The following is a 115,343-nucleotide window of genomic DNA, read 5'->3' as shown; positions in this document are numbered from 1 at the left end:
CAACTAGAGGAGCTTCGTGAATAGAATAATTTAGCAGGATGACTATGGAAATGAATAAAGGAGGAAATGGATATGATCGTAACAAGAAAAGGGAAACAGCTGGAATTAGCAGGAGAACAACCTAAAACAGGGGATGCAGCACCGGGCTTCACATTGAAAAATCTGGCGGACAAGGACATCAGTCTCAAGGATTTCAAAGGACAGCCGGTTCTGATCAGTGTGGTTCCTGATATTGATACTAGAATCTGCTCACTGCAGACAAAACGTTTCAATCAGGAAGCAGGAGCTGTAGAAGGTGTCGCGTTTTTGACAATTTCCAACAACAACAAAGAAGAGCAAAGCAATTGGTGTGCAGCGGAGGGTGTTGACATGGAGATGCTTCGTGATGAAGCCAACACATTCGGAGAAGCCTACGGATTGTTTATTCCTGAAATGGGGCATTTAGCTCGCGGGATTTTTGTTATTGATAAGGATGGCATCTTAGCTTATGAAAGAATCAGTCCGGAAATTGCGGAAGAGCCTGATTATACAGAAGCATTAGAAAAAGCCAAAGCCTTACGCTGATCGAGTTGAAATTGACTTTCTGTCTGCTTCATTGTAAAATGCGTTATAGGAATTCAATGGGAATCACATTGTTCATGGAGACATGTTCGTTGAGATCACCCCTCTTCAATAAAATAGACAATGAACAAGAGGAGTACTGTCAGCAGGATTTTAGAGAGAAAATCGGTTGGTGAAAGATTTTACGAATCTGGCAGGAAGGTAGCTTGTGAGTCAATCATTCGAATAACAAGTAGTAGAATGATTCGAGTTGTGATCGTTATCTCACTGTGAATAAGAGGTGTCTGAAGAACGTTCAGATGCAAATTAGGTGGTACCGCGTAGTAAATACGTCCTAAAGCAGTTTTATGAACTGTTTTAGGGCTTTTTTTATTTTCAAAATACTTATTTATATGAATCGCAGGAAGTGGCTGTTGCCTGATAGATAACTTTTAGCAGCCATTGTTTATGTCACTTATTTTGTCATATTCATACAGAAGAATAAAAGAAAGAAGGAGATAAAGATGTCAGAAGAAAATAACTTACCTACAAAATATCAACCAACTGAAATCGAACAAGGCAGATATCAAAAATGGCTGGATCAGGACCTATTCAAGCCTAATGGAAATAAGGATGCTAAGCCGTATTCTATAGTGATCCCGCCGCCAAATGTTACTGGAAAGCTTCATTTAGGCCATGCGTGGGATACCGCTTTGCAGGATATCATTATTCGTCAGAAAAGAATGCAGGGCTACGATACCTTATGGTTACCGGGAATGGACCATGCTGGTATCGCTACACAGGCAAAGGTAGAAGAAAAACTAGCTGAGCAAGGAATTTCACGTTATGATCTAGGACGTGAAAAATTTATTGAGCAGGTTTGGGACTGGAAAGAGGAGTATGCCTCTCATATTCGTGAGCAATGGGCAAAGCTTGGTTTGTCTTTAGACTATAGTCGTGAACGCTTCACTTTGGATGATGGGCTGTCTGATGCTGTACGTAAGGTTTTTGTAAAGCTCTACGAAAAGGATCTGATCTATCGTGGCGAGTACATCATCAACTGGGACCCGAAAGCAAGAACAGCTTTGTCTGATATTGAAGTAATCCACAAGGATATCGAGGGTGCCTTTTACCATATGAGCTATCCATTGACAGATGGTTCAGGTGTTGTGGAAATCGCTACAACACGTCCTGAAACTATGCTTGGAGATACGGCGATCGCTGTTCACCCGGAAGACGAACGCTATCAAGCACTGATTGGACAGACTGTTACGTTACCGTTGATGGATAAGGAAATACCAATCATTGCGGATGAGTACGTAGATATGGAATTTGGAACAGGTGTGGTAAAAATCACACCGGCTCATGATCCAAATGACTTTGAGGTGGGGAATCGTCATGATCTGCCACGGGTAAACGTGATGAATGACGATGGTTCCATGAACGAACTGGCTGGAAAGTATGCGGGAATGGATCGCTTTGCCGCACGTAAAATGATCGTTTCTGATTTGAAGGAAATGGGTCGTTTGATCAAAATTGAAAAGATGAATCACAGTGTTGGACATTCAGAACGGACAGGTGTTGTTGTCGAGCCTCGTCTATCTACGCAATGGTTTGTTAAAATGCAGCCATTGGCAGAGGAAGCAATCAAGAATCAGCAATCTGACAATGCGGTAGAATTTTTCCCTGATCGTTTCAATAATACATTCGTTCGCTGGATGGAAAATGTTCATGACTGGGTAATCTCACGTCAATTATGGTGGGGGCATCAAATCCCTGCTTGGTATCATAACGAGACTGGCGAAATGTATGTTGGTATGGAGGCGCCTGAGGATAGTGAGAACTGGACACAGGATAGTGATGTATTAGATACTTGGTTCAGCTCTGCCTTATGGCCGTTTTCAACAATGGGCTGGCCGGATGAAGCAAGCAGCGATTACCAACGCTACTTCCCAACAAGTACATTAGTAACTGCTTACGATATCATCTTCTTCTGGGTAAGCCGGATGATCTTCCAAAGCTTGGAATTTACCGGAGAACGTCCATTCCAATATGCCTTGATCCATGGCTTGATCCGTGATGAGCAGGGGCGTAAGATGAGTAAATCTCTTGGCAACGGGATCGATCCGATGGATGTCATTGAGAAATATGGTGCGGATGCTTTGCGCTGGTTCTTATCAAATGGTTCGGCACCGGGACAGGATGTTCGTTTCAGCTATGAAAAAATGGATGCAGCTTGGAACTTCATCAATAAAATCTGGAATGCCAGCCGTTTTGTTATTATGAATATCGAAGGCATGACAGTTAATGATGTTGACTTCAGCGGAGAGAAAACCGTTGCGGATCGGTGGATATTGACACGATTGAATGAAACCATTGAACGTGTAACAGAATTGTTTGACCGTTTTGAGTTCGGTGAAGCAGGGCGTCAGCTGTATAACTTTATCTGGGATGATTTCTGTGACTGGTATATTGAGATGAGTAAGGAAATCCTTTATGGGGAAGACGAAGCAGCGAAACAGACAACGAAGAGCATTCTTGTTCATGTGTTGGATAATATCCTACGCTTGCTGCACCCAATCATGCCATTTGTGACAGAAGAAATCTGGGAAAAGATCCCTCATGAGGGCGTGTCACTGGTGGTTGCTGATTATCCAGTAGTTCATCCGGAATATTCTGATGAGGAAGCGGCACAAGGGATGGAAGTACTAAAGGAAGTGATTCGTTCTGTTCGGAATATCCGTGCGGAAGTGAACACGCCGCTATCTAAACCAATCACATTGCTGATCAAAACGACAGATGCAGCAATCGATCGTTTCTTGATCACAAATAAAAATTACATTGATCGCTTCTGTAATCCGGAAGAGCTGACAATCAGCGGGGATATCACACCTCCTGAATTGGCAATGTCTGCGATCTTAACTGGTGTAGAGATATACTTGCCGCTGGCAGGACTGATCAATATTGAAGAGGAAGTCGCTCGTCTTGAAAAAGAGCTGGGTAAATGGGATCAAGAAGTGAAACGTGTACAAGGAAAGCTTTCCAATGAGCGTTTTGTTTCTAATGCGCCGGATGATGTTGTTCAGGCTGAGAAGGAAAAAGAAAAGGATTATCTTGAAAAGCAGAAAACTGTACGTGAAAGAATTGAACAGCTAAGAACAATTGGGTAATTCAAAATAGAAGAAATCAAAAAATAGAGGCGGTTGGATTTGATTAAATCCTACAGCGCCTCTATTTTTTTTAGTTGTAGAGTTTCTTTCGTATATTACGAGGTCAGCACTTCTGCATGTCTCTTCTCTTCTTGACCCGCAGCCAATACTTGAAAATCAAAAAGCCGACTAGGGTAGAAAGTGTGATCAAGCCTCCAGTGTAAAAGCTGATGGATTGATAGACAAGCGCGATCGAGTAGGTGCCTTCTTTCAAAGGTATCGCCATCATGTTTCCGGCAACCTTTATTTGTTCTACCTTCTCACCGTTTGCTTTGATCAGCCAGTTTTCATCGTAGGGGACAGAGAGATAGAGTAATTGTTTTTCTTGTTTGACAGAGATGTTTCCAAATAGCTCGCCTTTTTTCGTCCAGCGTAAATCGATGGATTTTCGATTTTGGCTGCTGACAATTGAATCAAAGGCCTCCTGATCTAGAGTAGCCAGCTCTATTCCACTGGGATTCAGTTCTTTTTTGCTGGTTATTGCCAATTGAACGGCGTCACCCTTTTCAAAATACCCTAAGTTAAATAGTTGATTCGTGTGGATATAGACCTCTTGTTTGATCGTCTGCCCATTGACTGTGAAGCTTTCGATAGAAGACCAGGTCACCTTCGGAAGGTGGAAATACAATTCACCGTCGGCTGTGGCTGTGACATTCAACTGATACTCCTTTTTTTCGTCCGCAAGCTGCTCAGTATTTTTTACAGTTGTCTTAAAGTAGTTTTCATTAGTTGGTTTGATAGCCTGCAGTAATTCTTCTTGATTAGCGATAGGCTGATTTGCAGCTAATCGAACAGAAGAAAAATCTTCTGGAACAAGGAAGCCCAATCCAATCGCTTCATTATTCTTATAAATATTGGTTGAGCCTTCAGTTGAGATTTTTTCTCTAAATGAATTTTCAGCCGGCGTTACTTGATAAGGAATATTCAAAAGGAAATTGACCACCTGTGAATCATCGACATAGCCGATCCGTCGATCATTTTTCTGATATAGCCCTAACGCGTTCAAGGTATCCTGTGTTTCCGAATGCAGTGTGGAGGTATAGCTGGAAATACCAGCATAACCATAGAGTATGGAATTATTATAGCCATTATTTTTTTCTGCATAACCGGCATCCTTTGAATTGACCGTCTGCTTGATTCTAAATAGGTTGTTGTCTTCTATGGAAGCCAGCACCTTTTCTTGCTCTTTGTAGTTGTCCTGAAAATCGCTCTGGTTACCAAAAGGAATGGCCTTAAGCGAGATCCAATAATTCCCGCCAAGCTCTGCAAAGACCAACAGGCACAGCAAAACGCCTAAATAATTCTTTCGAGAATTTCCTTTTTCACTGTTCTGTCTGTGATTGAATAAATAATAATACAGCCAGATAAGCAGTAGGCTGATCACTGCATAGCTATATGAAAGAACATAGTCCTTATAGAATACGCCAAGAAAAAGATAACCCGCCAATAGAACAGCAGTATAGATGCTTGGTGCTTTTAGCGGTAGTCGTTCGCCGTCGTTTAAGCGTAAAAAGGCTTCATAGGCAAATTTAATGAGAATAAAGCTAAAAACGAAGGTGTTCCGATAAGGGAACCCCGCTGGTGCTTGAAACATGTGCCAGATGGTGTTGATCAGCTCGATCCAAAAGCTGGCAAAAACAAACAATACCAGAAAAAGTGTCAGCTGCTTCTCTTTTTTAGGAATCGAGGTCAGCAGGAAATAACTGAGAAACAATAGAACGATCAGAATGCCTGAAAACACAGTTGGCAAGTGGGAAAGTCGAAGATCGAAATCAACGGTTCCAATACCGAACTGAGAGAAAAAGGACGGCCCGAATTTCGGATAAGGCAAAAACGTCAAAATATTAAAATCGGTTTTCTTCGTCTGAAGCATCCCTTCTAGTGCCGGCAGTAAAATGAAGCTGGTGGAGATGCCGGAAAGTATAGAAGAGATAAAGAATACTTTTCCTTCTTGGATAAAGCCTTTGATCGACGGTGCGGCACTTTGCTTGATATAGAGATAAATGCTATAGCCTACAGCAAAGATACAGACCATGTAGCCCATATAATAATTTGTAAAAATAGAAAGAAACAGAATCGCTGCATACAATGTGACTTTCTTTTCATACCAAAGCTTCTGAAGGCCTAGTGCCAACAATGGAAGCAAGATCAATATGTCCAGCCACATGAAGTTGATGCTGTAAGCAGTGACGAATCCGCAAAGGCTGAATGCCGTCGAAAAAATCCAAGTAAAGGCAGAAACCTCTGTATAGGTTTTTTTCAAATAATAGAACATAGAGCCGCCGATACAAGAAATTTTAAGAGTAATGATCCAGACAATAGCGATAGGCAGAGTTTCATAAGAGAAGAACAATGCCAGTATATTGAATGGGCTTAGTAGATAATAGGAGCTTAGCGGGAAAATCGTGTCACCGATCCCATTTGTAAAGGAATAGAAGGTCAATGTCCCTTCCTCAACAAATCGCTTGAAGTTACTTAGAAAAGGCAGGTATTGGCTGCCTAAATCACTTGCCAGCAGATTGTTGTCCCCAAAAGGAGCAACACCCAAAATTGCCCAAAGAATGATCACAATAAAAAATGGAACCAGAAAGCTTCCAATCAGTAGACCTGTTTTATTTTTTTTCATTTCATCACCTCGAAATAACCATTTTTTCAATATTTATTTTCCTGATGCCTATGTGTTCCTACCGAAGTTCGTTTTTTCAGCACTGTTTTTAATATGCAGCTCCGTTTTTTTCCTGTTATACCCTTTTTAAATCGTTCATTTCTATCAGTGTAGCATGGTACAGAAAGTTTCTGCAAAATATAGCAAATGTATCAACAAATATTCATTTTCTCAATAAGTAGAATCTGTATTACTTTCTTTGACACTCGTTATTTTATCATACCGTTGTTCAAAAAAAGAGGAGACGAAGGGACATTCGTTGTTTTCTTATAGAACTTAACAGATTCTTTAAAAATTATTTTTGAATGATGAAGGGAGGAAAGTGAGCTGCCGAATGTGGTTTTTGGCAATTTCTATTCAAGAATCTTCTTTATTAGTGAAATCGTGGACGGCTTTCGCTATAATAAGAGATGCGAGGTGGCGAAGATGTCAATAAAAGTTGAAGAAGCAATTGAATGGATACACAGCCGTTTACCCTTCGGTTCAAGACCAGGGCTGGAGCGAGTAGAGGCATTATTGGAGCGAGTGGGAAACCCTCAGAGAAAGGTGCCTACGATTCATGTTGCTGGTACGAATGGAAAAGGATCGACAGTGACCTATTTGCGGTGTTTATTGGAGGAAGCAGGTCTGACTGTTGGCACATTCACTTCTCCTTATATAGAAGCCTTCAATGAACGGATAGCAATTGATGGCAAGGGGATCAATAATGAAGAGCTTATTCATTATGTAGAAAAGTATCGTCCGTTAGTTGAGGAAATGGATACGGAGGATGTTGTCAGCGGTATTACAGAATTTGAAACACTGACGGCGATGGCCTTTGACTATTTTCTGGATAAGCAAGTAGATGTGGCAATCATCGAAGTGGGGCTGGGTGGTCTGATGGATAGCACCAATGTTGTTGAACCGATGCTTACGGCAATCACAACGATCGGTATGGATCATACAGACATTCTAGGAGAAACGATTGAAGAAATCGCTTTTCAAAAGGCAGGGATCATTAAGGAGAAGATTCCTGTGGTGACTGGAAATATACAAGAGGAAGCGCTGGCGGTGATCAATAAGCAGGCAAAGAAGATGCAGGCACCAATCTATCATTTTAATGAAGATTATGGCATTGATTATCTGCATTTTGATAAGGAGTGGGGCGAGGTCTTTTCGTTCACAGGAGAAGCTGGGAAAATCGAGAAACTGAAAACACCTCTGCTGGGACAGCATCAAACGGAAAATGCCGGAGTAGCCGTGGAGCTGTTTTATATCTATTGTCAGCTGACCGGGCAGCCGTTTCAAGCACGAACAGTACGTCAAGGCTTGCTGAAAGCTGAGTGGCCGGCGAGAATGGAAAAAATCAGTGATGAGCCAATGATCGTTCTCGATGGGGCGCATAATGACCATGCAGTTCAACGATTAGCGGATAACTTAAGAAAGGAATTCAAGGGGCGTTCGATCCATATTCTTTTCTCATCTCTTTCAACAAAGAATGTTGATCAGATGATTCGTTTATTGAAGAAAGTGCCGAATGTTCAACTGTACTTAACGACCTTTGAGTATCCAAAGGCTGTTGATTTGACTAAGCTGGAGCAGTACGCTGACAAGAAAACAACGATTGTTTCATTGTGGCAGTTTGGCTTAGGAGAGATATTGGAGAAGATGGGCAGTGAGGATATGCTGCTGGTGACAGGCTCTTTATATTTTGTTTCTCAGGTAAGAGAATTATTATTAACAGTAGGAGGAAGTAATGAAGAAATTTGACGGAGTTATTTTTGACATGGATGGGTTGTTGTTTGATACGGAGCTGATCTATTATGAGTCCTCACAAAAGATTGCGGATATTATGGGTTTCCCTTATTCAAAGGAGTTGTACTTGAAGTTTCTAGGTGTTTCTGATGAAGAGGTTCAGGAGAACTATCACATCATCTTTAAGGAATACGGCAAAGAAAAGGTAGAAGAATTTATTCAGCGTTCTTATGCGGATACGATCGAAGCCTTTGAGTCCGGTAAGGTCCCAATGAAACAGGGAGTAAGAGAATTGTTGGGCTATCTTGAGGAACAGCAGATTCCTAAAATGGTGGCATCAAGTAATGTGCGTCCGGCGATTGAGCTGCTTTTGAAAAATGCCGATATCTTTGACCGTTTTGAAGGAATCGTATCAGCAGAAGATGTGAGCCGAGCAAAACCGGACCCTGAAATCTTCCGTAAGGCTGTTGGCTTCTTGAAAACAGAACCGGAAAAAACCTTGATTCTGGAGGATTCTTCTCATGGTGTAACAGCAGCTCATGCAGCTGGGATACCAGTAATCATGGTCCCAGACTTGCTGCAACCAGATGAAGAGCTGCGAAGCAAAACACTTCATGTACTGGAAAGCCTGATTGATGTTCCTGCATATCTGAATAGTTAATGGAAATAGCTCTCCTTTGCGTATGTTGTCAATGAATACGTAAAGGAGATTTTTTATGAAAAAAAGAAAGTTATTTATCAACGAGGTGCCGGAAGACTGTTTACCACGAGAGCGCCTTGAGATGTTTGGTGAAAAGGCGCTTTCGAATCAGGAGCTGTTGGCTATCCTGCTTCGAACAGGTTCAAAGGAAGAGAATGTTATGCGGCTGGCTTCTACTGTACTGAAGCATTTTCAGCATCTCTATGAACTGAAAAATGCATCGCTGCATGAGCTGATGTCTCTTAATGGGATAGGGAAGGTCAAGGCGATTGAGCTGCGGGCTGCTATTGAGTTCGGGTACCGTATGCAGCAAAGCAGTCAAGTAAAGCTGGGAAGGATTTCTTCAAGCCATCAGATTGCTCAGAATCTGATATACGAGCTAAGAGATTTTCAGCAGGAGCATCTGGTCTGTCTCTATCTGAATACGAAGAATGAAGTGATCCGCCAAGAGACGGTTTTCAAGGGCTCATTGAATCAAAGTATTGCTCATCCGCGAGAAGTCTTTAAAGGAGCGGTCAAGTATTCAGCCGCTCGGATCGTGCTCGCTCACAACCACCCGTCTGGATAATAATAGTTACACCTCAAGAAAATCACAAGAAAACAATGTCGATATTTCCTTCAACATCAACAATGATTTTTTTTATGATTGATCGCCAGACAATTTTTTTGTCTGATTCAGTAAGTGAGCGATATTGACCTAAAAAGTCACTTGATAAAATTTTCTTGTATGCAGATAGATCTCTCGGTTGTTCAGTTTTTTCCAATTCTATTTTTTCCAATTCGGAGACAAGAGCGGAACGATCCTTTTTATACTCTTCGAGGTCAATCACTTCATTCAAATATGCTTTCTTTAACCGTTCGAGTTTATTCTCTATTTTTTTCGTGCGATCATTCTTTTTAGCTATTTTTTTATTAGAGCCTTCGAATGTAGCGATATGATTCTTTATACTTTTTTGAATGATTTTCAAAAGCTCCGCTTCCATTTTTTCTTCGTAATAGATTTTTTTATTTGAACACCTGCGAATATTGTTGCGATTCTGGGTGCAACGGTAGCATTTACTAGAATAATCTATATACTTGTTATCGCTTTTCCTGAAATATTTGTTATAGGTAGATTGACCAGTGAACGCTTTCCCGCATTCGGCACATTCAACAAGCCCTGAAAAAAGATAAGTTCGTTTAGTGTTGTGTTTAACGTTTTTCTTTAGCAGCTCTTGAACTCTATAAAAGTCAGAACTATCAATAATAGGAGGACAGTATTCTTTATTGTTCCTGTGCTCCCCGATATATTTCTTATTTGTCAGCATATTCCTAACGCTCTGATAATTTCGTTGTATGCCTAAATCATTCTCCATATAACCAACAGTTTTTCGCATACTGTTGTATGTTAAATAGTGATTAAATACAGCTTTTACGATTTCGGACTGATCGTTTATAACAAGTCGCTTTTTCTCTATGGAATAGCCTAACGGAACTTTTCCGGAAACGACTTCTCCTTGCTGTATTTTGTTTGCTGCAACTGCTTTAATCCGCTCAGAATCAATCTGAGCCTCTAATTCTGCGAAGCTCATGACTTGAGCTATGAAAGTGCGTCCGTACGCAGTGGAAGTATCATAATATTGTTGAGAAACTGCATTCCATGACACGTTATTTTTTTCTAGTGTTTCCTGAGTATTTAAATAGTGCCTAAGGTTTCGAAACCAGCGATCCAATTTAGTAAAAAGAATTATATCGATATTTCCAGCAGTTACATCATTCATTAACCGGGTAAATTCGTCTCTTTCCAATTTTTGACCAGAAATACCATCGTCTATATATTCAGCAAAGATTTTAATATCCTTTTGTGATTTTACATAATCGTTCAAAGTGTCTCTTTGTTCTCGTAGGCTATCGCCGTGCTTCGCTTGTTGATCAGTAGAGACACGCATATATAAAGCTGCTCTTTTCATAGTGTTCACACTCCTATTTTTATGCTAAAATAGGTATAGTTAAATAGACCTATTTTAGGTTTTATTTTCGGTAGCACATCCTTTTTCTTGGTCGGAGGGGGATGTGTTTTTTTAATTTAATAACTCTTTTTTCTTTGCTTCGAACTCTTCGATAGTGATGACTCCTTCGTCAGCTAGTTCCTTATATCTTCTTAATTCGTCCGTAACAGAAGAACCAAGAGGGAAGCTGCTGTCTATAGTTCCAACAAGCTCAGTGTGCCTATTTTCTTCTAAGCTGTTGATAATATAATCAAAGCCAGCAAGTGTTTCTTGAGCGTTTCCGAGAATTTTTTCATATTTCTTATCTTTTTCCTGTGTTTTCTTAATAAAATCAATAGTAGTAGAAACTGGCTTGCGATTCTTGAAAGTCACAAGAATTTTTAAACTCTCAACGAAGTTAGTTTGTTTTCTTTTTTTAGTTACACCGCCGAGTATTGCCCCGACGCCACCAAACAGAACACCGCCCACGACAGCACGCCCGATCCCTAAACCTCCGGAAGTGATAGAACTGCCATTTTCTAATAATTCATAAGTGTTTAGCTCGTTAAAATGATAAGTCTTAAACGCAACTTGAAACAATTGTTTTGATTCATCAATTGAAACTTGCCCATATTTAGCGGACTGCTTAAAGTATTTAGATGGACTTTTCATTATATCCTCAGCAATAGTTCGGGTAGCTAACTCTTCAAATTCTTTTCTTTCCGATGAATCAAGTTGCTGATTGTTTTTAATTTTTTGTTGAAGAGTATTCAGCCTAGCCATGTTTTTCGTTCCTTGTTTGACAGAATCCCAAATTCCCATAATATTAGCTCCTTTATCAAGACTGATTAGCCTATTTTTGTTTCGATATTCAATAAGGTTTCAGTGACAAACCTTATTATGTAATTTTTGTAGTAAATAATCTCCCCTAGCTTGTTTTTGAGAGCTTTAACAGCTTCGTAAACAAACTCTTCAGAAAAATCGAGATATTCTGCACACTCCCAATAGTATTCTATGCCGTTCCGGTAGCAATTAATAATGTCATCTAATGATAAAGCTAGTTCTTGCCCGAAAGTCCTTGCGCTGCGTTCTTGTTGCCTGTTCATTGTTTTTGATTGATCCAAGATAATTCCTATAGTAGTACGATGATGCCCGTACTCTTCGTAAAGACGCTCTCTTTTGTCTGATTCAGAAAGAGTTCTTTCGATATAAATTGTATTATCTCTATAATAACCAGTGTCGCCTATCGTACTAATCAGGTCATCTTCATAAACTTCTACTTCTTTTGTAATTTCACGTAGTAAATCTTCGTAACTATCTGCCTTCATAAAAACACCTTCAATAATAATATTTTGGGGAAAAATTATTAATCTTTGATTTTACCGTGCTTCCGGTCTATTTCGTCCAGTCGCCGGTTAATGCGTTCGATGTCTTCTGCTGTATATTCTTTGTTTGGATCGTCTGAGTGTGCTGCGAGTGTCTCTACTCTGCGTGTTGAATAGAAATCTCGAATCTCTCCGGTTTCTTGTTCCCTGAGTCGTTCTTTCGCAAAGTCATATGTGGCTTGTTGATTCTTTTTATTGAGTTTGTTGTAGGTTGATAAGATATCTGAATTATTTTCAGGTTCTTCTAAAGCCATTAGATAGCTAGGCGATACATTGAAAATAGAAGACATCTTTTCTACTATAGATCGCTTCATATTTTCAACATTGCCTTTTTCGTATTTATTGATGGCAGCACGCTTCAAACCAACTCTATTACCCAATTCTTCTTGAGTTAAGCCCTGTTCAATTCTAAGGCGCTTAATTCTATCGCCCATAGTTTCTATTTCGGTGTCCCCCTTTGCTCTTAATTTGTATCTTAAAAGTAGCATATATTTGAATACAATACAAGTAAATTATAACTTGTTGAAAAAAAAGATACAAAAACTGTTGACATACAGGAAAATGATGATAGAATAAAAGTATCTTAAAAAGATACAAAAATTTGGGAGGTGTAAAAATGAATAAGATTAAACTAAAGTCGGTTATTGTGTTAAACAATGACACGCAGAACTCGCTTGCAGCTTCAATCGGAATTAGTCCACAGACTCTTTCTAGCAAGATCAACGAAAGACAAGGGTCAGAATTTACGCAAACAGAAATCAAAACGATTAAGGAAAAGTATAGTTTATCAGCAGAAGAGGTAGACGAAATTTTTTTTAATAATTTTGTATCTTTAAAAGATACAAAACAAACCGCATAGGAGGAAACGTAATGACGGCTCAAACGTTACATTTCACTGTTGATCCATATTGGCTTATCAGGTTTATGCTTCAACGTCATCACGAAAAGCATTACCACGGAAACGATGAACATACAAAAGCGGTTAGATTTGCTTTATCTGATCTTCTGTATGACGGGAAAGACAGCTTAACAAATGATGAATTGTACCAAATTGCAGAAAACTATTTTGGGAAAGAATCAAAAGAGTTCTTGCTCGAACCTACTGAAGAACAGTCTGCGGGAATGTTTCAAATTGTTCTTAAAATGCCGAGATTCGAAGAAAAAGTTTGGGAGTACACGCTAAAAGGGTACGGCAAATATGAGTATAGCGTAATAGACCTAAACACAAGAGTAGAGCGTAAGACTAGATTTGCCCATCACTACGAAACGCTAATTGAGGTGTTGGGCGAGCGTTACGCCGATAAATTTAATGAAATGTCGCAAAAAGAAAAAGACGATTTCATTATGAATAATTTCAAGTTAATCGGAAAAAGAAATTCAATGAGTTGGTACACACCAACATATCCAGTGTAGAAGAGTAATTTATATGGAGGTTCCGATAAATGGAAATGGAATGGAATGAGATCGAGGCGCTTTCGTTTATGGTTCATTCAGATCCTGAACTGAAACAAAAGTTAATTGACGCAATCGGAGAAAGGTTTTTTGAACTAAATATCGAGAAATCAGCCTCGTACGAGTGCCGGATTGATGATATGGCGGAGAATAAAAGAATCGCTGCAGATTCAGAGCTTTGCGCAATAGAAAAGCTGATGGACGGGCTGAACATCAAAGACAATGAAATAGATTATTAGGAGGAAAGATGATGAAAGAAAAATTATTAGCGTATGGATTCAAAGTTACTGAAGAAGATGGAGAGGAATGCCTAATTAAAGTCATTTCAAAAATTGGCGATAGATTTCAAACGAGATTGAGGTACTACGATAATCCGAGTGTTTTTGGCTCACAAAACCAGATCTATATAGATCGCGATTTTTTACGAGGGCTTGAAACAATCAAAGAATCAGATGTCATCAACAATCATAATGAGCTGCATTCTGGTGCAAAAAAGAATTGGTTGAAGTTCAAGGAAGAATTTCCGGAAATTAAATCTGCGATATAAGGAGGGCTTAATCATGGGAATGAGCGAAAAGAATATTCAAGATTTATTTGATGCTCTTGCTGGGATTTATTCCCGGAGATTCGGCATCGAAGTAAAGGCTATAGTCAAAAAGAAGGATGCAAACGAGATGCAGGAGACAAAAATAAATGAGTCAGCATCAAGAAAAGAAGTGAGCTGATGAAGTACATGTTTGTGGTGTCTAGCTGCATTCTTCTATTGATAGCCGCTGTAAATTTAGCGAGTTTGCAGTATATAGCTGCCGGAGTTTATCTGATTGTTTGGCTAGTTGCATCTATCCTTTACAGACGGGAGATAGAGAAATGAACAGAATAAAGAAAAGATTTATCAAGGCTTTGCCGGATGTAAGTTTAATGATCGTTTCCGGCTTATCGTTTAGAGCCTCGCTATTATTGGGATTGCTGACGGTTTTAGTGTGGACTGCAATCGGGATAATGAATCATCCAGACACAGCGATAATCATTGATGGAAAAAAGAGAAAACAAGTTAATTAGAAAGAAGGAAAAGGAAATGTCAAAAAGAAAATCAAGTTTCGATAGTCAAGTACACGTATACAGAGCAATGAAGAGAATGACGCAACAAGAATTAGCTGACAAAGTAGGCTGCACACGCCAAACGATTATTCAGCTAGAAAGAAATCGTTACAATCCATCTCTGCTGCTTGCTAATAACATTGCAAATGTTTTTGAGGTACCTATTGAGAAAATCTTTGCTTTTAAGGAGATAAAAGAATGATAGAAATTTCGTTTATAGAAAATAATAAGGTGAAGAGTAAAAAAGTTCCACTGAATCAAATTGTCGAAATAAAAAAGCTCTTTAATTTTCCCAATGCAGCTGCTGTTGTTGTATTAACAACTGGTGAGCGTATAACCACGGTACATGGTTATACTGATTTACTTAAAAAAACAAAAAAAGAAGCCGGATCGTCTGCCAACGAGTCCAGCCATTGAGAAAATTAACTAAGTAAATTATAACACAGAAGGGATAGCGATAAAACATGAAAAAATGCCGGATAATTGCACTTTATATCGAACCTAGTTTTGGAAGGGTTTTGTGTGGGGAACTACAAAAAGCGATTTGGGATCGATTTGCTGTATTTAATGAAATAGTCCCTGTCAATTACTTTGAAGAGGATCAAACAGAAATTGAAATTAGATTTATAGCTAACGATGAAATGCATGAAAAAATCGTAGAGTTCATTAGTAATAATTATCAATTGGATGACGAGGAGGAAGAGAATGGATAAAAGGAATATTTTGGTAGAAACGGATGAAGGCGACGTTTCGAAAATATCAGCAAATGAATTTTATATCGAAGTCTGTCAGGGACACATTGAACCGCTTTTGAAAATGATGAATGGGCATTTATATGAAAATGAAGGACGCAAATATTGCATTAGTACGTTGGCTTTTCAAGTGGATGACGCTGCAAAAACATGGCTTTCGAGAAATGACTATGAGTAACAGATATAGTGAAAATCAAAAGCAAGCAGCAGAGAAATATTTTGCTTTAAAAGGCGGGGTAATTCTTGAACAAGAAGAGAAGGCTTCCGGAAACTATGTCTATCAGGTGCAAATAGCCGGATCGAATAAAAGGTTCAAAATTGAGAACAATCATTTATATTGGTGGGAAAGTCGGTCAGGTAATTGGATATGGCGACCAATCGCCGGAGCAAAGCTGCCGAGAATGACTTAAAAAAGGTAAAAGAAAAAACCTTGTCTGGCAACAAGGTTCAGTTATCTTCATCAAGAACGATAAAGACAATTACTCATGAATCAATTATATCATTCTTGATGAAGTTTTTCAATCAGAAACGTTGAGAAATCGGCGTTTCATGCGGCTTGTAATAGGTATTATCTTTAGCCGGAAAGAAAAAAGTGCAAGAGTGAGGATAGTTAAAATGTCATTCATTAGAGAACGAACGATAGAAACTGGAAACTATGTGGAAATAGATCTCATACCGAGAACAGCAGCAGCAGAAATAGCAGTAAAGAAATCAAGGAAGAGGAAAAAAGAAGTCTGCAGACCAGCACAACAGAATTTAAATGATAAGAATAGCAGAAGGCATCTTCTGTGGTTGTTTCAGGGGAATTTTAAAAAAGGGGATATCTATTTAACCTTAACTTATAAACCTAAATATAAACCATTGACTATAGAGCAAGCAAAAAAAGATATGGAGAACTATTTAGAGAAATTGAGATATCAGGCGAAAAAAGAGAAGTCGCCACCAATAAAATATATCTATATTACTGAGTTTTCAGAAGATGAAGAAACAAAAGCTATCAAAAATATTCATCATCACATTATTATAAAAAATACATTGACTATGATCACACTAGATAGTTCTTGGTCGAAAGGTAGAGGGAAGAAGAAAGAGTCAATTGGAATCGTCCATATGTCTATTGTTAAAACGGGAGATGAAGGTATAGCAGCTTTAGCAACCTATTTTACAAAGCAAAGCAGATGGAAGAAAGGAAAACGGCGCTGGTCAGCTAGTAGAAATTTGAACAGACCTTTCTTGTCTAAAGATGATCACGACAAAGATTATTCGAAAAGAAAGATAGAGGCTTTAGCAATCAGTAATGATGGCGGAGAAGAGTTTTTCCGTCGCAAATATAAAAATTATCGAATCACACATATCGAATGTAAATATTATGAGCTGACAGGATGGCATATTTATCTGAGAGCGTGGCGTGATTCCGGAGACGATGAAGGGAGCAAGGGATGAACACAAAGAAGAAAGATCCACAAAGGAGTTACAGAAGCAGAATGAATAATCAGCAAGGGGATGCTTTCGAGAAAATGATATTGGCTGGATGCGCCACCTATAAAAAGAGAGGGAGAGCGCTGATTGAGAAAACGCCGGAACCTTGCAAAATAATTAAAAAAGAAGCTGGTGGGCGTGCTATCGTCCAGTTTCAAAAACATGAAAAGGCTCAATGCGATTTTAAAGGAGTTTTAAATGATGGTCGTGCAGTCATTTTCGAGTCTAAAGCAACGACTGAGAAAAGGATGAATCAGGATCGATTGTCATCTACACAGTTTAAGCAGTTGGCAGAATATGAAAAAATGGGAGCTGTTGCGGGAGTTTGCGTACTGATCAATAAGACGGCGGCTTTCATTCCCTTTTCTATATGGTCAAATATGAAAACGATATATGGGCGAAAGTACATCACAGAAGAAGAAGCCGAAGTTTTTCAGGTAGATACACCATCGACCATTCAATTTTTAAACTATGTGGATGTAAATAGAATAGTCGAGTTTATCGACAAGCAGGAGGCGTTCATATGCAATGACTGAGGAAATAGCGAGAATACTACTTAGTGATTATTTTGAAAAGAATAATTTAGATTTCCTATCCACGGTGCCTATCAATGATAATGGCGAACGAGTGACGTTGATTGAGTTCGGTTGTGATCGGGGAACATTCTACATGAAGCTATCAAAAGATTTACGCTTGCTTTGTCAGAATAGAACAAGAACAGGGTGGATTCGGATAAAAAATTATTGAAGGAGGAAAATTTATGGAAATGAAAGATATAACTATGTCGGAGTTGGGAGCTTTGAAATCCGCTTTGCACTTTACTAGCGCAGGAAAATTGAAGCAAAACGAGAAGCAAGTGCAAGGGACTAGCGCCGTTTGGGATGATCTTGCAAAAAAAGGATTGGCTAAGGAAGTGGATAGGTTCGAAACTCGTGTTTATGAAGTATCAGATGAAGCGATTAACCTGCTTACTAAAAATTACTTTAGTTGAAAAGGGAGGAAATGACATGAAAAAACCTAGTACCATTACAGAACCTAACTGGTCTAGCGGGGCATTACACATCATGCCAATAAAGAAACGAAAACAGAAACATGGAAATGTTGAAGTCGGGAAAATATATGAATGTGATTCATGCAAAAGAGGTTCGTGGAAATATCCATTTAGGGGCGAAGTCCTGTATATTAACGAAAAGTCTGCAGTAGTTAAGATCATCTCAACTCATGAGGCAGACGAATATTTAATAGGGAAACTAGATAATGTGACAGTAGTACCGTTTAAAAACTTGGAGGTATCAGAATGAACCCAATGAAAATATTCAGTTTTATGCGTGATGAACTTGCAGAGTTAGAACGATTGGATAAGCGAATCGATGATATTGGGAGATACCTTGATGAAAATGACATACGCGCTATCGAGATTTCAAGAATTGAAGTGGTGGATAAAAAACTCAGGCACGAAATCCGAGAAGTAATTGATGGGGAGTATGTTGGAGCAACTGACAAAAGATGTGACTTCGTAAAGTCAGCTGCTGATCGTATGAAAGAATTTTTAGAGAGTTTGGAGGCTGAGAAATGAAGTATTTAGAGAAGCAATACTTAATGGCATGTGCTGAAATCGATCGGTTGAAGCATGTGGAAGAAACTTTGAGGAAACAGCAAAAGCAAAATGCTGAGTTACTGGACGGATTAGCAGAAGAATCAAACGATCTACAGGCAGAGGTTGAGAAGCAAGACAAGCTTATTCGCAAATTAGAAGAGGTCAAACTGAAGTTAGAAAAAGACGTATCACGTCATAAAGATCGTTCAGACAGTTTGAGCAGACGTTGTTTAGAACTGAATGACGAGCTAGGGAGGGTTAGAAATGTCTAAGGTAGAGGAAAAGATAAGTCTACTAGAGGGATTGATTCCACGAGGGGTTATCAGCCCTAAATTGAAAAGTGATCTGATAGATTACTTGAGAGAGATAGAAGTAGAGCAGGAAGAGCTGCAGAATAAAGCCGAGAAGTACGATAACCTTCTTGCCTTGGCAGTAGTAACTAATACCACGATGGATGAAGTAGAATCAGCAGTCAGAACATTCACTTCGAAAAGATTAAAGCCGAGCCTTTGGGAAGCGTTGCAAGAAGCAAGCAAACCTGTTGAGGTTCCTGTATTCATAGCAAAATGGATAGAGGATCATAAAAAGAAAGGTTTAATTTTTGATGTATCTGTTTCAAGTATGACAACTGGCGATGTAGACGAATGGTATTTGGATAATGAAGATATATATGCGAAAGCTTGGTATTTTGGTTACACAGTGAAGCAGGAGCAGCTTTATTATGTTTTTGATAAGCTGACAGGATTCTATCTAGTCGAAAAATTGACTCTCGCACATGATCCATATACGACCTTCAAATGGACGGATGATGAACAGGCACGTGAAGCCTATACCGAGCAACAAATCAAAAAACACATGGGAGACAACTATATGAAGTTTGCTGTGAAAGTGGAGGAGGAACAATAATGAAAGTAAAACACTTATTAGAAGTATTAGAACCTAACACAACTGTCATAGTTAGTAACTTTGATAAATACAGCCTTGCAGAAGTAGATGCAAATATGCTGTCGGAGTTTCCGTTTGACGAACTGGAAATAAAGGAAATTGAGACTGACTCAAACGGTACGGTAGAAATTCGCTTAGAGAAATTTTAGGAGGAATAGACATGAAATACAGAAAGAAACCAGTAGTGATTGAGGCGTTTCAATTAAATGATAGAGGAATGGTTACAGAAGATTGGTTTTGGGATGCCGTAACTGCAAATAAAATTATTACTCGCAATTTCGGGAAAACCTATGCTAATCCAGCGCAGTGTGAGATTAGCACATTAGAAGGTGTTATGACCGCTAAAACAGGAGATTATATCATTCGAGGTGTTCAAGGCGAGATTTACCCATGCAAGCCAGATATCTTTGAACAAACTTACGAAAAAGTGGAGGAAAGCTCCGAGTTCGAAATCAAGGAAGCTAAAATAGCTAAAGCAATCGCTGCTACCGGGTTGTCAGAACAGAAAATCAGACAAATGATCTCTAGCGGTAAAGTGCCAATGGGATCGTGGATAGCGATGATGGAGGAGGACTGACAATGACAGAACAGGAAGAAGAAGCGAGAAAGACGCCGATTTTCAAAGAAGATAGGCTGATAGGCTATTGCTCTACAGTGATTCTATCAATGAGTAACGAAGGCTTAGACTCGAACTATAGATATATCATAAAGGATTTTGAAGCAGCTGCTGAGGAGGTCGAGGGATGAAGAAGCAAGAAAAAGGATGGATCGATGTATTTATTCTGGCAGCAGCAATAGTGATATCAGGTGTGTTGACTGCTTATGTAGGGCAGCACTTATGGAATAGCATAATCGTGCAACTGTTTGATGTTCGGACATTGAGCGCTGTTCAAACGCTGGCGATCTGCCTAGTAGCGGATTTCATTATTTACAAGGCTCCGACTAAAGAACAGCAGGAAAGAACTACGAAAGACATTCTCATTCATTCAATATCCGCAAATCTAACTTTCTTGATAGTTGGATGGGTATTGATTCAATTTATTTAAAATGACTTTACTATAATACTGCGTATATTACTTGAGGAGGTCGGTAGAATGAGCTGTAAGTATTGCGAGAAAAAAGAATACATTGTGACATTTGAAGAAAGCAAGGATTTTGAAGGTTACGTTTGGGTAGAGGGAAATGATCTGGTTGTTGACAATGACTATCAGAGAACATTAGTAGAAATTAATTACTGTCCTATGTGTGGTGTAAAGCTCGAAAAAGAAGCAAGCATCATGGATGTGATCAACGCAGAACTAAACGAACGAGTGAAACGCAATGAGCTATAGCATACTCGTTGCAGTGTTGCTTTTAGGTATTATTGCCATGTTTGTGTATGTAGCGCATAGAGAGGGGAAGAGATGAATGGATAGATTATCTAGAATAGCTACACTAGCATTAGAAGCCTTGGGCGATGAATTGGATCAGACGTTAGCATTAGAAAAAATATTGAGGATATGTATAGGAAAGACAAATCAAGAATCAGCAAAAACAGCAGCTTTAGAAGTACGAGAGAAAGTTAAAAATATAGCTACTATCAAAGACTTCGCTGTGGAACACTATAAAGCGAAATATGGGTACTTTGAAGGATATCCGCAGTTCCAATTAGCGCTAGACTTCTTTCGAATGTCTAACGATCTGTTTTTTGAGAAATACAAATTCAACTTCGTTCCTACAGGGAAGCTATATAGTGAAGTGAAGAAATTACTTGAGGAAAGAATGAGCCAGACTATCGCAACGCAGATGATGTCTCCTTTGGTTGCAGATAACATTAGCTCAAGCTTAAGTGATGGCATAGATTATTCTGTTAATAGCATTGTACGAGGGATACTGCAAAGCGGTATGTAAAGAAGAAAGGAGACTGGCGATTTGAAAAAATCAACGTTTAATTATATCAAGGATATCCTAGCGGATTATCCGGAGACAGACGAGCATATCAGAAAGCGTGAAGAAGAGCTGCGGTATCCTTATCGTGAGTCTGATTTAAATAAAGGCATAAAGGGAACGAAAGCCAGTTATGACAATCAAGACAATCTAATGATAACTATTGAACAAGATAAACGGCTTGCGGGACTTGAAAGGAATAAGAGAGCAATATCTAAAGTTTTAGATGATTCAGAAGAGGACGCAAAGATTATTATTGAAGAATTGTATATGAAAAAGGAAAAGTACAGAAAAAGATCTACTATGGATTTGATAGTCGACTTAAGAATGGTTAAATGCGGAAGGACGAAGGCTTATGAATTAAGAGATCTATTTTTTGAAAAGTTGGCTATCGAATTGGAACTAAATATATAAATTCGTATTTTAAGTGTACATTTTAACGAAAAAAGCGTAGTAAAATAGTAATGTGGAATATTAAGATATAGGAGAAAATCAAAGAACGAGACACTTACAATAAACTAAAATAATCGTCTAATGAAGTTTCTTCTATGCTGCTATCTGCGGAAACAGAAACAGCAGCAAACGACTCAGTATCGTTACACATTATGCTATCTGGCTGAGCAGGTAGCATTCAAAGGGGTATAGCTCAACTGGTAGAGCGACGGTCTCCAAAGCCGTATGAGTGGGTTCGAGTCCTACTATCCTTGTTAACCAATTACTCTACAATGAGTATCGTTTCAGGATATGGCAACAGACGTCATGCCAGAGTCTTGATCCGGAAAAGAAAAACCCTCGACGGAGGATCGGATGGTTTACTGGTTTTCATTCGGTTAATACATAGTTTGATTAGATCGCTAAAGTAGCGGTCTTTTTATTTTGTGTGAAGGAGGAATAGACATGATCAATATTTTGATAGCTTCATCTTGCTTGCTACTGTTATGGAGTTTTGTTGGACTCTCTATTTATAGGATGTGGAAGAAATGAATGTAGAAGAATTAGAAAAGAACAGACGGTTATTTTATCTAACTAAAAGAAAGTCTTTTATCAATCGGTTGAGATGCAAACACGAATATTTGTACCTTGGCATCGACAATAGCCGGAAGGCTTATTTCTGCAGAAAGTGTGGCAAGCAAAGATATAACTGACCTCCTAGCCGAGGTTTTTTATATACCCAAGGGTTACTAGAGATAGCAGGAGGGAGCGATTGGCTTGAGAGCTGATAGACAAGGAGCGCATAGAGTAGCATTCGAAAAGAATAAGAAGCGTCTACTTATGACAGAAAACACTTGTGGCATTTGTGGCAGACCGATAGATAAGAGATTAAAATCTCCTGATCAAATGTCTCCAGTAGTGGATCATATTGTTCCAGTAAGTAAAGGTGGACATCCCTCAGCTATAGAGAACCTGCAGTTAGCTCACTGGACTTGCAACAGGCAGAAGTCAGACAAACTATTTAACAACAAGCAACAAGAACAACAGACAAAAGTATTAGGTAATAGAAATTTACCACAAACGATTGATTGGTCTTCTTATTCTTCATAGATGATCGAAAACAAAAAACAACAACCACGAGAAAAAAGCGATAGGATAGGGGGATACCTCCCTCTCCGGGCTTGCAGCCGAGGTTCACGCCGTCACTGTACATTTTTTCTCGTGCGACATGGAAGGAGCTGTAAAAATGGAGCAAAAAGGTATTGAGTACCTGCGTAAAAAGCTAGATTCTTGCGAACCTAGAGTGGCTATGAGATATAAACAATATGCAATGAAAAAACGTGAAGTCACGAGAGGGATCACGATACCGGAGGACATTAAGCAACAATACAAAGCGGTGCTTGGCTGGTGTGCAAAAGGGGTTGACAGTCTGGCGGATCGTTTGGTATTTAGAGAGTTTGCGAATGATGATTTTGAAGTAACTGAGATTTTTAACGAAAATAACCCAGACGTATTTTTCGATAGTGTTGTTCTTTCTACATTGATAGCGTCATGCAGTTTTGTTTATATTTCAAAAGGAGAAGACGACTCAGTTAGATTACAAGTAATTGAAGCAAGTAACGCTACTGGCATTATTGATCCTATCACAGGATTATTGTCTGAGGGTTATGCAGTGCTAGATAGAGACGAAAACGGGAAGCCAACGTTAGAAGCTCATTTTATTCCGGGGAAAACTACGTATTATATCGACAAGCAAGAAAGAGGAAACATTGCTAACAAAGTACCTTATCCGACGCTGGTACCTGTTATTCATCGACCGGATGCAGTTAGACCTTTCGGGCGTTCACGAATCACGAGAGCAGGCATTTATTATCAAAGCTATGCAAAAAGGACGTTAGAGCGAGCGGATGTTACAGCTGAGTTTTATTCATTTCCACAGAAATATGTAACGGGTACAGATATCGATAAAGACCCGATGGACACATGGAAAGCGACGGTGTCGACCATGTTAGAGTTTACAAAAAGCGAAGATGGAACAATACCAAAATTAGGACAATTCACAACGCCAAGCATGACACCTTTTACCGAACAACTCAAGACAGCTGCTGCCGGATTCGCCGGAGAAGCAGGTTTGACATTGGATGACTTGGGATTCGTTTCCGATAATCCGTCATCTGTTGAAGCAATAAAAGCGAGCCATGAGAATTTAAGGCTTGCCGGAAGAAAAGCTCAACGCAGTTTGGGTTCAGGATTGTTGAATGTTGCGTATGTCGCTGCTTGTCTGAGAGATGAACAACCATATTTACGTTATCAATTTAGTAAAACTAAAACAAAATGGGAACCGCTTTTCGAGGCTGATGCAAGCTCATTAATGCTGATAGGAGATGGCGCAGCTAAATTGAACCAAGCGGTACCGGGATATGTAAACGATGAAACAATTAGAGAATTAACCGGAATAAAAGGGGCTGGTAGCAATGGATAAAGACATTGTTCCAGAGCTGTTAGAGAGTATTCAAGAACAATTTAATCAACGTACCTATGACAGTAAAAAATTGAAAATGGCAATCAACAAATTGAGAAATAAAAAGGCAAGCTATTTGGATGTCAATGACTTCGCTATTGAAATCGGTAATATACTAGCTGATGTTTTATCGAAAAACATTACGGTTGATGTGTTGCCGGATGGGAAAATGTATTTCAACATCGCTGATAGAGTTTTAAATTCGACTATGAAGAATAATCATAGTCTTATTTCTGATTTTGCAGTTGATGTTCAAACTCAGTTAAATCATGAAGCTGGGTTGAGACTTAAAGGACAAGCGCCTGAATTAAATCAAGATAGAATAGACGGAATTATTAACCGTGTTGCGAGTGAAAATGATTTCGACGCTGTTAAATGGATTTTGGATGACCCAATTATAAATTTTAGCCAAAGTGTTGTTGACGATGTTATTAGGACGAATGTTGACTTTCATTTCGAGGCGGGGTTAGCACCGAAAATTACAAGGCGTGTATCTGGTCATGCGTGCGATTGGTGTAAAAGACTAGCTGGCACTTATAACTATCATGAAGAGCCTGCAGATATTTACCGGAGGCATGAACGTTGCAGATGCACAGTGGAATACAACCCGAAAGATAGCCGAGGCATTCAAAATTCGCATACAAAAGAATGGCGTTCTAAAAGGCAGCAAGAAAAGATAAAGCAAAGAAAAACAATGAATCTGAGGAAAGAGAGGCAATGATATGTATATGGAGCTATGCTTTTGGAAAGGTGCTAACGATGAGGGAGGGAACTTTAGCACAGTAATCTGCCTAATTGATCAGCAGCAAACAGATCAATTATTGAGTAGTCAACCACCCTAAATTTTTAAAGGTAATAGTTGATGATGGCGAGACATTGATTATTCCGACAGGAAATATCAATCACTTAAAACAAACATTCGAAAAAACGGTATTTTAAAAAGAAATCGCCCAGCGACAGGGTTATCATGCTTAAGAAGATTGAAAGGGGATAAATATGACTACTAAAGTTAGATTTGGTAATCAGCATCCTACTCAATCGGTAATTCTTCCATATAAACATAGCTTATGTCAGAAAGCAATTGACTATTATGAAAAAACTGGACGTAAATGTTATGAATGGCAGATTAATTTACTGGAACCTATCATGGCAATTGATGATGACGGTTTGTGGATTCATCAAAAATACGGTTTCTCTATTCCGAGACGTAACGGTAAAACAGAAGTCGTGTATATTGTCGAACTTTGGGCATTAGAAGAAGGGCTAAATATATTGCATACAGCCCACAGGATCAGCACGTCCCATTCGTCGTTTGAGAAGATGAAAAAGTACCTTGAGGATATGGGGTATGTTGAAGGCGATGATTTCAACTCAATAAAAGCCAAAGGGCAGGAACGATTGGAGTTGTATAAAAGCGGCGGAGTGATTCAATTCAGAACTAGAACGTCGTCCGGAGGGCTTGGAGAAGGTTTTGATTTATTAATTATTGATGAAGCGCAAGAGTACACAACGGAGCAAGAGTCAGCCTTGAAGTATACGGTAACAGATAGCGATAATCCTATGACTATCATGTGTGGTACTCCACAAACGACAGTTTCGTCGGGAACAGTATCCGCAAAATATCGTGATAAAGTTTTGTTCGGCACTTCAAAATACTCAGGATGGGCTGAATGGTCAGTGGATGAAGAAAAGGATATTCACGATGTAGAGGCTTGGTATAATTCTAATCCATCAATGGGATATCACTTGAATGAGAGAAAAATTGAAGCTGAGCTGGGCGATGATAAGTTAGATCATAATATTCAACGTCTTGGATATTGGGCGAAATATAACCAGAAATCAGCTATTTCAGAAGGCGAATGGCGAAGGTTGAAAGTTCAATCTTTACCGATTTTAAAAGGGCAGCTCTTTGTCGGAATCAAATATGGAAACGATGGGACAAATGTTTCTATGAGCATTGCAGTTCGCACTCTATCGGGGAAGGTGTTTGTTGAAACTATTGATTGTCAATCAATAAGAAACGGGAATCAATGGATAATAACATTCTTGAAAAATGCTGATGTTGCTAGTGTTGTAGTTGATGGAGCAGCTGGGCAAAATATGCTCGCTGCGGAAATGAACGATTTTAAATTAAAAGTGCCAATATTTCCAACAGTAAAAGAAATTATTGTTGCTAACTCGTCATGGGAGCAAGGTATTTATCAAAAAAATATCTGTCATATGGATCAAGCATCATTAACAACAGTTGTAACTAATTGCGAAAAACGGAATATAGGAACTAATGGTGGATTCGGGTATAAGTCACAGTTTGACGATATGGACATTAGTTTAATGGATAGTGCTTTATTAGCATATTGGTCTTGTAGCAATACAAAGCCTAAGAAAAAACAACAAGTTAGGTATTAAGCGACTCTATTTTAGAGCCGCTTTTTTAATACAAAAAAATTACCGATACAGCCGGGAAAGCTGGGAAAGGACGTTTATTATGTCAGGATTTAAAGCAATTGAAACACAAGAGGAACTAGACCGGATTATTCAGGAGAGATTGAATCGTAAAAAGGAATCAACGGAAAAGCAGTATTCTGATTACGATGAAATTAAAACACGTAATGCGGATCTAGAAAAACAGATAGGCACTTTGCAATCGACTATCGAAGAGTTGAAAACAAGTACTGCAGACTACGAAAAGCAATTAAGCGAATTAAATACAACGGTTGCTGGCTATGAAACAGCAAATTTACGTACACGAATCGCATTGCAGAGTGGTTTACCTTATGATCTCGCAGGCAGACTAGTAGGTACTGATGAAGAGTCTATAAAAGCGGATGCAGAGCGTTTATCTGCTTTTGTTGTAAAACAACAGACACCGGCACCACTGAGGAACACTGAGCAAAATTTAGGCAGCGGAAAAGATAGAGCCTATAAATCATTATTGGAAAATCTGAATACAGAAGGAGAATAATTTATTATGACATTATCAAGAGGAAGTTTGTTTGATCCGGAATTGGTAACGGATCTAATCGACAAAGTGAAAGGGAAAAGCTCTTTAGCGATTCTTTCTAAGCAAGAGGCAATCCCGTTTGACGGGACAACGCAATTTGTTTTTTCTATGGATTCTGAAATTGACGTTGTAGCAGAAAACGGTAAAAAAAGTCATGGCGGGGTATCGATTGCACCGGTTAGGATGGTTCCTATTAAAGTGGAATACGGAGCACGTGTTTCTGATGAGTTTATTTATTCGTCAGATGAACGGAAAATCGATATTGTTAAAGGTTTCAATGAGGGCTATGCTAAAAAGCTGGCACGTGGTATTGATCTAATGGCTTTTCATGGGATTAACCCACGAAGCGGCACAGCTTCGACGGTTATCGGCGAAAACAACTTCGACAGTAAAGTAACTCAAACAGTAGATTTCTTGCAAACAGATCCAGACACAAATATCGAAGCTGCAGTAGCGATGATCCAAGGGGAAAAAGGGAAAATTACAGGATTAGCAGCTGATACTGCTTTTTCGGCTGCATTAGCAGCAATGCGCACCGGCGGAGATACTAATATACGTTTATTCCCCGAGCTGGCTTGGGGAGCTAATCCGGGATCTATCAACGGGCTGGCAGCTGATATAAACGACACTGTTGCCGGCGGAACGAATGACGTTGCGATTATTGGCGATTTTGCAAACTATTTCCAATGGGGGTTTGCAAAAGAAATCACATTAGAAGTAATTAAATACGGCGATCCGGACAACAGCGGGCAAGATTTGAAAGGATACAACCAAGTATATCTACGTTCAGAAACATTCTTAGGATGGGGCATTTTAGATGAAAATTCATTTGCTCGCATCATCAAACCTGCAGGAGGGGAATAAACATGGAATATAAAAATACGAAAACAGGGGCTACTTTTAGTAGCCCCTGTGTTATTTCTGGCGGCAATTGGATTCCGCTTAATCAAGAATTTGTGGAAGTAAAAAAAGAATCAGTTTCAATGGATACTCAAGAACCTGCTAACGAAAAGCCGGAGCAAATCGAAGAAAAAGTAGGCTCTATTCCTGACGGAATCACTAAAGAGCAAATCATGAAAGAACTTGATGCATTTGACGTTAAGTATGACAAGCGATGGGGCGAAAAAAGATTATATGATTTGATGATGCAGCAAGGAGAGTGATCTCATGAGTGATTTTGCTACGTTAGAAGATATAGGGAGGTTGTGGCGACCACTTAAAGCCGATGAAGTTGAAAGAGCGACGGCGCTGCTTTCTGTTGTTTCTGATTCGTTAAGAGAAGAAGCGTTCAAAGTCAAAAGAGATTTAGACGAGATGGTTACAGAGCGTCCTACGTTTGCGAACGTAGTGCGTTCTGTAACCGTTGATGTGGTCGCTCGTACTCTTATGACTTCGACTGATCAAGAGCCAATGACACAGACAGCCGAGAGCGCAAATGGCTACTCTTGGTCAGGATCTTATCTTGTACCGGGTGGAGGATTGTTTATAAAAACTTCTGAACTTAACCGCTTAGGGCTTCGCAGGCAAAGATACGGAGTGATTGATTTTTATGACAAAGATAAAAGGCATAACCATACAACTAATAGGTAAAGTAAAAGTGGGAGTTGATCCATTTGGTAAGCCGATATATGAAGATAAGCCGATTGATATTGATAATGTTCTTATTAGTCCGACGTCTTCTGACGATGTGGTAAACCAGCAAAACCTTACAGGTAAGAAAGCTGTATATACATTAGCCATTCCCAAGAGTGATCAGAACGAATGGGAAGATAAGGAAGTATTGTTTTTCGGTAACCGTTGGCGAACATTCGGGATTCCTCTTGAAGGTATTGAGGAATTGATCCCGCTTGATTGGAATAAGAAAGTGATGGTGGAACGTTATGAGTAATAAGAAAGGGTTTGAGTTGAATCGAGGCGGTATTGCTGAGTTGCTGAAATCCGATGCTATGCAGAAGGTACTCACAGATAAGGCTACAGATATACGCAATCGCTGTGGAGATGGATACGAACAAGATATATACGTCGGACAGAATCGGGCAAATGCGATGGTCAGCGCAGCAACATATCGAGCAAAAAGAGACAACGTGAAAAACAATACAATTTTAAAGGCGGTACGTTAAATGATCGAAATCGTGATTAAACAATTTCTTGATAGTCATTTATCTGTACCGCCTTTTTTAGAACGTCCGGAGGAACTGCCAGAGAGATATGTTCTCTTTGAAAAAACTGGTAGCGGAAAGAGTAATTTTTTACCGTCATCAACATTCGCTTTTCAAAGTTATGCGGAGTCTATGTATGAAGCTGCGAAGCTAAATGAAGAATTAAAGAGTGTTATCGAGGATATGATTACCCTTGATGGAATAAGCGGTATTCGCTTAAACAGTGACTACAATTACACGGATACAACAATGAAAGAGTACAGATATCAAGCAGTATTTGATATCAATCATTATTAGGAGGGAATTATAAATGTCAAAAGCAGAAAACGTTTCAACAGCAAAACCGAAGATCGGAGGCGCTATTTTTTCGGCACCTCTAGGAACAACATTACCTACAACTGCAGTGGCGGAATTAGATGCAGCTTTTAAAAGTCTTGGGTACGTGTCAGAGGATGGCATGACTAATGCGAACTCAATGTCGAGTGAAGACCTGAAAGCATGGGGCGGCGATATCGTCGGATCAGTAGAAACGGAGAAAGCCGATGCATTTACTTATACACTAATTGAATCTACAAATGTGGATGTATTAAAAGAAGTATACGGAAAAGATAATGTCACGGGAGATTTGGAAAACGGCATTGCTATCAAAGCAAATTCAACGCCGTTAGAAGAACACGTTATTATCGTTGATATGGTTTTAAAGGGGGGGATTTTGAAACGGATTGTTATCCCAAGTGGGAAAGTATCGGAACTAGGGGAAATCACGTACACGGATGCAGATCCTATCGGCTATGAAACGACATTGGCAGCTGTTCCAGATGAAGATGGAAATACTCACTATGAGTACATTCAAAAACCTACGCCAACCCCCTAAGCCTCCCCAAAGCCTAACCGTGACTAACATAGCTAAAGATAGCGCAACATTATCATGGTTAGGCGATAACGGGGATGTCTCACTAAATGACATAGTGATCGCTGAAAATGTATCGTCTCCATATATTGTAAATAATTTGAGTAGCAATACTGAATATGCTGTAAAAGTTAAGAACCGAGGCGGAGAGAGTGACGAAGTAACATTCAAAACAAAAGAGATCACATACGAAGAAGTGACAGTCACTTGCGATTTCAAAAATAAAACAACTGGAAGTGTAGTGGAAAACCCGCATAGCGCTTTTTATATTTGGCAAAGTGCGAGTGTGCAATTGCCAAGTGCAGCGTGGATTGAATTAGGATCGACTGGAAGTTCTAATTATAGCAGGATTTCTGATTTAGACGAGGTTGTTCAATCAATAGCGACTGCAGCGACTGCAAGCGCACATATCGCACAATTTAAATTTAAATACAATGTGATAGAAGCGATTGAACGCTATGACAGTGATTATTTTAGCAGTCGTGGAGCGACTACTATTGAGGAAAAAATTATAGTAGCACGAACAGAGATTATCACGATTATTAATAATGTGTGGGGGTATGGATCAGCACCAAGCAGCACGTATATGGCTGTTCGTTATTGGAGCATTTCTGCATCATGGACAGGTTCAGCAGTTGTTTCGGGAACTACTGTAAAGCAAGCAACCGAAACAATAGATGCTGCAAACATTGATGATCAAGGTTTTATTAGCGTGATTGCTTACACAGCAGCAAGCGATGCGACAAAAGCAAGTGCAGTAAGTATTGATTATCCGAGTTTGGATATAACATTTTTAGTAGAAGAAGATTAGCTCTTTAGCTAGTCTTCTTACTTTGGGAGGAAATATTATGATTATTACAGGAAAAACAAAATCAGGATTCAGCTACCAAATCCAAAGAGAACGTTTGGAAAATTATGAATTGTTAGAAGCTATTGGAGAATCAGAAGAAAATGCTTCTGCCATGCCGAAAGTTGTGAAGTTGTTACTAGGCAAAGAACAGACAAATAAATTAAAAGACCATCTACGTACAGAGGATGGGATTGTCCCAATCGAAAAATTATCAGAAGAGATCACAGAAATTTTCCAAAACCAAAAATTAACAAAAAACTCTTAATCCTTGCTGGGATGATTCGTATAGATGAGGATGCATTAATTTGTGACCTTGCCGAAACGTATCAAATTTACGATTACAAACAGTTGCCTCCGACAAAGGCAGCTGTTTTTTCTTGTGGTTTAAGGGAAAACTCAAGGATCAAAATGAAAATAAACAATCAAGTCGTCCCGTTAGAAGATGCATTGCTTGCGGGTATTGCTGATCGGTTAAGCGTGCTTATCTGGTCTGGAACGAAGGATGGACAAAGCGGGAAAAATAAACCTACATTCATTTTAGATTCGCTTAACGGAAAGCCACCAGTCGAAAAAAGTGAAATCGTATTTAATTCTAGCGAGGATTTCAAAGAGGCAAGGCGAAAAATTTTAGAAGGTTAGGAGGGAAGGGATGTGGCAACAGAGCTAGGTAAGGCGTATGTTCAAATCGTGCCGTCTGCGAGAGGGTTATCAGGAGCGATTCAAGGGCAGCTAGATCCAGAAGCGGAAGCAGCCGGGCAGTCTGCAGGTAGTCGAATCGGAACAGGTTTGAAAATAGCAGCAGTAGCAGCGGTGGCGGCAGTAGGGGCGACATTAGGAAAAGCGATCTCTTCATCGTTAACAGAAGGAGCAAACCTTCAACAATCGCTCGGGGGTATCGAAACACTTTTCAAGGGAAGCGCCGATAAAGTTATAAAATATGCAGATCAAGCGTACAAGACTGCTGGATTGTCAGCTAACGACTACATGGAGAGCGTGACGAGCTTTAGCGCAAGTCTGCTGCAGTCGTTAGGCGGAGACACCGAAGCGGCAGCAGACACGGCAAACATGGCGTTAATTGATATGTCTGATAATGCAAATAAAATGGGAACGAGTATGCAAGATATACAAAACGCATACCAAGGATTCGCAAAACAAAACTACACTATGCTTGATAACTTGAAATTAGGTTACGGCGGGACTAAAACAGAAATGGAAAGGTTGCTTGCCGACGCTGAAAAATTAACGGGAGTTAAGTATGATATCAACAACCTTGCAGATGTATACAATGCAATTCACGCTATTCAAGGGGAACTAGACATTACAGGGACGACAGCGAAAGAGTCGGCAGAGACTTTTTCAGGAGCGCTTGCCTCAATGAAGGCGGCTTTTTCTAATGTTCTCGGTAATTTATCATTAGGTAGAGATATAGCCCCTTCATTGCAGGCTTTAGCAGAAACAACCTCTACGTTTTTATTTCAAAACTTTTTCCCAATGGTAGGTAATATATTGAAGACATTACCGAGTGCAATAGCGACCTTTATTAGGGAATCAATACCATATGCTCAAGAAGCATTTAGCGAGTTATTTAGTTCGTTTGGAGGATCTACTCCTGTATTTGACGGACTGGCAGACTCTATGGAGAAAGTAAGGCTGATATGGGATTCGTTTAAAGCGTTCTCGGGACTGTTTGGTGGATATAAAGGGGATATCATAGGATTAAGAGATGCTTTTACCGAGATGATGCCCAGATCTCTTTGGAAAGAGATTGCTACACTCAGCGAACATTTCGGAGACATGGTAAGAGAGTTTTCTACTGGTATGCAACAGGTTGGTACTGATTTGGTTGGTTTAGGTTCTGCGGTTGTAGGTGGATGGACAAATATTTTTGCCAATTTAACCCCTGTCGTAGTTCAAACGTTAGGAACCGTTTTAAGCCAAATACCAGCGTTGTTAAGCACGATAATTAATGCTGTCACTCCTATTGTCGAAAAAGTAGGCGAAGCGATAACGCAGTTAGATTTCAGCGGGATACAAGCATTTGCAGCAGCAGTGATCCCAGCGATAACAGCAGCGTTTGAAACCATGATGGCGATTGTAGCACCTGCGATTGATCAACTGATAGAATCATTTGTTAATATGTGGAACGCTGCACAGCCGTTTATTTCGGCGCTTGCTGAATTATTAATGCCTGTTTTACAGGTTGTAGCTTCGTTTTTAGGCGGCGTGTTCAAAGGGGTATTGATGGGAGTTTCTGCAGTGTTTGATATGATTGCAGTTGCAGTTCAATTTTTGACACCTGTTGTAGAGTTCTTAGTAGGTGTATTTCAAGCGTGTTTGCCTGTTTTTCAAACAATTGCAGAATGGGTCGGTGTTGTCATCGGGTTATTTGCGAATTTGGGATCAGTAGGCGGAGGCTTGAGCGGAATGTTATCAAGCGCTTGGACGAATATCCAAACAGCTATATCGACTGCAGGAACGATTATTTCTAGTGTGATTAATGGGATAAAAACATTCTTTAGTTCACTTGGGAATGCCGGCAGCATACTCAGCGGGCTTATTTCAAGTGTTTGGGGTGTCATTCAATCTGTGATTTCAGCAGCAGGCAATATAATACAAGGTGTGCTAACAGCTGTCGGAAGTGGATTTTCAGGTATGGGAAATGTTGTATCCAGTGTGGGTTCTCAAATTACAGGGATAATCGACGGTGTAAAAAATGTATTTAATAGTTTAAAAAATATAGATATTAGTGGTGCTGGTAGAGCAATAATGGATGGCTTTCTCGGTGGCTTAAAAGCTGCTTGGGGAGCAGTTACAGACTTTGTCGGAGGTATTGCTGATTGGATAGCCAAAAATAAAGGACCTATTTCTTACGATAAAAAATTATTGATCCCAGCCGGTAACGCAATAATGGACGGTTTAAATAAAGGGTTACAAGATCAATTCAAAGTTGTGAAATCGACTGTTTCTGATATGGCTAACGAGTTAGTGGATAGTTTTAGTATATCCGAACCTGTTGTATCTGGTTTGTTATCAGATGACCTTTCCTCTTTCGGTAACATAGAGACGCAAAGAAATATTATGTATGATATTTCAAAAGGATTCGATAGAAACGGTGTTTCTCCGGTTGATCCTAAAGCGGTTGAAAAACAGCCTTTAGAAATCAAAGTACCTGTATATCTTTATCCAAATGCGCCAAAAGAAATCGGATATGCTACCGCACCATATGTTTTAGAATCAAACGAAAATAGAAGTTATATTGTTAGTGCAGTGAGAGGTGGGACTTAATGGTAAAATTGATATCATTAAAGAAAAAGTTATCGGTAAAATTCGATGGTCACGAACTTTCTGATTATCTAACGGTTTCGCCGGGGTTTAATCGAGGAATCGGTTCGAGTCGAGATTTAAATATGCAGAAATTAGGAGAAACCAGAGGGAAAGAGCTTTTGTCAGTTACAAACGACGAAAGCTCTATTTCTATGCCTTTTTCATTAGTGGATAGTGTCATTGAAAAGCGCAGAGAACTAGCGAGAATCCTCGACGTGAAAGAACCAAAAAAATTAATCTTTGGAGACGAACCAGACAAATTTTATTTAGCTATTCCTTCGGGAGATATTCCTTTTTCAGATAGCAAAACATACGGCAGCGGCACAATCACATGGGTGGTACCAGATGCTGCTGCTCATTCATCAGTAATCAAGTCGTTTACTGCTGCTGAAAACGATGAAGGCATACTTGAGTTCGATATCCAGAACGAAGGTTCTGAAAGCGTGCCAATTACCTATCGAATAGAAAACTCGAAAGACAACGGCTACGTCGGAATCGTTAGCGAATATGGAGCGATGCAGTTCGGAAAAATCGACGAGGCGGACGGGGAACCTTATAAGAAAAACGAGCAATTGATTTCAACAAAGAGTTTTAGCTCGTTTCCTAATTTTAGCGGCACGAATCCCCAAGACTCGAACAAAGTTGTCAATGGAACGTTGGTTCAGGATACAATTGCTGGTTATCCAGTTTTGAGATTAGGAAATGCCGGTTCTGGTGGCGGTTGGCATGGCGGCATGAAAATGATTGATATTCCGGAGGATAGCGAGGGACATGCAGGAGCTAAGAACTTTTATTGCTTCTTTGATTCTTGGTTTGAAACGGGATTAATGGGGCAAACTGGTTGCGTTAATATTAGCTTTTTTACTGCAGATAATGAACTGATCTGCTCTTATATCATCGAAAAGGTAGATGCTAGTGGAAACACTGCAAGAGTTCTTTTTCAAATAGGCGGCTCTAATCCAGCCGTTTATCGAAACAATGCTTTCACGCCCTCCAATGTGACTGCAGAAAACCCTTTTAAAAGTACAGAAGGAAAAGCCGATGTGATCAAAGAAGGCGCCACCGTAAAACTATTTTGGCGTGGTCAACGTTTCAATGCAACCGCTCCGGATCTTGTTGATAAGGAATGTGCAAAAATCGGCATTTATATTGGTCAGTTAGGAACGAGAAACATAACAACACAATTTGTTACGAGATGTTACTTGAGGGAGCTAGTTTTTCAAAAACTGAATGTTGATAAATGGCGTGATACTCCCAATCGTTACCCGGCTAACTCAGAAGTAGTTGTAAATGGCGATGAAACTAAGCTATACGCAAACGGGCTTGTTGCATTAGATGACGAAATCAAAGGAACACAATATTTTAAAGCTCCACCGGGCGAAACGAAGGTGCAACTTTATGCATCGGATTTTACCGAAATAGAGTCAGCTAAAGCAGAAATAAGAGAGGCGTGGATCTAATGGAAAATGTAAGAATCATGGTTAGAGATGCACTTGACCTTCAAACGTTGACTATTTTAGATAATAGCGCAGTAAATGCTCTCCATTATACTAGTGACACAATTAACCGTTTCGCAGAAGGAGGATCGAGTGTATTTAGTTGTGAAGTAGCTAAAACTAATGATGATGTTCAATTTTTAACAGTTGGCAATAAACTTGCTTTTATTTGGAAAGGGAAAGACTACTGGCTAAATATCATAGACACTCAAGAAAATGAATATTCAATTTCAATCATGGCGTTCAGTTTGTCGCTTGAGTTAAACAATGAAACGAGAAGTGCTTATAAATCTGATGGATCAATGACATTTACTCAGTATTTAAGTAAATTTGACCCCGAAAAGACTTTGGTATTAGGGCTTAACGAGATATCAGACAAAAGAATTTCGTATGAATGGGACGGGACTCAATCAATGCTGGCTCGTTTGTATTCGCTAGCAAATGTCTTTAGTGCTGAAATAGAATTTGTGACTGTGCTTAATGATGATTACAGTTTGAAGCAGCACACAATTGATGTGTATCGGGAGCATTCAGATACTAGTCAGGGTATGGGAGAAGATAAAACCAATATCACGTTGAGAATAGGAAAAGAGATTAAATCAATCACACGCAAAGAGAGTATTAAGGAACTTTACACAGCGATCACGCCAGTAGGAAAAGACGGTTTGAATTTATCTGGATACAACCGAACTGAACACGACGAAAACGGGAGAGTGGAGTTCTTTACTGATAATACAATCATACGTGCGCCGTTAGCTCGTGATCGCTTTCCTTCGTTCTCTAGCAGCTCAACAGATAGATATATATCTACAAGATGGGAAACGGAATACACAACGAAAGAGGCACTTTACGGTGCAGCTCTTGCGGAACTTAAAAAGAATTGTGTGCCGCAGCTGGAATTTGAGGTAGATACTTATTTCGATACGAATCCTGGCGATACATTGACTGTTGAAAGTGACAAGTTCAAACCTACATTAATCATGGAAGCTCGTGTGATTGAGCAAGTAGAATCGTTTACCGATCCATCCAAGAACAAAACGACTTTCTCAAATTTCAAGGAAATCGGCAGCCAAATTGATTCTTCCTTGCTTGCTAAAGTTCAGCAGCTAATCGATGCAAATAAAAAATACGATTATCAGATTGTTTCAGACAACGGTATTGTGTTTAAAAACGGAGAAGGACAGACAACTCTTACAGCTCGTGTCATGGATGGCGTAGAAGATATAACGGATTCCTTTTTCATCATGTGGTTTAAGGATGGTCAGCATTTAACAGATATCAAGTCACTGCCCGTCTCCGCTTCTGACGTTATGGAAAGAGCTTTGTATCGATTCGAAGCAACAAATACTCAAGGGGCAGTGATTGGCGGAGCTGAGGCGACTGTATCAAATGTTGACGATGGTCAACGAGGCGATGACGGCATAGGTATTGCTGAAAGCGTGATTGAATATGCAGTAAGCGAAAGCGGAACAGAAGAACCATCCGAAGGTTGGCAAACAGATATACCAGTTGTTCCAGTGGGACAATTCCTATGGACACGCACAACCCAAACGTTCACGGATGAAGCTCAGACAACAGCCTATAGCGTAAGTAAAATAGGGTCAGATGGTAAAGAAGGCGAGAAGGGCGATGCGGGTATTGTCTATCAGGAAGATGAACCAACCGAAAAAGTTTTAGGTATGCTGTGGCAACAACCGGGCGAACCTCTCAAAAGATGGAATGGCTCAACGTGGGTTATCCACCAGTTCTTTGTTGATAACTTTTTTGCTGAAAATTTGACTGTAAGCGATGGGAAGTTTGAAAAACTTGAGGGTGCAGAAATAACAAGTCCTTTTGATCGACCAATCACAACAGGTGCGCCAATTTACAGAAAGGGCACTGCTTCGATATTCGAGGGTAGGTTTACTGTTGAATACACACAATATAATACGTCAGATCCTGCTACAACTACAGGAGCAGGAAATATCAATGTCAGTGAAAATGGTGTGATGCTCCGGCAGCTTGCTGCTGATGGAAGTACGCTAACGGATGCAATGCAGCTCTTCTCGGGAGGTATATTATTTAATTCTCCTGCAAGCGGGAAAACAGGACAAGTGACTGTTGATGATCTAATTTTATACTCAACTACACTTACAATTGCCTATGGTATCAATGCTAATCTGACAAGGATTGGAAAGATGGTCACTCTTTCGATCACAAGAACGAGTAAAAATTGGACTGGTGTAGACGAGAACATTCTTTTGTCTGCAGTAATACCGACGGGTTATAGACCTCGTGTGCCGGAGACAGTTACTATAAACAGAAACAACCAAAGTAATATCTCAACGCCTGTGATTGTTCATATTAATGCAGATGGAACTATGAGATACACGAATAGCAGCGCTGGACAGTTTATTTTTTCTGCTTCTGCTTCTTGGTTTACAAATGACATATACCCTGTATAAAAAATAATGATAGTTGGTGGAACATGGATAAAAAAATAGAGATTACAAATAAGGACTGGACTGATTTAACGAAGACAGTCAGCGCTACTGAAAAACAAGCGAATGCTAACGAAGAACGCCTGAATAGGCATAGTAAACGTTTAGATGCGCTGGAAGACGCTAATGTAGGTTTGCCTTTGGCAATACAACAAGCGGTTGAAAATGGGATGTCTCCGGTTCTTGAGAAAGTCCTCAATCATGATAACAAGTTTGCTTCTTTGGAAATTGAAAAAGAGCGAGAGCGTGCCGAAAGAGCCGAGTCAGAACTGAGAGCAACAGCAGAAAGAAGGCAATGGATGACACGCTTAATCATTAGTGGCGTAATTGGTGTTTTGATTACTTCGATTATTGGGGCGATGATTGCACCATATATTCGCTTGCTATTCCAATAGAAAAGGAGAAATAAAGATGAACAATAAAACGTATGATTATTTGAAATGGATTGTAATAACAGTTATGCCGGCTTTGGCAGTATTAATCGCCGCCGTTGGTAACAGCTTGAATTGGACACATACAGAAATCGCAGTGACGTTATTGAATGCTGTGACGGCGTTTTTAGGTGCTATTCTAGGCTTATCAAGCGTGAATTATCGCAATGGAAATGGAGATGATGAATAGTGGCTGATATCAAAAAAGAGATCGAGAGAATTGTTGCTGAATTGAATGACGATGACATGATCAACGAGAGGAAAAAGAGAGTGGCGTTTGCGAAAGTGAACGCCTTTATCATTGCTAATCCTGATATCTCTATGACCAATCAGGAAATTGACGACATGATCGAGGTGGCTGTAAATGACAGTAAGTAGGCAGCAAACAATTGCATGGTTTGACGACCGGAAAGGCGAGCTGACTTATTCGATGTACGGCTCCCGTAACGGCTCAGACGGTACAGCAGATTGCTCAGGGTCTATTACACAAGCTGTAAGAGATGCTGGCGGTGTCCCCTATGATTATCTTTACAGCACAGTCACGCTAGCCGGATATTTTGAAAAGAATGGCTATAAGCGTATTTCTGTAAATCAAGATTGGGATGCAGAAGCAGGAGATATTATTTTAATGAGCTGGGGAAATGATATGTCTACCAGTGGTGGTGCTGGCGGTCATGTCGGAGTTATGAAAGACCAGACTAGATTTATCAGTGTTGATTATTGGACTGGTGGAACCATAGGCACAGCTGTTTCGGAACATGTTTGGAATAACTATTACGCTGTTCAGCGACCGAACTATATTGAGGTGTGGCGTCCCAGCGGGGAAGGATCTGCAAACAACAATAAAATAGAAAATATGGAGGGAATCAACATGGAATGTATTTTAGAAAAAGGGAATGCTCAATACTATTACAACGGAACAGAAATAAAAGGCTTGGCTAATCCGGACGAATCAAAAGCGATTGGGGATGTTTACAAAGCTATTCACGGAAAAAATATCACTGTTGTTAAAGTAACGGATTCGGAACTAAATAGCTTACTAGCAGTTAGCAAGCGTAAGGCGATATAAAAGAAATTAGCAGCTGGCAATCAGGCAAAATCTATCATAAAGAAAAACCGATCTCTTTTGCCGGAGATCGGTTTTTTATCATTTTTCAATGACTACTCCCCCGCCAAAGTCATTGCTAAAATATGCGGTGTAATCGGTAGAATCGTTTATTTCATCAATAATTGACAAGTCATCGAGATTTCCTAAATTTACTTTTCCTTCTTCTTCCAAAACATCTAACCAATCGATGTTAATACCATACTTTTCAAATATTTCTTTCATGTCAATTACCTTCTTTCTTGATAGATTTTTTAGTGTGTTTTCTCGTTCATCAAGTAACTCTCTAAACTCTTTTATGTCTTCCTTAGCTGCCATGTTTCGAATAAATGAGCGGGCACGTGAACGATTACTTAGGTATTTAGCTCGTTCTTTATTCTTCTCTTGCCAGCGCTTATTGGCTTCGGTCTGCTTATTTTTATCAGTTGTCATATAATCCACCTACATAAATTTTTCTACTATAAAGAGTATAACAGTAACTACTATCAAAGCGATAGTAGCGGCTGTAATTTTTTCTCCTGTTGATCGTTTCATTTAAATACCTCCTTGCTGTGGACTGCCAATAAGATGTGATTCTCCGTTTGCCTGCCTGCGTACACCTCAAATTCAGTATCATTACAAGGAATAAGAGCAATTCTACGTATTAAGATGTCGCTACCCTTGTATTCTTTCGTTGCATAGATGACGTGATTAGCTTTTTCATATTTTAATACATCTACAGCAGTTGCTCGCAATTCCTTCATTTGGATAGCGGCATCTTTGGCAGTTACATTTTCCCAACCAGTGCTTAAATCTAAAATACGGAATCTATTTATTTGTTCAGTATTCATTTTGTATTCCTCCTAGTTTTGATTTATAATAGAAGGGTAGGAGGGCTTTTCAGCCCTTACCCTATGGTTGTGAGAGAAGCTTTTCAAGTATTTCAATCAGTTTTGTTATTAAGTTAATCAGTGCGATGATTAAGTTAATTATTATCAGAACAGATTGTCGCTTGTTGAGCTTCTTTTCTTTTTGTCGTTCCTTACGACTCATGTCTTACCTCCTTTCTATATTACTATTATACTATGCGTAGTATGGTTAGTCAAGCAGAAATACAGAAAGTTTTCTACTATTATATAGTGGGCTTAACTTGTGGTTTCCGAGTGGATAATACAAGTTAAACCTAAAAAGGGGATAAAAAAGAAGTTTTAGCACTAACTTTATCTTTCCGTCTGGAAATCCGAAACCTTCTCAGAGTGATATCAATTTCACCTTGAGAATGCAGGAGTGCGGGGAGATGATGGGAATAGAGGTGCTGGATCATATTATTATCGGTCAGAAAAGCTATATCAGTATGCGGGAGGAAAATTTTTTGAGCGATGGGGATTAGATTTCTTGCAAAAATAAAAGGGCGCGTGTAAAATGGATTTGTAATCTTGTTTGGGACAGTATAGAAGTTTTGCTTAGTTAAAACCCTCTATCGTACACGGGCAAAGTTACAATTATTTCAGTGCTTAAGCACGAGGAGGAACAGTAATGGAACATGGAACAGTAAAGTGGTTTAACGCAGAAAAAGGGTTTGGATTTATCTCTCGTGAAGATGGAAGCGACGTTTTTGTACATTTCTCAGCTATCCAAGGAGATGGGTTCAAAACATTAGAAGAAGGTCAAGCTGTAACTTTTGATGTAGAAGATTCAGATCGTGGCCCTCAAGCTACAAACGTTGAAAAACAATAATTTGCCCATTCGAAACACTCGGCTGCATGCCGAGTGTTTTTTTGTATGAAAGGAAGCATAAAATTATTGTGAGTGCAAACTCAACAATAGAAATGGTCAGCGAGATTTTCATCATCATGATATCCAGCTTCGCAAGCTAGTTCTCTTTTGCAATATGACTCAATAAATTCGTGATGAAGAACATCGCTATAATTTTCCGAATGCATATTGTTTGTTCTGCAAACACAGTACCATCGTCTTTAGTAAAAGCGTCAATTTTTACTTAGTCAATGCAATGCTAAGCTAAAGGAAGGCTTGAATTGGAAGAGAATGGCTACTAATCGATGGATGCTTTTTCGATTCACTTTTAAAATCTATTGGACAATAATAAAAAGAGATGTTATCATTAATAAAAACCAACGGTCGGTATTTTAAAGGAGATAACATGGTAAGAAAAAATAATTCAAAACAAACCATTGAAAATATTCTTTCTATTTCTGCAAAACTGTTTATTGAAAAAGGGTATGACAAAACAAGTATGCAAGATATTGTGAATGCATTGGGAATGTCAAAAGGAGCGATTTTCCATCATTTTCATTCTAAAGAAGAGATATTTCATTCAGTCATGGAAAGACAAAGTGATCAAATCGTAGAAGCTGTAAATCTTTGGTTGATCCAAATGCATGGATTGACAGCAAAAGAAAAGCTTAGAGGTGTAATTAAAAGAAATCTACAAGCTTTAACAGAGGATAAAGCTCTCACAGAATCTAATGAAATGGTTGACCAGGCCACAGGGAGTCCACATCTTGTATTAGCATTTATGCAGGAAATCGTGAATAAGCTTGCGCCGGTAATCGCAGATGTCTTACGAGAAGGTGCGAAGGATGGAAGTATTGATACGGAATTTCCAAATGAGTGTGCAGAGGTGTTCTTGCTGCTTCTTAATTTTTGGTGTGATACAAACGTTTTTCCGGGCAGTCTGTCTGTAATTCATAAACGATTCCTATTTTTACAATATCTAATGAAAAAAATAGGCGTTGATATTGTAGAAGATGAAATGATAGAGTTGATAGTGGATTTTTATGGGAGAAAGGGGTGAGGATATGACGCTTATATTAGCAATACTATGTCTATTGTTTGCTGTCTTTTTTCTTATATTTGCGGGTTTACGATTGATAGCTCCTGCAATCATACGTAGAAAACATAGGATTGAAGCACCTGGTATTGACTGTATGGAGACAGTAGAAATAGGCGGCATCATGCAGACCCTATATTTTCGAGGGAAAAATGAGGATCATCCAGTTATATTATTTTTGCATGGAGGACCTGGGAATTCAATGTTTCCATTTTTACATCTGTTCCAGTATGATTGGGAAAACGATTTTACCATAGTTCATTGGGATCAGCGTAATGTAGGAAAAACGTATCAAGCAAATGATCCGGCACTTGTCATACAAACGCTGAGTGCTGAGCGTGTACTAGAAGATGTTCATGAAGTAACAGCCTATATAAAGCAGCGACTGAATAAAGAAAAGATTATTGTTATGGGTCATAGTTGGGGAACTGTTCTAGGAACGATGGCTGTACAGACTTTTCCAGAGGATTATCATGCATATATTGGAATTTCACAGATTATCAATATGGCAGATAATGAACGGGTAGGGTACGAAAAGGTGCTTGAATTGGCAAAAGCAGCAGGAAACGAAAAAGACATTAAAGCGTTGGAAAATGTCACACCGTATCCACCATTATTAGAATACAACCAAAGCTATCTAGCAGCTATAATGAGAGTGAGGGCCTATCAAGATAAGTATGGACTTTCTGTAAACTTAAGTTTAGGAAATATAATCAATATACTGGCAACGCCATACTGCACATTTAATGAGTTGAGAAATTCATCTATATTTAAACCATTGGATGCACTCAACGGACAAGGAGATATTATGCGATTTCTATTGGAAGACGCTGACACAAGGAATTTTGGAACGGACTACAGAATACCGGTCTACTACATCATGGGAGGCAATGACTATATCTCGCCCTATTCTCTGACAAAAGACTTTTTTGATGAGATAACAGCGCCAGATAAGCAGATATTCCCTATAGCAGATGTGGGGCATATGCCCTTTCTTGAAAACAAGGCAGAATTTGACCGTATATTATTAAAGGAATTAAAAGAAAGACTCCAAGAGTAACGTTGCTAAAACCCGCTTAAAATCAGCATCGTAGTCGATGAAAGAGACTTTACTACATTTTCGCTCTTCAAGACAAAGCTATGATATGCATCAGACAGTAGAAAAAAATGTCAGAAAGCCTGTAACGATAAGTGAAACAGGTAGTTGAGAATAGTTGAAACGCAGACATTCTTCTATAATGAAGATTTATCGTGAGAGAATGGTATCTAAACCAGCAGAAAAAGTATCATACGAAGAAAAAACTGAGAGTGGGACAATAATCTGTTGCCACTCTTTTCCATACCCTAAATCCGAATAAACGGCGAGTCAGAAGTAGCTCCTACGACAATAAGCCGGAATTCAACAAAAATTTGTGAAACAATTTTCGTGAATTCCGGCTTATTGCTTGTAGCTAAACACTTCTGTCTCAGCCTCAGTTTTTGTTTTACTTCTTTAATTCACTGTCATGATCATTGGTAAAATCATTGGATGGCGTTCTGTTTTCTCAAACAGGTAAGGCTGCAGTGTGGCAGTAATTGCTTCACACAATTTTGCTTCTGTGCAGTTATCGTCCTTCAGCGCATCACGCATTGCGTGGAATAACAGACGCTGGCCTTCGTTGATCATATCGCCGGATTCTCGCATGTAGACAAATCCTCTGGAGAGAATGTCCGGTCCTGCTTGAATTTCCTTGTTTTTGATGTCCACTGTAGCGACAGCCAGAACAAGTCCTTCTTCTGATAAAATTCTGCGGTCACGCAGAACGATATTGCCGATATCGCCGACACCATTTCCGTCGACATAGACATCACTGGCATTGAAGTGTCCTGCATCACGTGCACTGTCGGCAGTCAATGCCAACACATCGCCATTTTCCATGATGAAGCAGTTCTCTTCTGGTACGCCGACATCTTGAGCTAGAGAGGCATGGATTTTCAGCATTCTGAATTCTCCATGTACAGGAACAAAGTATTTCGGTTTCATCAGACGAAGCATCAGTTTCTGTTCTTCTTGTCCGCCATGTCCTGAGGTATGGATATTGTTGATCTTTCCATGAATGACCTCTGCACCAGCTTCAGAAAGCAGGTTGATCAAACGATTTACGCTAGTAGTGTTCCCTGGAATCGGAGAGCTTGAAAAGACAACTGTATCGCCAGGTTGTACAGATATCTGTCTGTGGGTACCATTAGCGATTCGACTCAATGCGGCCATTGGTTCTCCTTGAGACCCAGTACATAAAATCATCACTTCATTCGCCGGTAAATGATTAAGCTGAGAGGCATCAACAAAGGTTCCTTTTGGTACATTGATGTATCCTAAGCGTTCGCCGTTGACGATTGCATTTTCCATGCTTCGACCGAATACAGCAATTTTCCGACCTGTACGTACCGCAGCTTCTGCGGCTTGCTGGAGTCTGAAAATATTTGATGCAAAGCTGGCAAAGATGATTCTGCCGTCTATTTTTTCGAAAATCTTCTTGATTGAGGTACCAATCGTTTTCTCAGATTTTGTGAATGTTGGTATTTCAGCATTGGTACTGTCTGAAAGGAGACATAGTACGCCTTCTTCACCAATTTTAGCCATTCGGTGAAGGTTGGCCGGTTCGCCGACAGGAGTGAAATCAAATTTGAAATCTCCTGTTGCAACAACGTTTCCCGAAGGAGTTTTCACAACAACACCTAAAGCATCCGGGATACTATGTGTCGTTCTGAAGAAGCTTATGACAGTCTTTCTAAAGCGAATGACTGTGTCTTCATTGATTTCATGAAGTTCTGCGTCACGAAGCAGACCGTGCTCGTCTAGCTTATTTGTAATAAGTGCGAGTGCCAAAGGTCCCGCATAGACTGGAATGTTTGCCTGACGCAATAAGTAAGGTACGCCACCGATATGGTCCTCATGACCATGCGTAATGACTAATGCTTTAACTTTCTGCAGGTTTTGAACAATGTAGCTATAATCCGGGATGACATAGTCGATCCCCAACAGGTCGTCTTCCGGGAACTTGATTCCTGCATCGATCAGAATGATTTCATCCTGAAATTGTACACCATAAGTATTTTTACCGATCTCACCCAGACCGCCAATACCGAAAACGCCGGTTTCATTATTTTTTATATTTACTTTCATAGGTTAAAACTCCGTCAATTTGAACTCAGCATGCTCCTGCTCATAAGCTAAGTGATTCCCATCAAGCAGTTGGACGTATTCGATATTATAGGGTGTATTTTCTTCGACTAGCTGACGCACGGCAACGTCGCTTTCGCCTTCCACATAAATAGATTGGGTGTCTTCTCTTTTGGGATTTCTTACTTTTGTTTCTTGATAGTAAACCTTGTAGATCATAATTGATTATCTCCTTCTATATGCTTGCGCAATTTTATTGATTTTCTGTCTAAAATTTGTACACAACAAAATGAGGTGGTGTGCCACCCTAAAAAGTATTTGCCGCCAAAAACATAGAGTTAATGGAGAATGAAGCCTAGTCATTACTTCATTTTATTATGTGCAAAAAAATTCAACGTTCTGTTTGTTGGTTCTACAACAATTATTGCTATTTTATCATAGAATAAATCAGAAGTATAGAAAGGACTCCTATTATTTATCAGTATCTTTAGAAATAAAAACTCTTGAAGGGCTGGATTTCTGCTGCTTTTTAATGGGATAAAAACTAGAATTTTCTTCCTCAGATAGTTTACCAAACGATTGAGTTTATGCTATAGTGGGAGCACTGGGCTAAATTTTGAAGAAGGAGATGATTACTTGAAATTGATGTGGCATTACACAATGAGATATAAGAAATTATTGCTTGCAGATTTCATTTGTGTATTTGGGTTTATATTGATTGAATTGGGGCTGCCGACGATTTTGGCACGTATGATCGATAACGGTATCCAGCAAAATGACTATGAATATGTCAAACAGCAGGGGCTGTTGATGATTGGAATTACAATTATCGGTGTTATTATGAATATCATGCTAGGGTACTTTGGTGCAAGGATCACAACACATATCGTTCAGGATATTCGGAACGATTTATTTGAAAAAGTACAGACATTTTCTCATCATGAGTATGAATCGCTGGGCGTTTCTTCATTGATTACCCGCACAACAAATGATGCATATCAAATCATGCTTTTTATGGGGAATGTATTGAGAACAGGGTTCATGACACCGATGATGTTTATCGTCAGCTTGGTCATGGTTGTTCGAACTAGTCCATTTTTGGGGTTGTTTGTTTTAGGCGCATTGCCGATCCTGCTTATAGCAGTGGTGCTGATTGCGAAGATATCAGAGCCGTTATCCAATAAGCAGCAGAAAAACCTTGATGGAATCAATAGTATTTTAAGAGAGAATCTTTCCGGACTCCGAGTGATCCGGGCATTTGTAAATGAGAAGTTTGAAGAATCTCGCTTTAAAACAGTCAATGATGACTATACCAGCAGTTCTAAAAGCCTATTTCGTTTAATGGCTGCTGCACAACCGGGCTTTTTCTTCCTTTTCAATATCGTTATGGTATTGATCATCTGGAACGGAACACTGCAGATCGATGCCGGCAACTTGGCGGTGGGTGATCTGATTGCGTTTATCGAATATATTTTCCATGCGCTGTTTTCATTCATGCTGTTTGCCAGTATGTTTATGATGTATCCACGGGCGGCTGTTTCTGCTCGCAGAATTCAAGAAGCTTTTGATATGCAGCCGGATATCAAAGAGAATGAGCAAGGTGTTACGGAAACAGAAACAAAGGGTTACTTAGAGTTTAAAAATGTGACATTTGCTTATCCGGGACATGCACAAAGTCCAGTTGTTCGAAATGTGAATTTTACGGCATCACCAGGAGAAACTGTTGCGTTTATTGGGAGTACAGGAAGTGGTAAATCTACGCTGATCCAGCTGATTCCAAGGTTTTATGATATTTCTGAAGGACAGGTACTGGTAGATGGTGTCGATGTTCGTGAGTACAAGCTGAGCGCACTACGTGAAAAAATCGGTTATATTCCGCAAAAAGCGTTGTTGTTCACGGGAACGATTGCCGACAATTTGCGTTACGGAAAAGAAGATGCGACGATGGAGGAAATGGAGCGGGCAGCAGATATTGCTCAGGCTTCAGAATTCATTTCTCAAAAGCAGTTAGGCTTTGATGAGCTCTTGTCCGAAGGGGGAGCGAATTTCTCCGGTGGACAAAAGCAACGTTTATCTATTGCTCGTGCAGTAATTAGAGAGCCTGAAATCTATATCTTTGACGATAGCTTTTCTGCGTTGGATTATCAGACAGATGCGAAGCTGCGTGCTCGCTTGAAAAAGGAAACCGGCAATTCAACGGTATTGATCGTGGCTCAGCGAGTAGGTACGATCATGCATGCAGATAAGATTGTTGTCCTGAATGAAGGTAACATTGTGGGTATGGGAACACACAGAGAATTACTTGAGAATTGCCCAGTATATTATGATATTGCGGCTTCTCAATTGTCAGAGGAGGAATTAGCATGAAAAATGGGCTTTCTTCCATCAAACGTTTAGGTCAATACATTAAGCCTTATAAGAAAACGTTTATTCTGGTTATCATTTTTACGGTACTGACGGTTGCCTTGAATGCGGCGATGCCTTATGTGTCCGGTCTTCCTACTACTGAGATTGCGAAGAATCTTTCTCGTGGGGAAGCAATCAATTTTTCATATATTCTACAGTGTCTGATTTGGATATTACTTGTTGGGCTGGGCTATTGTGCCGCTCAATTCTTATCTGGTTATATGATGACAACAGTCGTTCAGGATTCAATGAAGGACTTGCGTACAGATATTGATGAAAAAATCAATCGGTTGCCGGTTTCTTATTTTGATAGAAACCAGCAAGGGAACATTCTTTCCAGAGTGACCAATGATGTGGATGCTGTAAGTAATGCACTGCAACAGAGCTTCATCAATATTGTTTCTGCTGTCCTTGGTATTTTGATGGCGGCAGGAATGATGTTTTACATCAATGTTCGTTTGGCATTGATTTCCATGATCATGATCCCGCTGTCTATCTTCATTTCACAGACGATCGTAAAGATTTCTCAAAAGTATTTCCAGGGAATGCAGAATGCTTTGGGTGATTTGAATGGATATGTGCAGGAAAATATGACCGGATTCAGTATTTTGAAATTATACGGTCGTGAGAAACAGACATTGGACGGCTTCAAGCAGGTAAACCAGAATCTACAAGATTATGGGTTTAGAGCATCGTTCATTTCCGGCTTGATGATGCCGCTGGTTCAATTAACTGCGTATGCTACGTATATTGTGATTGCGGTTCTCGGAAGTCGAGATGTGATTTATGAAGTGATTGCAGTAGGACAATTGCAGGCAATGATTCAGTATATTTGGCAGATCAGTCAGCCGATGGGGAATATTACACAGCTGTCTGCAGCGCTGCAAAGTGCTTCCGCAGCAACAAAGCGTGTCTTTGAGATTCTTGATGAGCCTGAAGAAGAAATCAATGAGAAGGATATTTTATTACCGGAACCAGTAGAAGGGAACGTTCAATTCGATCATGTCAGCTTTAGCTATGATCCGAAAAAGCCTCTGATCAAAGACCTGAACTTCGAAGTGAAGGCTGGCCAGACGGTTGCTATTGTCGGACCTACCGGTGCTGGTAAAACGACACTGATCAACCTGCTGATGCGCTTCTATGATGTCAATGGCGGTGCCATCAAAGTGGACGGTGTTGATACGAAAAAAATGAATCGAAGTGATGTTCGCTCGATTTTTGGAATGGTTCTTCAAGATGCTTGGCTTTATCAAGGAACGATTGCTGATAATATTCGTTTTGGTAAGCTGGATGCGACAGACTATGAAGTCGTTGATGCTGCTGAAACAGCAAATGTGGATCATTTTATTCGGACAATGCCTGATGGGTATGAGATGGAGATCAATGCTGAAGGAGACAACGTATCTCTTGGACAGAAGCAGCTGCTGACAATTGCTCGTGCGGTGATTTCTGATCCGAAAATACTGATTCTTGATGAAGCAACCAGTTCGGTGGATACTCGTTTGGAAGCCTTGATTCAAAAGGCGATGGATAAGGTCATGCAGGGACGTACCAGCTTTGTTATTGCCCATCGACTGTCAACAATCAGAGAAGCAGACTTGATTTTAGTGATGAATCAAGGAGAAATCATTGAAAAAGGAACACACAATGAACTTCTTGAACAAGGCGGCTTTTATGAAAAGCTCTACAACAGTCAGTTCGCTGAAGATGGCGACTATGATTAATTTTAATTATTAAACTCAAGGTGATTATATAAAGCTGTTCACAGTCAGATATTCTGATTGCTGAGCAGCTTTTTGTTCCAGTTTTGCTATACTAGAATCAAGAAAAGAGGGGATCGATCATGGCAGAGAAAGAGAATTTTATCGCAGAAAGTGCGGATGTTTATGGAGATGTGCTGCTTGCGGAAGACGTGAGTGTCTGGTATCAAGCGGTTTTAAGAGGGGACAATCAAGCAATCAGTATTGGAAAGGGCAGCAACATACAGGATAGTACGGTTATCCATGTGGATAAGCAAGCGCCTGTTCACATTGGCGAATATGTGACGATTGGTCATCAATGTATGATCCATGGGTGTGAAATCCAAAACGGCGCGTTGATTGGGATGAGCAGTATCCTTTTGAATGGGTCAGTCATTGGCGAAAATGCAATGGTAGGTGCTGGTTCCCTAGTTACAGAAGGAACGAAGATTCCGGCAGGTGTTTTGGCGTTCGGCAGGCCAGCAAGAGTCATTCGCCCATTGACAGAGGCAGAAATCGCAAAGAACAGAGAGAATGCCATGCATTATATCAAACTTGCGCAAAAACACCAAAAAGGCCTTTTTTCAAAAATGGTACACTAGTCGACAGAAGTGCAGAATGATCGGATTTTTTCCTACTGCGTGCTAAAATCATAGGTAGGAAGGGGCGAGATTCATGTATTTGAAAATCACGGATAAAGCACAGGAAAAGCTGTTGACCTATATCAAAGAGGACACAATTGTTATTTTGGATTTGGATGATGGTGTAGGGGAGTACTCGAAGGTTGGGTATTGTTCTTTGGATACGAGCTTTCGTTTATTGATACTGGATAAGTCGCAATCCCATAAAGACTACGCCGAATCGTTGGAAAACAATGTAGGAGATATTTATATCAAGGATTACTCCAAGCGTTACTTAGACGAAGCGATGACGTTGGATTTTGATGATCGACTTCATGCACTACAGCTGAACGGCCCTAGCGGGATATTAGATAGTAATGTCCCAATCGTCGATTTGAGACCGGAAAAAACAACCGATTGATTGAGACAATAAAAGCTGGATAAGAACAATGCCATACTGATTGTTTTGAGATAAAAAAGAAGAACACAGAGATCATACAGACAATAAGACGGAATTCACTAAAATTTTTTCTATAAATCTTAGTGAATTCCGTCTTATTATCTTTGAAGCTGCTTCTGCCCTGTCCTTTAAGGCATAAAAAAGTGTGGAACAGATGATGTCCCACACTTTATGCTTATTTAGGGCGTTCCAAATTTGTTATGTTGCTGATGTGTGCGTAGCCGGTACCAGCTAGACGAGCAACTGGCTGAAGTGCTTCTGGAAGAATGTATTCTTTTTCTTCATCAAAAACAGCTTCGCTGAAGTGAAAGTCAGTTACCTCAGCAATAATCAAATCTGTGATCACATCACCTTCATGATCCTGTAAGGCAACATGTTGATAGAGTGTTGCTTCCATACGCAGCTTCGCCTTTTTGATAGCTGGCACGGAAACTGAGCGACTCGGAACGGTCTCAATGTGGTTGAGCAAGATTTCACTCTCATCTTCCGATAAAGAAGCGGCTGTCTGATTCATTTCAGCCAGCACTTGATCATCCACTAAATGAATGACTAGCTCGTGATTTTCCAGAATATTTCTGGCAGTATCCTTCATGTGACCCTGTTTTCTAAGGATCGCTAAAGTGATTAGCGGCAGCTCGGAAGAGGCAGCGTTGAAAAAGCTGAAGGGCGCTGCATTTACCACTCCGGAAGCTGTGCTCATGGTCGTGACCCAAGCAATCGGCCGAGGAATGATGCTTCCTGATAGAAACTTATACTGCTGCTTTTTTGATAGATCCTTACTTGAATAGTGCAGCATAACAGCTCTCCTTTATCTGGCCTGATTGGCATCAGAGGTATCGAAGGGACGTACAAACGCTTCGATCTCTTCACGTTTTGGTTCTAAAAATGGTGGTAGAGAAAGCTTCTCTCCAGCAGCTTCATAGGTTTCATCTTGAAGGAAGCCAGGGCCGTCTGTGGCAAGCTCAAATAGTACATGAGGAGCAGCCATGAAGTACTCAGACTCGAAATAGAAGCGTTCGACAAATCCGGAATTCGGGAACTCCAGCTGATCGATTTTATTGATCCAAAAGCGCAATGCTTCCTGATCCGCAACACGTAAAGCCAAGTGATGCACATTTCCAAAGCCTTCCATTGCCTGAGGCAGATCATCACGATGAGCAACAATGATGCTGGCACCATTTCCGCCTTCGCCGATTTCAAATAAATGGAAGCTGCCTTCTGCATCGACTAGACGAAAGCCTAAGACATCTGTCAAAACCAGCTGCATGTGCTCGAAGTTTGCCACAGTCACGAAAACAGGGCCTAAACCGATGATGGCATGCTCAGCAGGAACGTTTGCATTTTTCCAAGGCGTTCCGCCAGCTACACCTTGATTATTTTCGTCTGAAATCAATTGATAGCGCTGCTCGTCAAAGTCTTCAAATTCTACATATTTTTTCCCAAAGCGCTCCATGATTTCGCCATGAGTAACATCGTGTTCGTTAAAGCGTTCGATCCAATACATCAAGGAATCGTCATTTTTTACTCGGAAAGAAGTTCTTGAAATAGAATCAGTTCCTTTAGTTCCTTTTGGAATTCCCGGAAAATCAAAAAAGGTCATGTCTGTTCCCGCACTGCCTAAGTCATCGGTAAAGTATAAGTGATAGGTTTCGATGTCGTCCTGATTCACGGTTTTCTTTATCAAGCGAAGCCCCAAGATATCTGTGAAAAAGCGATAAATTTTTTCAGCACTTGAAGTCATTGCTGTGACATGGTGTAATCCTCTGATTTGTGTGTCCATAGGTAAACCCTCCAATTATATGAATACGATGAAATAGCCAATCAGGTTACGGAACGCTTCTAGTCATATTATAGTATCTTAGCCATCGCTCGTATAATCAATTATTTCTTGCGATTCATACAAATTTTTATTTTTTTGCAATTGAACTTACTAAAAGTAAGTATAAGGGCGAAATGAAATAAAAGCAACAAATCTGTCTCTTCTATTATCGTGTATCCTAAAAAAATATGCTAGGATAATGATGGAGGGAAGAATGATGATGTATAATACACTGTTTTTTGATTTGGATGGAACAATCACGGACTCTGGACCGGGAATCTTGAACTCTGTCCGATATGCATTGGAAAAATTACGCTTGCCTGTTCCTGAAACACAAGCGCTGTTATCCTTTATTGGTCCGCCTTTGATGGATTCTTTTATGAAGAAATATGAGATGGATGAAGAGGAGGCAGAACAGGCAGTCAGCTATTATCGAGAGTATTATGTTGAAAAAGGGATGTATGAAAATCTGGTTTATGATGGGATTCCGGAGCTGTTGGAAAATCTGAATCAATCAGGCTGTACACTCTATATAGCAACCTCAAAGCCGGAAGTTTTCGCGAAACAGATATTGGCGCACTTTGAGCTGACGAAGCATTTTAAAGGGATATATGGTGCAAGCTTAGATAGCAGCCGCTCCAGTAAAGGTGCTGTTATTCGCTACGGGATGGCTGAAGAGAATGTTTCAGCAGCTGGCAGTCTAATGATCGGAGATCGTGAGCATGATGTACTTGGTGCGATGGAAAACCAAGTAGAATGTATTGGTGCTCTGTATGGTTACGGCGATAGAGAAGAGCTGGAAACAGCAGGAGCTATTTACCTAGCTGAGACGCCGAAAATGATCGGAGACTTTCTTTTGAAGAATTAATAGAGAGGGAATCTGATTGAAGCGAAAATGATTTTGGTGCACTTAAATAAGCTTTTGAAGAGGATTTCGGTACGCAGGCTATTAAGCTCTGACAACAGGTGAGCTTGTATCTAAAAAAAGAGAGAGGCTGAGACAGAAGTGTTTAGCTACAAGCAATAAGCCGGAATTCACGAAAATTGTTTCACAAATTTTTGTTGAATTCCGGCTTATTGTCGTAGGAGCTACTTCTGACTCGCCGTTTATTCGGATTTAGGGTATGGAAAAGAGTGGCAACAGATTATTGTCCCACTCTCTCTCTTTTTTATTTTAAATTTAAAGTAATGCTTTATCCAGTGCATCCGTTAGACGCTTCATTTGGTCTTTATCAAAAATCAACGGACCGTTTTCTCTCATCGCATCTGCATCTTCAGTAGTGAATAACTCCGGATACAGCTCAATCTGTTCAATCAAATCATCTAGGTATTCATCTAAATACTCGCTGTCGCCATACATATCTTTGTAGGCATCCAGATCCGTTTCATCCTCTTCTTCCTCTGTGGCAAAAATGGAGTCCATGATTACTTGGAATCTTTCTTCACTTAAGATGTCTCGCTTGCCTGGTACATTGATCTCGCCTGATTTTTTCTGAGGGGTGATTTTGATTTTCAAAACTAAGTCCATCTCAGTGTCTGCATCATCATACAGGTAGCTCATTGTTACTGTACTGGTGATTTTATTGGTTTTTGTATTGACACTGACTTTGATTTTCAATGTATCGAAGCTGTTCTTCAAAGTCTTAATGCCGTCTTCAAAGGATTTCTGTGATTCTTTATCCTTCGCCTCTTTTGCATAATCTTTCAGTGCGTCCATAACAGCAATGATTTCTTTTTTTGTAAATGTGTGGGAAATGACATCGTCCTTTTTAGTGAAAGAATCCTTTTCAAAAATATCCATGATTTCTTTCATTTTTTTGATTAATGCCAGATCAAACCCTGAACCGCTGTCTTCATCTTCTTTATCCTCATCTTCATCGTCTAATTGATCCGTTATATTATCAACATTGATGAATTTGCCTTCTAATTTATCAAGATCAGACTGGCTGATGTTTACAGGATATTGGAATGCTTCTGCAATCTCCAATGCACCGGAGATGAAGCTGGTAGACAAATACATGTTTTCCTCATCGGTAACAAATTGGAAAGGAAGTGTTTGTCCATAGACCTTTAGATTGAGTTCTGTTTCAGAAACTTCTTTCTCTTCATCAGAGGCAAAGGAGCCGTCCAGAGAAAGCTCTTTTAGCTGGCTGGCAAACATACTCATGTATAGATTCGTATTCATATCATTACTGGAATAATCGAAATCCTCCACGCTTAGTTCAAATTTCGAAGCTTCGGCAGCGCTGGTTCCTGCATTAGAAAGTGCTTCGATAAATTCTGTTCGAGGATCATTCCAACAGCCGCTTAATAAAAAGACGGACATTGTAGTGAGAATCCCTAGTCCCCATTTTTTCAATTTCATTTCTATTTCCTCCTTTAAACGATAATTCTATTTTACTAGCAAATCAGAAAAAATTATATCCTTTTTTTGAAATTTATTTTTTACATTAGTGAAGAAGGCTTCAAAAGGTTGGCAAATCAATCATTTGTTTGAAAATTCTCAATTTTTTTTATGAAATTTGTATATTTTGAGAAAAGAAATCCTTTTCATCGGGTATAATAAAATAATACCAACGAAAGATGAATGGAGGAATTTTTTAATGGCAAAAACAGTTATTGTCGGTACTAATCACGCAGGTATCGCAGCGGCAAACACATTGTTAGATAACTATAAAGATCAGGAAGTGGTAATGATCGATAGAAACACCAACCTAAGTTATCTAGGCTGTGGTACAGCACTTTGGGTAGGTCGTCAAATTGATTCCTATGAAAACCTGTTCTATACGAAAAAAGAGGATTTTGAAGCAAAAGGTGCAACAATTCACATGGAAACTTCTGTGGACAGCATTGATTTTGATAAAAAAATCGTTCACTGCAAAACGAAAGACGGCTCGGAATTCACTGAAACATATGATAAATTGATCTTGGCAACTGGTTCAGCACCAATCGCTCCAAATATTCCAGGAAAAGATTTAAAAAATGTTGAATTCTTGAAATTATTCCAAGATGGTCAAGCAGTAGATGCTGCGATGGCTCAACCAGGTGTAGAAACAGTGGCAGTTATCGGAGCTGGCTACATTGGTGTGGAAATTGCTGAAGCAGCAAAACGCCGCGGCAAGAATGTCCTGTTGTTTGATGCAGCAGATCGTTGTCTGCCAAACTACTACGACAAATGGTTCACAGATGATATGGATAAAGTGTTGTCTGACAACGGCATTGAGCTTCATTACAATGAATTGGCAAAAGAGTATAAAGGAACTGAAAAAGTTGAAGCAATCGTTACAGATAAAGGCGAATACCCTGTGGATCTGGTTATCAATGCGATTGGTTTCAAACCAAATAATCAACTAGGAAAAGACCATCTGAAATTATTTACAAATGGCGCTTATCTGGTAGACAGCCATCAGCAAACAAGCGATCCGGATGTATACGCAGTTGGAGACTGTGCAACAATCTTCTCAAATGCGGTACAAACAACAACTTATATCGCTTTAGCTACGAATGCTGTTCGTTCAGGAATCGTCGGTGCGCATAACGTTGCCGGCACAGCTCTTGAATCTATTGGTGTTCAGGGATCAAATGGTATCTCTATCTTTGGATACAACATGGTATCGACAGGATTGACTGTTCAGGAAGCTGAAAAGTCAGGCTTCAAAGTGAAATATACACAATTCGAAGATACACAAAAACCTGGCTTCATGAAGGACAATCACACTGTGAAAATCCGTATCGTTTATGATGCTGAAACACGTCGCGTATTGGGAACTCAACTTGCTTCTTACGAAGATATTTCTATGGGAATCCATATGTTCTCACTTGCGATTGAAGAAAGCGTAACGATCGATAAGCTTAAATTATTGGATATCTTCTTCTTGCCGCATTTCAACCAGCCGTATAACTATATCACTATGGCTGCTTTAAGTGCTGAATAAAAGCTGAAAAAACGAAGGATAAATGCCTCGTGACATCTTCTGTAACCGGAAGATGTTTACGAGGCAATTTTTTTTGAAAAAAGGGTAAAAGATTGTTAATTTCTGATACATTTTTCTAAAAAAGTTTAATTTTTGAAGACTTTCATGTATAATGGTTGAAGTTATAGAAGTTAATTAGAGAGCAAGGAGGATTAATTTTGGCAAACGATAACCAAAATAATCAAGATCATTCTGATTCTTCTTTCAAAGATCAGGTATTACGTTCGTTGAGAGGCGAGAATGTTGAGGGTGATCATGCATCTTCTTCTGAAAATAACCATCAAAATGATAATCTGGATTCACCTACGGAGGAGCCTACTAGTTCATCGAACTGGCTATCCGAGCAACAGGAATCATCTGATAATTTTTCAAGAACATCTGATTCTCAAGAGAGCGAACATCAGTCGTATACGGAACCGCAAGCTACTGCGGAAACTGAGCGTTCTTCACGTGTGACAGAGAGTAGAGCAGATGCCAAAGAAGCATTAAAGCAAAACCGTGGAAAAGAGGACCGAATTGTCAACAGGATCGTGCTGCTGGTGATTTCTGTTTTGGTTCTGGTCGTGGCTGTTTTCGGTTTTACCTTTTATAAATATGTAAATGATGGGCTTCAGCCTTTGAATAAGGATGATTCTGATCTGGTACAGGTACATGTTCCGGAGGGGTCATCTAATAAGCAGATTGCTTCGATCCTGGAAGAAAATAAAGTGATCAAAAGTGGTATGGTATTTAATTATTATATCAAATTCAAAAATCTGACTGATTTTCAGGCTGGTTATTACCAAATGTCTCCAGATATGACACTTGATGAGATCGGTGCGATGCTGAAGGCAGGAGGAACCGCTGAGCCGACACAGATTGCTGATGGGAAAGTAACGATTCCGGAAGGTTATGATATCGATAAAATCGGTACAGCAATTGAAGAAAATACAGACTTCAAGAAAACTGATTTTATTGCACTGATGGAAAATGCAGATTACTTCAACGCAATGAATGCTAAATATCCTGATTTATTAGGAAGTGCAGCAGCAGCGGAAGGTGTTCGTTATCGTCTGGAAGGGTACTTATTCCCAGCGACTTACGACTATTATAAGGAAACATCTCTACAAGATTTTGTAGAACAAATGATCGTCAAAACAAATAGCGTGATTGAACCGTATGTGCCGACGATTTCTGCGCAAGGCATGACCATTCAGGATGTCCTGTCATTGGCAGCTTTGGTGGAAAAAGAAGGAGTAGAAGAAGGCGATCGAAGAAATATCGCACAAGTCTTCTTCAATCGGATGGCTATCGACATGCCATTGCAATCAGACATCTCAATTCTTTATGCATTAGGTGAGCATAAAGAAAAAGTATACAACAAAGATCTGGAAGTCGATTCACCATACAACCTGTATAAGAATACAGGCTATGGTCCGGGACCGGTTGACAGTCCTAGTGAACAGGCAATTTCAGCTGTGCTGAATCCTGAAGAAAACAACTATCTTTACTTTGTTGCTGACATCACTACAGGAAAAGTATACTTCGCAGAAACGTATGAAGAACATTTGGAATTAGTTGAGCAATATGTAAACAACACAGACGAATAATCCTGTAAATAAAATGATCAGCTGCTGATTTTGAGTATTATGTTACGAGCCAAACTGTTATGGTGAGGCTCGTTTCGCTTTAATACTTTTATGAAAGCGTTAGATTTTTGCGTTTGAAACATTAAAATTGAGCGAATCTTATTTACAATTTTTAGAAAGCATGGTAATCTTTTGTGGATTACAAATACCCTGTATTTTAGAAAAAAGTACATAACAAATTGTAGTAAGTTTAGTAAGGGAGAATCATTATGGTAGAAAAAGTATTTCCTATGACACTTGAAGGAAAAGCAAAATTAGAACAAGAACTAGAGGAATTAAAGACAGTCAAGAGAAAAGAGATCGTAGAGCGAATCAAAATCGCACGCAGCTTCGGTGATCTGTCTGAAAACTCGGAATATGAATCAGCAAAGGACGAACAGGCTTTTGTTGAAGGAAGAATCACAACTTTAGAAAACATGATCCGTTTTGCCCAGATCATTGATAACAACGGCGTGGACTCTGATGAAGTGTCTATTGGTAAGACCGTTGCATTCGTTGAGCTGCCTGATGGAGATGAAGAAGAATATACGATCGTCGGAAGTGCTGAAGCAGATCCGTTTTCCGGAAAAATCTCAAATGATTCACCGATTGCTCAAGCGCTTATCGGTAAATATCTGGGAGATGAAGTTGCAATTGCAACGCCCGGAGGAGACATGCAAGTCAAAATCGTAAGAGTTGGCTGATCATTTTAACTGATTGAGGATAGGAACATGGTTTCCTGTCCTCTTTTGTTGAAAACTCAGGCTAAAGACCTATAGTAAAATACTGCCAAAGCAACTAATATTAGTATGGGAAATAAAGTATACTATTACTATGAGATCGGCTAAGTAAACAGTGACTAATGATTATTTTCGTGTTTATATTAGCTTCTCGCGTTACGTCCGACTCTGGATGATTTGCTGTATTTACGAAAAAATACCTTAGTAGACGTATCTTTATTTGAAGGAACCTTTAATAGGATTCTTATAGTTAGAAAGGAGGAAATGAAATGAACAGTCCATGGAGATTTTTTATTATTGTGGAAGCATTACTTTTCATCTTTGCTTTATGGCAAATTATACATAATACACCTCTACTTATTTTATTGATAATTGGAGTTTTGAGCGTGATTTTTGCTCTTAGAAAAAAACAAAGAGATGGTCTAGGCAATTTTATGCTGATCATGGGTATTATATTGATTATTATTGGTGTGATCAACAGCCCGGCAGTTTGGCTGATGATGGTTTTCGGTGTTCTTTTTGTAGGACTTAAAGGCGTTGAGATTTCAGGAGTCGATCTTACACAGAGGGCGCCTTGGAAGAAAAAACAGATGATGATCATCGAAACAACAAACGTTGAAAGTAAGAACGGCAGAAAATTCAAACGTCCTTGGTTTGCCAATGAACGGATCGGCAGCAACGTATATGAATGGGATGACATCAATATCGATATCCTTTCCGGAGATACAATTATTGATCTAGGAAACACACTCCTTCCGAAGGATGACAACGTAATTATTGTCAGAAAGGGATTTGGACGTACTCGCATACTGGTTCCTTTAGGAGTTGCAGTTGTACTGGAGCACTCTACATTCTACGGCAATGTGACATTTGAAAATGAAAAATACCATTTGAAAAACGAGTCATTGAAAATATACAGCGACAGCTATGACAGTAATCCAAGACGATTGAAGATCATAACCAATACGCTTGTAGGAGATGTTGAGGTGATCCGAGTATGATAGCTGGGAAAATCTCCCGACAGATGTTGTCTTTATATGCTGCGTTCAGCACCTTTTTAGTGGTGCTGTTTACGCTGTTCTCTTATTTCCATGCCATCAACCAAAAAGACTGGTTATTAGAGCTTTTTCGACGAAAGGTTTTTTATGTTCCTTTCTTTTTTCATATCCTGCTGCTCTCTATGATTGCAGGTTTGTTGACTTTCCTGTTGATATCTATTGTGCAAAAAGCTCAATATGGTAGAATTGAAGAAAAGTTACGCTTGTTGGCTGCAGGAAACTATGACAGCCCGCTGATTGGCAAAAAAATTCCTCATGCTGATAATGATGTGTATATTGGGGATATCGATGCTGACATCAGTGCTGTTCGCAGTAAGCTTGTGGAGATGTCCAAGGAGCTGCAGATACTGAACAGCCGTCCTCAAGTGTTTGATGGTGAAACGAGAGAAGAAATCCTTGAAGAAGAACGGCACCGTCTTGCCAGAGAGCTTCATGATTCTGTCAGTCAGCAGCTATTTGGAGCGATGATGATGATTTCAGCATTGAATGAGCAGGCACAAAAGTCTGATACTTCAGATATGTTTAAAAAGCAGCTGGCTATTGTGGGAGATGTCATCAATGCGTCTCAGTCTGAAATGCGAGCGTTGCTGCTTCATTTGCGTCCGGTAAGCCTTGAAGGCAAGAGCCTTAAAAAAGGGATCGAACAGCTGTTGAAGGAGCTTAAAACAAAAATCAAAATCGAGTTGACCTGGGATGTAGAGGATGTTTGTCTGAGTAATAGTATTGAGGATCATCTGTTCCGAATTGTTCAGGAGCTTTTGTCGAATACTCTTCGACATGCGAAGGCGAATGAGCTGGAAGTCTACTTGCATCAGGTTGGTGAGAACGTTCTATTGCGTCTTGTAGATGATGGTGTTGGATTTGACATGAATGAAAACGAGAACAAAGCGGGCAGCTATGGTCTGAAGAATATTCGTGAACGAGTTGCCGGAATGGGCGGTTCAATCAAAATCATCAGCTTTAAAGGACAGGGAACAAGTGTAGAAATCAAAGTACCCGTTATAAAGGAGGAACTAACAGATGATCAAAGTGATGCTGGTTGATGACCATGAGATGGTCCGCCTAGGTGTTTCTTCCTACTTGTCTATCCAAGATGATATTGAAGTGATCGGCGAAGCTGAGAATGGACGGATAGGTTACGAGAAGGCCTTAGAATTGCGCCCGGATGTCATTTTAATGGATTTGGTAATGGATGAAATGGATGGGATCGAATCAACAAAGGCGATACTAAAAGATTGGCCGGAGGCAAAAATCATTATCGTGACAAGCTTTATTGATGATGAAAAGGTTTATCCTGCGATTGAAGCAGGAGCGGCAGGTTATTTATTGAAGACTTCAACAGCTCATGAAATAGCAGATGCTATTCGAGCGACATTCAGAGGTGAGCGTGTACTTGAACCGGAAGTGACGACGAAGATGATGGAACGTCTGACGAAAAAACAAGAGCCGGTACTGCATGAAGACTTGACGAATCGGGAATTTGAAATTTTACTGCTGATCTCTAAAGGAAAGAGTAATCAGGAAATTGCAGATGAGCTGTTTATTACGTTGAAAACAGTGAAAACCCATGTGTCTAATATCCTAGCGAAGCTGGATGTGGATGATCGAACGCAGGCGACGATTTATGCGTTCAAGCACAAATTGGTAAAATAAAACATTGGAATTAGGGCGTGTCTGAAAGCTGCGGTGGAATCCGAATTTTTCAGATACGTCCTACTATAGATTGTAAATAAACAGTAGGAGCAGAGAGCCATTATGAAACAGAATTTTGCGATAATCGGTTTAGGAAGATTCGGTGGTAGTATTTGTCAGACGCTGATCGAGTCAGGACAGGAAGTTCTAGCTATTGACAGTAATGAAGATAAAGTGAATGAATACATGAATATTGCGACACATGCTGTCGTAGCAAATGCGCAGGATGAAATGACGCTTCGATCATTGGGGATTCGAAACTTTGACCATGTAGTTGTTGCAATCGGTGAGGACATTCAGGCGAGTATTCTGGTAACTTTAATGGTAAAGGAGATGGGTGTGCCGAATGTTCTTGCAAAGGCAGTAAACTCTTATCATGCCCGTGTACTGGAAAAAATCGGGGCCGACTCTGTTGTCCATCCGGAACGAGATATGGGAATCAGAGTTGCTCATAAGCTGGTTTCAAGAAATATTTTGGATTACATTGATCTGTCGAATGAATTCTCACTGGCAGAAATTCGTGTGTCAAATCCAAAGTTCTATAATAAGACATTGGGAGATTTGAACTTCCGTCAGCGCTTTGGTTTGACTGTTGTTGCGATACGCAGGTCGAAGAGTGAGGTTATTGCTTCACCGGCTGCAGAAGAAATCGTTAGAGAGAACGACAACTTGCTGGTAGTTGGGAATACAGATGATGTCGATTTACTGGATAATAAAATGAGTCAATAGGCAACTTATACATGAAAGTAATCTCTTCTATGCTACAATATTCAGGTAGGGAGGGATTATGGATGAAATTGACAGTGACGCCGCGTGCCCAAGAATGGTTCAAGCAGGAGCTCCAGTTAGAGCCTGAGATGGGGATTCGCTTTTATGGGAAGGTCTATGGCAGTACCAATGTACATGAAGGCTTTTCTGTAGGGATGTCTGTGGATACACCTGAGAAACCATTGGCGCAAACGAAGGTTGGCGGATTGATGTATTATGTAGAAGAAAATGATGATTGGTTTTTTACCGGCTATGATTTAGTCGTTGATTATGATGAAAAGCTGGATGAGCCAACATATCTTTTTGAAAAAAATAGCGATTTTAAACAATAAAAAAGCGGAACAAACTCGATAAAGGTTTGTTCTGCTTTTTTTATTGTTAAGATTCAAGACAGTAGCGAGCGGCAGGGGAGGTTGCAGTCAGCAGCTAGTCATTAACCAGCGATAAAGTTGTCAGCCTTTTTTGAATATCTTTCCTGTAATGTGGAAAAGAGAATCGTCTGGTATTTTTCTATTTCAGTCAAAGTGATCAACTTGAAGTTGCCTTTTCTTCTTACGCTTTTCGGCAGCAAGAGCGCAGATGTTGCAATATAATAATCATAGTCCTTTTTTTCAAAGGAAGTGATCAGCTCTGCCTCAACAAATGGGATTTTTGCCAGGTACTCAAAAAGAGACTGGGAAACGATCGCATTCTGAAACAAGATGACTCCTACGCGTAATTGATGGTTCTGTTTTTCCCGCTCAAAGAAGGGCAGCAGAAATACAGTACAGCTAAAGACCAAATGATCTAAACAGTTTAGTATCCAACGATGCTGATCTGTCTGTGCTGTCTTTTTCAAGAAGGCTTGAACATCATGAAACAGCGGCTCAAACAAAGGATGATGTCCTCTGAAAAGGTCGTAAGAGAAGTCCACCGCTAACGGCAGACGATCTTCCCTGATCGCATGATTCAAAAAAGTTGTGAAAATGTTGATATGTAATAATTCTTTTTCATCTTCGGTAAGAGCATTCTCACCAAGTGCACTTATGTAAAAGTTTTGGAATTCACCAATCAAGTTTCCTAATGGATGATTGTCACTGAGCATATAGGACTTCACGTAAGGGATTCGCGGATCATCTGAATGGAAATATGGAATCCAGTAGAAGAGCATATAAGATAGAAAATCAGATTCTCTTGAACGAAACTGTTTTGAAATACCTAGTTGTTTCAATTCATCAAAAAACGATAAATTTGTTTCCGGGTAGACAAGCTGATCAAAAGGAGTTTCAGCTAAGAAATGGGCTTTTTCTAAACGCAGTCTATTGATAGAGGTCAGCAAAAACCACTGTCTCGGTTCAACATACTTCATCCATTGCTTATCATTGAAGTCGAACAGCTCAGGCCCTCGTTTATTTTCTCCTAATGCAAGGAAAAAATCTTCTCCGAATGAAGTAAGCCAAAAGAAGTTAAAGTAAACGATGCGAATGATTGCTTCATTACCTGTGATTCTCATTTTCGAGCAATTTATCTGGATATCAAACTTTTTCAAATAGCTGATGATAGGCTGAAGCTTTCTTAGAACAGAAGCACGACTTATGTAATTTTCTTCACAAAAATCTTCAAGGCGATAATTCTTTTCCAGAATAGAAGCCAGCAAAAATTTATAGGCAATACTTTCCTGAAACAAATATTGCTGATAAGATGCGGTGATAAGCTGTTCCTTATTGATTGTAATTTTTCCATCATCCGTCAAAAGCGGTGTGCCTATTTGCTGCTGCAAGTCATCGTCCATCTCTGTAAACAGGGAAACGAGACGAGCGTGAGAGAAATCTGTGAATTGTTTAAAATACCTGGGCGAGTAAGTTCCATCGTCACATTCGAGGAACTGGTGAAACATATCTAACTTTTTTTGTGAAAAATCATCTAAAATGATTGTCTCGAGCATGATTATTTCCTCCTAACGGTAATCGTGTAACAAAGTAGCTTTTTAACTATCTCTATTACATCATACCGATGAAAACGGATAATTTCAAGAGAGAATGTTATAAAAATGTTTTTTTATAAATAATTTATAAATATAAAAGCTTAATATTAAAAATAAATTCTCTGTATTTTAACTTTAGATTAACGATACATTTGTTATTTAATTTACTGAGGACTTCATTTTTATAGTATGTTACAATGAGTAGACAGATTTATGCATGGGAGGAAAGAGAGAATGTTATCGATTGTAATTCCTTGTTATAACGAAGAGGAATCCATACCTATTTTCTTTAATGAGGTAGAAAAAATCAGTCAGCAGATCAAGCATGATGTGGAATACGTGTTTGTCAATGATGGCTCAAAGGATAATACACTATCTTGTTTACGAGATTTACATAAGCAATACCCGAATAAAGTAAGGTACTTATCTTTTTCAAGGAATTTTGGGAAGGAAGCAGGCTTGTATGCTGGTCTTCAGGCAGCTAAAGGAGACTTGGTTACCGTAATGGATGCTGATTTGCAGGACCCGCCGGAGCTGCTGCCGCAAATGATTGAACTCATTGAAACTGAGGACATTGATTGTGTGGGAACTAGACGGACAACAAGAGACGGTGAGCCTGCCATTCGCAGCTTTTTTGCGCAGATGTTTTATAAGCTGATCAACAAGATTGGTGAGACTGAGATGGTTGACGGCGCTAGGGACTTTCGGCTGATGACACGACAAATGGTTGACAGTATTCTTGAATTGACGGAGTATAATCGCTTCTCAAAAGGGATCTTCAGCTGGGTAGGCTATAATACGAAGTATTTATCCTACGAAAACCGAGAGCGTGTTGCTGGAGAAACGTCATGGTCCTTTTGGAGTTTATTTAGTTATTCCTTAGATGGTATTATCAATTTTTCAGAAGCACCATTGAATTTCGCATCATATATAGGTGCATTATCCTGTGTGGGCTCTGTAATTGCAATGATGGTGATCTTTTTTAGAACAGTCATGTATGGAGATCCTACAAGTGGTTGGCCTTCAATGGTTTGTATTTTTCTTTTTGTTGGCGGTTTACAGCTGCTGTGCCTGGGGATCATTGGGAAATACATTGGAAAGATATTTATGGAAACGAAAAAACGGCCAGTTTATCTGGTCAAGGAAACAGAAAAAGACAATGTTTAAATGAGCGCTTGGTGTGAAAAACATCAGGAGAGTTCATGTTGATTATTTCAAAAGAAGGTTTTGACAAAAGTGTTTAGCTTCAAGAGATAAGAAGAATAATCCGAAAATTACCAAGAAAGACTATTCAGGAAATGAATAGTCTTTCTTGGCATCTACTCGGAGCTTTCGGTATTTTTAGAATTATTCGGCTTATTTCCAAAGGGACTGTTTTTGTGTCTACGGTTTTCACTAGGCTCCGAACCTTGAGGCATGGAGGAGCTTTGGATAGCATTTATTTAGTTTTAAGGAGGCTGAGCAGACTAATGTCATCAGTCCTTTTTTTAATATCCTCTATCTAGGTCAACTTGATTCTTTTTTAGTTGTTGTTCATGGATGAACCCATCCAGATTAGCAAGAAAGATGGCGGTCAGTTTCTCTTTGAACCCATCGGTTATCCCGGAAATGTGTGGAGTGATCAAGACATTATCCATATCCCATAAGGGAGAATCTGCTGGTAAAGGTTCTTCTTCAAAAACATCCAATGCCGCAAATCTGATTTGACCATTTTCTAATGCCTGAATCAAATCATCGGTTTTAACGGAAGGACCGCGTCCAACATTAACAAAGATGCTTCCTTTTTTCATTGACTGAAAGACTTCTTCATTATACAGATAATAGGTTTCATCTGTTAATGGAAGGATGTTGACAATGATATCCATGTCCTTGATGATACGGTTCATATTTTTTTGTGAGTAGCATTCCAAAAATCCTGGAGAAGGATGCCCGCTTGAATTGATCCCGTAGGTTTTTATCTTCAACCCTTGGGCGAAAGAAGCCAGCTGTTGGCCGATTTTTCCAGTCCCTACAATTAATAGGTTTTGTCCAGAGAGCTGGCGATAGTCAAAGGAGGGGTCCTTCCATTGCCGCTCCTTTTGCGAGACTGCGGCCCTTAGTACTCCTCGACCTTCAGCTAATAGAATACCTAAAACATGCTCGGTGATGGAAATTGTATGGATGCCGCTTCCGTTTGAAAGCAAAATATTCTTCTCCTTGAATGAAGCCAGATCGTAAGAATCGACTCCGGCAGAAATCGATTGGACCCATTTCAGCTTGCTGTCAGGATTTTTCAACAAGCGTGGACCTATTTCTTTATCCCAACCTAACATGATCACGATATCTTCTTCGTGAAAAGCATTGGTTGAGTCGCTCGCTTCAATGATTTGATAATCATCAGCAGCTGCTTTGATCTGTTCTATCTGATCTGGCTTGAGGCTTTCTTTTAGAAAGATAATTGGTTTTCCCATGTAAATGCACTCCTTCTTTTCTGCTATTTGCGGACGAGTTGGCTAAGTGTACCAGTGTTTCTTAATCACTTGCAGGAAAAAGCGTATTGAATGGCGACCGGCTAGTCGTTGAGAAATAGCATTACTATAACAAGTGTAACAAAAAAGCAGTGAAACAAAAAAGATTGAGACTCGCTTAAAAGCGGTGCCTCAATCTATGATTTAAATTTGTTCGCCTCTAGCGTAAGCTTCGGCCAAAAGATCAACTTCCTTTTTCAGCTCAGCAACCATGATTTCTTCTGGAACAGTTCGAATGATTTTGCCTTTTTTGAACAGCATTCCTTTTCCTTGTCCACCGGCAATACCGATATCGGCTTCCCGGGCTTCCCCAGGACCGTTGACTGCACATCCTAATACAGCTACTTTGATTGGTGCCTTGATTTTTTCGATGTACTCTTCGATCTCATTTGCGATAGGGATCAAATCGATTTCGATCCGTCCGCATGTTGGACAAGAAATCAGAGATGCTGCATTACTGGCTAAGCCAAATGCCTTCAGCACTTCTTTAGCTACTTTGATTTCTTCTACAGGGTCTGCAGATAAAGAGACACGACAAGTATTGCCGATTCCTCTTGATAATAAGGCGCCTAAGCCGGCTGCAGATTTGATTCCGCCGGAAAATTTTGTTCCAGCTTCTGTGATCCCTAAATGCAACGGGTAGTTAAAACTTTCAGCAGCCAATGCATAAGCCTCAATAGCCAAGTCAACATCACTTGCTTTTAAGGAAACGATAATGTCGTAAAAATCCAAATCTTCAAGAATTTTTATATGTTCTAATGCACTGGCTACCATTGCTTCAGCTGTTGGGTAACCATATTGTTGAAGGAATTTCTTTTCCAGTGAGCCGGCATTGACACCGATCCTGATGGGAATTCCTTTTTCTTTACAAGCCGTGACTACTTTTTCAACACGGTCTTTTCGTCCGATATTTCCAGGGTTGATTCTTATTTTATCCACACCTTGTTCGATGGCTTTTAGGGCCAGACGATAGTCAAAGTGAATATCTGCAACTAATGGAATGTGGATTTGTTCTTTGATTGCGCGAAGAGCATTGGCAGCTTCCTCATCAGGTACTGCAACACGAACGATCTGGCAGCCAGCTTCTTCCAGTTCGAGAATTTGGGCAACTGTTTCTTCAACATGATGTGTCTTTGTCGTGCACATGCTTTGAATGAAAAGTTCATTACTTCCGCCGATAGTCAGTCCGCCTACATTTACAGGACGAGTGTCTCTTCGATGGGTTATCTTGCTCATGGGTATAGTTCTCTCCTTTGCGATTAAAAGGTGATGTCCATTACATTCCAATCACTAAAGCGATTAGAGTAAAGGTTCCCTTTGTCATTTTGCTTCAATACCGATACTTTTTAGTCAGTAGTCGTAAATCATGGCATAGTCGGTATCGCTGTGTTTTTACGGGGCTGTGACATAAGTATGCCGTAAGCCTTTGGAAACGAGTAAACGGTGTTTTAGAAGCAGAAATTTCATGTGTTGTGCTCGGAACGCAGCGCTTCTATCACAGCCTCTTTTTGTCTGTCAGTCAGAAGATATTTGCTTCAGCTTATTTAAAACAGCTATCTTTAAAAATGCAATTGTTCAGTCTCAATGCTCAATAACCTATACTACCATATTCCGAGAAAAGAAGAACCAAAAAAATGTTTAAAATTGTGCTAAGCCTCTGATTGAATGGGGATGATGGTGCAGATGCTCTTATTGTGAGGATGAGGAGGGAAAGGTGAGAAATAGATGGGAATAAAAGGTAAAAATTATAGGCAGTTATTTTGAAGGTTCCCTTCAAGTCTGGTATTCTAAGTATGTATAGAATTTAAAACACGATTTTGGAGGAGATTTACAATGACTTACACTTTACCTGATTTACCTTATGCTTATGACGCATTAGAACCTTACATTGATTCAGAAACAATGCATTTACATCATGACAAGCACCACAACACGTATGTAACAAATTTAAATGCAGCGATTGAAAAGCATCCTGAGCTTGGCGAAAAAACAGTCGAAGAGCTGATTGCTGATATAGACAGCATTCCGGAAGATATCCGCACGGCAGTAAGAAACAACGGCGGCGGACATGCAAACCATTCATTCTTTTGGGCTATCATGGGACCAAATGGCGGCGGCGAACCAACAGGGGATATCAAAGCAGCAATCGATGAAGCATTTGGAAGCTTCGACAATCTAAAAGAAGAATTTAAAACAGCTGCAACTGGTCGTTTCGGCTCTGGTTGGGCATGGTTGGTTGTGAATAACGGCAAGCTTGAAATTACATCAACAGCAAATCAAGATTCTCCATTAATGGAAGGGAAAACACCTGTATTGGGCTTGGATGTATGGGAACATGCATACTACTTGAAATATAAAAATGTTCGTCCAGACTATATTTCTGCATTTTGGAATGTTGTTAACTGGGATACAGTAAACAAATATTTCAATAAAGTTAAATAATTTGTATAAAAAAAGAGGGGTTCAGTAAAAATAGCTGTTCTCTTCTTTTTTTTTGTGGCATACTAGTACTTAGAGTGTCGTTTAGAAAGAAGGGTTTCTTGAATGGATATAAAGCTGCAAAAAGTGCATGGTTCCGAGAATGATTTTTTTATCTTGGATGAGACGTTGCTTGCAGAACCGTTAACTCAAATAGAGATCGATAAACTACGCAAAAGCCTATGTAATCGCCAATCTGGTCTGTTGGAGGGAGCCGATGGAATCCTCCTTGTTGAACAGACAGATGAGGGCAGTGCTTTGGCAAAAATGCGTGTAATCAATAGCGATGGTACTGAGGCAAGTATGTGCGGAAATGGTTTGCGAACTGTAGCAAGATATTTGTCTGAAAAACACGACAAAGAGTTTTTTACAGTGGAAACGATGTTTGCGGATTTAAAAGTGAGAAAAACTGTAGAATTTTCAGATAAAGTACCTGCTTATCAGGTAGAGATTTCTCCGGTTAGCTTCGATAAGGAAGCCGTCTCAATGAATTACTCCGAAGAAACAATCATCAACGAAGAGATTCCGGCATTATCTGAAACGCTGAAGTTTTCAGTAGTTGCAGTACCGAATCCGCATTTGATTGCTTTTGTTGACCACGAGGGGTTGATGAATGGAGAGCTGGAGCGGATTGCAGGGTATGTTAATGGAGAAAATCCGCTGTTTCCTGATGGAATCAATGTCAGTTTTGTAGAGATACTAGGAGAGAATGAGCTGTTTGTTCGAACGTATGAACGAGGTGTGGGCTTAACTAGTGCTTGCGGCACCGCAATGTGTGCCAGCAGCTTGATGTACACATTATTGTACACAAAGCGATTTTATGAGAAAATCACTGTTCGTAATGTAGGCGGATTGGTTCAAACCGTAGTTCATGAGACCGGAGACGGCGGCTATTGGATGGAGCTGATTGGAAATGCGACAGTTACACATACGATTCAAGGATCGATCGCAGAGCTTATGGCTGGGAACTTTACTGCCCTTGTGATTGAAGAAACAGAGGAACAGACGGCATATACTGAATTTCTCAAACAGCAAGCTGGAGGAGTTCGTCAGCAGTTTGAATGAGCTATAAACTATTTAAAGCAAGGAATCATATCAGGAGGTAACAATGGAAGAGACAATAGGTTTACAAGAAATAACTAGAATTTTGAAGAAACGGTTTGCATTATTGATTTTTTGCATGATTCTTGGAATTAGTGCAGCAGGTGTAATGACCTTTTTTGTTATCACGCCTAGATACAGTTCTCAGGCACAATTGATTGTAAGATTGCCGCAAAGCGAGACAGCGAATGTCAATGATATCAATGCCAATTTACAGATGATCAGTACATATAAGGATTTAATCACCAGTGATACAGTTTTAAGTGCCGTACAGCAGAGAATGAAGGACGAGTATGGTCAAGATATCGGCACTGGTACCTTACGAGGCAGTTTGTCTGTAAAACAATCGCAGAACTCGCAGATGTTCTCCATCAGCTCAACGACGACTGATCCGATTTTATCTGAGCGCATTGCCAACCAAACGACAGCTGTTTTTCAGGAAACGGCTCAACAGACACTGAGTGTAGATAAAATCACAGTAATTTCTAATGCATCTGCCAATATGTCTGCTGTTTCACCAAACAATAAGATGAACTTGATGCTGGGATTTGCCGGCGGCTTAATGTTAGGAGTGCTGCTTGCCTTCGTATTGGAGCTGTTTGACCGCTCACTGAAAAACGAAGAGTTTATTTCCGAAGAATTGGAACTTCCGATTCTTGGTGCAGTACCTAATATGACTGCCAAGGAATTAAACGTGAAAATCACACGAACACCGAGTGAAATGTCAGAGATGGCTGAACATCACGAGGAAGAAGCACCAGCTGATGAACATGCGCCTTTACGCAGAACCAGAACTAGATTATAGGAGATAAAGAGGATGCCAAAATATTTGAAAAATCAAGAGAGCGATAAAGGGGTCAGCCTGATCACTTTAGCCGATAAAGCATCACCCGTATCAGAACAATACCGTACGATTCGGACAAATATTCAATATTCAATGGTCGATTATGATTTACGTACATTAGTAATCACTTCTTCAGGTCCGGGAGAAGGTAAGTCAACGACAGCTGCTAATCTGGCGGTTGTTTTTGCGAATTCAGGAAAGAAAGTGCTGCTTGTAGATGCGGACTTGAGAAAACCGACAGTAGCAAGAACCTTCAGCCTGTCTAACACTAATGGACTTAGCAGTATCTTAGGGAATCGACAAATCTATTTAGATCAGGCGATTCAGGATTCCGGAGTGGATAATTTAAGTGTCCTTACCAGTGGTCCGAAACCACCGAATCCCTCAGAGCTTTTGGGCTCTCAGAGAATGGAACGATTAATTGAAGAATTAGGTAAGAGATACGATTTGATCATCTTTGATATGCCGCCGGTTGTAACGGTGACTGATGCACAGATCCTGTCTTCAAAGGTAAATGGAACGATCCTTGTGGTTCGTGAAGGGGTCTCAAAAAGAGAATCATTGAAAAAAGCTAAAAGTCTCCTTGAATATGTTGGAGCAAATGTGTTAGGTGTTGTCTATAATGGTGCAAAAAACCTTATAGATCAAAATTACTATTATGGATAATTAATCAGGTATGGAGGATTTGTGATGATCGATTTACATTGTCATATTTTACCGAATGTAGATGATGGGGCTCAAAACGTAGAAGAAGCTATTTTAATGGCAGAATCAGCTGTAGCTCAAGGAATCGAGCATATTCTTTGCACCCCTCATCATAATAATGGCAGATACAGCAATCCGGCAGCTGAGGTTATTCTAAAGGTTCAGGAGCTGCAGGGATTGCTGGATAGAAGAAATATCCCCTTGAATTTGTATGAGGGACAAGAGGTTCGAATCAGTGAAGATCTGGTGGAAAAGGTCTTGGCTGGAGAAATCCTTTTTGCAGATTTGAACAATACGTATGTTTTGATCGAATTTCCTTTTGAAGAGATTCCATCTTATGCAGAGCAGGTACTGTTCCAGTTGATTCAAATGGGCCATCGTCCAATCATTGTGCATCCTGAAAGAAATCGTGGATTTATCGATGATCCGAATCGGCTGATTCCTTTTATCGAAATGGGGAGTTTGGCACAGGTTACCGCTCCTAGCTATGTAGGAGTCTTTGGTAAAGAAATCGAGACAACCGCAAAAGAGCTGGTGGCAAGCAATTTGGTTCACATGATTGCTTCAGATGCACATAATACAGCTCGACGAAATTTCTTTATGAAACGAGCGTTTGAATCAATTATACAAGATCATGGAAAAAGAAAAGCAACGGCATTGGAATTCTGTGCACGGGATGTGCTGAATGGGGATGAAACAGAAATCCTACCGTTTAAGGAAGTTAAAAGGAAGAAATTCCGATTGTTTTAGAAAGAGTGGCTAATGGTATGTCGAGAAGGCAAAAATTATTCGTGCTGCTGATGTTGGATGCTATAATCATCATTGGGGCAAATATATTTTCTTATTTTTATATGGTTCCATATATTCATGTTTCAACCGATTTTGTTGTACAAACAATTATTTTACAATTAGTATTTTACATAGTTTTTGGGTTTGTTTTTAAGATCTTTACACGGATCAACCGTTTTACGAACCTCAGAGAGATGATCGCTATCTTTTCTGCAACAAGTATCACGGTACTATTGGAAGGAGTCATTCTGTTTTCAGATAGTCGTCGCTTTTTATTGCTGACGTACTTACTGTCGACTTTTTTGATTATCTCCAGTCGTCTGGTCTGGCGCTTGATTGTGGAATGGCGTAATGGAAAACGCTACGGGCATGTCAAGGCAAAGAAGACATTGATCATTGGTGCAGGAGAAGCTGGTCGTATTTTGCTCTCCAGTCTGAGTACTTCAACCACAAGTGATATTCAGGTAGTAGGGTTTATTGATGATGCATTAGATAAGCAGAGAATGTATCTGGGTGGAGTAAAGGTTTTGGGGAACACACAGCAGATTCCGGAGCTTGTTGAAAAACATGGAATTGAAATGCTGACTATCGCGATTCCTTCTCTCAAAAGAGAGGAGCTTCAGCGGATTTTGGACATCATAACCCCTCTTGGTTTGCCTGTAAATGCGATGCCGGCATTAGAAGAAGTAGCTTCGGGAAATATCACCATTTCTCGTTTGAAGCAGATTGATGTTGTTGATTTACTTGGAAGAGAAGAAGTACGTCTGGATGTTGATCAGTTGAAGGATCAATTGACAAATAAAGTCATTCTGGTAACAGGTGCTGGCGGTTCGATTGGCTCGGAAATATGCCGTCAGCTGGTCCACTTTAATCCTAAGCAGCTGCTTTTAGTTGGTCATGGGGAGAATTCAATCTACCTGATTCATCGAGAGCTGATGGAGAAATACGGCAACAGAGTAATCGATCTTGTCCCAATCATTGCAGATATTCAGGATAAGAAGCGCATAGTCGAAATCATGAAGCAATATCAACCGGATATTGTCTATCATGCAGCGGCGCATAAGCATGTTCCTTTAATGGAGTATAACCCAGAAGAGGCTGTGAAAAATAATGTGTTCGGTACTAAGAATGTCGCTGAGGCTGCTAAAGAACAGAATGTTGAAAGTTTTGTGATGATATCTACAGACAAAGCGGTCAATCCTCCGAATGTGATGGGGGCAACAAAACGTATTGCCGAGATGATCGTAACGGGTATGAATGAAGACGGCAAGACGAAGTTTTGTGCTGTTCGTTTTGGTAATGTATTAGGGAGCCGCGGCAGTGTGATCCCAGTATTTGAAGAACAAATTCGTCAAGGTGGACCAGTAACAATCACTGATTTTCGAATGACTCGCTATTTCATGACTATCCCGGAAGCAAGCCGTCTGGTCATTCAGGCTGGGGCTCTTGCAAGAGGTGGAGAAATCTTCATCTTAGATATGGGAGAACCTGTTCGAATTTATGATTTGGCTAAGAATATGATTCAATTATGCGGTTATCAGGAAGGCGAAATCGAGATTATTGAAACTGGTATCCGACCAGGTGAGAAGCTATATGAAGAATTATTGGTAAGTAAGGAAAAGAATTCTAAGCAAGTGTTTGATAAAATTTTTATAGGCAACGTGAATGGATTTTCAATTGGAGAAATCATGAATTTTGTTGACCATCTGTCTGAAAACACAGAAGAAATGAGTCGGGAACTGGTAAGATTTGCAAATGACTCAAGTAAATAGGAGAAAAGAAAATGTATAGAAACTGGATAAAAAGGGGCTTAGGGTTTATCCTTTCATTGAGCGGATTGATTGTTCTGTCTCCGGTATTTTTGCTGGTTATTATTGCTATTAAATTGGAGTCAGAAGGACCAATCGTTTTTGTTCAAAAACGTGTTGGAAAGGGAAAGAAATATTTCAATATCTACAAGTTCCGTACGATGAGAATCGATACACCAAAAGAAATGCCCACACATCTACTGGAGAATCCAGATTATTTCATTACTCGAGTTGGCAAGCTGTTGCGCAAGACAAGTCTGGATGAATTGCCGCAGTTAGTCAATATTTTAAAAGGGGACATGGCAGTAATTGGCCCTCGTCCGGCTTTATGGAATCAATATGATTTAATTGAAGAACGAGATAAATATGGTGCAAATGATATACGACCAGGCTTGACTGGCTGGGCACAGATAAATGGAAGAGATGAGTTGGAAATTCCTGTGAAAGCGAAGCTTGACGGCGAATATGTCACTAAGCTGTCGTTGTTTATGGATATAAAATGCTTTTTTGGAACCATTGTTTCAGTCTTTAAGTCTGAAGGTGTCGTAGAAGGCAATCAGTCATTGGACTCTCATAAAGATGGAGGGAAAATGAAATGAAGAAAATCTTGATTGCTGGTAAGAGCAGTTATGTGGGGACTTCGTTTGAAGAATGGATGAAGCAGCATAGTAGTGAATATAAAATCGATACAATCGATTTGAAGGATGCTTCTTGGAAAGAGCATGACTTTTCTTCTTATGACTCGATCCTTCACTTAGCGGCGATTGTTCATAGAAACGAAACAGAGGACTCTTTGTACTATAAAGTGAATCGTGATTTAGCATACGAGACAGCATTGAAGGCAAAAGAAGCTGGAGTAAAGCAGTTTATCTTTTTCAGCACAGTGTCTGTATACGGCTTGAACGAAGGGCTGATTACAGCAACCACACCCTACATTCCTCAAAATGCCTATGGAAAATCAAAATATGAAGCAGAGAAATTACTAAGCGAGCTAGAGGATGAACAGTTCAGACTGGTGATTCTACGCCCTCCTATGGTCTATGGAAAGAACTCTCCTGGAAATTATTTGCGGTTAAGAAAGCTGGCTTTGCATTGGGGATTATTCCCAAAAGTAGAGAATAGCAGAAGCATGATTTATATTGGTAATTTATGCTCGTTTCTTCAATTAGTTATTGAGCAACAGTTGACGGGTCTATTTCACCCGCAAAATACTGAGTTTGTGAATACGAATGAGATGATTAGACAGATAAGAAAAAATCATGGCAAGGGCACTGCTTTTGCATTTAAATGGTTAGGGAGTCTTGTTGTGGAGAAACTGTCTATCAGTGTGCTGAAAAAAGTTTATGGTGACTTAAAGATTGATAAAGAAATCAGTTCATTCTCTTTAGACTATAATGCATTCAGCTTTAGTGAAAGTATTCATTTATCAGAAAACGGGAAGGAATAACATGAAGATAAATTCTTTGGAAAATGTGAGCCAAAATGATTTAAGAGAATTACAACTGAAAGAACTAGAGATATTGATTCATTTAAGAGACATTTGTTTAGAGAATGACTTATCGCTTTTTTTAGCCGGCGGGTCGATGATTGGGGCTGTACGAAACCAAGGATTTATCCCATGGGATGATGATGTCGATTGCTTTATGCTGAGAAAAGACTATGAAAAATTGACAAACGAATGGGATAAATTGAACCAGAATGAGAAATATTCATTATGTAGAACCAATCAAACAGAAAATTACCATCATACGGCGATGACTGTAAAGGATAATACAACGACATTCATTAACAGTCATAGTGTGGATAATGATATAAATCACGGAATCAGTATTGATATAATCCCTATTGATGTTGTGCCAAGGGGCCGTTTTAGCAGAATAAAGCAAATTCTTGCTGCTATGACCTTTTCTGTCTATAACGCACAAAGGGTGCCTAATAATAAGGGCGGATTCCTTAAAGTAGCGACAAAGCTTTTATTAGTTGTGATTCCTGGACAGCGCCTGCGCTATAAAATATGGAAAAAAGCAGAGTCGATGATGTCACAATGGAGTTGGGATGAAGGAGATTATTTGGTAGAGCTTGTCACAGGTCCGAAAGCCATTCTAAGGAAACTGGAGAAAAGATGGTTTGCCAAGTCTGAGATGGTTCTCTTTGAACAAGAACAGATGCCTGTTCCTATTGGTTATAAGGAATATTTGGCGCTGATTTTTGGTGATTACATGACAGAGCCTCCGAAAAGCGAACAAGTGCCTAAGCATGACATCGTTTGTGTGGATACAGAAACCTCTTATACAGCATACAAAGGAAAATATTATAAAGTGAAAGAAGGTGGGCATCTATGAACGTTGCCTTGATTTTTGCCGGTGGAGTTGGCTCAAGAATGAAGAATGATTCACTTCCAAAGCAGTTTTTAGAGTTAGATGGAAAGCCGATTATCATACATACTCTTGATGTTTTTGAAAACAATCCCAATATTGATGCAATCGTTGTTGTTTGTAAGGCAGAATGGCTTGATTACATGAATGAGCTGCTGCAAAAGTTTGAGTTGAAAAAAGTGTTTGCAGTTATAGCTGGAGGAGCAACAGCTTTGGATTCACAGTATCAAGGGCTTTTGGCAATTGACCAACAGTTCCCACAAGAAGAAGTCATTGTGTTGATCCATGATGGTGTTAGACCAATCATAGATGATAATACGATCAATAACAATATTGAGCTTGTAAAATTAGAAGGAGCCGCAATCACAGTTAGTCCGGCAATAGAAACAGTGACTTACATCGCCGATGAAAAACTGGATGAGATTTTTGACAGAGAAAAATGTCGTCTTGCTAAAGCCCCTCAAAGCTTTTTACTTAAGAATATTTTGAAGGCTCATAAGACATCTATCGATGAAGAGAAGAGAGATTTTATTGATTCTGCTTCGTTGATGAAGTATTATGGCTTCAGTTTAGGCATTGTCGAAGGAGAAACAGAGAACATCAAAATAACGACTCCTTCAGATTATTACCTATTCAAAACAATCTATGAAATGAAAAAAGAGTACAATTTCAACGACGGAGGCAAATAATGACTTTGGATCCTATATTTCATAAAGATATTATTGATTCGATAGAAGAAATGAAGGAATTGATGCCCAATTTCAAAGACAAAACTTTTTTTGTCACAGGAGCAACGGGATTGGTGGGCTATCAATTCATCATGACACTTGTTTATATGAATGAATATTTTAAGACGAACTGTAAAATTATTGGACATGCCAGAAATAAAGAAAAATTTGATGCGCTCTATGAAGAATACCAAAATCAAGGGATTCTAGGTGTTTTTCAAGATATTACAGAGCCGATTCATTTTGATGGCACGGTAGATTATGTTCTTCATACTGCTGCGACAACACAATCAAAGCTGATCATCAATAATCCCGCCAAGACCTTCTACGACATGATCGATGGCACTCGAGCAGTGTTAGAGTTCACCAAGGAGAAGGGGGCTAAGGTAATCTTCACTTCTTCAATGGAGGCATATGGAAGATATGATGAATTTACTGAAGTAACTGAAAAGGATCTGGGGTATTTGGATGTAACAAATCCGAGAAACGTTTACCCGGAAGGCAAGAGAGCGAGTGAGATGATTGCTTTTGCTTATGGTAAAGAAGCATCTCTTGATGTGATTGTTGCTCGTCTAGCTCAAACATTTGGTTCAGGCGTTTCGACTCTTGAAAATCGTTTCTTTGCACAGCTTGCAAAAAATGTTATCAACGGACAGGATATCGTCTTGAAAACGGATGGAGAATCAGTTGCTAATTATTGTGACATTCGAGATGTTGTTCAGGCATTCATGTACCTATTTGTAAAAGGGGAACGAAATAACATTTATAACATCTCCAATCCGAAATCTACAATGAGAATAAAGGAAGTAGCCTCTTTAGTAGCTGAAAGGATCACTGGAAATCAGATCCAAGTAGTTTATGAAATTGAAGATTTACAGAAATCAGGTTTCGCAGAGAAAACACAGATAAAGCTGAATGTTGACAAGATAGTGAAATTAGGTTGGAAACCGCAGCGTTCTCTGGAAGCTTCCTTCCATTCTTTGATTGATAGTTTCAAAGAAAGAGAAGAGGGGATACAGGCATGAACAAGCTGTTGGGACAAATAAAAAAACTCAAATTGAGAGATATTCGTCCATTGTTTTTACTGGTGATAATGTTTATCCCCGGAAAGATATACAAAATGATCAACAGGGATGTATGGGTGATCACAGAGTATGAGAACAATGCAAGGGATAATGGTTACTGGCTTTTCAAATATATTAGAGAGCATGATCCTAATCGCAAAGTGTTCTATCCCATCAATCTTGAATGCAGCGACTTTGAGCGAATCAAACCATTAGGAAACTATATAAAATTCGGCGGAGTAAAGCATTATCTGCTTTTTTGGGGTTGTAATAAGTTTATCGGTACAACGAAATATTATGGTTTCCCATATGGAAGAATTTGTGAAGACTTAGTTCAATGGAATTTCCATGGATTTAAAAATGTTTTTCTCAATCATGGTGTTGCCAGAGGTTATTCATCCATTGTTGACGGTAGAGAAACAAATTATGATATGATAGTAACGATGTCTGAAAAGGAAAAAGAAATCATGCTCGCTGAGAATTATCAGGTGGCAGACAGAATAAAGGTGATAGGCTTTTGTCGCTGTGATACCTTGAAGAGCCATGATGGAAAGAAGAATAAAATTCTTGTTATGCCTACGTGGCGCAACTGGCTGGACTTCAGGCTAGAGGTAGACCCTGATAAAAAACGAGAAGTTACAGACAAATTTTTAGAATCAACCTACTATAAAAGATTTTTTTCTTTGATCAATAGTGAGGAATTGATAAGCTTTTTAGAGTCCAACGACTTAGAGCTGATTCTTTACTTACATAATTACGCACAGATATACAGTCAATATTTTCACTCGACCAGTGATAGAATCACTATTGCTTTTCAGAAGGATTACTTCATTCAAGATTTGTTAAGAGAAACGAGTTTGTTGATTACAGATTATTCCAGTGTTAATTATGATTTTTGTTATATGAAAAAACCAATGATTTATTATCAGTTTGATCAAGCAGAATTTACTGAAAAGCAGTATTCTGAAAGTAAGTATTTTACTTATGAAGAGGATGGTTTTGGACCAGTTACTGAGAATGAGCAGGATCTGCTTCGTGAAATGCAGAAGGCTTATTCAGCAAATTGGCAGGTTGACAAGAAATACTTAGATCGTATTGATGATTTTTTTGAATTTTTTGATGAGCATAACTGTGAAAGAAACTATAAAGAAATTTTGAATTTATGAAATATGATGAGGGAATAGATGAGAAAGATATGTGCAGGTGTAATTACATTTAATCCAGATATAGAGCTGCTGGAAAATAACCTGGCTATTTTGCGAAAGCAGGTTGAACGTGTCTACATTATTGACAATGGCAGCAGCAATATTGAGCAGATCAAGTTGATAGATAAAGAAATCAGCGTTGTTGGTTTTTCAGAAAATGTTGGTATCGCTAAGGCTTTGAATCGCTTGATGATGGAAGCTGATAAAGAGGGCTTTGAATGGGTCCTATCCATGGATCAGGATACGTTGATCCAACCGAATGTTATCGAAAGCTACTCAAGATATATTGATGATCCGACTATCGGAATGTTGACATTGAGAGTCATACGAAAGTCTTCTAGCGGAGAAATTCTATTTGAGACATCCACTGAAAACGAGTATGATTATGTTGAGCGTTGCCCCACTTCCGGGATGCTGCTAGAGACAGCCGCATGGAAAGAAGCTGGCGGTTATGATGATTGGCTGTTCATTGATTATGTTGATTATGATATGTGCCAGAAAGTCCTACTGCTAAATAAGAAAATTGTTCGTGTGAACGATACGTATATGATCCAGCAGCTTGGAGATGGCGCCGAGCTTTCAATCGTTGGGAGAATGATCGAGTCTCTTTCTTCTGATAAAATGAAGAAAAAGACAATCGTATTTAATCATAACCCTGTTAGAAATTACTATTTTGTTAGAAACTCAATTTACTTTATGCGTAAATATAAGAAGCATATCAAGGTGTCGTCAGAGTTGAAAAAAGTAACAAAGTGGGAAGTTAAAAAATTGATTTTTGAGAAGCGTTTTTTTGCGCAATTTGGAGCTATGCTGCGAGGAATATCTGCTGGAATGAGAGCCAAGATAACGAGATAAACAGGAGGAACCGATGTACTATTTACTACTATTATTGCTTTTTCTAATAACGCTAGGAATAGCTGCTTATATATTAAATGGCAGAGATATCTTATCTCCATGGCTTATTTCAATTACGGTTATTTCATTATCAGTAATTGTCTGTTTAGTGAATGTTGGAAAATGGAATATTGAAATCTATCCTCTCACTATATTATTGCTTTTTCTCGCTTTACTTCTTTTTGGCGTTGGAGATGTGGTATCAAAAACACTGGGTAGGTCCTTTTTCAAATCAAACAATCATCGATTATTTGATGAGAAACCGATAAAAGTAAGTAGTGGTATAACAATGCTGTTTGTGATTTTTATGGGTGGTACCTTATTTCTGTATTTCAGGTATATTTATTCCATCTCTCTTTTGGCCGGAAATTCCGGTGGATATGATGAAATGTTCAAATTTGCCAGATATGCTGTAATCAATACAAAATATCAGACAGAGGTTCCTTCTTACTTATCGCATTTCCTCATGATGTCTAAGACGATTGCCTATGTCTACATTTTTTCATTGATTTATAATAAGTTATTTTTCAATAGAATTAATATTTCCTATTTTTTCCCTATAATTATGTATGGTATACAGATTTCTATTTCAACTGCCAGAATTGATTTTATTCGATTGATTGTTTATATTTTGATGCTCTTCTTTATTCTGTGGAAGAAAAGTAATAATTGGGATAGGATGGTAGATGTGAAGATCATTCTCTTAGGTGTTGTGGGAATTATCGTCTTTTTGATTCTATTTCGATTTTTAGGTTTTTTAACAGGGAAAACTGATGTACGTAATCTCTGGGATGACATTTCAATTTATATTGGGAGCTCAATTGTTGGATTGAACCAATATTTAAGAGAACCTGGTCAAAGCGAATTTTTTGGTAAGGAAACGCTCTATAATATATATACTATTTTGAGGAAGCTTCGCTTAACCTCCGTAGCGGAATATAATACACCATTAGAATTTATCTATTTTTCAGATTTTAGAACAAATATTTATACTAGCCTAAGAAGATACATACAAGATTATGGTCAGTTTGGTATGTTGTTCATTTTCTTCATACAAGGAATGTTTTATAGTGGGTGGATGGAAAAAATTAAACGAACAACAACTAGTGCCATTAACATTATTATATTCTGCAGCATATTTTATCCTGTAGTTGAAGTAGCAATTGACGAACAATTCGTAAGCAATATATTCACACTTGCAACACTGTATCAAAGTATTTACTTATATATTTTCTTCCATTTAATCACAAGGAGAAAGATATATTTTAACTAGAGCTTAGGAGAAAAATTTTGAAAAAAATACTGAAAAATCTATCATACACTTTTATGGCGAATATGCTGTCAACGATCATCTCCATGATTGTTACGTTGACGATTCCTAAACTGATTGGAGTAGAATCATATGGCTATTTCCAGTTATATATGTTGTATTTTACCTATCTAGGAATCTTTCATTTTGGCTGGGTTGATGGCATGTATCTGCAAATTGGTGGAGAAGAATACAGTTCGTTAGATAAACGGAAATACGGTACGCAATTTTCCATGTTTCTATTCTTTGAATTTATTCTTTCTTTGATACTAGTGGCATTCACATTACTGTTTGTTCCTGATGAAAATAAGCTTTTTGTTCTTGTAGCAGCAAGTATCTGTATGTTTATCTATAATTCAAACATATTTGTTCAATTCATTTTGTTGGCTACGAATATGCTGAAAAAATATTCATTTATTATCATACTGGATCGTATTATTTATCTAGCTCTGGTTTTTCTTTTTCTATTTTTCTTTAAAACAGGGTCTTTTAAAGGTCTGATATTGGCAGATATTTTGGCACGAACGATAAGCCTAGTCTATGCGGTAATCACAAATAGGAAGTTGCTGCTTTCAAAACCGATAGATATCCGCTCAAGTTTAACGGATATAAAAGAGAATATTTTAATTGGTTATAAGGTAACATTTGGTGGAATCGCCGGTATTTTTATCACAGGATTGATTCGATTCATGATTGAATTCAAATGGGGGATTGCTTTTTTCGGGAAAGTGTCCCTGACGCTGACGCTGTCTAACTTGATGATGATTTTTGTTAATGCAGTATCAATGGTCGTCTTTCCAATTTTACGAAGAACAGATGAAAGCCAACTAAGCCCACTATATAAAAAGATGAACAGCTTATTGATGACAGGAATTTTTTGCGCAATGGTTTTCTACTACCCTCTTAAGAGCGTCCTTGTTCTCTGGTTGCCGCAATATGCGGATAGTCTTCGATACATGGCCATCGTTTTCCCAATTATCATTTATAACAGCAAAACAAGTATGCTGATCAATACATTTTTAAAAACAATACGACGAGAACAGGTGATTTTAACATCAAATATCATTTCTGTGGCTGTGAGCTTAGTTTTAGGAATACTATTTGTTTTCTTGATTCCTAATCCAAATCTTGCAATTTTTTCGATTGTTATTTCGTTAGCTATTCGATCATTTTTAGCTGAGAGAAAGCTTGCAGGTTATCTGGATATTAGCATAAGCAAAGAGGTACTTTCAGAGACAGTGCTAACGTTGCTGTTCATAGTGATCAATTGGTATGTTAATTCTGCACTTTCAATGCTGCTGTACGGAGCTGTTCTTTTGATTTATGTGTATAAGTTCTCAGACATAGGTACATCTATTAAATTCATCAAGGAAAAAATTTAAACAAAAACATATATAATAGCAGAAGTTGAAAAAATGAAGTTCTGCAAGAGAAATAGCAGGTGTGCTAATCTTAAAAATAAGAAGCCGTTCTTTATCTTTTTTGGTAAAGAGGCTTTTTACAAATGTTGCAAGGTTTACTTCGTCTATTGTTTAATAAGTTCACTTGATTAGTTGCGTGATGGATTACTTTTTCAAGAAACAGATTTTGAAATAAAAAAGATAAATATTTCGTTTAACTATACGTTGGTTAGTTGAAATAATTTAGATGATTAACGTATGAATGGAAAAATGGGTAAGGCTTATTTTGTAATAGTATATCAACTGCTATATCAGAAAAGTATAAGTAGAAAACATGAGGCATGTAATTTCCTGCTTCTCATTTCCTTATATTCCTTATTTTACAATTGTGTTAAGAAATGATGCCATTCTTTCAAAATTATTGCTACTGTACAAAAATTGTGAGAAAATGATTAGGTATAACGATTCTTGCGTAAATGAGGAAGTGTCTTATGAACTTATGGAAAAAGCTGGTGCTGTCTTTCCTTGGACTAGTCTTTGTACTGGTTGCCGGAATATGTGCCTATGGACTTAAAATGTATTCTGATGCCAGCGATACAGTAACAGATGTATATGAATCAATCGAAAGAGTTTCAGCTAAGCGGGAAACTGCTGTAAATATTGATGCTCAAGAACCCTTCTCAGTTTTGTTGATGGGGATTGATAATGGGGATCTTGGGAGAGACGAAGAGGACGGTGGACGTTCTGACACCATAATGGTTGTCACTGTTAATCCTAAGGAAAATAAATCGACAATGATCAGCTTAAGCCGTGATACATTGACGGAGCTTGTAGGGAATGATACGGATGATAAACTGAATCATGCGTATGCCTACGGTGGAGCAAAAATGACGATTGATACCGTAGAGAACTTATTGGATATTCCGATAGACAACTATGTGTCCATCAACATGAGAGGTCTGAAGGATTTGATTGATGCTGTAGGTGGCATTGATGTAGATAATCCTTATGAGACAGAGCTTGATGGGGTTGATTTACCAAAAGGACCGATGACATTGACAGGCGAAACAGGCTTAGCTTATGCTCGTTACCGTTATGATGACCCTGAGGGAGATATCGGTCGTCAAAAACGACAAAGAGAAGTCGTGGAAAAGATTGTTCGTAAAGTGTTGAGCCTTAGCGGTGTGACACAATACAAGAGTATTTTGAATGCGGTAAAGGACAATGTGAAAACAGACTTAACTTGGGATGACATGATCGATATTCAGAAAAAATATCTATCTGCGTTTCAGAGTATTGAGTCGTTACAGTTGGAAACATCTGATGCCATGATCGATGGTGTCTCTTATCAAATATTGAATGCAGATAATTTATTCGATATTCAAACCCAATTGCGTGCACAGCTTGGTCTACCGCAAAATGATACTATGCTGGCGGAGCTTACCACTCGATTGGCTGCTTACGGGTCTTATACTGGAACAAGCTCATCTTATACTGGCGACAGTACGTATTATGATCCAACTGCAAACGCAGCTGCAGATTCCTATTCAGGAAACTATGATCAAGGCTACAGCCAAAATTACGATCAAGGTTACAGTGAACCGGCTTATGTTGAGCCGACTCCTGCACCTGTTGAGACAACGCCAAGTTATGAGAATAACGGTGGTGTAGTGGCTGATGATTCAGGCGCTGACGTTGGCAATGTCGACGGTGCAGCAGACGGAACGTAAATAACTAATTAAAATTGTGACGAATGAAACAGGAGCCTTTGTAAAGAGCGCTTCTGTTTTTTTATTGAATCAATTATTTTTTAAAGTTACTTCAAATCAACAAGAAAAAATAATCTTTTCTATTCGTTTGGGTAGAAAAAGAAAAAGAAAAGTGCTATAATTGGACTATACCAAAACAAGCGAAGAGCAAAGGAGAATCATCAATGAAAATCATTCGTGTAGCAAATGCAGAAGAAGGCGGAAAAAAAGCTTTTGAACTTATCAAAGAAGGCATGGCAGCAGGGGCTGGAGTGCTAGGTCTTGCGACAGGAAGCACACCGGAAACACTATATAAAGAAATGGTGGAAAGTGATTTAGATTTCTCTCATATGGTTTCAATCAATCTTGATGAGTACGTTGGCTTAGGCGGTAATGATGAGCAGAGCTACCGTCATTTCATGAATGAGAAATTATTCAACAAAAAACCATTTAAGGACACATATGTTCCTAACGGGAAAGCAGAAGATTTAGATGCTGAATGCAAACGTTACGAAGAAATCATCGACGGTCACACTGTCGATATCCAAATTTTAGGTATTGGCCAAAATGGTCACATTGGATTTAATGAGCCAGGAACACCACTTGATAGCCTGACTCACGTTGTTGAGCTGACAGAGTCAACAATCAATGCTAATAAGCGCTATTTCGATCGCGTTGAAGATGTACCTACAACAGCCGTTTCAATGGGGATCGGTTCTATTCTAAAAGGAAAGAAAATGATTTTGATGGCTTATGGAGAGGCAAAAGCAGACGCTGTAAAAGGGCTGGTTGACGGACCTGTTACAATCGATATGCCTGCAAGTGCATTGCAAAATCACGATGATGTTGTAGTGATCATCGATGAAGCAGCAGCGTCAAAACTTTAATCTAATAAAAAAACAAGGTCTTCAGCTAACTGCTGAAGGCTTTGTTTTTTTATTGAATTTTCTTTTATCGATATCAAGAAGTGGATGTTTGCAAAATCCTGACAGGAGAAGATCCGTTTTTCAACGAAATTTTGATTAGAATAGTGCTATAATAAGATAAAGATTTATCTTACAAGCAAAGGTGATGAAGAAAATTGACAGAGTTGACGTTAACTATTCCTGAGATTGTTTTACGCTTGTCTCTTTCGATGATCATCGGCGGTACGATTGGTTTTGAACGGCAGTATAAAAACCGTCCAGCTGGAATGCGTACGCATATTCTTGTTTGCATGGGTGCGACCGTCATTGCATTGATACAGGATGAAATTGCGCTTTCTGCGTTGAGAGATGCGATGGCTTATCCGGAAATAAGTGGTGTGATTCGCTCGGATCAAGCAAGGCTGATTGCTCAGGTTGTGAGCGGCATTGGTTTTCTTGGTGCCGGAACGATCATCGTAACAAAACGATCCGTTACAGGATTGACTACAGCAGCATCCTTATGGGCAGTTGCCGGTTTAGGTATTGCGATCGGTATGGGGTATTATGCGATTGCGCTGACGAGTTTTATTGGTGTATTTATTGCATTGACCTTGATCAAAAGAATCATCCATGTGCCGACAATAAAAAAATTGGAGATTCGTTATGTCCATAAGCAGGAAACCAAAGAATTCATCAATCAGTATTTTGAACAGCATAAAATCGAGATAGAGGATGTCAATTTTGATGTTGATTTGAGCGGAAATACCAGAGTCTATACAAATATCTATACGATTGAGCTTCCCAGAGGGATGACGTATGCTGAGGTAATAGAAGAGCTTTCGATTTATGAGAATATCACTAAACTACGTTTAGTCAGTATATAAGGAGGAGTTTATGAATTTAGCGAATTTTAGAGAATTGGGCGGTATCAAAACCAATGTAGGTAAAACAGTGAAGCACAACCGACTGTTGCGTTCAGGAGAGGTTTATCAGCTGGATGAGAAAAGTTTGGATGCGCTCCAAACCCATGAACTGGTAAAAATCATCGATTTGCGTGGAGAGAAGGAAATCAGCACTCGACCAGATGATGAACTGGATAATGTGGCTTATGAATGGATCGATATCATGAAGGAAGTTCATCATGATGCCAGCTTGGAAGATCTGTTTGATGTATCTGATATTGGTGCAGTTGATCGTCATATGATGGAAATCTATGAGAATCTGATTCTTAATGCAGGTGCTCAAAAGGGATATCGTCAATATTTCCATGAGCTGCTTTCAACAGAAAAGGGAAGTGTGCTGTTCCATTGCTTTGCAGGAAAAGACCGTACCGGAGTTGCTGCAGCTTTGACGTTAGAGCTGTTAGAGGTACCGAAAGAGGCAATCTATAGAGATTACTTGGAAACCAATGTACAGCGTCAGAAACCAAATGAACTATTCTTAGCTGAAGCTGCAGCTAAGGGGATGCGTCCGGAGCAGTTGGCTGGTATCAAGGTAGCAATGGAAGTGAAGAAAGATTATCTGGATTATGCCTATCAGCTAGTAGATCAAAATTTTGGAGGCATTGAAAAATATACACAGGATATTCTGAAGCTTAGCCAAAGTGATATCCAATTATTACGTCAAATGTACGCTGAATAAAAGCGAAGGATTAAGGGGCAGAGGGATCTTGAAAGAAGAGACCTGCTCTTTTTTTCTGAAAAAAACCAGCAGCAAAGTTGTTTTTTGTTATGCTGTAAGAAATCATAAATTTTTATAAACAGTGCTGAAAATATGATAGAAGGCGTATTTTATAACAGAGTATAATGATAGAATGAAGCTATGTAACTTCTATTAGTTCTTCTGCTCACGAAAATGTAGTGCCGAGTTTAGGGAAAATAGGAGACATTTCTTCAGAAAAAAATTTATATATTTTGGTATGAGAAGGGTTTGGTTAAATGAGGTCTTTATTTAAGCAGTCCAAATTACTTTTTTGGACAGTGGAAATAGTTTTGACAATTATTGGTGTGTTCTTTTTGATGCAGATGCCGAATATTTTTGCACCAGTTATTGGTATGGTTTCGGCGTTGTTTTTACCTCTGCTGATAGCAGGCTTCTTTTATTACATGTTTGATCCAATTGTTGTGCTTCTGGAAAAGCATAAGGTGCCGAGGTTGGTAGGATTCTTCATCAGCTTGATTGTATTGGTCATCTTGGTTGCCTTGGTTATCATGAATGTGGTGCCGCAGCTGGTTAACCAGTTTTTTGAATTGAGTGAATCAATTCCGATGTATGCGGAAGGAATCAATAAGTGGCTGGTTGATTTGAGTCAGAGGGAAGAGTTGAGAAGCTTCAATCTCCAAGAAGAACTGGCACAGGCAAACATAACAATCAGTAATATCCTGAATGTTGCGATCGTTGGGGTCACGAATAGTCTATCAACAATTGTAGGGGCATTGATGAAATTCTTTGTTTTACTCTTTACAGTTCCGTTTATTCTATTCTTTATGTTCAAGGATGGGCATAAGTTTCTGGATGCGGTGTCTAAATTCTTTCCGAAAAGTATTCGAAAAGAGCTCCGTGATACGGTACAGGAAATGAACCAGACATTATCAGCTTACATTAGCAGTACGATTTTGGATGCGTTGATCATAGGGATCATGAGCTTTATTGCATTGTCCGTGTTGAATTACCCTTATAGCCTGCTTTTGGCAGTGTTCTGCGGAGTGACGAATATCATTCCTTATGTGGGTCCATTTATTGGTGCGGTCCCTGTTATTTTAGTTGGTATCTTTGTTTCTCCATTACAGGCATTGTATGGAGCGATTGCGATACTGGTTATCCAACAATTAGACGGCAATTTGATCAAACCGTTATTGATGGGTAAGTCGTTAAGTATCCATCCGTTAACGATTATTTTAGTGTTGATTGCGGCAGGAAGTATTGGCGGGATCATTGGAATGTTGATCTGTATCCCAGTTTATGCAGTCATCAAAACGTTGGTATTGAATATTCGTAAAATCTACATGCTTAGAAAAGAAAGTTCGATTGAAATAGAAAAATAGCAAGCGGACTTTGGTATACTGTTTATTCAGTTTTAAAGGACTGCGGCATATTTATGTCACAGTCCTGTTTTTTTAAAGAAAGACGAGGGTTTGGAAATTACTTCCAAACCCTCGTCTTTTAACTATTAGTCTAACCCAATGAGGTAATCCTCATCCTTCATTGCTTCTACTTGTCCAAGCAGGTAGCCATTTCCTACTTGAGAGAAGAAGTCATGATTGCTGGTGCCGGTAGATAGTCCGTTCATAACGATCGGATTGACATCATTGGCAGTATCCCCAAACATAGGGTCCATTCCAAGGTTCATCAATGCCTTATTGGCATTATAGCGAAGGAAGGTTTTAACCTCTTCTGTCCAACCAAGTCCATCATATAGTTCTTCGGTATAACGTTCTTCATTTTCATATAGTTCATAAAGAAGGTCATACATCCAAGCCTTCATTGTTTCCTGTTCTTCTTCTGGAAGCTCGTTGAAGCCCAGTTGGAATTTGTAGCCGATATACGTACCGTGAACAGATTCGTCACGGATGATCAGCTTGATGATTTCCGCTACGTTTGGCAGCTTGTTATTCCCCAGATAATAAAGAGGTGTGTAAAAACCTGAATAGAAAAGGAATGTTTCCAGAAAAACACTGGCAATTTTTTTCTCTAACGGTGTGCCGTTTTTATAGATTTCATTGATACGTTCTGCTTTTTTCTGCAGGTAAACATTTGTATTCGTCCATTCAAAAATATCTTCAATCTCTTTTTTTGTATTCAAGGTGCTGAAGATAGAGGAGTAGCTCTTTGCATGAACAGATTCCATAAATTGGATATTGTTCAACACAGCTTCCTCATGGGGCGTACGTACGTCTTTTCTTAATTGATCCATACCGCTTTCGGACTGGACAGTATCCAGCAATGTCAGTCCGCCGAATACATAACCGACAGTCTGCTTTTCTAAGTCAGATAAGGTACGCCAGTCATCCAAATCATTAGATAGTGGAATACGGGTATCCAGCCAGAATTGCTCAGTCAGTTTTTCCCAAGTTGATTTATCGATAATATCTTCGATCGCATTCCAGTTGATCGCTTCATAATAAGTTGCCATTTATTTTCTTCCTTTCTTCTCAGAGGTTGTGATAGTTGGAGGATGTATCGTAAACAGCCTCTGTTAAATCACACAGCTTTCACATTGATTGCTTCCGATTTCCTCGGAGTCCTCTGTAAAGGTCCGTACATAATAGATTGATTTAACGCCTTTATGGAAAGCATAATGACGCAGGATATTCAGGTCTCTGGTTGTTTGTTTTGTTCCGTCTTTCCACTCGTAAAGGCCTTCCGGCATTTCTGAACGCATGAACAAGGTCAAGCTCATTCCTTGATCCACATGCTGCTGAGCAGTTGCATATACATCGATCACTTTACGCATATCCATATCGTAAGCAGAAGTATAGTATGGAATCGTATCATTTGCCAGATAAGCAGCTGGATAATAGATTTTACCGATTTTCTTTTCTTGGCGTTCTTCAATCATCCGTGTGATTGGGTGGATACTGGCACTAGTATCATTGATATAAGAGATAGAACCGTTTGGTGCAACAGCTAAACGATTTTGATGATACAAACCATCCTTCATTACAGCTTCTTGCAAGTTTTTCCAATCTTCGGCAGTCGGAATAAAGATATCGCCAAATAATTCTTTTACCTTATCAAATTGAGGAACAAAGCTTCCGTCAATGTATTTATCAAAGTAAGTACCGTCTGCGTAAGCTGATTTCTCAAAATTATGGAAGGATTTCTTGTATTCTTTTGCAATGTTGTTGCTTTCTACTAAAGTCCAGTAGTTCAACAGCATGAAGTATACATTTGTGAAATCCAAGGATTCTTTAGAACCGTACATCATATGGTTTTTAGCAAAGAAGGTATGCAGCCCCATTGCGCCTAAACCGATTGTATGACTAAGCTTGTTGCCGTTTTGAATCGTAGGAACAACATCGATTTCAGATGAATCTGTAACAAAGGTCAGCGCACGTGTCATGGCACGAACAGATTTACCAAAATCAGGGCTTTCCATCAAGTTCACGATATTTGTTGAACCTAAGTTACAGCTGATATCTGTTCCAAGAACTTCATATTCTTGCTTTCCATTGATAACAGAAGGAGTCTGCACTTGTAGGATTTCTGAACATAGGTTACTCATGATGATTTTGCCGTCAATAGGATTTTGCTTGTTCGCTGTATCGATATTGACGATATAAGGATAACCGGATTCTTGTTGTAATTTAGAAATTTCATTTTCAAGATCACGGGCTTTGATTTTCTTTTTACGGATATTTGGATTAGCAACTAGGTTGTCATACTCTTCAGTAATATCAACATAAGAGAATGGCACACCGTATTCTTTTTCAACACTATATGGGCTAAATAAGTACATCTCTTCGTTCTTACGTGCCAACTCATAAAATTTATCTGGAACCAGAACACCTAAAGAGAGAGTTTTTACGCGAATTTTTTCGTCGGCATTTTCTTTCTTAGTAGATAGGAACATCTCGATATCCGGATGAAAAACATTCAGGTACACAACACCGGCACCTTGACGTTGGCCAAGTTGATTAGAATAACTGAAGCTGTCTTCGAACAGTTTCATAACAGGAACGACACCGCTGGCAGCGCCCTCGTACCCCTTGATTGGAGCGCCACCCTCACGAAGGTTGGAAAGTGTGATACCCACACCGCCGCCAATACGTGAAAGCTGTAGAGCTGAGTTGATGGAACGTCCGATACTGTTCATATCATCTGTTACTTGGATCAAGAAACAAGAAACCAGTTCTCCACGACGTTGTCTTCCGGCATTTAAGAAAGATGGTGTCGCCGGTTGGTAACGCTGGTGAATCATTTCATCTGCTAAAGTCAGTGCTAGTTCTTCATTTCCATCTGCAAAATACAACGCATTGAAAGCCACACGATCTTCGTAGGTTTCAAGGTATTCTGTTCCGGCATTGTTTTTCAAGGCATATTGAGAATAGAATTTATATGCAGCCATGAAAGACTTGAATTGGAAATTCTGTTCATCAAGAAACTGGTAAAGCTGTTCGATAAATGCTGTAGAATATTTTTGAATAAATGGCTTTTCGATATACTCATTTTCAGTTAGATATTGAATCTTTTCTGCCGCGTTAGCAAATTTCTTTGTATTAGGTAGAACATTTTCATTAAAAAAAGCCTTCAAGGCTTCCTGGTCCTTATTCAGTGGGATTTGTCCATTGACCGGACGATTGATTTCATTATTTAATTTAAAATAGCTAACATCTTTAATTTCTTTTAGACTCAATTTCACTCACTACTTTCTTAAAGGATTCAACATCTTCAGTTGTACCGCTGAACTCAAAGGAGAATACTAACGGCACATGATAATCTCTTGCAATATCTTTCGCTGTGTAGACAAACAGCTCCGCAAAGTTCCGGTTGCCGCCGCCTGCTACAGCTTGAAGATAGTCTTTATTACTTTTATGGTCCAAAAAGTCATTCACGACTTCCGTGATTTCTATATCATACGTAGGAACAACCAGTATAAACGGTTCATTTATCTCAAAAAAAGGATTCGCAGGCTCAATTTCATAAGCTGGCAAATCCAATTTTTTTATAAAGCGTCTCGTTTGTCCCGTCACACTAAAATAGACTATTTTCATAATCAGTTAGCCAATTGTTTTAATTGGTCAGGACGGAATCCAACAACTGTTGCTGCATCAGAAGTAATAACTGGTACGCTTTGGAATCCTTGTTCTTTTAGCCAGTCGATCATTTCAGGCTGACTATCGATATTAACTTCCTCATAAGGAATATGATTCTCATTTAAAAAGCGTTTCGCCATGTTGCATTGGATACAGTTATTTTTAGAAAAGATTTTTACGTTCATTGTTTTGTCCCCCTCGTTTAATCTACATTCACTAGTATAAATCTCTTTAGAAAAATGTCAACACTTAGGCACTACATATTGTGGTTGTTTTTATCGTCAGACACCATGGTTTGTGTTTTTTTAATTTTTGTGAAAACCAATGGCTACAAGAGTTTGAGTAGGAAAACGACAGATTTTCAGTTTATAAATAGGACAAATAAATTTTTTTCCCGTTGAAATTCAGTGGTTAAGAATACAAGATATAGTGGTGTGTTTTTGTGGGGACACTATTTTTTTGGTTAGGTTTTTTTTCCTCAGTTTTCATGGGAAATAACATTGACAAGCCTTGATTCTAGGAGTATTCTTATTGATAATGATTCTCATTTTCGTTGAGGGTGGGTTGAAACTTTTTCACAAGTTCGGACTACTTTATTTTGTCCTGAAAATTTGGAAATAATGAACACTATATATAGAAGAAACTGAACTGGATTTTGCTAAAAAGAAGGAGGCTGCGCATGATTGCTTTGACCGGTGCGAAACTGAACAAGGTATACACAGTAAAAACGATGGATGTTCCAGAGGATACAAGACGTCACTTGAATGATTTAGGTTTGTTGGCGGGAACGAAGGTTGCATTGGCCAGCTATGAAAAAGGGAATGGTATCGTTGTCCTACACAATACCAGACTTGCGTTGGATAATGCCATTTTAAAACAAATCATGGTCAGTGAAGAGGCAGAAGTTGAAGAAAGCTGGCTGTCTTTAGATCTTTTGGAGGTTGGTGAACGTGCAAAGGTAGTCAGTGTCTACGGAAAGGGCGCAGTTCGTCGCCGCTTGATGGATATGGGGCTAACGAGAAATGCAGAACTGCTGGTTCGCAAAAGAGCACCCTTAGGAGATCCAATCGAAATCAACGTTAGGGGATATGAACTGACACTTAGAAAAAATGAAGCGGAACTGGTACTGGTAAAGAAAGAGGGGTAGGGAATGGGTTGTAAAGTTGCATTAGCAGGAAATCCCAATAGTGGGAAGACAACTGCCTTCAATGGACTGACAGGAGCCAATCAATATGTAGGGAACTGGCCGGGGGTCACAGTTGAACGCAAAGAAGGAAAATGGAAAAAGGATAAAACAATTTTGATTCAGGATTTACCGGGAATTTATTCTTTATCTCCTTATACACCGGAAGAGGTGATTGCCAGAGACTATCTGCTTGAGGAACAGCCGGAGGTACTTTTGAATGTGATCGATGCCACTAATCTTGAACGTAACCTCTATTTGACTACACAGCTGATTGAATCAGGTATACCTACTGTGCTGTGTTTGAATATGATGGATATCGTGGAGAAAAACGGGAAACAGATCAATCTTGAAAAATTGGCGTACAGCTTGGATACAGAAGCTATCGGGATCAGCGCAATCAAAAAGAGAAATCTGGATGAGGCGGTAGAAAAGGCAATCCAGTTAAAAAACAGCAGAAAAGAAATTCATTATCCACAGTATGACAAGCGCTTGGAAACAGCATTAAATGAAATCAGTGAAGTGATTGGCTTCATCGTACCAAAGAGCCAGGCTAGATTTTATAGTATCAAACTATTTGAACGAGATATACACATCTCAGACAAGCTGGCAATAAGTGTTGAACAGAAAAAAGAAATCGAAGAAATCATCCAAATCACTGAAAAGATTTTTGGAGATGACAGTGAAACGATCGTTATCAATGAACGTTATGAGTTTATTGCTCGCCTTATCGCCTTATGTGCGATTGAAAAAGATGAGATTACATTGAAGCTCAGTGATAAAATTGACCGAATCGTAACAAATCGCTGGCTGGCATTACCGATTTTTGCGTTGATCATGTGGCTCGTTTACTATCTTTCTATTCAGACGGTCGGAGTCATGATGACAGACTGGGTCAATGAAGAATTGTTTGGTGCAATCATTCCTTCTACAGTCGAGTCATTGCTTGAAAGCTGGCAGGTTGCCGGTTGGATGCAAAGCCTGATTCTTGATGGGATCATCGCCGGTGTCGGTGCCGTTTTAGGGTTCCTTCCACAGTTAGCAGTACTGTTCCTATGTCTTGGGTTTTTAGAAGATTGCGGCTACATGGCAAGAATTGCTTTTGTGATGGATCGGATTTTCAGAAAATTCGGACTATCAGGTAAATCCTTTATTCCAATGTTGATTGCTACGGGCTGCGGCGTACCTGGGATCATGGCGAGTCGGACGATTGAAAATGAAAAAGACCGTCATATGACGATCATGGTTACTACCTTCATGCCTTGTTCTGCAAAATTGCCGATCATTGCTTTGATTGCCGGTGCTTTTTTCCCAAATAGCAGTTGGGTATCACCATCGGCTTACTTCCTTGGCATCGGGTCAATTGTCCTTTCAGGGATTGCCTTGAAGAAAACAAAGATATTTTCAGGAGACCCAGCGCCGTTTATCATGGAGCTTCCTGCTTACCATATGCCTCATGTAAAAAATGTTCTGCGTTATTCTTATGATAGAAGTAAAGCCTTTGCTAAAAAGGCTGGAACGATTATTTTTGTTTCCAGTATCATTATCTGGTTTACCTCAACATACACCTTTACTTTACAGGAAGCAGATGGGGAGAACAGTATTCTCGCTGGATTTGGTCGAGTGATTGCCCCAATTTTTGCTCCTCTCGGTTGGGGGAACTGGCGTGGTGCTGTGGCAACGATCACTGGTTTAGTAGCTAAAGAAAACGTAATTGGTACATTTGGTATCCTATTTGGGAATCTTGAAGAAGTATCGGAAAATGGCTATGAGTATTGGGGCTTGCTGCAAACAGCCTTTACGCCAGTCGCTGCGTATTCATTTTTGGCATTCAATTTATTATGTGCCCCTTGCTTTGCTGCGATTGGAGCTATTCGTCGGGAGCTGCCGGATCTGAAATGGCTGGCTGGAGCAATTGGTTATCAATGTGGACTGGCATATGTTGTCAGCTTCATCATTTATCAAATCGGCCATGTGGTATTTGAACAAGGAACTTTTGGATTTGGGACGGCCCTTGCAGGTGCTTTGATTGTGGGGATCATCTACATGCTCGTGCGTAAACCAAAATATACAGATCAAGAACTGCCGATTCTTACGGCAATAGAAAGAGGATAGACAAACATGGCAACAATCATTTTAGGAGTAATCATATTCGGCAGTGCAGGTTATATTGTTTATTCCCGTATAAAAAAAGGTCAGGACTGCGGAGACTGTCATACAACCTGCCCTGTAAAAAAAGAACAGGAATCTTGAAAAAAGGTAATCTGAATTAGAAGAAATAATGAGAAACCATAGCTGAAACGACAGGATAATGTGATAATGCCCTGTCGTTCCAGCTAGAATATAACACTTGATATGCACAATGAGTTGAATAAATTGGCTGAAAATATTGTGTAAAATTTATGCAATATTTCACTTGAATAAGTAAGACTCTGGTGCTACAATAGTAAAGTATTGTTTGGGCCGTTAGCTCAGTTGGTAGAGCAGCTGACTCTTAATCAGCGGGTCGCGGGTTCGAGCCCCTCACGGCCCATTGGGTGCCAAACCCACGAGAATGGTATTCTGTCGGCGTCTTCGGACGTTTCGAAGACGGAATGCGCATTCTCTTTTTTTGTTTTTAGGAGTTTGCAACAATAAAAGGACACAAGTGTCGTTATTGGGTTTTTAGCATATGTTCCTGACAGCATCTATACATTCAGGTAAGGAATGACTTATACCTCTATAAAAAAGGCCCTATCAATCACTTTAAAACTGTCACATTCGCCTCAACGTGGTAAAATAGAAGTATCAAGACAGGAGGGATTACTCATGGAAGAAACAATTTTTTTTAACCTCGGAAATGCAATTGCTGCAAGTAAGGACGAAAAGGAATTAATGAGAATGGCCCAGATCGAACATGACAATCGAAAGTTGAAAGGTCATCTGATTGTTGTGGAAGATCCTGAAAATGGCGAACATCTATTGTTCGATATCTCTGATGTAAAAGAGGGTTCGGAGGATGGCACAGCATATATCGTCAAAAAATCCTTCGATACAGAAAAATAATCGCTTTAAAATTGTAATATTAGTTATGTAATAGATGATGCATACAGAAATAAATAAGGGCCGGTGTCGATGTTTTTCTAACGATGTCGGCCTTTTTAATAATTGGTTACTTCAATACCTGCCTACAAGTACTCATCATCCAACCATTCAACGTATCTCTTGGCAGTTGTTAGAGATAATCTTGGGTTGGTGTGGTCGACCACAAATTTGATTGCAGTGACCTTCTGTTCATTTTTCAATAACGCCAACACCTCTTGTTTCTCTGATGCAGTCAATACTTCTGACGGGATGAACGATTCTTTCGCCTTTGATACTGGCTGTTCTTTGCCTATATTTTTAGTGAGCAGTCTAATGAGATAGCCAATAATAAGATAAAGGATCAAATACTGAAAAAAGCGATAGCCGTAAAGAATAAAAGCTGAAACATCTTGCATCTCTCCATTAGCGCCCAACAGAGTTAAGGTGGTAGAGATTGAATATTCACCGGGGGCGTAATTATCGACATGATTATTGAAAAGCAGTTGTCCTTTAGATGCATAGAGCCAAACTAAAGGTTTATTAAATAACTCATTTCCCCAAGTATCAAGGATCATCCCCATAACAGAAGCGATAAAAGTAGCTACTGTTAATGCAGCAGCCGTTTTTTTCCGTATGCTAAACTGAATAAAGACAATAATGACAAATAGGATAAGACTGGTGATTCCTTGCGTGTACATGGCATACATAGCTAGTTTATAAATAAAGAAAAATGCTAAAATCGTAACAGCCAATCCTGCAATCAGCCATAGTAATATTTTGAGTTGTTTGAGCATGGATATAAGACCTCCTTTTCCCTATGCATACTATTGTATAGGAATTGGTGTCTTATGAAAATGATTATTAGTAAATAACGAGTTAGGTATTATATAGCTTGCCATATCTGAATCGAGACTTAAATTAAAGCCTAATGGATCGCGACAGCTTTTTACTACCAGATAAGTAAGAAATAATAAACCATTTTGTTTTGTGTAATTATTTTATGCTATCATGATAAAGAAGACTTAGAAAACAAGAAGTCTCAATAGTAGCAGGAGGAATTATGTGGATTTTTTATGCGGGTCTTTCAGCACTCTTTGCCGGAATCACCTCGATACTCGCAAAGGCTGGTATTAAGGAGACGAACTCAACTTTAGCAACAGCACTTCGAACGATTGTGGTATTGATACTTGCCTGGGGAATGGTCCTGATCGTCGGTTCACAGAACACAGTGATGTCTTTGTCTGTTGGAACATGGACGTTTCTTATTTTGTCAGGAATAGCGACAGGTGCCTCATGGTTATGTTATTTTAGAGCGCTGCAAATAGGTGAAGTGAATAAGGTTGCAGTTATTGATAAATCAAGTATTGTGTTGACATTAGTCTTTGCATTTGTTTTTCTGGGAGAGCAATTGACGTTAGTAAAGGTTGCAGCAATTTTTCTGATTGCCTGCGGTACCTTATTGATGGTACAAAAACAGCCGCTTGAAAATAAAGTGGCCAATGGCTCATGGTTGGTTTATGCAGGCTTATCGGCACTGTTTGCTAGCCTGACTACGATTTTAGGGAAAGTCGGGATTGATGGTGTGGAGTCCAATTTAGGAACAGCAATTCGAACGACTGTTGTATTGATCATGTCGTGGTTGATGGTTTTTATTACCAACAAAGAAGTCAACGTAAAATCGATCAATAAAAAAGAGCTGACTTTCATTTTCTTATCAGGGCTGGCTACAGGAGCATCTTGGTTGTTCTATTACAGAGCTTTACAGGATGGACAAACGAGCACCGTTGTTGCGATAGATAAGCTGAGCATTGCAGTTACGGTGTTTTTTGCTTACTTCATTTTCAAGGAGAAGCTGAATTTAAAGGCTCTCTTGGGCTTAGGCCTCATTATTACAGGAACATTATGCATGATTTTTTAATGGACATTCGAGTTGAACGAATAATTGAAAACGGCTTGTAGAAACCTCATGGGATCCGTATGAAAGTACAGACACCATGAGGTTTTTTTGTTTGCTATGAAAACATAAGGGAAAAATATTAAGTGACAAAATGAGAATAAACATAAATTGAGTACTTTATTAACGAGAGGGAATTTTATCGAAATAAAGCAACGGAATCTTTTTTGCTGGAACCTTTCGAGTAACGAACGGAGTTGATTTTCAAATTGAGCATATGAATGACGAATGAGGCTCAGTTAAAAACTGTTGTAAATGAAAAAAACGCTGAAAAACGATATACGGAAAGAGGAGGAAGTAACGTGAATAAAAGGAACAGACTTTACCGGATTTATTTTGGATTGATGATACTATTGTGCCTTTTTACAGGAACTAAATGGGCAGAGGCAGCCTCCATTTTAGATGCACCAAATGTTTCTATTCCAGGAAGTTCGGAGGTTGTTTCTGGTAAATACAGCTTTATTGCGAAGTTCAACAACGGTGTGACGAAGGTCAGCACTTTTGGGGAAGGATGGAGCAGTACGAAGAATGTCTGGGGAGATGGAACAGAAGAGGCTTATTTTTCTTTTCGGCCTCAAGCTGCTCAAAAGGGCAGTAATGGCGTGATTTATTCAAATGTAGGAAGTTATGATGGGAAAATCGTAGACTTGAAGATCACTGTCAAAGATTGGACCCAGTTTTCAAAATATCAGGGATACATTTCTTATTCAAAAGAAAATATCAGTCATTTTGCTCAAGGCTATGATTTTGTCGATCAGGTATGGGAGTTTGTAGAAAACGGTACTGGAAACCCTATTAAGCTATCTGGGTTTATGACCATCAATGATATCGATGGCGGACAAGGTGTTCAGTTTTCTAAAGAGACATCGGCAGCTATTGATAAAATATACGTTTCGGCTGCAGACAACTGGATCAATTATGAAAATATCAATGGTGAATATAAATTTTTTGACAGCACAGGTACCAGTTCGGAAAATGACGATTTATTCGCTACATTTACGTTTCTTTATAGTGACCAAAGCTCGTTTCGCTTTAAGTGGTGTGTCGATAAGAACTTGTTGGGATGGGATTATGAAACATTGAATTTTGAAAAGGATCATGTAGGAGATGCAGGATATCAAGGGGCATATTTCGGGTATATTGCAAAGAAACCTTTAAAAACCGAAACATTGTCTCCTGTGAAGAAGAATAGTGATTCCGACGAAACACTGGTTGATAAAAATACGTTGGTTGATCGTAATGAGGTACAGACCTATACCATTACTCATCAAGTGCCGGATGAATATGAGGAGTTTTATTATAAGCAGTATGAATTCAAGGACACGTTGGACCCAGTATTTGAAGTTCAACAGGTGGCTATAACAGATGAAAAAGGCCAAGATTGCGGGAGTCTATTTGAGCTGTCAATCGAGGGAAATGTAGTGACCTATTCAGCTAAAGCCGACACACTGAAAAAGCCGGCATTTTATGATCATTACTATACAACAGTGATTCAGGCGAAAATCCGACCTGATGCAGAATTAGCCTTCTCAGAAGGTGGTATCTTGTTGAATAATACAGCGACAGTGACGATTGACGGTGTAGCAAAAACGTCAAATAAAACAGTGACAGAGGTTCATCAGCCAGAGCTGCCGGACCCGGTTAAGCGAGTGGTTGACGAAGCTGAAAAGAATATCGACAAAAAAGAAGTGCTTCAAGGCGAAATCCTAGTTTATGAGGTGGACCAGAAGGTAAATGAGTTGAACAAGGACATCTCAGCGAAATATACGGAATTCTCTATCAGTGACCCATTACCAAAGCAAGTAGCTTTTCTGTCTGCCAAAATTTTAAAAGACGGCAAAGAGTTCGAGGCTGAAAAAATCAGCTATGACAAAAACAGTCATACGGTGGTATTTAACGGCGATGTAGCTTTTCTGAAAAACATGACGATGAAGGCAGAGACATATACACTGCAAATCAAGACGAGGGTCATCAATGAAATTGGTGAGAGTGAACAAATTGAAAATACTGGAAAGACATCCATCAATAAGGAGTCGCAACAGACGAATAAAGTAGAGAATTCAACAAAGCTGATCAAAGGATCGATCATCATCAATAAAGTAACGAAACAGCTGACAGGTCTCAAGAATTCAAAAGAATCCGATTCGGATAATAGCGAGCTAATTTGGGAAGAATGTCCGCAAGAAGGCGTTACGTATCAAGTAAAGGCTAATAAAGACATTGTCTTTCCAAATGGGGAGGTTGCAGCAAAAGCTGGACATGACTACGGAACAATCACTACTAATGAGAAAGGAAAAGCAGTAATCAAGGAGCTTTATGAAGGAGAATACGCACTCATTGAAGTGGCTGCTCCAGCTGGGATACAAATAAATTCCGCACCGATCCTCGTTGATCTAAAGCAAGGGAGTACTGCTGATTTGTCAGCCGTTGTTAAGCAAGAGGATGCTTTGCAGGAAGTGGAGCTCCTTGTCAACAAGGTATTTGAACAGGAGGATGGGAGTTTTGCTGTTTCTGATGGTGCAGTTTTCGGACTGTTTCATGGGAAGGATTACAAAATAGGGAAGGATCAGACAATAAAAGCTGACACACTCGTTTCCGAAATTGAAGTAAAGAAAGGGATAGGCACATATCGAGGAGTCCTGATTCCCAAGCATCAATACTACGTACAGGAAATTTCCACAAAAAATGGGTATCAAATCAATACTGAAAAATTTTACTTCACGTATGAGCCAAGCTCAAACGACCCTGTTCATAAAATTGAATTATATGAAAATGGATTTATCGAAAATGAAGCAGTCATGGGATATATATCAGAGGAAGCAGAAGGTAAAGAGCTCTCTGAAAATACTGAAATGCTCCCCATCAAAAATCATCGAATTACTGAGAATAGTATTATCAAATCGATCGTAAAAGAAGATGGGCAGGAGGTAGAGCATTATGACCTCTTGAAATCAGAAGAGACAGTCATTTTCAAAGGACTAGCATATATTGGCGATAACCAGCAGAAAAATCCGTTGCAGATCAGTGATCAGCTGCCGAAAGGATTTACCTACATCAGCTCAAAAGTTCTTGATGAAAAGGGCCAAGATATTACAAACCAGACCACTATTGCAGTGAAGAATCAGCAGATCATTTTAACGATAAATCCTGAATACGCAGAGCGGCTTGAGAGAACCTCTATTCGCTGGCTGATTACGACGACGTATAAATATAGTGCTGAGCATCAAGGACAGGTGTTCAATAATCAATTGCATTTACAAGTGGACGGTAAGAAAATACCTTCTAATATTGTTACATTGAAGCCGCCGACTGTCGGAACAAAGCCGTTTGGCATGCTTCCTGAAACCGGAGAAATGTTAGGGTTTGGCAGTCTTCTTGGACTGTCCATCGTACTGTATCTAGTTGCCTATAAGTACACAAAAAAAGAGCAAATAGAGTTGTAAGAAGAGTGAGCCTGCAGAGCTTCAACTACCTGAGCAGTTGACATGACTTTATTGAATGACCAGACTACTTGATCCTTAGAGTGAGTGCTGAAAACCATTTTTGTTAAAGTCATGCTGAAGCTGATAAAACAAGTGCTGTAAAAATATTGGGTATCACACTATAGGAAGAGGAAATAGGATTGGAGCTCTAAGCCTGCTCACTCAACTGTACAGAAATTCAGAAAGCGAGGAATAAGATTGACACTACAACTACTGTTGGCAAGCGGCCTGCTTCTGCTCTTTATTGGTTATATGGGAACGATGTTTATTTTTAGAAAGAAGGCAAGAGGAAGGCTAGTTGAGCAAAAGCAGAGTACACCTATTGAAACAGTATCCGAAAAGGAGCCGGCAATAAAGGAATGGGATGAGGAGCTTTATACAGAGAAAGGCGATAGAGCTTGCTGGTACAAGCTGACATTCTTCTTTGAAAATGATTCTCCCAGAGAGTATGATTTCTATTCTTATAATGAAAATCTGACCAAAGAGTTTATTTTGAACGACCGTTTTTACGTGAATGATCATGAAATGCTGATTGTAGATGAAAATGGCGAGCACTACATCAATCGCAAAAATATCGATCAAATCGACTTTCTTCAAAGAAAGCTGTTTGTTACTCCACCAGCAATTGAAGAATCCTTAGAAAGAATGCCTGAAAAAAACAATAGAAACGCAAAAGAGGTTGATAAGGTTAGAGAAGTAGCCCCTCTTTTAGTGGAAGAAAAACCAACTTCTTTAAAGGAAGCTCAAGGGCAGAGTACCTTAAAATTATCATTTTCAAATGGGAAAAAGGGAAAAAATCCGTCTCTAAAAAAAATGGAGGTAAAAAAATTTAATCGACTTTTTCTAATCATAATGATTTCTATTCTTTCCGCTGGCCTAATCGGATTGATTCGAACGGTCCTACTTGATTATAGGATAGGTCAGCTGGAAGTAGATCAACGTCTGTTGCTGAGAGAAACATCTGCGATAAATACCTCGGAGAATCTGGAATATCCATATGAAATGAATCTGTATATGCAGTCATTCATTGATATATATATTCCACTATCTAATGATGTGTCAGCAATGGATGAGCGTATTGCTGGACTGAACGGTTATTTCTCAGAAGGAGTTTCGCTGGAACGAGAAGTGTCAACAGTAAAAAGGGTACTTATCTCTAGTGAGATTGCAGATGTTGCCTATGGAGAGACTGTGTCTACTGTTTGTTATAAAGTAGCGTATTCTTTGGAAGTGCCAGTAGAGCGAACAATAGAAGCAACGGGTGAAGCTGCTGCAGAAACATATCTGGAGTATCAAGTGAAGGAACAAACCGTATTTTTGGCTATTGATTTTGTTCAAAATGATGGACGATTTTCCATTATTTCTTATCCCTATTTCAGTGAGCGACAGACAAATCAACTGGTGGCAAACAGTGTTCGTAAAGCTGAGGTTTTTGATCAGACCGTCGAGAGTGAAAAGTTGGAGAGTATTCAACAATTCCTCATGATTTTCTTTGAGAAATATGCAGATGGAACAAAAGAAGAGCTGTCCTATTTGATGCTGGATGTTGAATCAATGGGTGGAAATTATCAATTGAAAGAAATTGAATCGGTGGAAGCTTATGCATACGAGGATTTTATTGTTGTATACACAAAAGTCAAATTCAGCGACACAGCCTCAGGCATAACCCATAAAGAAGCTTTTTCTATAAAGTTAGTAGAAGAAAATAATCAATTCAAAGCCAGTGAGCTGGTACATAATTTAGGAGGTTTTTAAACGATGAACATTAACCTGCAACCCCTCGGAGAGAAGCTGATGCTGGGGGCATTGCCCAGCCTAGCCGGATTAAGCAGCTATTTTACAACGGAAGTACAAATCGGCGTAGGTCTGGTCACATTGGTACTATGTATTATTCTAGCGGCAAAACAACAAATAGGACCTTTGGTGGGAGTTGTCGTAGTTGCCGCATTCATCTTCTTTATGGCCAATGATCCAGCTGCAATTTTTAATGGAGTCGGAGAACTATTCAGAAAGATATTTGGAGGGTAGAAAACAGAGCGATGTGGGAAAAAAAGCTATACAACTATAAAAAGGCGCTGTTGCTTCCATTCATGATTCAAAAGCTGTGGCGCGGCTTCACTTTGGAAAATCCTGTAGAGCTGACCAAAATTCTGGTTTTTGGCGGGGTGCTTCTTCTTTTACTCACAGTTTTTCGCCCAATCATGTGGCTGTTGGGGCTGATTCCAGGTCTGAAGTTTGCAGGCTATTTATTGATTCCGACAGGAGCAGTTCTTTTGTGGGAGCAGGTAGAGCCGGATGGACTGAAGATCCCAATATATGCAGCCGATTATCTTTTTTACATGATCAATTTCAAAATCGGGAATAAAGTGATTTGTCAAAATGAAACAATCAGCCAAGTTGAAGATTTGGTCGTATTTGAAAAAATCCCTGCTGAGGAAATATCAGCTTTTTCTGAATAGGAATAACGAGGAGAAGTAGAGATGAAATTACGATTTCCATTAAGAAACATCAAGGACAATATGATGTATACAAACACGAATGAGGTGTGGGCTTACTACCGTATCCATTCAACAAGTATACCGCCAACTTCAGATAGAAAAAAGGAAGAACTAAAGGCAAAGTTTCATCACCTGCTCAATGAATTGAAGGAGTTTTTGACTGTCGATATCATGATGCTCCCACGTGATATGAGTTTGGAGGAGCGATTTAAGGAACTGTCAAAATCGTTTAGCAAGGAGTGCAGTGAAACGGCGGCATATTACTCGGATCAAACAATTAACAGACTTCGTGAAGAGATGGGATTGATTTATACCTATGAATGGATCATAGGTGTTCCTTTAAAATCTCAATTCGATATAAGCTCGATTCGTGAAGGCTTCAAGCAGTCTTATAAAAATATGCAGCAAAGTGTTTTACAACAGCTCGGTTATGGACAGGATCATAGTGAAGAAATGTTTGAATCAGTAAAGGAGCTTCAAGAACTTGTTAGGGGCAAGATGAGTCTATTTCAAGGGAAAAGACTAACTGAACAGGATATGTATTACTTGAACCGACTGAATTTTATTCGAAATATGCCTCATGCATCTAATGAAGAAACAGCTATTACCTTAGAGAATATGACTGACAGTATCATTGATCCAAGCTCTAAAGCTGGAATGCTGACTCTGAAAAGTATAGAAGGAACAAGCACGATTGCGTTTTTACCAGTTGCGGACACGCCGTTGAATATATCGGGGATGCACATTGCAGAAGTGATTCAAACGCTGCCCTTTCCTGTCGAGCTGAGGTACAAATTGAAATTTCAAAGCTTGAAGGGCAGCTTCGGAATGGAAGGAAAAGCTCGAAGGTCTGCCTTGCGCTTAAAAAATGTTGTAAAAGAAACCAGAGCAATCGGCAATTCAGAAGGTAATGAGATTGCACAAAGTCGGATGGTCATCGAGGATTTAAAAGAGCAGATCAATGGAGAGAAGCCAATTATCAATTGGCAGGGCTGTGTTGTTGTTTATGCGGAGAATGAGCGACAATGCAGACAACGGATACACATGGTACTTTCTCTCTTGAAATCTCGTAAAATCAGCCTGTCTACAGCTCATTCTCAACAGGTTTATCTCTATTACAAAAACTTGCCAGGAGTGAGTTTAGAGACGAGTGATACAAAGTGGCTGCAGACGACAACTATAGAAGGCTTTTGTGAAAATTTTTTGGCTGTCGATCAACGGATCGGTTTTCGGACAGGTTGGTACATTGGTCGAGTTGATCCTCACTTATCAGGAGCAAAAAGCTTAGAAAGTGCGATATATTCCAGCCGTAATATTGTTCTTTCTAATCCTTTCACTGCGAATAAATGGAATGAAGAGATGGGGACAGCAAGTCCGCATATTGCAGTCACTGGTGAGACAGGAATGGGAAAGACATATCTTGTCAGCTTGCTGTTTACATTTGTTTCTATGTTGGAGGTAAAAGGACTGTTCATTGATCCAAAAACTGAAAAAATCAAGCAGTATAAGAATTTTCTTGCAGATGAAAGAAACAGAGAGAAACACCCTCATTATTACGAATTGATTTCACAATTTCATCTCATCACATTTGATCCGGAGAAACCTGATAACTGGGGTGTCCTTGATCCAATCACATTTCTTTTTGGAACGGATGCGAAGGATACAGCCGAAGCTATGGTTCATCAAATCATCAACATAGACGATACCCGTCTAGGACAATCGGAAGTATCGAAAGCAATTCGACAGGTAATTGAACGTAAAGCGGCCGGTGAAAAGGTTGGTATGCTTCATGTAATTGAGCTGCTGAAAAAGAATACAGAAAAGGAAGTGAGTGAGATTGGCGATCTCTTAGATGAAAAAATCAAAGGGAGTGTTCTTCGACTAGGCTTCAGCGATGGTAAGAATACAGGCTTGAATTTTGAAAAAAGAATTACAGTTATTGGGGTATTAGGCTTGGCGATTCCAAAGGAAAGTGATGATCCAAATTATTATTCTCAGAGTGAAAAGAAAAGCCTTGCATTGATGATTCCGTTAGGAAAGTTTTGTGAAAAGTTTGGATCAATGAATGATGAACAAGAAACCTTTGAAGTTTTTGAAGAAGCATGGATTTTTAATACCTCCTCTGTTGGAAAGAAGATTTTGAATGGAATCAAGAGAGTTGGGCGCAGTCAGAATAATATGTTGATTTATTCAACTCAGTCGGTAGCAGATGTCACTGCAGAAGACGATCATGGGAATTTTGGGACGATCTTTGCATTTAATGAACCGACAGAAGAAGAGAAAATACTGAAGCATGTTGGTGTTGATGTAAGTGAAAGAAATAGAGAGTGGCTTTCCGGAATGAAGAAGGGCCAGTGTTTGATGTTGGACCCGTATAAGAATGTTCAGAAAATCAGTATTCACTGCCTATTTCCAGAAATTAGTAAAACCTTTGATACAGTGAAAGAAACCAGCGGAAGTAAAGCTGAGTCGATGTTCGTTTAAGGAGGAGCCCTATTGAATAAGTTTTCGATCCATTCCTATGTTTCCCTTATTGATACTGATGGAAAGTGGCGTGCAGCAGGTAGTGAAGAAATTCATCAGCTGATCAATGTTCTGATAAATACCGGAATGACCGTCAATCGTTGGATATACCAGGTTGTAGATCTGGGGCTTCAAATTCTTCTCAGTAACACCCTCTTTGAAGATACGATCGGTCAAGTATTCAAAACATCGATCAGCATGTATCATTCAATGTTTAATACCTTAGGGACGGTACTCTTTATATTTGCTCTTGCTGTAATTTTTTTCATTTACGTATTTAAGAGTCCCCAAGAAGCCTTCAAAAAAATGCTTGTTCTATTTGTGGTGATTGGTATGAACTTTGTGATTTATACCAATGGAGAAGGATACCTAAGAGACATCAATACAATTTTTGATGAGGCAGAGTCTTTGATGATGCAAGGTATCGAGATGCCTTTGGGAGAAAAGAATGAATATTCTAAAGGGTCTCTACAGCAAATTAGGGAGTCCTATTTTAAGATGACTATACGTCAGTCGTTTGCCATGGTGAATTTTGGTACTTCTACCTATGATGAGCGATTCGATACATTTCTCTATACCGATGAACAAGAAAACAGTGAAAGCTCAAGAGAAGAGCTGAGTGAAAAGATAAAAGATGAAAGCAAGGATAATCGGTATATGACACCTGACGCTTCATTAGATAAATGGTTTCTATCGATCTATGCATGGATAAATAATCTATTCGTTGGTGTTCCGCTGTTGTTGATTGCGGCTCTGAAATTTCTTATGAAGGTGCTTATTCTTTGTATGGTTTTTGTATTACCGTTAATTAGCATTCTTAGCCTGCTTCCAAGATTTTCCACAGCTCTTTTTACTTTTCTTGGTAAAATGCTGCTGCTGTTTTTCACTGGTACTTTTATGAGCTTGGCGATATATCTCTTTTTCTTTGTGATGACCTTGATTGACAGCTCTATCCACACGATGGCGGGCAGTCATTCTTTGATCAGCAGTGTTTTAGGAACTGTGAATAAAGCGATTCTTGTTTTTTTGGTGATGAAAAGCAAAGGACGGATCATTCATCTTATAACTGCAGGAAATATCACACACATTGAAACCGCTGTACATAAACGGCTAAAAAGCAAATTGAAAAATCAAGTTGATTCTCGTAAAATCAATGATTCTGTAGGAACGGCGGTATTCAGAACCGATTTTGAAAATAGCGGGAGGAAGCAAGACGAGGTTGATATCAGAGATATTGTTGTTACTGAAACCCGGCAAAAGACGAATAGAGCTGTGACTGCTAAAACCGTAATAGCTGAGGATCAGCTATTCTCTAATGATCAAAATGAAGAACGCTCAAAGAAGATTAGGACAAGAAATACCAAAGCGGTTGCAGACTTGGTTGAAACAAAGGGCAAAATTGATTTAGATAAGGGAAGGACAGATAGTACTGGGTTAGACGATATACGTATTTATTCCCTTGACGAAAAAGAAGAAGGCTATTTTCTTACTGATGCGTTGCGTAGAGAATCTTTTAACAGTAAAACCGGTACTGAAGCAGCAGATTTTGAGACGAACCGACTGGTTTTTACACAAGAGCAAGTTGAGGAAAACAAAGCATTTTATCAGCTGCTGGAGGAATTGCGGACATGCTGAAAGTATTTGGTGGGATCACCTCAATTATCATGCTTATTTTTTTTAGTGTAGTTCTTTTTGGAGGCAGCATATTGCATAAGGCGGAGAGCTCTCAAGAACAAGCATTTTCACAGCCGGAAGTAAATGCATGGCAAATCTGGGAACAGTTAGGAGACAAGGACTATTCAGAAGAAGCCAGAGCGGGGATTTTGGGGAATATCGATCAGGAAACAGGCGGCACTTTTGAAGCAGACATCGATGAAAACAGTGGGAACGGTTATGGATTGATACAATGGACACCGAAAAAAATCTTGCTGGAACAGATAAATCGAGCCGGAATCAAGGGTGGCCCAGAATTATTGAAGACTCAAGTAGAAGTGATCGACTGGGAACTGAGTGGAGAAGGGAGAGGTTATATTCCAACTAAAAGCTACCCATACTCTGGTGAGGAATTCAAAAAGTTGAAAAATGTAAAAACAGCGGCACGAGCATATGAAAAAAATCGTGAACGGCCAAGGGATGATCACCCGGAGCGGCAAGCGCTAGCGCAAAAATGGTTCGATCGCTTTTCCGGAAAAGACAGTAGTAGTGTAAGCAGCAGTAATATTGTTGCGTTTGCCTTGGATGAACTTGGAAATAGAGGTGGAGAAAAATTTTGGTCCTGGTATGGTTACTCTCAGCGAGTAGAATGGTGCGCGACATTTGTTTCATGGTGTGGGAACCAATCAGGCAGTGAGTTTGAAAAATTTGCTTACTGTCCTACAGGTATAAATTTGTTTAGAAGTAAAGGAAAGTGGCTGACGGCGGGGCAAAGACCTGAATCAGGCTATGTTATATTTTTTGATTGGGAATCCGACGGTATCAGTGATCACGTTGGTTTGGTGATCAACTACGAGAATGGTGTTGTACATACTGTAGAGGGAAACAGCAACGACGAAGTGAAGCTGCAGCAATATAGTGTGAAGTCCGCTGTCATTTCGGGTTATGGAATCCCTTGATGTCGGTTGCGGTTTTTCTAGTCAAATAAATGAATAAAATCGAACCCTCATTTATTAGCAAACTTTAAGCGATCTATAAAAATATCCTTAAATATCTAGTTTAGTATGGGCTATTTTACTAATTTATACTATACTGTAAAGAGTTATCTAAATTGATAGAATAGCTTTTAAGAGTATTTTGTATTGGCTCCTGTGTTTCAAATCAACCTTGCGAATTGTTTGTTTAACAATAGGGTTTCGATCGTAAACAATTACAGTTGTCAGAGAGAATAAAGAGTGAAACAACTAACGAAGATAGAAGGAAAATAGTTTGAGCGCTAAGAAATAAGAGGTTTCATCATGGAGAATAGACAACAGAACAGAGAGAGAAATAAGCAGAAAAAAAGACCGCAAAATAGAAAAAGTAAAACGAAAAAAAAGAATAAATGGATCAAACCGTTAATCATTACTTTGGGGACTGTAGCACTCGGCGCAGGCGTTGGGTATTGGTTCTATGTCCAACTGGATTATCAAGATCAAGCGGATCCGGCATCCTATGAAGGATATGAATTTTACCAGTTGGACTTCCTTTCTCGAAAGACTCCGATTGTCAAGGCGACTGCACAGGATGAAAATAATGGTTCTGATGTTACAGTAAACTCGGAATATACGAATGTAGCAGTATCTAATGATAGATGGGACAGTGGATTTCAAGAATTGCTGACTACGCCAAGTAGTCGTCCGTATTTTCATCTAATCAATGTTTTTGGCAAGCAGACGACCTACAAAGCTATCGCCAATCTTTCAAGCATCAACCAAATTGAACGTGTTCAGTTTTCAGCATGGGGTGTGAAGGATGGCGAGGGAGATATCAAGTATTATGAAGGTGCCTATGATTCTGCAACAAATACTTGGCAAGCAGAGATACCTGTTAAGGAGCATCAAGAGAGCGGACAATATCAGACCGATCTTTTGGTAACTAAAAAAAGCGGGAAAACAGAAGAAGTAGCTCTTGGAAGCTTTAATGTGTCAGAGCCGACTATTGAAGCCTCAATAGATGGCTCTCGTGTAAATATGGGGCAGTTTGAAGTAAATATTGTTGTAAACAGTAAATCGGATGTGGAAGCAATTTCCATTCCAATTTGGTCTAGGGAAGATCAAAGTGATCTAAAATGGTATGAGGGTGTAAGACAAAGCGAAAATAACTACAAAGTACATGTAGATTATGAGGACTTTGATTACAGTAATGGACTGTATACAGCATCTGCCTATTTCACTGGCGTCAATGGGCTGACAGCTCATAGCGCGGCAGGAACAGCAGAAATCAATATGAGCCACCCTGTACGGATTCGTGTGTTGAATAGTACAGCCCTGTTTCAGGATAGACAGCTGACGCAAAAAGTGAAGGATATTTCTGCCAATAGTATGGCATATGTACAAGCAATTGTTTTTAACGCAGACCAAAAGGTTTATCGGACAACCGATGGCTACGTATCCTCTGAAAATATTGATGTCAGTGAAATGACAGACGATTTGCGTTATGTTGCCCATAGAGGGAACCATCAAGAGGCACCGGAAAATTCTTTACCAGCGTTTCAGAAGGCCAACGCTTGGGGAATTGAAACAGATATCTGGCTTACTAAAGATGGAAAATGGGTAGTCATGCATGATGGGACTGTTGATCGAATGACTGACGGAACCGGAAAAATCAGCGATATGACTTTGGCTGAAATAAGAAAAATGCACATTGATACGGGGGCCAACAAGGATTCCTATGCTAAAAGTGAATTGGTCGTTCCTACGCTTGAAGAATATCTGGGGATCATGGTCAACAAGCAAAGTGTACCGTTTATAGAGATCAAAGCGACTAATTTAGCAGGAAGCGCCTATGACAGTTTGATCAGCTTGATTGGTCAATATGGTCTTTCAGAAACTGCAGTAGTTATTTCCTTTGACTATCAAAATTTGGTTGAAGTGAAGAAGCGGGCACCTCAAATGCAGGTTCAGATTTTAGGCGATGTTCTTGATGATGACATCATCAACAAGGCGAGCAGCTTAGGTGCTAATGCTGGGCTTGATATAAGATATGATGGTGCTGTATCTAATGTAGATATGATTGTAAAAGCACAATCAAAAGGCTTGGCAGTTCATCTATGGGGAGTTCCTCAAAGTGAGTTCAAGCGAATGGAAGCATTGGGCATTGATAATCTAACAACAGATTATGACTGATTTTATCATTTGTGGAGTCTGTGAGCTGTTAGTTTTTGTTTATCTGACAATGAGATTTTAAATTGATTTAGGGCTTAGAAGAATAGAGCAGAATACTTGATATGATTGTTTTTGAGAGGTTCCTTTTTTGAACTTTTTAGACATCCTATACAGGTATTTTGCCCTATTTTTATATTTTCAGAGCGAGAAAACATGGCTGATGAAAGTAAATGAAGCATAAAACCAGCTGATAAGATAGCACCTGGCTCCTTTCGCATAATTTTAGGGAAGGGTACCTTATTCAAACGTTATATAAAATGACGGGGTGGGAGAATACAAAATCCCCTCCTGTCATTTTTTGACTTAAGTTCCTTTCTTTTTAATAAAAAATAATTCTATGCTATGCTTCAACTATAGAGAAAAAGGAGGAGATGGTATGGACAATCGTTTCTGGTTTGAAGAAGAATCGGATGACTTTCCATTTTACAATAACAAGCCCCAGAAGGTTTCGATCGGGCAATGGTTTGTTATACTGCTGTTTCCTTTTTTGGGATTTCTAGTTCTGACAAAGGTTTATATTCCTTTTCTTTCTTTATATATGAATGAACTGGTAAGCGGAATTATTTTGCTGATTTTCTCCTTGTTAGGACTGCGCTTAACAGTCAAACAAGATTGGAAGCTCCTATTTAGGAAAATACACCGAAAAGATATTTTATTAGTTGTCGGCTATGTGATTGGGGCAATAATTGTAGCCTCTGTTATTGGCGGAGTGATAGAGCTTCTCAGTGGTTCACTGACAGATAATCCTACAGCAATCAAGGCTGGAGACCACAATGCTTGGAGGACCTATCTGCAATTGAGGTTTCAAGAAGTGTTCCAGCTGCTTGGAGAGGAATTTCTAGCAATCATTCCATTTTTGGCATTACTGCATCTTTGTACAGTCAGATTTGGTTTGAATAGAAAGACAGGAGTGGTTATCGGTTGGGTATTATCATCGATTATTTTCGGTTTACTGCATCTTCCGACTTACGATTGGAATTGGATTCAATGTATTTTCGTGATTGGAGGCAGTCGACTGATACTGACACTGCCGTACGTTCAGACAAAAAATCTATGGGTGTCCTATTTCGTCCATTACTTTTATGATATGCTTATTTTCACCGTTGCATTTTTGAGTTAACAAGTTACAAACAACAGGTTTTAGGAGGGAAAGACATGAAAAAAATTTACGCATCATTGGGTGTTTTACTATTAACAGTTGGCGTGATTGCTGGTTGCAATAATGGCTCAAAGAATACTGGAGAGTCCACCTCTGAAAGCACAAGTAGTGAAACAACAGTTAACAGCAGTACTACGGAAAAAGGATCATCTTCTTCCACATCGAAAACTGAATCAAGTACCAGCACGACAGAATCAACATCAGCTTCTTCAGCAGCGGCAGCTACACCGGAGAGTCAGGCTGAAAAAGTGCTTAACGAACTGGCAGGACTGTTTCCATCAGAGCCTCTTCCTAATTCGATTCTGACAAGCACAACAAAAACCTACCTAAGTTCAGCAACGACTTCAGCAGGAGATCAGTCGAATTTTAATATTTTATATTATGCAGAAGACCAGCCAATCGATGTTAACAGCACAGAGCTGAATGAGCTCAAGCCTATAGCATCTATGGAAAAAATAACCTTTGCAACAGAAGAAGAAGCAAAAAATGAAGTAGGTAAAATCGAAGATTACGCTGGAACAGAAGTGGACCTTGGATATGGATTGACAGGGTACATGCAGGGGGCGGCTGGTTCAAGCTATCTGACTTGGGCGGAAGGAAATTGGAATCTAATAATCAAGGCATCTAATATTGATGGAGAAGATCCTGTTTCTCTTGGAAAAGAAGTCGTTACCTACTTGGAAGAAAATACCTTGCCAATTCCACAGCAGGATGGCAACATCCAGCTTGAAGTTGGTGAAAATGGAGATTATCAAACCAACTCCGTTGCTTGGCAGAAGAACAATGTCGTTTATAAAGTTCATCACTTCAATGCAATGGAAGCAGTGAAAATGGCTGTATCTACAAATGGCTAAATAAAAAATCAACGAGAGTGGGACAATAGTCAGAAAAAATCTGATCATTGTCCCACTTTTTTTGATTTAGGGGTACATAAAAAGCACACAACCTTGTATGATTAAAGTGCCTAAACCCAATCAAAAGGAGCGTGCTTTTATGTTTAAAGATTATAC

Annotated in this window: 125 protein-coding genes, 2 tRNA genes, 3 pseudogenes and 1 other annotated feature; of the genes and pseudogenes, 109 read left to right on the top strand and 21 right to left on the bottom strand. The window is 39.3% G+C overall.

Annotated elements, in window-relative coordinates:
* The first annotated feature begins 72 nt into the window (after positions 1–72).
* Positions 73–564 carry a thiol peroxidase gene (gene tpx, locus I6N96_RS09145; RefSeq protein ID WP_209557270.1) on the top strand — a complete coding sequence of 164 codons (492 nt, stop codon included), beginning with the start codon at positions 73–75 and terminating at the stop codon, positions 562–564.
* A gap of 111 nt (positions 565–675) precedes the next feature.
* Positions 676–901, top strand: a binding site (T-box leader).
* 163 nt (positions 902–1,064) lie between these two features.
* Positions 1,065–3,710 (top strand): valine--tRNA ligase, encoded by a 2,646-nt coding sequence (locus I6N96_RS09140; protein WP_209557269.1) that lies wholly within the window; start codon positions 1,065–1,067, stop codon positions 3,708–3,710.
* Positions 3,711–3,813: 103 nt separating this feature from the next.
* Here I6N96_RS09140 and I6N96_RS09135 read toward each other — a convergent pair whose 3' ends face one another.
* Complete coding sequence (locus I6N96_RS09135; protein ID WP_209557268.1) at positions 3,814–6,375, bottom strand: YfhO family protein; 2,562 nt, start codon at positions 6,373–6,375, stop codon at positions 3,814–3,816.
* Positions 6,376–6,840: 465 nt separating this feature from the next.
* Between I6N96_RS09135 and I6N96_RS09130 the strand changes: the two genes are divergently transcribed.
* The 3 genes and pseudogenes from I6N96_RS09130 to radC form a co-directional block, all read left to right on the top strand.
* Positions 6,841–8,163, top strand: coding sequence for a bifunctional folylpolyglutamate synthase/dihydrofolate synthase (locus tag I6N96_RS09130; protein WP_209557267.1), 1,323 nt, complete (start codon positions 6,841–6,843; stop codon positions 8,161–8,163).
* Positions 8,150–8,809 carry an HAD family hydrolase gene (locus I6N96_RS09125; RefSeq protein ID WP_209557266.1) on the top strand — a complete coding sequence of 220 codons (660 nt, stop codon included), beginning with the start codon at positions 8,150–8,152 and terminating at the stop codon, positions 8,807–8,809. Before I6N96_RS09130 ends, I6N96_RS09125 begins: the two co-directional genes overlap by 14 nt.
* Before the next feature lie 55 nt (positions 8,810–8,864).
* Positions 8,865–9,413, top strand: a pseudogene (radC, locus tag I6N96_RS09120) (RadC family protein); the annotation flags it as partial.
* A 25-nt stretch (positions 9,414–9,438) separates the two neighbouring features.
* Here radC and I6N96_RS09115 read toward each other — a convergent pair.
* From I6N96_RS09115 to I6N96_RS09100, 4 genes are all read right to left on the bottom strand, one after another.
* Positions 9,439–10,797, bottom strand: a complete 1,359-nt coding sequence (locus tag I6N96_RS09115; protein ID WP_209557264.1) for a recombinase family protein — start codon at positions 10,795–10,797, stop codon at positions 9,439–9,441.
* Positions 10,798–10,908: 111 nt separating this feature from the next.
* A complete protein-coding gene (locus I6N96_RS09110; protein WP_209557263.1) occupies positions 10,909–11,637 on the bottom strand; it encodes an SHOCT domain-containing protein in 729 nt (242 codons plus the stop codon).
* 26 nt (positions 11,638–11,663) lie between these two features.
* A complete protein-coding gene (locus I6N96_RS09105; protein ID WP_209557262.1) occupies positions 11,664–12,143 on the bottom strand; it encodes an ImmA/IrrE family metallo-endopeptidase in 480 nt (159 codons plus the stop codon).
* A 38-nt stretch (positions 12,144–12,181) separates the two neighbouring features.
* Positions 12,182–12,634, bottom strand: coding sequence for a helix-turn-helix domain-containing protein (locus tag I6N96_RS09100; protein ID WP_245186908.1), 453 nt, complete (start codon positions 12,632–12,634; stop codon positions 12,182–12,184).
* A gap of 182 nt (positions 12,635–12,816) precedes the next feature.
* Here I6N96_RS09100 and I6N96_RS09095 point away from each other — a divergent pair, with 182 nt between their 5' ends.
* The 49 genes and pseudogenes from I6N96_RS09095 (at position 12,817) to I6N96_RS08855 (ending at position 40,122) form a co-directional block, all read left to right on the top strand.
* Positions 12,817–13,059, top strand: coding sequence for an XRE family transcriptional regulator (locus I6N96_RS09095; protein WP_209557260.1), 243 nt, complete (start codon positions 12,817–12,819; stop codon positions 13,057–13,059).
* Between the two features lie 11 nt (positions 13,060–13,070).
* Positions 13,071–13,613 (top strand): hypothetical protein, encoded by a 543-nt coding sequence (locus I6N96_RS09090; protein WP_209557259.1) that lies wholly within the window; start codon positions 13,071–13,073, stop codon positions 13,611–13,613.
* A 29-nt stretch (positions 13,614–13,642) separates the two neighbouring features.
* On the top strand, positions 13,643–13,891 hold the full coding sequence (locus I6N96_RS09085; RefSeq protein WP_209557258.1) for a hypothetical protein: 249 nt from the start codon (positions 13,643–13,645) through the stop codon (positions 13,889–13,891).
* An 11-nt stretch (positions 13,892–13,902) separates the two neighbouring features.
* The gene (locus tag I6N96_RS09080) at positions 13,903–14,199 is read left to right on the top strand and encodes a 50S ribosomal protein L29 (protein WP_209557257.1); all 297 of its coding nucleotides are present in this window, start codon (positions 13,903–13,905) and stop codon (positions 14,197–14,199) included.
* 13 nt (positions 14,200–14,212) lie between these two features.
* Positions 14,213–14,377: a hypothetical protein gene (locus tag I6N96_RS09075; RefSeq protein WP_209557256.1), complete on the top strand. Its 165-nt coding sequence runs from the start codon at positions 14,213–14,215 to the stop codon at positions 14,375–14,377.
* A gap of 142 nt (positions 14,378–14,519) precedes the next feature.
* Positions 14,520–14,711 (top strand): hypothetical protein, encoded by a 192-nt coding sequence (locus I6N96_RS09070; RefSeq protein WP_209557255.1) that lies wholly within the window; start codon positions 14,520–14,522, stop codon positions 14,709–14,711.
* On the top strand, positions 14,683–14,952 hold the full coding sequence (locus I6N96_RS09065; protein WP_430650137.1) for a helix-turn-helix transcriptional regulator: 270 nt from the start codon (positions 14,683–14,685) through the stop codon (positions 14,950–14,952). Before I6N96_RS09070 ends, I6N96_RS09065 begins: the two co-directional genes overlap by 29 nt.
* Complete coding sequence (locus I6N96_RS09060; RefSeq protein ID WP_209557253.1) at positions 14,949–15,167, top strand: hypothetical protein; 219 nt, start codon at positions 14,949–14,951, stop codon at positions 15,165–15,167. Before I6N96_RS09065 ends, I6N96_RS09060 begins: the two co-directional genes overlap by 4 nt.
* 47 nt (positions 15,168–15,214) lie before the next feature.
* Positions 15,215–15,463: a hypothetical protein gene (locus I6N96_RS09055; protein WP_209557252.1), complete on the top strand. Its 249-nt coding sequence runs from the start codon at positions 15,215–15,217 to the stop codon at positions 15,461–15,463.
* Positions 15,456–15,680, top strand: coding sequence for a hypothetical protein (locus I6N96_RS09050; protein WP_209557251.1), 225 nt, complete (start codon positions 15,456–15,458; stop codon positions 15,678–15,680). Before I6N96_RS09055 ends, I6N96_RS09050 begins: the two co-directional genes overlap by 8 nt.
* Positions 15,673–15,912, top strand: coding sequence for a hypothetical protein (locus I6N96_RS09045; protein WP_209557250.1), 240 nt, complete (start codon positions 15,673–15,675; stop codon positions 15,910–15,912). The genes I6N96_RS09050 and I6N96_RS09045 overlap by 8 nt, the downstream gene beginning before the upstream one ends.
* A 205-nt stretch (positions 15,913–16,117) precedes the next feature.
* On the top strand, positions 16,118–16,945 hold the full coding sequence (locus I6N96_RS09040) for a rolling circle replication-associated protein (RefSeq protein WP_209557249.1): 828 nt from the start codon (positions 16,118–16,120) through the stop codon (positions 16,943–16,945).
* 41 nt (positions 16,946–16,986) lie between these two features.
* Complete coding sequence (locus tag I6N96_RS09035) at positions 16,987–17,517, top strand: Holliday junction resolvase RecU (RefSeq protein WP_209557248.1); 531 nt, start codon at positions 16,987–16,989, stop codon at positions 17,515–17,517.
* A complete protein-coding gene (locus I6N96_RS09030; RefSeq protein WP_209557247.1) occupies positions 17,510–17,728 on the top strand; it encodes a hypothetical protein in 219 nt (72 codons plus the stop codon). The genes I6N96_RS09035 and I6N96_RS09030 overlap by 8 nt, the downstream gene beginning before the upstream one ends.
* 13 nt (positions 17,729–17,741) lie before the next feature.
* Entirely contained in the window at positions 17,742–17,972 is a 231-nt protein-coding gene (locus I6N96_RS09025) for a hypothetical protein (RefSeq protein WP_209557246.1), read from the top strand.
* Positions 17,973–17,988: 16 nt separating this feature from the next.
* Positions 17,989–18,282, top strand: coding sequence for a hypothetical protein (locus I6N96_RS09020; RefSeq protein ID WP_209557245.1), 294 nt, complete (start codon positions 17,989–17,991; stop codon positions 18,280–18,282).
* The gene (locus I6N96_RS09015) at positions 18,279–18,557 is read left to right on the top strand and encodes a hypothetical protein (RefSeq protein ID WP_209557244.1); all 279 of its coding nucleotides are present in this window, start codon (positions 18,279–18,281) and stop codon (positions 18,555–18,557) included. The genes I6N96_RS09020 and I6N96_RS09015 overlap by 4 nt, the downstream gene beginning before the upstream one ends.
* The gene (locus I6N96_RS09010) at positions 18,554–18,850 is read left to right on the top strand and encodes a hypothetical protein (RefSeq protein ID WP_209557243.1); all 297 of its coding nucleotides are present in this window, start codon (positions 18,554–18,556) and stop codon (positions 18,848–18,850) included. The genes I6N96_RS09015 and I6N96_RS09010 overlap by 4 nt, the downstream gene beginning before the upstream one ends.
* Positions 18,843–19,484, top strand: a complete 642-nt coding sequence (locus I6N96_RS09005; protein WP_209557242.1) for a DUF1642 domain-containing protein — start codon at positions 18,843–18,845, stop codon at positions 19,482–19,484. The genes I6N96_RS09010 and I6N96_RS09005 overlap by 8 nt, the downstream gene beginning before the upstream one ends.
* Positions 19,484–19,672, top strand: coding sequence for a hypothetical protein (locus tag I6N96_RS09000; protein WP_209557241.1), 189 nt, complete (start codon positions 19,484–19,486; stop codon positions 19,670–19,672). Before I6N96_RS09005 ends, I6N96_RS09000 begins: the two co-directional genes overlap by 1 nt.
* Positions 19,673–19,683: 11 nt before the next feature.
* Positions 19,684–19,959: pseudogene (locus tag I6N96_RS08995) on the top strand (hypothetical protein); the annotation flags it as partial.
* Between the two features lie 143 nt (positions 19,960–20,102).
* Positions 20,103–20,270 (top strand): hypothetical protein, encoded by a 168-nt coding sequence (locus I6N96_RS08990; RefSeq protein WP_209557240.1) that lies wholly within the window; start codon positions 20,103–20,105, stop codon positions 20,268–20,270.
* The gene (locus I6N96_RS08985) at positions 20,267–20,569 is read left to right on the top strand and encodes a hypothetical protein (protein ID WP_209557239.1); all 303 of its coding nucleotides are present in this window, start codon (positions 20,267–20,269) and stop codon (positions 20,567–20,569) included. The genes I6N96_RS08990 and I6N96_RS08985 overlap by 4 nt, the downstream gene beginning before the upstream one ends.
* A 48-nt stretch (positions 20,570–20,617) precedes the next feature.
* A complete protein-coding gene (locus I6N96_RS08980) occupies positions 20,618–20,854 on the top strand; it encodes a hypothetical protein (protein ID WP_209557238.1) in 237 nt (78 codons plus the stop codon).
* 76 nt (positions 20,855–20,930) lie between these two features.
* Positions 20,931–21,413: a hypothetical protein gene (locus I6N96_RS08975; RefSeq protein WP_209557237.1), complete on the top strand. Its 483-nt coding sequence runs from the start codon at positions 20,931–20,933 to the stop codon at positions 21,411–21,413.
* A gap of 21 nt (positions 21,414–21,434) precedes the next feature.
* On the top strand, positions 21,435–21,863 hold the full coding sequence (locus tag I6N96_RS08970) for a DUF722 domain-containing protein (RefSeq protein WP_209557236.1): 429 nt from the start codon (positions 21,435–21,437) through the stop codon (positions 21,861–21,863).
* Between the two features lie 221 nt (positions 21,864–22,084).
* Positions 22,085–22,156: transfer RNA gene (locus I6N96_RS08965), tRNA-Trp, on the top strand.
* A 496-nt stretch (positions 22,157–22,652) separates the two neighbouring features.
* Entirely contained in the window at positions 22,653–22,991 is a 339-nt protein-coding gene (locus tag I6N96_RS08960; protein ID WP_209557486.1) for an HNH endonuclease, read from the top strand.
* 136 nt (positions 22,992–23,127) lie between these two features.
* The gene (locus I6N96_RS08955; RefSeq protein WP_209557235.1) at positions 23,128–24,363 is read left to right on the top strand and encodes a phage portal protein; all 1,236 of its coding nucleotides are present in this window, start codon (positions 23,128–23,130) and stop codon (positions 24,361–24,363) included.
* Positions 24,356–25,123, top strand: a complete 768-nt coding sequence (locus I6N96_RS08950; RefSeq protein WP_209557234.1) for a hypothetical protein — start codon at positions 24,356–24,358, stop codon at positions 25,121–25,123. Before I6N96_RS08955 ends, I6N96_RS08950 begins: the two co-directional genes overlap by 8 nt.
* Positions 25,124–25,398: 275 nt before the next feature.
* Positions 25,399–26,808 (top strand): terminase, encoded by a 1,410-nt coding sequence (locus I6N96_RS08945; protein WP_209557233.1) that lies wholly within the window; start codon positions 25,399–25,401, stop codon positions 26,806–26,808.
* 79 nt (positions 26,809–26,887) lie between these two features.
* Positions 26,888–27,364 carry a capsid assembly scaffolding protein Gp46 family protein gene (locus tag I6N96_RS08940; protein WP_209557232.1) on the top strand — a complete coding sequence of 159 codons (477 nt, stop codon included), beginning with the start codon at positions 26,888–26,890 and terminating at the stop codon, positions 27,362–27,364.
* A gap of 6 nt (positions 27,365–27,370) precedes the next feature.
* A complete protein-coding gene (locus tag I6N96_RS08935) occupies positions 27,371–28,267 on the top strand; it encodes a phage major capsid family protein (RefSeq protein ID WP_209557231.1) in 897 nt (298 codons plus the stop codon).
* A 2-nt stretch (positions 28,268–28,269) separates the two neighbouring features.
* Complete coding sequence (locus tag I6N96_RS08930; RefSeq protein WP_209557230.1) at positions 28,270–28,566, top strand: hypothetical protein; 297 nt, start codon at positions 28,270–28,272, stop codon at positions 28,564–28,566.
* 4 nt (positions 28,567–28,570) lie between these two features.
* On the top strand, positions 28,571–28,993 hold the full coding sequence (locus I6N96_RS08925) for a phage Gp19/Gp15/Gp42 family protein (protein ID WP_209557229.1): 423 nt from the start codon (positions 28,571–28,573) through the stop codon (positions 28,991–28,993).
* Complete coding sequence (locus tag I6N96_RS08920) at positions 28,953–29,291, top strand: hypothetical protein (RefSeq protein ID WP_209557228.1); 339 nt, start codon at positions 28,953–28,955, stop codon at positions 29,289–29,291. Before I6N96_RS08925 ends, I6N96_RS08920 begins: the two co-directional genes overlap by 41 nt.
* Positions 29,284–29,523, top strand: a complete 240-nt coding sequence (locus tag I6N96_RS08915) for a hypothetical protein (RefSeq protein ID WP_209557227.1) — start codon at positions 29,284–29,286, stop codon at positions 29,521–29,523. Before I6N96_RS08920 ends, I6N96_RS08915 begins: the two co-directional genes overlap by 8 nt.
* Positions 29,524–29,859, top strand: a complete 336-nt coding sequence (locus I6N96_RS08910; RefSeq protein ID WP_209557226.1) for a hypothetical protein — start codon at positions 29,524–29,526, stop codon at positions 29,857–29,859.
* Between the two features lie 13 nt (positions 29,860–29,872).
* The gene (locus tag I6N96_RS08905; RefSeq protein ID WP_209557225.1) at positions 29,873–30,436 is read left to right on the top strand and encodes a phage tail tube protein; all 564 of its coding nucleotides are present in this window, start codon (positions 29,873–29,875) and stop codon (positions 30,434–30,436) included.
* On the top strand, positions 30,336–31,283 hold the full coding sequence (locus I6N96_RS08900) for a fibronectin type III domain-containing protein (protein ID WP_430650136.1): 948 nt from the start codon (positions 30,336–30,338) through the stop codon (positions 31,281–31,283). The genes I6N96_RS08905 and I6N96_RS08900 overlap by 101 nt, the downstream gene beginning before the upstream one ends.
* Positions 31,284–31,320: 37 nt before the next feature.
* Entirely contained in the window at positions 31,321–31,587 is a 267-nt protein-coding gene (locus I6N96_RS08895; protein ID WP_245186906.1) for a hypothetical protein, read from the top strand.
* A gap of 143 nt (positions 31,588–31,730) precedes the next feature.
* Positions 31,731–31,961 (top strand): DUF5361 domain-containing protein, encoded by a 231-nt coding sequence (locus tag I6N96_RS19945; protein ID WP_347339076.1) that lies wholly within the window; start codon positions 31,731–31,733, stop codon positions 31,959–31,961.
* Positions 31,962–31,973: 12 nt separating this feature from the next.
* On the top strand, positions 31,974–34,607 hold the full coding sequence (locus I6N96_RS08885; RefSeq protein ID WP_209557222.1) for a phage tail protein: 2,634 nt from the start codon (positions 31,974–31,976) through the stop codon (positions 34,605–34,607).
* Positions 34,607–36,106 (top strand): distal tail protein Dit, encoded by a 1,500-nt coding sequence (locus I6N96_RS08880; protein ID WP_209557221.1) that lies wholly within the window; start codon positions 34,607–34,609, stop codon positions 36,104–36,106. Before I6N96_RS08885 ends, I6N96_RS08880 begins: the two co-directional genes overlap by 1 nt.
* Positions 36,106–38,586: a phage tail spike protein gene (locus I6N96_RS08875; protein WP_209557220.1), complete on the top strand. Its 2,481-nt coding sequence runs from the start codon at positions 36,106–36,108 to the stop codon at positions 38,584–38,586. The genes I6N96_RS08880 and I6N96_RS08875 overlap by 1 nt, the downstream gene beginning before the upstream one ends.
* A 23-nt stretch (positions 38,587–38,609) precedes the next feature.
* The gene (locus I6N96_RS08870; RefSeq protein WP_209557219.1) at positions 38,610–39,017 is read left to right on the top strand and encodes a hypothetical protein; all 408 of its coding nucleotides are present in this window, start codon (positions 38,610–38,612) and stop codon (positions 39,015–39,017) included.
* 16 nt (positions 39,018–39,033) lie between these two features.
* Positions 39,034–39,243: a phage holin gene (locus tag I6N96_RS08865; protein WP_209557218.1), complete on the top strand. Its 210-nt coding sequence runs from the start codon at positions 39,034–39,036 to the stop codon at positions 39,241–39,243.
* Entirely contained in the window at positions 39,243–39,431 is a 189-nt protein-coding gene (locus I6N96_RS08860; RefSeq protein WP_209557217.1) for a hypothetical protein, read from the top strand. Before I6N96_RS08865 ends, I6N96_RS08860 begins: the two co-directional genes overlap by 1 nt.
* Complete coding sequence (locus I6N96_RS08855) at positions 39,418–40,122, top strand: peptidoglycan amidohydrolase family protein (RefSeq protein ID WP_209557216.1); 705 nt, start codon at positions 39,418–39,420, stop codon at positions 40,120–40,122. Before I6N96_RS08860 ends, I6N96_RS08855 begins: the two co-directional genes overlap by 14 nt.
* A 78-nt stretch (positions 40,123–40,200) precedes the next feature.
* Here the strand turns inward: I6N96_RS08855 and I6N96_RS19940 are convergent, their stop codons facing one another.
* From I6N96_RS19940 to I6N96_RS08840, 3 genes are all read right to left on the bottom strand, one after another.
* Positions 40,201–40,590 (bottom strand): hypothetical protein, encoded by a 390-nt coding sequence (locus tag I6N96_RS19940; protein WP_347339075.1) that lies wholly within the window; start codon positions 40,588–40,590, stop codon positions 40,201–40,203.
* A gap of 98 nt (positions 40,591–40,688) precedes the next feature.
* Positions 40,689–40,988 carry a hypothetical protein gene (locus tag I6N96_RS08845; RefSeq protein ID WP_209557215.1) on the bottom strand — a complete coding sequence of 100 codons (300 nt, stop codon included), beginning with the start codon at positions 40,986–40,988 and terminating at the stop codon, positions 40,689–40,691.
* 61 nt (positions 40,989–41,049) lie between these two features.
* A complete protein-coding gene (locus I6N96_RS08840; RefSeq protein WP_209557214.1) occupies positions 41,050–41,190 on the bottom strand; it encodes a hypothetical protein in 141 nt (46 codons plus the stop codon).
* Between the two features lie 169 nt (positions 41,191–41,359).
* Here I6N96_RS08840 and I6N96_RS08835 point away from each other — a divergent pair, with 169 nt between their 5' ends.
* The 4 genes from I6N96_RS08835 to I6N96_RS08820 all read left to right on the top strand — a co-directional run bounded on the left by I6N96_RS08835 (position 41,360) and on the right by I6N96_RS08820 (position 44,048).
* Entirely contained in the window at positions 41,360–41,527 is a 168-nt protein-coding gene (locus I6N96_RS08835) for a JAB domain-containing protein (protein ID WP_209557484.1), read from the top strand.
* Positions 41,528–41,673: 146 nt separating this feature from the next.
* A complete protein-coding gene (locus tag I6N96_RS08830) occupies positions 41,674–41,874 on the top strand; it encodes a cold-shock protein (protein ID WP_209557213.1) in 201 nt (66 codons plus the stop codon).
* 376 nt (positions 41,875–42,250) lie between these two features.
* A complete protein-coding gene (locus tag I6N96_RS08825) occupies positions 42,251–42,952 on the top strand; it encodes a TetR/AcrR family transcriptional regulator (protein WP_245186904.1) in 702 nt (233 codons plus the stop codon).
* Between the two features lie 4 nt (positions 42,953–42,956).
* The gene (locus tag I6N96_RS08820; RefSeq protein ID WP_209557212.1) at positions 42,957–44,048 is read left to right on the top strand and encodes an alpha/beta fold hydrolase; all 1,092 of its coding nucleotides are present in this window, start codon (positions 42,957–42,959) and stop codon (positions 44,046–44,048) included.
* 432 nt (positions 44,049–44,480) lie between these two features.
* Here the strand turns inward: I6N96_RS08820 and rnjA are convergent, their stop codons facing one another.
* Positions 44,481–46,154, bottom strand: a complete 1,674-nt coding sequence (gene rnjA / locus I6N96_RS08815) for a ribonuclease J1 (RefSeq protein WP_209557211.1) — start codon at positions 46,152–46,154, stop codon at positions 44,481–44,483.
* A 3-nt stretch (positions 46,155–46,157) separates the two neighbouring features.
* Positions 46,158–46,370, bottom strand: a complete 213-nt coding sequence (locus I6N96_RS08810; RefSeq protein WP_209557210.1) for a DNA-directed RNA polymerase subunit epsilon — start codon at positions 46,368–46,370, stop codon at positions 46,158–46,160.
* A 417-nt stretch (positions 46,371–46,787) separates the two neighbouring features.
* Between I6N96_RS08810 and I6N96_RS08805 the strand changes: the two genes are divergently transcribed.
* The 4 genes from I6N96_RS08805 to I6N96_RS08790 all read left to right on the top strand — a co-directional run bounded on the left by I6N96_RS08805 (position 46,788) and on the right by I6N96_RS08790 (position 51,337).
* Positions 46,788–48,518 (top strand): ABC transporter ATP-binding protein, encoded by a 1,731-nt coding sequence (locus tag I6N96_RS08805; RefSeq protein WP_209557209.1) that lies wholly within the window; start codon positions 46,788–46,790, stop codon positions 48,516–48,518.
* A complete protein-coding gene (locus I6N96_RS08800; protein ID WP_209557208.1) occupies positions 48,515–50,281 on the top strand; it encodes an ABC transporter ATP-binding protein in 1,767 nt (588 codons plus the stop codon). The genes I6N96_RS08805 and I6N96_RS08800 overlap by 4 nt, the downstream gene beginning before the upstream one ends.
* Before the next feature lie 119 nt (positions 50,282–50,400).
* Positions 50,401–50,898 (top strand): gamma carbonic anhydrase family protein, encoded by a 498-nt coding sequence (locus I6N96_RS08795; protein WP_209557207.1) that lies wholly within the window; start codon positions 50,401–50,403, stop codon positions 50,896–50,898.
* Positions 50,899–50,971: 73 nt separating this feature from the next.
* On the top strand, positions 50,972–51,337 hold the full coding sequence (locus tag I6N96_RS08790; protein ID WP_209557206.1) for an iron-sulfur cluster biosynthesis family protein: 366 nt from the start codon (positions 50,972–50,974) through the stop codon (positions 51,335–51,337).
* Positions 51,338–51,551: 214 nt separating this feature from the next.
* Here I6N96_RS08790 and I6N96_RS08785 read toward each other — a convergent pair whose 3' ends face one another.
* A complete protein-coding gene (locus tag I6N96_RS08785; protein ID WP_209557205.1) occupies positions 51,552–52,172 on the bottom strand; it encodes a flavin reductase family protein in 621 nt (206 codons plus the stop codon).
* A 12-nt stretch (positions 52,173–52,184) separates the two neighbouring features.
* Positions 52,185–53,156 carry a ring-cleaving dioxygenase gene (locus I6N96_RS08780; protein WP_209557204.1) on the bottom strand — a complete coding sequence of 324 codons (972 nt, stop codon included), beginning with the start codon at positions 53,154–53,156 and terminating at the stop codon, positions 52,185–52,187.
* A 259-nt stretch (positions 53,157–53,415) separates the two neighbouring features.
* On the opposite strand from I6N96_RS08780, the gene I6N96_RS08775 reads away from it, so the two are divergent.
* Positions 53,416–54,063 carry an HAD family hydrolase gene (locus I6N96_RS08775; RefSeq protein ID WP_209557482.1) on the top strand — a complete coding sequence of 216 codons (648 nt, stop codon included), beginning with the start codon at positions 53,416–53,418 and terminating at the stop codon, positions 54,061–54,063.
* Positions 54,064–54,375: 312 nt separating this feature from the next.
* On the opposite strand, the gene I6N96_RS08770 is transcribed toward I6N96_RS08775, so the two are convergent.
* On the bottom strand, positions 54,376–55,560 hold the full coding sequence (locus I6N96_RS08770; protein WP_209557203.1) for a hypothetical protein: 1,185 nt from the start codon (positions 55,558–55,560) through the stop codon (positions 54,376–54,378).
* A gap of 238 nt (positions 55,561–55,798) precedes the next feature.
* Here I6N96_RS08770 and nox point away from each other — a divergent pair, with 238 nt between their 5' ends.
* The 8 genes from nox (at position 55,799) to I6N96_RS08730 (ending at position 63,366) form a co-directional block, all read left to right on the top strand.
* Positions 55,799–57,130, top strand: coding sequence for a H2O-forming NADH oxidase (nox, locus tag I6N96_RS08765; protein WP_209557202.1), 1,332 nt, complete (start codon positions 55,799–55,801; stop codon positions 57,128–57,130).
* A 197-nt stretch (positions 57,131–57,327) separates the two neighbouring features.
* Entirely contained in the window at positions 57,328–58,758 is a 1,431-nt protein-coding gene (gene mltG, locus I6N96_RS08760) for an endolytic transglycosylase MltG (protein WP_209557201.1), read from the top strand.
* A gap of 248 nt (positions 58,759–59,006) precedes the next feature.
* Positions 59,007–59,480 (top strand): transcription elongation factor GreA, encoded by a 474-nt coding sequence (gene greA, locus I6N96_RS08755; protein ID WP_209557200.1) that lies wholly within the window; start codon positions 59,007–59,009, stop codon positions 59,478–59,480.
* A gap of 305 nt (positions 59,481–59,785) precedes the next feature.
* The gene (liaF, locus tag I6N96_RS08750) at positions 59,786–60,517 is read left to right on the top strand and encodes a cell wall-active antibiotics response protein LiaF (protein WP_209557199.1); all 732 of its coding nucleotides are present in this window, start codon (positions 59,786–59,788) and stop codon (positions 60,515–60,517) included.
* Positions 60,517–61,617 (top strand): sensor histidine kinase, encoded by a 1,101-nt coding sequence (locus I6N96_RS08745; RefSeq protein WP_209557481.1) that lies wholly within the window; start codon positions 60,517–60,519, stop codon positions 61,615–61,617. Before liaF ends, I6N96_RS08745 begins: the two co-directional genes overlap by 1 nt.
* A complete protein-coding gene (locus I6N96_RS08740; RefSeq protein WP_209557198.1) occupies positions 61,595–62,227 on the top strand; it encodes a response regulator transcription factor in 633 nt (210 codons plus the stop codon). The genes I6N96_RS08745 and I6N96_RS08740 overlap by 23 nt, the downstream gene beginning before the upstream one ends.
* Positions 62,228–62,329: 102 nt before the next feature.
* Positions 62,330–62,995 carry a potassium channel family protein gene (locus tag I6N96_RS08735; RefSeq protein WP_209557197.1) on the top strand — a complete coding sequence of 222 codons (666 nt, stop codon included), beginning with the start codon at positions 62,330–62,332 and terminating at the stop codon, positions 62,993–62,995.
* 62 nt (positions 62,996–63,057) lie between these two features.
* The gene (locus tag I6N96_RS08730) at positions 63,058–63,366 is read left to right on the top strand and encodes a HesB/YadR/YfhF family protein (RefSeq protein WP_209557196.1); all 309 of its coding nucleotides are present in this window, start codon (positions 63,058–63,060) and stop codon (positions 63,364–63,366) included.
* A 101-nt stretch (positions 63,367–63,467) separates the two neighbouring features.
* Here the strand turns inward: I6N96_RS08730 and I6N96_RS08725 are convergent, their stop codons facing one another.
* Positions 63,468–64,958 carry a helix-turn-helix domain-containing protein gene (locus tag I6N96_RS08725; protein ID WP_209557195.1) on the bottom strand — a complete coding sequence of 497 codons (1,491 nt, stop codon included), beginning with the start codon at positions 64,956–64,958 and terminating at the stop codon, positions 63,468–63,470.
* Positions 64,959–65,231: 273 nt separating this feature from the next.
* Between I6N96_RS08725 and I6N96_RS08720 the strand changes: the two genes are divergently transcribed.
* Positions 65,232–66,164 (top strand): glycosyltransferase family 2 protein, encoded by a 933-nt coding sequence (locus I6N96_RS08720; RefSeq protein WP_209557194.1) that lies wholly within the window; start codon positions 65,232–65,234, stop codon positions 66,162–66,164.
* 320 nt (positions 66,165–66,484) lie between these two features.
* On the opposite strand, the gene I6N96_RS08715 is transcribed toward I6N96_RS08720, so the two are convergent.
* A complete protein-coding gene (locus I6N96_RS08715) occupies positions 66,485–67,447 on the bottom strand; it encodes a phosphoglycerate dehydrogenase (protein WP_209557193.1) in 963 nt (320 codons plus the stop codon).
* Between the two features lie 201 nt (positions 67,448–67,648).
* Complete coding sequence (ispG, locus tag I6N96_RS08710; RefSeq protein WP_209557192.1) at positions 67,649–68,740, bottom strand: flavodoxin-dependent (E)-4-hydroxy-3-methylbut-2-enyl-diphosphate synthase; 1,092 nt, start codon at positions 68,738–68,740, stop codon at positions 67,649–67,651.
* 597 nt (positions 68,741–69,337) lie between these two features.
* Here ispG and I6N96_RS08705 point away from each other — a divergent pair.
* The 20 genes from I6N96_RS08705 to I6N96_RS08610 all read left to right on the top strand — a co-directional run bounded on the left by I6N96_RS08705 (position 69,338) and on the right by I6N96_RS08610 (position 89,901).
* Positions 69,338–69,946, top strand: coding sequence for a superoxide dismutase (locus tag I6N96_RS08705; RefSeq protein WP_209557191.1), 609 nt, complete (start codon positions 69,338–69,340; stop codon positions 69,944–69,946).
* Between the two features lie 102 nt (positions 69,947–70,048).
* The gene (dapF, locus tag I6N96_RS08700) at positions 70,049–71,047 is read left to right on the top strand and encodes a diaminopimelate epimerase (protein WP_209557190.1); all 999 of its coding nucleotides are present in this window, start codon (positions 70,049–70,051) and stop codon (positions 71,045–71,047) included.
* A gap of 43 nt (positions 71,048–71,090) precedes the next feature.
* Positions 71,091–71,888, top strand: coding sequence for a YveK family protein (locus tag I6N96_RS08695; RefSeq protein ID WP_209557189.1), 798 nt, complete (start codon positions 71,091–71,093; stop codon positions 71,886–71,888).
* Positions 71,889–71,900: 12 nt separating this feature from the next.
* The gene (locus I6N96_RS08690; RefSeq protein WP_209557188.1) at positions 71,901–72,593 is read left to right on the top strand and encodes a CpsD/CapB family tyrosine-protein kinase; all 693 of its coding nucleotides are present in this window, start codon (positions 71,901–71,903) and stop codon (positions 72,591–72,593) included.
* Between the two features lie 24 nt (positions 72,594–72,617).
* Positions 72,618–73,382 (top strand): tyrosine-protein phosphatase, encoded by a 765-nt coding sequence (locus tag I6N96_RS08685; RefSeq protein WP_209557187.1) that lies wholly within the window; start codon positions 72,618–72,620, stop codon positions 73,380–73,382.
* Between the two features lie 17 nt (positions 73,383–73,399).
* Entirely contained in the window at positions 73,400–75,193 is a 1,794-nt protein-coding gene (locus I6N96_RS08680) for a polysaccharide biosynthesis protein (RefSeq protein ID WP_209557186.1), read from the top strand.
* Positions 75,194–75,204: 11 nt separating this feature from the next.
* Positions 75,205–75,828, top strand: a complete 624-nt coding sequence (locus I6N96_RS08675; protein WP_209557185.1) for a sugar transferase — start codon at positions 75,205–75,207, stop codon at positions 75,826–75,828.
* Positions 75,825–76,676, top strand: coding sequence for an NAD-dependent epimerase/dehydratase family protein (locus I6N96_RS08670; protein ID WP_209557184.1), 852 nt, complete (start codon positions 75,825–75,827; stop codon positions 76,674–76,676). The genes I6N96_RS08675 and I6N96_RS08670 overlap by 4 nt, the downstream gene beginning before the upstream one ends.
* Before the next feature lies 1 nt (position 76,677).
* A complete protein-coding gene (locus I6N96_RS08665) occupies positions 76,678–77,571 on the top strand; it encodes a LicD family protein (RefSeq protein ID WP_209557183.1) in 894 nt (297 codons plus the stop codon).
* Positions 77,568–78,293, top strand: coding sequence for an IspD/TarI family cytidylyltransferase (locus I6N96_RS08660; RefSeq protein WP_209557182.1), 726 nt, complete (start codon positions 77,568–77,570; stop codon positions 78,291–78,293). The genes I6N96_RS08665 and I6N96_RS08660 overlap by 4 nt, the downstream gene beginning before the upstream one ends.
* Positions 78,293–79,357 carry an NAD-dependent epimerase/dehydratase family protein gene (locus I6N96_RS08655; RefSeq protein WP_209557181.1) on the top strand — a complete coding sequence of 355 codons (1,065 nt, stop codon included), beginning with the start codon at positions 78,293–78,295 and terminating at the stop codon, positions 79,355–79,357. The genes I6N96_RS08660 and I6N96_RS08655 overlap by 1 nt, the downstream gene beginning before the upstream one ends.
* Positions 79,354–80,562, top strand: a complete 1,209-nt coding sequence (locus tag I6N96_RS08650) for a CDP-glycerol glycerophosphotransferase family protein (protein ID WP_209557180.1) — start codon at positions 79,354–79,356, stop codon at positions 80,560–80,562. The genes I6N96_RS08655 and I6N96_RS08650 overlap by 4 nt, the downstream gene beginning before the upstream one ends.
* An 18-nt stretch (positions 80,563–80,580) precedes the next feature.
* Positions 80,581–81,456, top strand: coding sequence for a glycosyltransferase (locus tag I6N96_RS08645; protein ID WP_209557179.1), 876 nt, complete (start codon positions 80,581–80,583; stop codon positions 81,454–81,456).
* A 13-nt stretch (positions 81,457–81,469) separates the two neighbouring features.
* Positions 81,470–82,768 carry an O-antigen polymerase gene (locus tag I6N96_RS08640; RefSeq protein WP_209557178.1) on the top strand — a complete coding sequence of 433 codons (1,299 nt, stop codon included), beginning with the start codon at positions 81,470–81,472 and terminating at the stop codon, positions 82,766–82,768.
* Between the two features lie 17 nt (positions 82,769–82,785).
* Complete coding sequence (locus I6N96_RS08635) at positions 82,786–84,186, top strand: oligosaccharide flippase family protein (protein ID WP_209557177.1); 1,401 nt, start codon at positions 82,786–82,788, stop codon at positions 84,184–84,186.
* Between the two features lie 509 nt (positions 84,187–84,695).
* Positions 84,696–85,934, top strand: a complete 1,239-nt coding sequence (locus I6N96_RS08630; RefSeq protein WP_209557176.1) for an LCP family glycopolymer transferase — start codon at positions 84,696–84,698, stop codon at positions 85,932–85,934.
* A gap of 203 nt (positions 85,935–86,137) precedes the next feature.
* A complete protein-coding gene (gene nagB / locus I6N96_RS08625; protein ID WP_209557175.1) occupies positions 86,138–86,839 on the top strand; it encodes a glucosamine-6-phosphate deaminase in 702 nt (233 codons plus the stop codon).
* Between the two features lie 248 nt (positions 86,840–87,087).
* Positions 87,088–87,741 (top strand): MgtC/SapB family protein, encoded by a 654-nt coding sequence (locus I6N96_RS08620; protein ID WP_430650139.1) that lies wholly within the window; start codon positions 87,088–87,090, stop codon positions 87,739–87,741.
* A 10-nt stretch (positions 87,742–87,751) separates the two neighbouring features.
* Positions 87,752–88,498 (top strand): tyrosine-protein phosphatase, encoded by a 747-nt coding sequence (locus tag I6N96_RS08615; protein WP_209557173.1) that lies wholly within the window; start codon positions 87,752–87,754, stop codon positions 88,496–88,498.
* A 296-nt stretch (positions 88,499–88,794) separates the two neighbouring features.
* Positions 88,795–89,901: an AI-2E family transporter gene (locus I6N96_RS08610; RefSeq protein WP_209557172.1), complete on the top strand. Its 1,107-nt coding sequence runs from the start codon at positions 88,795–88,797 to the stop codon at positions 89,899–89,901.
* Between the two features lie 125 nt (positions 89,902–90,026).
* Here I6N96_RS08610 and nrdF read toward each other — a convergent pair whose 3' ends face one another.
* From nrdF to nrdH, 4 genes are all read right to left on the bottom strand, one after another.
* The gene (nrdF, locus tag I6N96_RS08605) at positions 90,027–90,989 is read right to left on the bottom strand and encodes a class 1b ribonucleoside-diphosphate reductase subunit beta (RefSeq protein WP_209557171.1); all 963 of its coding nucleotides are present in this window, start codon (positions 90,987–90,989) and stop codon (positions 90,027–90,029) included.
* 63 nt (positions 90,990–91,052) lie between these two features.
* Positions 91,053–93,212: a class 1b ribonucleoside-diphosphate reductase subunit alpha gene (nrdE, locus tag I6N96_RS08600; RefSeq protein ID WP_209557480.1), complete on the bottom strand. Its 2,160-nt coding sequence runs from the start codon at positions 93,210–93,212 to the stop codon at positions 91,053–91,055.
* On the bottom strand, positions 93,193–93,570 hold the full coding sequence (nrdI, locus tag I6N96_RS08595; RefSeq protein WP_209557170.1) for a class Ib ribonucleoside-diphosphate reductase assembly flavoprotein NrdI: 378 nt from the start codon (positions 93,568–93,570) through the stop codon (positions 93,193–93,195). Before nrdI ends, nrdE begins: the two co-directional genes overlap by 20 nt.
* 2 nt (positions 93,571–93,572) lie before the next feature.
* A complete protein-coding gene (nrdH, locus tag I6N96_RS08590) occupies positions 93,573–93,797 on the bottom strand; it encodes a glutaredoxin-like protein NrdH (RefSeq protein ID WP_086349827.1) in 225 nt (74 codons plus the stop codon).
* A gap of 494 nt (positions 93,798–94,291) precedes the next feature.
* On the opposite strand from nrdH, the gene I6N96_RS08585 reads away from it, so the two are divergent.
* The 5 genes from I6N96_RS08585 to I6N96_RS08565 all read left to right on the top strand — a co-directional run bounded on the left by I6N96_RS08585 (position 94,292) and on the right by I6N96_RS08565 (position 97,840).
* Positions 94,292–94,759, top strand: a complete 468-nt coding sequence (locus I6N96_RS08585; protein WP_209557169.1) for a ferrous iron transport protein A — start codon at positions 94,292–94,294, stop codon at positions 94,757–94,759.
* 3 nt (positions 94,760–94,762) lie between these two features.
* The gene (gene feoB, locus I6N96_RS08580) at positions 94,763–96,910 is read left to right on the top strand and encodes a ferrous iron transport protein B (RefSeq protein ID WP_209557168.1); all 2,148 of its coding nucleotides are present in this window, start codon (positions 94,763–94,765) and stop codon (positions 96,908–96,910) included.
* 6 nt (positions 96,911–96,916) lie between these two features.
* On the top strand, positions 96,917–97,048 hold the full coding sequence (locus I6N96_RS08575) for a FeoB-associated Cys-rich membrane protein (RefSeq protein WP_209557167.1): 132 nt from the start codon (positions 96,917–96,919) through the stop codon (positions 97,046–97,048).
* Between the two features lie 207 nt (positions 97,049–97,255).
* Positions 97,256–97,328, top strand: a tRNA-Lys gene (locus tag I6N96_RS08570).
* A 275-nt stretch (positions 97,329–97,603) separates the two neighbouring features.
* The gene (locus tag I6N96_RS08565) at positions 97,604–97,840 is read left to right on the top strand and encodes a hypothetical protein (protein WP_209557166.1); all 237 of its coding nucleotides are present in this window, start codon (positions 97,604–97,606) and stop codon (positions 97,838–97,840) included.
* Positions 97,841–97,962: 122 nt separating this feature from the next.
* On the opposite strand, the gene I6N96_RS08560 is transcribed toward I6N96_RS08565, so the two are convergent.
* A complete protein-coding gene (locus I6N96_RS08560; protein WP_209557165.1) occupies positions 97,963–98,652 on the bottom strand; it encodes a hypothetical protein in 690 nt (229 codons plus the stop codon).
* A 266-nt stretch (positions 98,653–98,918) separates the two neighbouring features.
* Between I6N96_RS08560 and I6N96_RS19755 the strand changes: the two are divergent.
* From I6N96_RS19755 to I6N96_RS08505, 12 genes and pseudogenes are all read left to right on the top strand, one after another.
* Positions 98,919–99,326: pseudogene (locus tag I6N96_RS19755) on the top strand (EamA family transporter); the annotation flags it as partial.
* Entirely contained in the window at positions 99,321–99,776 is a 456-nt protein-coding gene (locus I6N96_RS19750) for an EamA family transporter (RefSeq protein WP_245186921.1), read from the top strand. The pseudogene I6N96_RS19755 and the gene I6N96_RS19750, both read left to right, overlap by 6 nt.
* A gap of 338 nt (positions 99,777–100,114) precedes the next feature.
* Positions 100,115–103,255 carry an isopeptide-forming domain-containing fimbrial protein gene (locus I6N96_RS08550; protein WP_209557163.1) on the top strand — a complete coding sequence of 1,047 codons (3,141 nt, stop codon included), beginning with the start codon at positions 100,115–100,117 and terminating at the stop codon, positions 103,253–103,255.
* A gap of 237 nt (positions 103,256–103,492) precedes the next feature.
* The gene (locus I6N96_RS08545; RefSeq protein ID WP_209557162.1) at positions 103,493–105,049 is read left to right on the top strand and encodes a conjugal transfer protein; all 1,557 of its coding nucleotides are present in this window, start codon (positions 103,493–103,495) and stop codon (positions 105,047–105,049) included.
* Positions 105,050–105,052: 3 nt separating this feature from the next.
* Positions 105,053–105,322 (top strand): TcpD family membrane protein, encoded by a 270-nt coding sequence (locus I6N96_RS08540; RefSeq protein ID WP_209557161.1) that lies wholly within the window; start codon positions 105,053–105,055, stop codon positions 105,320–105,322.
* Positions 105,323–105,333: 11 nt separating this feature from the next.
* Entirely contained in the window at positions 105,334–105,753 is a 420-nt protein-coding gene (locus tag I6N96_RS08535; protein WP_209557160.1) for a TcpE family conjugal transfer membrane protein, read from the top strand.
* Positions 105,754–105,774: 21 nt separating this feature from the next.
* The gene (locus I6N96_RS08530) at positions 105,775–108,276 is read left to right on the top strand and encodes an ATP-binding protein (RefSeq protein WP_209557159.1); all 2,502 of its coding nucleotides are present in this window, start codon (positions 105,775–105,777) and stop codon (positions 108,274–108,276) included.
* Positions 108,277–108,288: 12 nt separating this feature from the next.
* A complete protein-coding gene (locus I6N96_RS08525; RefSeq protein ID WP_209557158.1) occupies positions 108,289–109,950 on the top strand; it encodes a CD3337/EF1877 family mobilome membrane protein in 1,662 nt (553 codons plus the stop codon).
* Positions 109,944–110,927 carry a phage tail tip lysozyme gene (locus I6N96_RS08520; RefSeq protein ID WP_209557157.1) on the top strand — a complete coding sequence of 328 codons (984 nt, stop codon included), beginning with the start codon at positions 109,944–109,946 and terminating at the stop codon, positions 110,925–110,927. Before I6N96_RS08525 ends, I6N96_RS08520 begins: the two co-directional genes overlap by 7 nt.
* Before the next feature lie 339 nt (positions 110,928–111,266).
* Complete coding sequence (locus I6N96_RS08515) at positions 111,267–113,135, top strand: glycerophosphodiester phosphodiesterase family protein (protein WP_209557156.1); 1,869 nt, start codon at positions 111,267–111,269, stop codon at positions 113,133–113,135.
* A 415-nt stretch (positions 113,136–113,550) separates the two neighbouring features.
* On the top strand, positions 113,551–114,294 hold the full coding sequence (locus tag I6N96_RS08510) for a CPBP family intramembrane glutamic endopeptidase (protein WP_209557155.1): 744 nt from the start codon (positions 113,551–113,553) through the stop codon (positions 114,292–114,294).
* A gap of 35 nt (positions 114,295–114,329) precedes the next feature.
* The gene (locus tag I6N96_RS08505) at positions 114,330–115,187 is read left to right on the top strand and encodes a hypothetical protein (protein WP_209557154.1); all 858 of its coding nucleotides are present in this window, start codon (positions 114,330–114,332) and stop codon (positions 115,185–115,187) included.
* Positions 115,188–115,343: the final 156 nt, after the last annotated feature.

This window comes from Enterococcus larvae (assembly GCF_017830045.1).
Classification (GTDB): domain Bacteria; phylum Bacillota; class Bacilli; order Lactobacillales; family Enterococcaceae; genus Enterococcus_L; species Enterococcus_L larvae.
Note: the sequence above shows the minus strand (reverse complement) of the source record. Positions and strands in the feature narration are given on the sequence as shown.

Excerpts from the sequence above, each read along its gene's own strand:
- I6N96_RS08630 (WP_209557176.1), top strand. The coding sequence starts at position 84,696 with ATGAACTTATGGAAAAAGCTGGTGCTGTCTTTCCTTGGACTAGTCTTT.
- I6N96_RS19750 (WP_245186921.1), top strand. The coding sequence starts at position 99,321 with ATGGTACAAAAACAGCCGCTTGAAAATAAAGTGGCCAATGGCTCATGG.
- nagB (WP_209557175.1), top strand. The coding sequence starts at position 86,138 with ATGAAAATCATTCGTGTAGCAAATGCAGAAGAAGGCGGAAAAAAAGCT.
- nrdH (WP_086349827.1), bottom strand. The coding sequence starts at position 93,797 with ATGAACGTAAAAATCTTTTCTAAAAATAACTGTATCCAATGCAACATG.
- I6N96_RS08515 (WP_209557156.1), top strand. The coding sequence starts at position 111,267 with ATGGAGAATAGACAACAGAACAGAGAGAGAAATAAGCAGAAAAAAAGA.
- I6N96_RS09035 (WP_209557248.1), top strand. The coding sequence starts at position 16,987 with ATGAATAATCAGCAAGGGGATGCTTTCGAGAAAATGATATTGGCTGGA.
- I6N96_RS09105 (WP_209557262.1), bottom strand. The coding sequence starts at position 12,143 with ATGAAGGCAGATAGTTACGAAGATTTACTACGTGAAATTACAAAAGAA.
- I6N96_RS08650 (WP_209557180.1), top strand. The coding sequence starts at position 79,354 with ATGAACAAGCTGTTGGGACAAATAAAAAAACTCAAATTGAGAGATATT.
- I6N96_RS08990 (WP_209557240.1), top strand. The coding sequence starts at position 20,103 with ATGACAGAACAGGAAGAAGAAGCGAGAAAGACGCCGATTTTCAAAGAA.
- I6N96_RS09005 (WP_209557242.1), top strand. The coding sequence starts at position 18,843 with ATGTCTAAGGTAGAGGAAAAGATAAGTCTACTAGAGGGATTGATTCCA.
- I6N96_RS09045 (WP_209557250.1), top strand. The coding sequence starts at position 15,673 with ATGAGTAACAGATATAGTGAAAATCAAAAGCAAGCAGCAGAGAAATAT.
- I6N96_RS09125 (WP_209557266.1), top strand. The coding sequence starts at position 8,150 with ATGAAGAAATTTGACGGAGTTATTTTTGACATGGATGGGTTGTTGTTT.
- I6N96_RS08985 (WP_209557239.1), top strand. The coding sequence starts at position 20,267 with ATGAAGAAGCAAGAAAAAGGATGGATCGATGTATTTATTCTGGCAGCA.
- I6N96_RS08910 (WP_209557226.1), top strand. The coding sequence starts at position 29,524 with ATGATCGAAATCGTGATTAAACAATTTCTTGATAGTCATTTATCTGTA.
- I6N96_RS19945 (WP_347339076.1), top strand. The coding sequence starts at position 31,731 with ATGAAAATAAACAATCAAGTCGTCCCGTTAGAAGATGCATTGCTTGCG.
- I6N96_RS08665 (WP_209557183.1), top strand. The coding sequence starts at position 76,678 with ATGAAGATAAATTCTTTGGAAAATGTGAGCCAAAATGATTTAAGAGAA.
- I6N96_RS08505 (WP_209557154.1), top strand. The coding sequence starts at position 114,330 with ATGAAAAAAATTTACGCATCATTGGGTGTTTTACTATTAACAGTTGGC.
- I6N96_RS08820 (WP_209557212.1), top strand. The coding sequence starts at position 42,957 with ATGACGCTTATATTAGCAATACTATGTCTATTGTTTGCTGTCTTTTTT.
- I6N96_RS09075 (WP_209557256.1), top strand. The coding sequence starts at position 14,213 with ATGGGAATGAGCGAAAAGAATATTCAAGATTTATTTGATGCTCTTGCT.
- I6N96_RS08720 (WP_209557194.1), top strand. The coding sequence starts at position 65,232 with ATGTTATCGATTGTAATTCCTTGTTATAACGAAGAGGAATCCATACCT.
- I6N96_RS08520 (WP_209557157.1), top strand. The coding sequence starts at position 109,944 with ATGCTGAAAGTATTTGGTGGGATCACCTCAATTATCATGCTTATTTTT.
- I6N96_RS08540 (WP_209557161.1), top strand. The coding sequence starts at position 105,053 with ATGAACATTAACCTGCAACCCCTCGGAGAGAAGCTGATGCTGGGGGCA.
- I6N96_RS08810 (WP_209557210.1), bottom strand. The coding sequence starts at position 46,370 with ATGATCTACAAGGTTTACTATCAAGAAACAAAAGTAAGAAATCCCAAA.
- I6N96_RS08775 (WP_209557482.1), top strand. The coding sequence starts at position 53,416 with ATGTATAATACACTGTTTTTTGATTTGGATGGAACAATCACGGACTCT.
- I6N96_RS08740 (WP_209557198.1), top strand. The coding sequence starts at position 61,595 with ATGATCAAAGTGATGCTGGTTGATGACCATGAGATGGTCCGCCTAGGT.
- nrdF (WP_209557171.1), bottom strand. The coding sequence starts at position 90,989 with ATGGCAACTTATTATGAAGCGATCAACTGGAATGCGATCGAAGATATT.
- liaF (WP_209557199.1), top strand. The coding sequence starts at position 59,786 with ATGAACAGTCCATGGAGATTTTTTATTATTGTGGAAGCATTACTTTTC.
- I6N96_RS08940 (WP_209557232.1), top strand. The coding sequence starts at position 26,888 with ATGTCAGGATTTAAAGCAATTGAAACACAAGAGGAACTAGACCGGATT.
- I6N96_RS09000 (WP_209557241.1), top strand. The coding sequence starts at position 19,484 with ATGAAAGTAAAACACTTATTAGAAGTATTAGAACCTAACACAACTGTC.
- I6N96_RS08875 (WP_209557220.1), top strand. The coding sequence starts at position 36,106 with ATGGAAAATGTAAGAATCATGGTTAGAGATGCACTTGACCTTCAAACG.
- I6N96_RS08895 (WP_245186906.1), top strand. The coding sequence starts at position 31,321 with ATGATTATTACAGGAAAAACAAAATCAGGATTCAGCTACCAAATCCAA.
- I6N96_RS08865 (WP_209557218.1), top strand. The coding sequence starts at position 39,034 with ATGAACAATAAAACGTATGATTATTTGAAATGGATTGTAATAACAGTT.
- I6N96_RS08645 (WP_209557179.1), top strand. The coding sequence starts at position 80,581 with ATGAGAAAGATATGTGCAGGTGTAATTACATTTAATCCAGATATAGAG.
- I6N96_RS09015 (WP_209557244.1), top strand. The coding sequence starts at position 18,279 with ATGAACCCAATGAAAATATTCAGTTTTATGCGTGATGAACTTGCAGAG.
- I6N96_RS08920 (WP_209557228.1), top strand. The coding sequence starts at position 28,953 with ATGACAAAGATAAAAGGCATAACCATACAACTAATAGGTAAAGTAAAA.
- I6N96_RS08560 (WP_209557165.1), bottom strand. The coding sequence starts at position 98,652 with ATGCTCAAACAACTCAAAATATTACTATGGCTGATTGCAGGATTGGCT.
- I6N96_RS09135 (WP_209557268.1), bottom strand. The coding sequence starts at position 6,375 with ATGAAAAAAAATAAAACAGGTCTACTGATTGGAAGCTTTCTGGTTCCA.
- I6N96_RS08795 (WP_209557207.1), top strand. The coding sequence starts at position 50,401 with ATGGCAGAGAAAGAGAATTTTATCGCAGAAAGTGCGGATGTTTATGGA.
- I6N96_RS08880 (WP_209557221.1), top strand. The coding sequence starts at position 34,607 with ATGGTAAAATTGATATCATTAAAGAAAAAGTTATCGGTAAAATTCGAT.
- I6N96_RS09085 (WP_209557258.1), top strand. The coding sequence starts at position 13,643 with ATGGAAATGGAATGGAATGAGATCGAGGCGCTTTCGTTTATGGTTCAT.
- I6N96_RS08870 (WP_209557219.1), top strand. The coding sequence starts at position 38,610 with ATGGATAAAAAAATAGAGATTACAAATAAGGACTGGACTGATTTAACG.
- I6N96_RS08705 (WP_209557191.1), top strand. The coding sequence starts at position 69,338 with ATGACTTACACTTTACCTGATTTACCTTATGCTTATGACGCATTAGAA.
- I6N96_RS08670 (WP_209557184.1), top strand. The coding sequence starts at position 75,825 with ATGAAGAAAATCTTGATTGCTGGTAAGAGCAGTTATGTGGGGACTTCG.
- I6N96_RS09100 (WP_245186908.1), bottom strand. The coding sequence starts at position 12,634 with ATGGGCGATAGAATTAAGCGCCTTAGAATTGAACAGGGCTTAACTCAA.
- I6N96_RS08585 (WP_209557169.1), top strand. The coding sequence starts at position 94,292 with ATGATTGCTTTGACCGGTGCGAAACTGAACAAGGTATACACAGTAAAA.
- I6N96_RS09115 (WP_209557264.1), bottom strand. The coding sequence starts at position 10,797 with ATGAAAAGAGCAGCTTTATATATGCGTGTCTCTACTGATCAACAAGCG.
- I6N96_RS08690 (WP_209557188.1), top strand. The coding sequence starts at position 71,901 with ATGCCAAAATATTTGAAAAATCAAGAGAGCGATAAAGGGGTCAGCCTG.
- I6N96_RS08730 (WP_209557196.1), top strand. The coding sequence starts at position 63,058 with ATGAAATTGACAGTGACGCCGCGTGCCCAAGAATGGTTCAAGCAGGAG.
- I6N96_RS08785 (WP_209557205.1), bottom strand. The coding sequence starts at position 52,172 with ATGCTGCACTATTCAAGTAAGGATCTATCAAAAAAGCAGCAGTATAAG.
- I6N96_RS08735 (WP_209557197.1), top strand. The coding sequence starts at position 62,330 with ATGAAACAGAATTTTGCGATAATCGGTTTAGGAAGATTCGGTGGTAGT.
- I6N96_RS08565 (WP_209557166.1), top strand. The coding sequence starts at position 97,604 with ATGGAAGAAACAATTTTTTTTAACCTCGGAAATGCAATTGCTGCAAGT.
- I6N96_RS08535 (WP_209557160.1), top strand. The coding sequence starts at position 105,334 with ATGTGGGAAAAAAAGCTATACAACTATAAAAAGGCGCTGTTGCTTCCA.
- I6N96_RS08830 (WP_209557213.1), top strand. The coding sequence starts at position 41,674 with ATGGAACATGGAACAGTAAAGTGGTTTAACGCAGAAAAAGGGTTTGGA.
- I6N96_RS09040 (WP_209557249.1), top strand. The coding sequence starts at position 16,118 with ATGTCATTCATTAGAGAACGAACGATAGAAACTGGAAACTATGTGGAA.
- I6N96_RS08610 (WP_209557172.1), top strand. The coding sequence starts at position 88,795 with ATGAGGTCTTTATTTAAGCAGTCCAAATTACTTTTTTGGACAGTGGAA.
- I6N96_RS08900 (WP_430650136.1), top strand. The coding sequence starts at position 30,336 with ATGCAGATCCTATCGGCTATGAAACGACATTGGCAGCTGTTCCAGATG.
- I6N96_RS08675 (WP_209557185.1), top strand. The coding sequence starts at position 75,205 with ATGTATAGAAACTGGATAAAAAGGGGCTTAGGGTTTATCCTTTCATTG.
- I6N96_RS08950 (WP_209557234.1), top strand. The coding sequence starts at position 24,356 with ATGGATAAAGACATTGTTCCAGAGCTGTTAGAGAGTATTCAAGAACAA.
- I6N96_RS08530 (WP_209557159.1), top strand. The coding sequence starts at position 105,775 with ATGAAATTACGATTTCCATTAAGAAACATCAAGGACAATATGATGTAT.
- I6N96_RS09060 (WP_209557253.1), top strand. The coding sequence starts at position 14,949 with ATGATAGAAATTTCGTTTATAGAAAATAATAAGGTGAAGAGTAAAAAA.
- I6N96_RS08680 (WP_209557186.1), top strand. The coding sequence starts at position 73,400 with ATGTCGAGAAGGCAAAAATTATTCGTGCTGCTGATGTTGGATGCTATA.
- I6N96_RS08955 (WP_209557235.1), top strand. The coding sequence starts at position 23,128 with ATGGAGCAAAAAGGTATTGAGTACCTGCGTAAAAAGCTAGATTCTTGC.
- I6N96_RS09070 (WP_209557255.1), top strand. The coding sequence starts at position 14,520 with ATGAACAGAATAAAGAAAAGATTTATCAAGGCTTTGCCGGATGTAAGT.
- I6N96_RS08980 (WP_209557238.1), top strand. The coding sequence starts at position 20,618 with ATGAGCTGTAAGTATTGCGAGAAAAAAGAATACATTGTGACATTTGAA.
- I6N96_RS09080 (WP_209557257.1), top strand. The coding sequence starts at position 13,903 with ATGAAAGAAAAATTATTAGCGTATGGATTCAAAGTTACTGAAGAAGAT.
- I6N96_RS08695 (WP_209557189.1), top strand. The coding sequence starts at position 71,091 with ATGGAAGAGACAATAGGTTTACAAGAAATAACTAGAATTTTGAAGAAA.
- I6N96_RS08925 (WP_209557229.1), top strand. The coding sequence starts at position 28,571 with ATGAGTGATTTTGCTACGTTAGAAGATATAGGGAGGTTGTGGCGACCA.
- I6N96_RS09030 (WP_209557247.1), top strand. The coding sequence starts at position 17,510 with ATGACTGAGGAAATAGCGAGAATACTACTTAGTGATTATTTTGAAAAG.
- I6N96_RS19940 (WP_347339075.1), bottom strand. The coding sequence starts at position 40,590 with ATGACAACTGATAAAAATAAGCAGACCGAAGCCAATAAGCGCTGGCAA.
- I6N96_RS08845 (WP_209557215.1), bottom strand. The coding sequence starts at position 40,988 with ATGAATACTGAACAAATAAATAGATTCCGTATTTTAGATTTAAGCACT.
- I6N96_RS08975 (WP_209557237.1), top strand. The coding sequence starts at position 20,931 with ATGGATAGATTATCTAGAATAGCTACACTAGCATTAGAAGCCTTGGGC.
- I6N96_RS08510 (WP_209557155.1), top strand. The coding sequence starts at position 113,551 with ATGGACAATCGTTTCTGGTTTGAAGAAGAATCGGATGACTTTCCATTT.
- I6N96_RS08935 (WP_209557231.1), top strand. The coding sequence starts at position 27,371 with ATGACATTATCAAGAGGAAGTTTGTTTGATCCGGAATTGGTAACGGAT.
- I6N96_RS08945 (WP_209557233.1), top strand. The coding sequence starts at position 25,399 with ATGACTACTAAAGTTAGATTTGGTAATCAGCATCCTACTCAATCGGTA.
- rnjA (WP_209557211.1), bottom strand. The coding sequence starts at position 46,154 with ATGAAAGTAAATATAAAAAATAATGAAACCGGCGTTTTCGGTATTGGC.
- ispG (WP_209557192.1), bottom strand. The coding sequence starts at position 68,740 with ATGAGCAAGATAACCCATCGAAGAGACACTCGTCCTGTAAATGTAGGC.
- I6N96_RS08640 (WP_209557178.1), top strand. The coding sequence starts at position 81,470 with ATGTACTATTTACTACTATTATTGCTTTTTCTAATAACGCTAGGAATA.
- I6N96_RS08715 (WP_209557193.1), bottom strand. The coding sequence starts at position 67,447 with ATGGGAAAACCAATTATCTTTCTAAAAGAAAGCCTCAAGCCAGATCAG.
- I6N96_RS08825 (WP_245186904.1), top strand. The coding sequence starts at position 42,251 with ATGTTATCATTAATAAAAACCAACGGTCGGTATTTTAAAGGAGATAAC.
- I6N96_RS09095 (WP_209557260.1), top strand. The coding sequence starts at position 12,817 with ATGAATAAGATTAAACTAAAGTCGGTTATTGTGTTAAACAATGACACG.
- I6N96_RS09065 (WP_430650137.1), top strand. The coding sequence starts at position 14,683 with ATGGAAAAAAGAGAAAACAAGTTAATTAGAAAGAAGGAAAAGGAAATG.
- greA (WP_209557200.1), top strand. The coding sequence starts at position 59,007 with ATGGTAGAAAAAGTATTTCCTATGACACTTGAAGGAAAAGCAAAATTA.
- I6N96_RS08615 (WP_209557173.1), top strand. The coding sequence starts at position 87,752 with ATGAATTTAGCGAATTTTAGAGAATTGGGCGGTATCAAAACCAATGTA.
- nrdI (WP_209557170.1), bottom strand. The coding sequence starts at position 93,570 with ATGAAAATAGTCTATTTTAGTGTGACGGGACAAACGAGACGCTTTATA.
- I6N96_RS08770 (WP_209557203.1), bottom strand. The coding sequence starts at position 55,560 with ATGAAATTGAAAAAATGGGGACTAGGGATTCTCACTACAATGTCCGTC.
- I6N96_RS08725 (WP_209557195.1), bottom strand. The coding sequence starts at position 64,958 with ATGCTCGAGACAATCATTTTAGATGATTTTTCACAAAAAAAGTTAGAT.
- I6N96_RS09010 (WP_209557243.1), top strand. The coding sequence starts at position 18,554 with ATGAAGTATTTAGAGAAGCAATACTTAATGGCATGTGCTGAAATCGAT.
- I6N96_RS09050 (WP_209557251.1), top strand. The coding sequence starts at position 15,456 with ATGGATAAAAGGAATATTTTGGTAGAAACGGATGAAGGCGACGTTTCG.
- I6N96_RS08790 (WP_209557206.1), top strand. The coding sequence starts at position 50,972 with ATGTATTTGAAAATCACGGATAAAGCACAGGAAAAGCTGTTGACCTAT.
- dapF (WP_209557190.1), top strand. The coding sequence starts at position 70,049 with ATGGATATAAAGCTGCAAAAAGTGCATGGTTCCGAGAATGATTTTTTT.
- I6N96_RS09090 (WP_209557259.1), top strand. The coding sequence starts at position 13,071 with ATGACGGCTCAAACGTTACATTTCACTGTTGATCCATATTGGCTTATC.
- I6N96_RS09025 (WP_209557246.1), top strand. The coding sequence starts at position 17,742 with ATGGAAATGAAAGATATAACTATGTCGGAGTTGGGAGCTTTGAAATCC.
- tpx (WP_209557270.1), top strand. The coding sequence starts at position 73 with ATGATCGTAACAAGAAAAGGGAAACAGCTGGAATTAGCAGGAGAACAA.
- I6N96_RS08915 (WP_209557227.1), top strand. The coding sequence starts at position 29,284 with ATGAGTAATAAGAAAGGGTTTGAGTTGAATCGAGGCGGTATTGCTGAG.
- I6N96_RS09020 (WP_209557245.1), top strand. The coding sequence starts at position 17,989 with ATGAAAAAACCTAGTACCATTACAGAACCTAACTGGTCTAGCGGGGCA.
- I6N96_RS08855 (WP_209557216.1), top strand. The coding sequence starts at position 39,418 with ATGACAGTAAGTAGGCAGCAAACAATTGCATGGTTTGACGACCGGAAA.
- I6N96_RS08930 (WP_209557230.1), top strand. The coding sequence starts at position 28,270 with ATGGAATATAAAAATACGAAAACAGGGGCTACTTTTAGTAGCCCCTGT.
- I6N96_RS08575 (WP_209557167.1), top strand. The coding sequence starts at position 96,917 with ATGGCAACAATCATTTTAGGAGTAATCATATTCGGCAGTGCAGGTTAT.
- I6N96_RS09055 (WP_209557252.1), top strand. The coding sequence starts at position 15,215 with ATGAAAAAATGCCGGATAATTGCACTTTATATCGAACCTAGTTTTGGA.
- I6N96_RS08905 (WP_209557225.1), top strand. The coding sequence starts at position 29,873 with ATGTCAAAAGCAGAAAACGTTTCAACAGCAAAACCGAAGATCGGAGGC.
- I6N96_RS08660 (WP_209557182.1), top strand. The coding sequence starts at position 77,568 with ATGAACGTTGCCTTGATTTTTGCCGGTGGAGTTGGCTCAAGAATGAAG.
- I6N96_RS08840 (WP_209557214.1), bottom strand. The coding sequence starts at position 41,190 with ATGAGTCGTAAGGAACGACAAAAAGAAAAGAAGCTCAACAAGCGACAA.
- I6N96_RS08620 (WP_430650139.1), top strand. The coding sequence starts at position 87,088 with ATGATCATCGGCGGTACGATTGGTTTTGAACGGCAGTATAAAAACCGT.
- nox (WP_209557202.1), top strand. The coding sequence starts at position 55,799 with ATGGCAAAAACAGTTATTGTCGGTACTAATCACGCAGGTATCGCAGCG.
- I6N96_RS09130 (WP_209557267.1), top strand. The coding sequence starts at position 6,841 with ATGTCAATAAAAGTTGAAGAAGCAATTGAATGGATACACAGCCGTTTA.
- feoB (WP_209557168.1), top strand. The coding sequence starts at position 94,763 with ATGGGTTGTAAAGTTGCATTAGCAGGAAATCCCAATAGTGGGAAGACA.
- I6N96_RS09140 (WP_209557269.1), top strand. The coding sequence starts at position 1,065 with ATGTCAGAAGAAAATAACTTACCTACAAAATATCAACCAACTGAAATC.
- I6N96_RS08800 (WP_209557208.1), top strand. The coding sequence starts at position 48,515 with ATGAAAAATGGGCTTTCTTCCATCAAACGTTTAGGTCAATACATTAAG.
- I6N96_RS08685 (WP_209557187.1), top strand. The coding sequence starts at position 72,618 with ATGATCGATTTACATTGTCATATTTTACCGAATGTAGATGATGGGGCT.
- I6N96_RS08655 (WP_209557181.1), top strand. The coding sequence starts at position 78,293 with ATGACTTTGGATCCTATATTTCATAAAGATATTATTGATTCGATAGAA.
- I6N96_RS09110 (WP_209557263.1), bottom strand. The coding sequence starts at position 11,637 with ATGGGAATTTGGGATTCTGTCAAACAAGGAACGAAAAACATGGCTAGG.
- I6N96_RS08780 (WP_209557204.1), bottom strand. The coding sequence starts at position 53,156 with ATGGACACACAAATCAGAGGATTACACCATGTCACAGCAATGACTTCA.